Raw genomic sequence first — 85,815 nt, forward strand, 5'->3', positions numbered from 1 at the left:
GAGCTCGTTATGTCTTTTGAGCAGTTTGAGACACTGAGTTTATGGCTTGGCCTGGGGATTTTGTATGTTTTTATCGTACTGGCTATTCACGACGTACTGAAAAAAAGCAAGGCACCCAAACTGGGGCAATTCTTTGTCTGGCTGGTACTGTTTTTATCACCGGCGGTATTTATTATCAAAAGCATAGTGCCCTATTTTCTTGAGTAGTAAGGTTGGTTAAATGGCGAAGATTGCCACTGATCGCACTACGATTGATTTGTTTGCACAGGATAAGCGCCCGGGTCGGCCAAAAACCAACCCTCTGCCCCGGGAAGAGCAACTGAAACTGAATAAGCGCAACCAGATCAAGCGTGATCGCAGTAAAGGCTTAAAACGCATTGAGTTTAAAGTGTCCGACCAACTGTATAACGCCTTAAGTCAGCAGGCTGAGCAAGCCAACCTGACCCGCAGCGCGTATATAGAGCAGATTCTGACGCAAGTTTTAACCAGGTAAGAAGGTTAGATTGAATGGCAACTGTAGGCATTTTTTTCGGTAGTGATACCGGTAACACTGAACATATCGCCAAGATGATCCAGAAAGAGCTGGGTAAACACTTGTTTGACGTGCGCGATATCGCCAAAAGCAGCAAAGAAGATATCGCTGCGTTTGATTTATTGCTGCTGGGTATTCCTACCTGGTATTACGGCGAAGCCCAGTGCGACTGGGATGATTTTTTCCCGGAGCTGGAAAACATCGACTTTAACAACAAGCTGGTGGCCATTTTTGGCTGTGGTGATCAGGAAGACTATGCTGAGTATTTCCTCGATGCGATGGGCACGCTGCGCGATATTATCGAGCCTAAAGGCGCCATCATTGTTGGTCACTGGCCTACCGCAGGCTACAACTTTGTGGCATCTAAGGCCCTGGTAGATGATAAGCATTTTATCGGCCTGGGCATAGACGAAGACCGCCAGCCAGAGCTGACCGAGCAGCGGGTTAAGCAGTGGTGTAAACAAATTTACGACGAGATGAGCCTAAAAGAGTTCGAAGGGTTGTAATACAGAGAAACCGGCAGTTTGCCGGTTTTTTTATTCGCGCTATTAGCCTGGCCGGTATTTGGCTTTTTTGCGTACATATAAAGTGCGGTTTACTTCAGCGACGATCTGGCCAGTGTGGTCTTTAATATGCACCAGAAACTGCGGAAAATGCTTGTCGCCCGACTCGGTGGCCGCTTTAATGGCATCCACGCTGGCATCTGACAGCCAAAACTCAGCGCTGAGACGGCCTTTACCCGGCTTAATAAAGTCGATATCGGCTTGCTTGTCCCACACCAGATACTCTTTGCCCAGCGCGCCCATCAGCATTAATGGGTATATAGGATCGGTCATCGCAAACATGCTGCCACCAAACTGAGTGCTATTAATGTTGCGCGTCCAGGGCCGGGCTTTTAATTCTACCCGGCAGTAGTGGTAGTCGTTGCCAAGCTCTACCACTTTAATGCCGGGAAAAAAGAACGGTGGCCAAAAGTTTAATAAGTGCCGCATTACAGCGGGGTTAAATGCCCATTTCATCTAAAATACTCTGGTATGACCTGTTTTACCTATTGTACTTTGCTGTGTTCTGCACACAAGTGGCGACAGGCTTAACCGCTTAACTATTTTTGCCATTTCATTCTGTGGCTAATGTCTTTATAATCTTTGGCATATCAAATTTACGAGTATCGATAGCTATGTCAGATCACAACAGCGAATTACGTAAAGCCGGCCTTAAAGTGACATTGCCGCGGGTAAAAATTCTGGAGATCCTGCAGGATCCGAAGAATCAACACATCAGTGCCGAAGACGTATACAAGCTGTTACTGGAAATTGGCGAAGACATAGGTCTGGCTACGGTATACCGGGTACTTAACCAGTTTGATGATGCCGGCATTTTAACCCGCCACCACTTTGAAGGCGGCAAATCGGTATTTGAACTGACCGGCGGCAGCCACCACGATCATCTGGTGTGCCTGAAGTGCGGCAAGGTGATTGAGTTTGAAGACGACGTGATTGAAGCCAAGCAACTGGAAATTGCCGAGAAAAACGGCATTAAGCTGACCCATCACAGCCTGTACCTGTACGGCGAGTGTAAAGATACTGTGCAGTGTAAGAAAAATAGTGAAGCCAACTAAGGCTGACTAACACAAACAAAAGGCACCCTCAGGTGCCTTTTGTTTTAACACCTCGCAGGTAGTAACCTGCTTAAACAGCTGCGCTGTTAATACGCGCCATACACAAGGCGCTGACATAGTTACCGTACTGAAAAGCAAAATCTGACAGCTCGGCTTCCACTTCAAAACCAAAGCGCTCGTATAAGGCTATGGCGACTTCGTTGCTGCTGTACACCGTAAGCTCCAACCGGCGGATATTCAGCCATTGATCAGACAGCTCTAACGCTGAGCGCAGCAATGCCGAGCCAATACCCTGGCCCTGATAATCTTCTGCCACGCCCATGCCCAGCTCGGCCACATGCCGGCGTCTGGGGTTTTGACACACCTGCAGCCCCAACTGCCCCACTACTTTGCCCTCAAGCTCGGCCACCAGGTTATAGAAACCCGCACCGGCGTTATACAACCTTTGCCAGTTCGCTACCGGCTGATAAGGCAGTTGTAGCGTATTGGCATACACACTGGGCTGGTCGTAAATAGCTTTAATGGCATCAATATCAGCAGGTTCAGCATGGCGGATCAGAACGGGCATAGCGGCTTCCTTGTAATGGTCGGTGTTTATCTTAAGCGGCTAACAGCTAAAGCAACAAGAGGCAGGCATAAAAAAGCCGGCATGACGCCGGCTAATATCATAAGCTGCGCTTTACAGCTGCTGCTCCAGCTCTGGCAGCACAGTAAATAAATCGGCCACCAGACCGTAATCAGCTACCTGGAAAATCGGCGCTTCGGCGTCTTTGTTAATGGCAACGATCACTTTAGAGTCTTTCATACCGGCCAAATGCTGAATGGCGCCGGAAATGCCGACCGCGATATACAGTTCAGGCGCGACGATTTTACCGGTTTGTCCAACCTGCATATCGTTTGGCACAAAGCCGGCATCGACAGCTGCGCGTGAGGCGCCAATAGCCGCGCCCAGTTTATCGGCAATACCGTTTAACAGCGCAAAGTTCTCGCCATTTTGCATACCACGACCGCCGGAAATTACCACCCGCGCCGCGGTCAGCTCTGGCCGCTCTGATTTGGTCAGCTCTGCACTGACAAAGGCTGAAACGCCAAGATCGTGTACTGCAGATAGTGCTTCCACTGGTGCCGCGTTACCGATTTTAGCAGCGGCAAAGGCAGCCGGACGTACCGTCAGCACCTTAATTGCATCGGCGGATTTTACGGTGGCGATGGCATTACCGGCATAAATCGGCCGCACAAAGGTGTCGGCGCTTTCAATGGCAATCACATCGGAGATTTGCGCCACATCTAACAGTGCCGCCACCCGTGGCAGGAAGTTTTTACCTGTGGTGGTGGCCGCCGTTAAAATATGGCTGTAGTTTTTGCCCAGCTCAGCAACCAACGCAGCGATATTTTCTGCCAGCTGATGTTCGTATGCGGCATTGTCAGCCACTAATACTTTGTCAACACCGGCAATGGTTGCCGCTTCATTGGCTGCTGCGGCGCAGTTAAAGCCTGCGACCAGAACAGTGATATCTGCACCAATGGCTGTTGCTGCCTGTACGACTTTATGCGTTTCCGCTTTCAGGCTCTGATTGTTATGTTCTGCAATGAGTAAAATCGCCATTAGATCACCTTCGCTTCATGCTTTAATTTATCAACCAGCTCTGCTACCGACTCAACTTTAATACCGCCCTGACGTACGGCTGGCGCTGTAACTTTAAGCACGCTTACCGCCGAGCTCAGCGACACGCCATAGCTGTCGGCGGCTTTAACCTCTAATGGTTTTTTCTTTGCTTTCATAATATTGGGCAAGGAGGCATAACGCGGCTCGTTTAAACGCAGATCGGTAGATACCACCGCTGGCAATGTCAGCTGTACGGTTTGCAAACCACCGTCTATTTCCCGGGTTACCGCGACTTTACCAGCAGATAAGGTAACTTTTGATGCAAAGGTCCCCTGCCCCATGCCGGTCAGTGCCGCCAGCATTTGGCCGGTTTGGTTGTTATCGGAATCAATCGCCTGCTTGCCTAAAATCACCAGGCCTGGCTGCTCATCTGCCACTACCTTGGCCAGCAACTTTGCTACCTGCAGTGAATCCAGGTTTAGCTCAGTGTCAATATGCAGCGCACGGTCGGCACCCAGTGCCAGTGCGGTACGCAGCTGTTCTTGCACAGCACTGCTACCGATTGATACCACCACCACTTCAGTGGCGCTACCGGCTTCTTTTAATCTGACGGCTTCTTCTACGGCGATCTCACAAAACGGGTTTAAGGCCATTTTGACGTTCGTGAGGTCGACCCCCGTCTGGTCGGCTTTTACCCGCACTTTTACGTTGTAGTCTATTACCCGTTTTACCGGTACCAGTATTTTCATAAGTTCCTCGTTCTTGTGCCGTGCCCTGCCATAACATCTGCCAGGTTTACGTTAAGGTAAAGCTATAATAGGTTATTGAGCGTCAATCTACTTACTGTTGACGTTAACGTCAACCTGCAATACCCTAAAGGCCCCGATAAAAGCGGCGTCTGCTGTAAATATTAAACTCCAAGAGGTCAGTGCTGTGGAAAGAGAATCAATGGAATTCGATGTAGTGATTGTAGGCGCCGGCCCGGCCGGTTTAGCCACCGCGATCCGCTTAATGCAACAGGCAAAAGCCGCCAACACAGAACTGACCGTGTGCGTCGTAGAAAAAGGCTCTGAAGTCGGCGCCCATATTTTATCCGGTGCCGTATTTGAACCGCGCGCATTAAACGAATTACTGCCCGACTGGCAGCAACACGGCGCTCCGCTAACGGCAGCAGTTAGTCAGGATGATATTTACCTGTTTAAAAATGCTGAGCAGGCCAGCAAACTACCGGGCTTTATGGTACCCAAAACCATGCATAACCACGGCAACTATATCGTCTCTGTTGCCAATTTATGTCGCTGGCTGGCGCAGCAGGCAGAGCAGTTGGGCGTGGAGATTTTCCCCGGTTTCGCTGCCAGCGAAGTGCTGCTGGAAGATAACGTGGTAAAAGGCATTCTGATTGGCGATATGGGGCTGGATAAAGACGGCAAGCCTAAAGACAGCTTTGTACCGGGCATGGAGCTCAGGGCTAAATACACGGTATTTGCTGAAGGCTGTCGTGGCCATTTGGGCAAGCAGTTAATCAAACAGTTCGCTCTGGATGAAGGTAAATCACCGCAACATTACGCGCTGGGCTTTAAAGAAATATGGGACGTGCCTGCACAGCAGCATAAGCAAGGCTTAGTAGTACATTCCGCCGGCTGGCCGCTCACCAATGACACCAGCGGCGGCGGTTATTTGTACCATGCTGAGAACCAGCAAATTGTGGTAGGCCTGATTGTCGATTTAAACTACAGCAACCCACATTTAAGCCCGTTTGAAGAGTTTCAGCGTTACAAACAGCACCCGGTCATTAGCCAGTATCTGAAAGGCGGTAAGCGGGTGAGCTACGGTGCCCGCGCCATCGCCAAAGGCGGTTTAAACAGCCTGCCTAAAATGAGCTTTAACGGTGGCTTACTGGTGGGTTGCGACGCCGGCACGCTAAACTTTGCCAAAATAAAAGGTAACCATACCGCAATGAAATCCGGCATGTTGGCGGCTGAAACCCTGTTTAGCGCCCTGTCACAAGGTGATGAAGGCGGTAACGATTTAACCGGCTTTGCCGAGGCGATTAAAAACAGCTGGCTGTACGATGAGCTATACCGCTCGCGTAATTTTGGCCCGGCACTGCATAAATTCGGCACCTTCTGGGGCGGTGCCTTTAACACGCTGGAGCAAAACTGGTTTGGCGGCAAGCTGCCTTTTACCCTGAAAGACGACAGACCGGACCATGCCCAGTTAAAACTGGCCAGTGAAGCGCCGGTAATAAACTACCCTAAGCCGGACAATGTGCTAAGTTTTGACCGCCTATCGTCAGTGTATTTATCTAACACTAATCATGAAGAAGAGCAGCCTTGTCATTTAAAACTCAAGGATGCGCTGATTCCCATTAACGTTAACCTGCCTAAATACAATGAACCGGCACAGCGTTACTGCCCGGCAGGTGTGTATGAAATTGTGCAGGATGAAAACAACGAACCGCATTTTCACATTAATGCGCAGAACTGCATTCACTGTAAAACCTGCGATATTAAAGATCCGGCACAAAACATTACCTGGGTAACGCCGGAAGGTGCCGGCGGCCCGAACTACCCCAATATGTAACGGCTATGTCTGGCCTGCTTAACACTAAGCAGGCCAACATTCTCTAAGCTATTGTTTTAGCTTGCGCTATTATTATGTCTCCTGCTCAATAATCTGCTTACTTTTTTCATTATTTGATTGCCTTAATTTTCTGCAGCAACTACCTTTAGTACTGACCGTTATGCAATATTGTGCAGTAATGCCTCGACAGAGACAGGAAGTAGCCTAATGACCAATAAAATAAAAACCGAGCTGACACCACAAGATGATGTAGTGGTGGTAAAAACCGCGCTAAAAAAATCCACGGCCTCTACGCTGCCACCGTCTTTTGCCAGTGACCGTTACATGTACTTTACCGAACGCGACCTGAACAAAATTCTGACAAATTTAGATGCACTGCGTAGCAGCGTGTTTCCGGCGCCTAACCCGGATAATGAAATTCAAAGCCGTAAACAGCAGCATTTTCCATCGGTGTGTTTAATTGGCTTGGGCCGCTGCGGTTCAAATATCGCGCTGGATGTGGCTTCACTGGTGTATAACGCGCGCAATTTCTACTTAAATGAATTTAATAACGAAGAAAAGCAAAACCGCGAGCAGGAATACCGGCCCATGCGCTGGATAAAACGCAGCCTGCATTTAGCCACTGAGCAAGCGATTAAGCCGGTGTTTTTAATTGAACCGCTGGTGATGTTAGGCGATTTGGACAAAGACATTGAAGGCCGCATTCGTTTTTCCCATAAAGGTGAAAAAAGCGGCTTTTTACATGACTACACCAAAATGAAAATTATGGATCTGTCTGAAGTGCATGCCGGTGGTGCCGGTAATGCGCCTATTCTGGGCCAATATCTGGCCAAGATTATCCTCAATAAAGACACCCAACGCTTTGCCAACGCCGATTGGAAGTTTATTCACTCCTACCTTATTGATTCTTGTGGCATTAAAGCTAACCAATCACGGCTGTATTTTTATATTTTCAGCGCCGGTGGTGGCACTGGCTCCGGGATGGCATCGGAGTTTGGCCTGGCGCAGCAATACGCGTACATGAGTAAAACCTTTGACACCCGGATGATGGCCGAAGATGAAGAAAACCGCGGTCATTCATTTGTGTTTGAACCTATATTTACCAGCGGTATTTGTATCCTGCCGAACATTTCAGACCATGGTGTTGAGATGTCAGAAGCATTGCACATTAACGCCGGGCGCTTACTGTGTAAATATCTGGCCGAAGAGTGGGACTTCTCTTACAACTTTGATAACGAAGACAGCAGCGAGTCCAGCGTAATGCACCGCATCCGGCCCTGGAATGCGATGATGCTGATCTCAAACGACATTATGCGCTACGCCGAAGAAACCGATGACGGCGGTATTCAGCATATTGATGTTAATGCCATGGAGAAGTACGCCAACCAGTACATCTCGCAGCAGATCTTTAATATCTTAACTGCCCAGGCGGTGACCACCGATTACGACGAAAACTATTTCCGCCGCGCCGGCATTGATATCGGTGAGACTATACGGCTGGATGCCAATGATTTATTTATGAGCCTGGCAGGCCCTGTTGCCGTAGCTTATGCCGAATCGGTGGTACCGACCGACAATGGCGGTGAAAAGCTTAAATTGTTTGATAAAGGCACGACGGGGCTGAATATCGACGATCTGTTTTTCCGCTCAATTGACTTACCACATTTTAATAAGGTAACCCAGGCGATTGAAGGCATCAGCCTGCTGCCTATTGAATCGGGCCGCTACCGCGAAACCTTAGCCAACTATGTGAAAAACGGCTATAACGCAGGCGAGCTTAAAGATCTGCACTTCTTTAAAAACTGCTCGTCGGTGGTGTCTATCGTGTCGCTACCAAAAGACTATAAATTGTCTTACATGGATTTAAACCGGCTGAAGTCCCACTTAAATGCGCTGTTCCCCAACACCACGTTAAAGCGTTATGCGCTGGTCATTGGCGCTTCTGCCAATATTTCACTTACTACGCTGATCGTGAAAAGCCCTTGTCTGAGCGACGATTTCTTAACGCTGATTGTGGCCTTTATTAAGCGCTGCTTTGCCAAAGACAATTTCCGCTTTGATGAGCAGCTCGATAAAGCCATGCTGGACTTTATCCGCGCCGACGAGTTTGATGAACAGCGGCTGGATGATATGCTGCATGAGTTTGAAAACCCGGCCAAAATTCTCGATACCAACTGGTATGCCATTAAGCCGATGTACGAGAAAAAATACCGTGAGCTTATTCACAACAAAGACAAGTTTGTCTCGATTAACGATATTCGTTTAAGCCGTGACAGTGTGAAAAAGGCCATTAAATACCTGCGGGAAATTTACCGGCATAAAATCAGTAAAACCAAAGTTATATCGCTTAATAATACAGCGACAAGCAAACAAAGCAGTAAAACGCCTCCTCAGAATGAGGAAAAGTAGATTAAATAAGTACAGTGTTTTAACTGCTAAAAACAGACCCGCCAGCCGGGTCTGTTTTTTTATCTGCCTTAAGGTAAAGCGTGGCCACGCCGGCTAACGTACAGCTGATACCAATGCTCGCGGCTAAGGCTAATACCCACCGCCTCTGCGCAAGCAGCAATGCGTGCAGGCTTAGTGGTGCCAATAACCGGTTGCACGCGCCCTGGGTGTCGCATCAACCAGGCCAGCACTATGGCTTCACGGCTGCAGCTATAGTGCTCAGCCAACTGGGCCACCAACAAGGCTGTCGCCTGATCTGTTGGCTGCGGCTGGTCACTGCTGTAACGGCCCTGCGCCAGGCTGCCCCAACTTTGTAGTTGCACACCGTGCAGCGCGCAATACTCCAGCGTGCCATAACCAAAATGATGCTGGGCACCTTGCGCCATACCGGTCAGCACGGTTTCTTCCAGCCAGTCGATGTCGGCCAGGCTCATTTGCAGCTGATTAACCAGCAGCGGCTGTGCCAGCGCTTGCTGCAAGTATTGCATTTGTGCCCAGCCCATATTGGACACGCCAAAATGCCTTACTTTGCCCTGCTGACACAGCTGCTCAAACGCCTGCGCTACTTCATCAGGCTGCATTAACGGATCGGGCCGGTGCAACAACAAAATATCAAGATAATCCGTTTGTAAGCGACGCAGGCTTTGCTCAACACTTTGCATAATATAGGCCGCAGAAAAGTCATAACGGCCGGGCCCCTGTGCATCGGCAAAACGGATGGCGCATTTGCTTTGAATAAACAGCTTGTCACGCTGCTGTGGTGCCTGTTTCAGATAATCACCGAACACTTGCTCGGCTTTGCCCAGGGTATAAATGTCGGCATGGTCAAAAAAATTAATGCCGTGCTCCAGCGCGGCGTCTATGGCTGAAAACGCCTGCTGACGCTGCCCGGCTGTGGTGCTCTGGTTATCCCAGCTGCCGCCAAAACCCATACAGCCCAGCACCAGTCGGCTGATGCCGGGCAACTGTTTTGCTAATGCTAACATCACAATCTCTGTTGGTTAAAACAGCGCTCAGTGTAGCGAAAAAATGGCTAAACCCCTACACTATAGCCACTTTATGTTTTGGGATGAGCACAACCAATGTCTGAACTGCCGCTATACCGGTTAAATAAATTTATCAGCGATACCGGCATTTGCTCGCGCCGTGAAGCCGACAAATATATCGAGCAGGGTCAGGTTAGTGTAAATGGATTAATTGCCAGCGTGGGCACTAAAGTCAGCCGGCACGATACCGTACTGATTAACGGCAAACCGCTGCCAGATAAACCGAAACGGGTCTATCTGGCTTACCATAAGCCGGTTGGCATTACCTGCACCACAGAGCGACATATTCAGGGCAATATTATCGATGCGATTAAATATCCCCAGCGCATCTTTCCTATTGGCCGGCTGGATAAACCGTCAGAAGGCTTAATATTTCTGACCAATGATGGCGATATCGTTAATAAAATCCTGCGCGCGGGCAATGCGCACGACAAAGAATATGTGGTAACCGTGAATAAACCAATCACAGAGCGTTTTATTCAGCAAATGAGCAAAGGCGTGCCAATATTAGACACTGTTACCCTGCCCTGTGTGGTGACGCAAAAATCGAAACAAAGCTTTAGCATCATATTACAGCAAGGGCTAAACCGGCAGATCCGCCGCATGTGTGAATATCTGGGCTATGAGGTACAAACCTTAAAACGCACCCGCATTATGCATATCCGCCTGGCGGGGTTAAAAGCCGGCCAGTGGCGTCTGTTGGACGATATCGAAATAAAAATGCTGGAAGCGCAGTTATTGGACTCGAGTAAAACCGCCGGTTTTACTGCCCCCGCCGATAGCTTTGAAGACTAACAGGCAGGCTAATGAGCAGCATTAAATTGCCATTCTATGTAAATTTACTGGCCGGGCCGTTACTGTTTCTGGCCGTGCTATTTAGCGAGCCTCTGTTTGCCGGCATGTCGGATAACGCCTGGCTAATAACGGGGTTAACCGCCTGGATGGCCTGGTGGTGGATAACCGAGCCCGTGCCTATCCCGGTTACCGCTTTACTGCCAATAGTGTTGGTGCCGCTGCTCTCACTGGATAGCATCGGCAATGTCACCGCCCCCTACGCCCATCCGCTGATCTTTTTGTTTCTCGGCGGCTTTATGTTGTCTATTGCTATGGAGCGTTGGAACCTACATAAACGTATCGCCTTGTGCACCATGCTGCTGGTAGGCAGTAAACCCAGTCAGCAAATTGCCGGCATTATGCTGGTCACCGCATTTTTATCCATGTGGATGTCAAACACCGCCACCGCCGTTATGATGCTGCCTATTGGCTTATCTATTATTGCCATGCAGCAAGAGCAAGGCGTGACTGACGACAAGTTTGCCAAAGCCACCCTGCTGGCCATTGCCTATGCCGCCAGTATCGGCGGCGTTGCCACCCTGATTGGCACGCCGCCTAATGCGTTACTGGCAGCCTATCTTGAGCGTACTTATCAGATACAACTGAGCTTTAGCGACTGGATGTTATTTGGCGTGCCGCTGTCAGCCAGCCTGTTGCTGGTATGCTGGTTTTGGCTCACTCAGCTGCATTTTAAGCTCAATAGCAGCAAAGCCGTTGACACTAAAGCCTTGTACCGGCAAAAACTGTCTGCCCTTGGCACTATGCAAAGCGCAGAGAAACTGGTGTTATTGATCTTCACTCTGGCCGCGCTTAGCTGGATGTGTCGCAGTCCATTAAGCCGCCTGACGGGAATTGCCCTGGATGACACCTTAATTGCGATCTGTGCTGCCAGCTTGCTGTTTATTGTGCCGGTATCATTAAAAACCGGCCAGCGCATTTTACAATGGCAAGACTGCCAGCAATTACCCTGGGGCGTACTGCTGCTGTTTGGCGGCGGCCTGACCCTGGCCGGACAAATAGATAATTCTGGTTTATCAGCCTATATCGCCGGGCAAATTGGTCAGCTGGGCCAGCTTAACTTGCTGCTGCTGATTGTACTGGTCACCACAGTCATTATCTTTTTAACCGAAATTACCAGTAACACAGCAACCGCAGCGGCGTTCTTGCCACTGTTGGGGCCTGTCGCCGTATCGCTGAATGCACCTGCGGCTATGCTGGTGATCCCGGCGGCAGTGGCAGCCAGCTGCGCCTTTATGATGCCGGTGGCCACACCACCCAATGCAATTGTATTTGCCTCAGGCAAGCTGAAAATTATCGATATGGTAAAGGCCGGTCTGGTGCTTAATCTGGCAGGTATAGGCCTGATCACGCTGGCGGTGTGGTTTTTAGCCCAGCGCATTTTTACGTTTTAATGCTAATTTTCACGCTGTAACGCGATGGACAAGCTGTTGAAAAACAAAAACGCAGCCATCAGGCTGCGTTTTTGTTTGTTTGGAGCGAGTAACGAGGTTCGAACTCGTGACCTCGACCTTGGCAAGGTCGCGCTCTACCAGCTGAGCTATACTCGCATAAATCTGGTTAGTGTCTAATGGTGCCCGGGGCCGGACTTGAACCGGCACGGGGTTTCCCCCGAGGGATTTTAAATCCCTTGTGTCTACCGATTTCACCACCCGGGCAGACAACTTTTCTGTGTAGCAACGTTTTAGCTATGTTATGGAGGCGGGTCCCGGAGTCGAACCGAGGTGGACGGATTTGCAATCCGCTGCATGGCCACTCTGCCAACCCGCCAAACAAGCAATTTATACTCTTTGTAAGAGTTGGAGCGAGTAACGAGGTTCGAACTCGTGACCTCGACCTTGGCAAGGTCGCGCTCTACCAGCTGAGCTATACTCGCATGCTTTTGGCCATCTGCCTTAACACGAGACGCATTCTACTGTTTTAATTGTGTCAGTCAATAATAAATTTTTTCTTTTACAACTGACTGATTAAAATTTGACTGCATTGGTTTAATTAGCAGCAAAAACAGCGATTAATGCACCAGATCGCGCCAGGCAGCCTTTAAATACACCGCCATAGACCACACCGTTAATACCGTAGCGACATAAAGCAGCAGCATACCGGCCGGCGTAAACCAACTGACCAGCCAGTGCTCTGGCCGCCAGATCAAACCAATTAATGCCAGCATTTGGGCAATGGTTTTATACTTGCCCAGATTGGACACAGCGACATTGGCCCGTTTACCCAATTCAGCCATCCATTCGCGTAGCGCTGAAATAACAATCTCCCGGCTAATCATAATAATGGCCGGTACCGTTACCCATAACGACAGGCTATCGACAGCAATCAGTACCAGCGCCACAGCCACCATCACTTTATCGGCGACCGGATCTAAAAAGGCACCAAAAGGCGTAGATTGCTGTAACCGCCGGGCCAGGTAACCGTCCAGCGCATCGGTAATAGCGGCTAAGCAAAACACAAAAGCAGCCCAAAAACGGGCATGTTCAATACCAGAATAAAAACAAAGAATAAAAACCGGAATTAAGCACAGGCGAAACAGGGTTAACAGATTGGGGATATTCCACATCTTAGAATTCTCTACAGCATCTATGCCGCTATGCTACTTGTTATGACAGGCTTGGTAAATCTTTTCTGCCTGCGCCTTGGATATACCGGGTACCGAGCTTAATTCGGCCACAGAAGCCCGCATTACGCCTTGCAAACCACCTAAATATTGCAACAATGCCTGCCGGCGTTTCTCGCCAATACCTTTTACTTGCTGCAGCGGGCTTTGTAACATGGCCTTCCCCCTTTTACTACGATGCCCGGTAATAGCAAAGCGGTGCGCTTCATCTCGAATCTGTTGAATTAAATGCAGTGCCGGCGCATCATCGGCCAGGTTAATACTGCGCCCGGAGTGTGCCAGTATCAGTGTCTCCAACCCTGGCTTACGGCTGGGGCCTTTCGCCACCCCAACCAACAGCGGCATTTTCTCGTGCGGCCAGCTGCTAAAAAAGTCAGTCGCCACGCCCAGCTGCCCTTTACCACCGTCAATAAAAATGACGTCAGGTATCGTTTCCAGCTCTTGCAGCTTGCCGTAACGTTTCTCCAGCGCAAAACGCATAGCGCCATAGTCATCACCAGCAGTAACACCGGTGACATTATAACGCCGGTACTGCGCCTTATTTGGCCCCTGACCGTCGAATACCACACAAGATGCGATAGTCGCCTGCCCCATGGTATGGCTGATATCAAAACATTCCATTCGCGTGATGGGCATCGCCAATTGCAGCAGCTGTTGCAATTGCTGATATCGCAGCGTCATTTTTTCACTCAGTGACTGTTTAGTATCGCAGGACAACTGGGCGTTCTTCTGCGCCAGGCTTAAATACTGCGCTTTTTCACCGCGCTGGGCATAGGTTAATTTCACCTTACGCCCGGCCACTTCACTGATTGCCTGCTCTACCTCAGCGTGCTCGGCCAGCTTTTTGCCAATGATAATGTCCCGCGGCGTCTGCTGTGCACCATAGCCATCCAGGTAAAACTGCAACAAAAACGCGGTAAGAATTTCATCTTCACTGGTGTCGCTGGGCACCTTAGGAAAATAAGCCTTACTGCCCAGCACCTTTTGCTCACGGACAAACAGCACATGCACTGCAGCAACTCCGTGCGAATAGGCAAAGCCTATCACGTCCATCTCGTCGTGCTCGCCACTGACGCTTTGCTGCTCCTGCACTTTTCTAAGCGCAATGATTTTATCGCGTAGCTGGGCGGCGTGTTCAAACTGCAACTGCTCGCTGGCAGCGCTCATCTGCTGCACCAAATCATCAATAACCTGCTGGTCCTTACCTTGTAAGAACAAGCTGGCCAGCTTTACCTGCTGCTGATAATCCTCATCAGATATTTTGCCAACACAGGGTGCAGAGCACAGTTTGAGCTGATATTGCAGACAAGGCCGGGTACGCGCGCGGTAAAAACCGTCTTCGCACTGGCGGATAGGAAATATTTTCTGCAGCGTTTTCAGGCTTTGCCATACTGCGCTGGCGTTAGGATAAGGGCCAAAATACTGGCCTGCTGTTTTACGTGGCCCGCGATGAGAGCTAATGCGCGGGTGTTTATGGTCACTGATCAAAATATAGGGATAAGATTTATCATCCCGCAGCAGCACGTTATAGCGCGGCATAAATTGTTTGATCAGGTTATTTTCCAGGATCAGCGCTTCGGTTTCGCTGTGTGTCAGAGTGAACTCGATGTGCGCTATCTGGCTGACCAGAGAGCGGGTCTTCACACTGTCGACCTGAACACGGAAATAACTGCTTAGCCTGGCGCGTAAATCTTTGGCTTTACCGACATAAATAACCTGCTGGCCGGTGTTTAACATACGATAAACACCGGGTTGTCGTGGTACTTTGGCTAAAAAGGCTTTGGCGTCAAACATCAGGCTTTAGCGATGTCGATCATTCCGTGGCGCAGGGCAAGGTGCGTCAGTTCAACATCCCCACTGATGGCCAGCTTTTCAAACATGCGATAGCGATAAGAATTTACCGTTTTGGCGCTGACATTAAGCTGCTCAGCGATGTCGGTCACTTTTTGTCCCTGGGTGATCATCATCATGATCTGTAATTCACGATCAGATAAGTCATCAAACGGGTTAGCACTGTGGTTATTCACTTTATTCAGTGCCATTTTCTGTGCAACTTCATCAGAGATATGCCGCACGCCGGAGTACACCTTACGGATAGCCGCCACCATTTCACGCGGGGGGGAATTTTTTGAAATAAAACCCGCCGCGCCCAGTTGCATTACCTTAGTGGGTACCGGTTCTTCACAGGACACTGACAGTGCCAGTACCTTGATATCCGGACAGTAATGCAAAATGCGCTTGGTTGCTGTCATACCGCCCATGCCGGGCATATTCATATCCATCAGCACGACATCGGGTTCGTGTTGACGGCAAAATTGCAGTGCTTCTTCGCCAGAGCCAGCTTCGCCTATCACCTTGATACCGCGCTCATCCATTAGTATGCGACTGATCCCAGTTCGTACAAGCTCGTGGTCATCAACTAACAGAACGTTAATCAATTTCGCTTCTCCGCTTCACTGGTTTTTAGAATTATTATTGAGGTTTAGCATAGCCGAGCAACGCCACTTTTGCTAACCCTAATATGCCGATAATATCAGTTTTGACCGGTTGCTGTGCAGTGTGCCAGAAAGGTTAACATTATGAAACTAAAGTTTAGTTAACAGGCGATAAAAATAGAGGTTTTGTTGATCTTAAGGCTGGCTGTAACGTGGCGGAGGGAGAGAGATTCGAACTCTCGGTGGGCTATTAACCCACGCCGGTTTTCAAGACCGGTGCATTAAACCGCTCTGCCATCCCTCCGCGTTACAGGGCGCATATTAAAAACAGCCTGCGGCTTTGTAAAGGGCTTTTTTGTCAATTTTAACCGTTTGCCTAGTAAATCAACAACAAAGCCAGTATTTAAACAAATTTAACCCGGCAACCCCCTGGCTGCCTGACCCATTTCGCTAAAAACAAAAAACCACCGCTAGGGTGGTTTTAATGGCGGAGGGAGAGAGATTCGAACTCTCGGTGGGCTATTAACCCACGCCGGTTTTCAAGACCGGTGCATTAAACCGCTCTGCCATCCCTCCGGCGACGCGTATATTAATCAGTTAACCTGATAAAAGAAAGCATTTAATTAAAAAAAATGTCAGGACAATGAAAATATGGCGCCAGGTACTGGTCTGAACGGAACTTCCTGCGTATTATGCTGCCAAAGCAATCAATAAACCTATGTATCAGGAGAACATAACATGTCATACAGAGATACAACTACCCTCAGTACCGCCGGACGCAGTATTGAAGTAAACAAAGTACTGCGTAACACCTATTTTCTGCTGGCAATGACACTGACATTCAGTGCCGTAGCTGCAGGTATTGCCATGGCGATGAATATGTCACCTGTGATGTCACTGGTGTTTTTCGTTGCGGGCTTCATCACCCTGTTTATCGTTAACAAAAAGGCCGACAGCGCCAGCGGTATCTTTTGGGTATTCGCCTTTACCGGCCTGATGGGGGCCTCCCTTGGCCCTATGCTGAACCACTACGCTAGCCTGGCCAATGGTCCGGCGCTCATTATGCAAGCACTTGGCGGTACAGCATTGATTTTCTTCAGCTTGTCAGCTTATGCCTTAACCACCCGCAAAGACTTCTCTTTTATGGGCGGTTTTTTAATGGTTGGCTTAATTGTGGTGTTGGTTGCAGCACTGGCGAATATCTTTTTAGCTATTCCAGCCCTGAGCCTGACCATCAGTGCCGTAATTATTTTGCTGATGTCGGCGCTTATCCTGTTTGATACCAGTCGTATTATCCACGGCGGTGAGACAAACTACATTCGCGCCACGGTAGGCTTGTACCTGAATGTGTTTAACATTTTCGTTAACCTGCTGCAGTTATTGGGCGTGTTTGGCGGTGATGACTAAGCGCCAGGCTTTGCCTTAACAGCGATATTCGCTAAAATGCCCCGCTCGCCGGGGCATTTTTTATTGCGGGCTCATATTCAAGGCTTTTAATCCAGGACAACAGCATGGCACGACTTGGCCTATTGATAACTTCAGATTGCTTTGCCAGCCAGACACTGAGCAGTGTGCTGTGTTTTGCCAAAGCCGCGCTGGCACAGGGCCATCAGCTTGATCATGTATTTTTATATCAGGATGCCGTTTACGCAGTCGCTGCAGAGCAAGACTTGCCGGCTGACGAGCCCGATGTCAGCGCTGAGCTGTGCCAGTTTTGTCAGCAGCAGCAAATAGACTTACTGTTTTGTGTTACTGCTGCCGAAAAGCGCGGCGTTATAAGCCCAAGCCGCCCGGCTAAAGCGGGCTATATCGCGGCCGGCCTGGCCGAGTTTGCCATGCGCCAGGCCAATATTGATAAATTGGTGCAATTTTAATGGCGAATATTTTACTGCTACAACACCATAGCCCTTTTAGCAGCAGCCATGGCCGCGAAGCACTGGATCTGGCGTTGGCACTGGCGGCGGTTGAGCATAATGTCAGCATCTTGTTTAGCGGAGATGCGGTATATCAGCTGCTGCCAACAGCCACTCATGCCGACTTTAAGCTAAAAGCGTATCCGCGCAGTTTTGCCTTATTTGAGCTGTATGATATTCATCAGGTGTATGTGTGCCAGCCATCGCTACAGCAACGTGGCATTAGCGTTGACCAGTTAAGTCTTGCTGTTACAGCACTGGCGCCAGTGGCGCAAGCGGCGCTGATGGCAGAGCAACATCAGGTAATTGGTAGCTAATGAAACTTATATCACTGATAAATCCGCTCACTGACTTTAATGAACTTGCAGCGCTGTGTACGCCGGCTGATGCCTTGTTATTGCGCCAGGATGCCGTGTATTTATGCTTACGGGCAAACGTGCAATGGCCGGTTAGCCAGTGTTATGCACTGGATATTGATGTACAAAGCCGCAATATCACCGTGCCGGACAGTGTGCAGCTGATAAATGCCGCGCAGTGGGTTGAGCTGGTAGTGCAAGCAGAGGTAAACCTGTTATGGCCGAGCTGATTGTTGGCAACCAGCATTTGCCGCTGGATAAACACGGTTATCTGTTACAGTTAACCGATTGGAACGAACAGGTCGCGCTGGCATTTGCCGCACTGGAAAATATTACCCTTAGCGAAGCGCACTGGGAAGTGGTGCATTTTGTCCGCCAGTTTTATCTGCAATTTCATACCTCACCGGCAATACGCATACTGGTAAAAGCCATGGCGCAACAACTGGGGCCGGAAAAAGGTAACAGCAAATACCTGTTTATGTTATTTCCACAAGGCCCGGCTAAACAAGCGACACGTATTGCCGGTTTACCCAAGCCCGCTAAGTGCCTCTAGCTGCGCTTACATAGCGTGTTATTACCTAAAACGTGAACGGCGTTAGCCAAAGGCATCTGTCACTATGCTGATAATGGCTTCCAGCGTCACGATAGCAAAGACTGCTACTATGCCAACTATAATGGCCCAATATATTGAACGCATCAGCGCCGGATTGGTTTGCTTCAGGCTTTTACGTGGTTTGGCGGCCATGCCCTATCCCTGCGCCGACATCATAATGCCATTAGTATAGACAGCAATAAAAAGCCCCGGCAAACCTGATCTGCCGGGGCTTTTTAGTTAATTTCAGCTAACGGATGTATTTTTCGCCCCATTAGTCAAATTTAGCTACCCTAGCTTTTCCACGCCGCCCATATAAGGCCGCAGTACCTCAGGCACTATGACGCTGCCATCGGCCTGCTGGTAATTCTCTAAAATAGCCACCAGGGTGCGGCCAACAGCCAGTGCCGAGCCATTAAGCGTATGAATCAGCTCCGGCTTTTTCATTTCTGCACTGCGGTAACGCGCCTGCATGCGCCGCGCCTGGAAATCGCCCATATTGCTGCAGGATGAAATTTCGCGGTAGGTATTTTGTGCCGGCAACCAGACTTCCAAATCATAGGTTTTGCATGAGCCAAAGCCCATATCACCGGTGCACAGCAGCATGACACGGTATGGCAGGCCCAGCAACTGCAGCACTTTTTCGGCATGACCAGTCAGCTCTTCCAGCGCCTGCATCGACTGCTCTGGCTTAACTAATTGCACCAGCTCCACTTTGTCAAACTGATGCTGACGAATAAGGCCACGGGTATCGCGGCCATAAGAGCCGGCTTCACTGCGAAAACAAGGCGTGTGCGCCGTGTATTTAATCGGTAGTTCGCTGGCGTCAAAAATAGTGTCGCGCGCCAGGTTAGTTACCGGCACCTCCGCGGTGGGGATAAGCGCCATGCCCTGCCCCTCTTCGGTCGCCGGCTGAGTGTGAAACAAATCGGCGCCAAATTTTGGCAGCTGGCCGGTACCGTACAAGCTGGCATGGTTTACCAGATACGGCACATAGACCTCGGTGTAACCATGCTCACGGATGTGTAAGTCCAGCATAAACTGGGTTAAAGCGCGGTGTAAGCGCGCGACCTGACCACGCATAACGACAAAGCGCGAACCGGCAACCTTAACCGCACTTTCAAAATCCAGCCCTTTGTCCAGCGCTTCGCCCAGCGCCACATGGTCCTGAATGGTAAAGTTGAACTCGGTTGGCTCGCCAACGCGGCGCACTTCAAGGTTCTGGGTCTCATCTTTGCCAGCAGGTACCGACAGATCCGGCAAATTCGGCACACTCAGCGCTATTTGCTCAACCTCGGCCAGCACAGCATCCAACTGCTGCTTGGCAGCATCAAGCTGGGCGCCCAGGCCATCGACTTCAGCCAGTAGCGGCGTAATGTCTTCACCGCGCCCTTTCGCCTGACCGATCGCTTTAGATTTGGTATTACGCAGGTTTTGCAGCTCCTGCGTGTCAACCTGCAACTTGCGTCTTAGCTCTTCGAGCTCACTTAAGCGGGCCACATCCAGCACAAAGCCACGCTGAGCGAGCCGGGCGGCAGTTTCGGTTAATTCGGTACGTAAAAATTTCGCATCTAGCATAGTAATTACTTCATTGAACCCAGTTTAAGCCCTAACCAGGCAAGCGTTAAACATAACAACACATTGAAAAACACGTTGGCGATTGCCTTTTGCCACTCGCCTTGTTGCAACAGCAACACGGTGTCCAGCGAAAAGGTTGAAAAGGTGGTAAAAGCCCCTATCAGGCCGATAGCCACCAACGCCCGCCATGGCGAGGTAGCCAGTAAGCCTGCGCTAAACAGGCCATATAACAGCCCCAATACAAAAGAGCCCAGAATATTAACCAGCAAAGTGCCAAAAGGGAATGACTTACCCAAAACATTCAGCGCCAATTCGTTACAGGCATAACGCAAACAGGCGCCCAGCGCGCCGCCACAGGCCACGGCCAGATAGGTTAGCATGGTTCATCCCGCTGCTTTGTACTTTGCGCGTCTAATTCTCGCAGGTAGCGCAGTTTTTCTGCCAGCTGCTTTTCCATACCACGCTCGCTTGGCTGATAAAAGCGCTGGCCACGAAGCTCGACCGGTAAATAACGCTCGCCGGCGGCATAAGCACCGGGCTCATCATGAGCATAGCGATAACCTTTCCCCATCCCCAGCTGCTGCATTAACGCCGTTGGTGCGTTACGCAAATGCATCGGCACCTCATACGCTGGCTGATCGCTGACCAGTTGCTTTAACTGGTTAAAAGCGCTGTATACCGCGTTACTTTTCGGTGCCAGCGCCAGATAAACCGCGGCTTGCGCAATGGCGCGCTCGCCCTCGGCCGACCCAACCCGCTCAAAGGTATCCCAGGCATTCAGTGCCAGCGTTAAGGCGCGCGGATCGGCATTGCCAATATCTTCACTGGCAATGGCCAGTAAGCGGCGGGCAACATACAAAGGGTCACCACCGCCAGCCAGAATACGGCAGTACCAGTACAGTGCCGCATCGGGATCCGAGCCGCGTACTGACTTGTGAAAAGCGGATATCAGGTCATAAAACATATCACCCTGATTATCAAAGCCAGGCAACTGGCGCGGCATTAACTGTTTTAACGTCTGCACACTGATGGTGGTGGCCTGGCCCTCAGTGTTGTTAAGCTCAGCCGCTTGTTCAAGTAAATTCAGCAGCCGGCGCGCATCCCCCGCGGCCAGCTGTAACAATAAAGCTCTGGCGGCATCGTCTAACTGCACCTGCTGTTGGCCTAAGCCACGCTCGGCATCGGTTAATGCCTGTTGTAACACCTGGCCTAATTCAGCCTCAGTCAGGCTTTTTAGCACACAGACACGGGCGCGTGACAAAATAGCGTTATTTAGCGCAAACGACGGGTTTTCGGTGGTGGCACCGATAAAAATAATAGTGCCATCTTCAATATGGGGTAAAAACGCATCCTGCTGGCTTTTGTTAAAGCGGTGCACTTCATCGACAAACAGCAGAGTGCGCTGCGAATATTGCTGCTGGCGCTGCTGCGCTTGAGAAATGGCGTCGCGGATCTCTTTAATGCCCGACGTTACGGCCGACAGCTTAATAATAGCGGCATCGGCATGGCTGGCAATCACCTCGGCCAGCGTGGTCTTGCCGGTGCCAGGCGGCCCCCATAAAATAAGTGAAAACACCCGGCCGGCTTCTATGGCTTTTCGCAGTGCAGTAGCTGGCCCCACCAGATGCTGCTGGCCGACATATTCGTGCAGATCGCGCGGCCGCATTCTTGCCGCCAGCGGGCGAAAATCGTCACTAAAATTAAACGGCAATGAAGTCACGGTAATTATCGCTGGCGCTGATCGTCAATATCAGTATGCTCTGGTGGCACAAACTGAAACAAACTGTCGTCCAGGGTAACGTTCAGCTGCATCAGGGTAAAGTTAAACTCGCTTTGCTGCTTATTCACGTCTAACACCTGCATGGCAGAGAGTGCATCGCCGGAAAAACGCAGTGTCAGTTGCTTTACCGGGCTATCGGCCTGCTTGGCGGTAATGACAAACTGCTCTGCCTGCTGGGTCACCTCGTACTGCGCCCACAGTTCGGGTTTGGTTGAGGTTAACAGCACAAAGGGCGTACGGTTAACTTCAGTGGCTGCATCATAAATGGTCAGCTGCTCCAGCGCTTCGTTATAAAACCACAGGCTTTGACCATCACCGATAAATAAATTGGCCTCAGGCTCGGTGGTTTCAAAGCGAAAACGCGCGGGCTGTTTAATTAACAGCTCGCCTTTACCCTGCTGCAATAACTGGCCATCATGGTCCACTACCCGTTGCTCAAAACTGGCGGCAAAGCTTTTAATGGTGGCCAGTTTACGCTGCAAGGTACTCTCGGCAGTTTGCGCCAGCACCGGCACACTGGCACACAACATCAGGCTTAGAACAACACGCGCTAACATTTTAATATCCCTTAGGTGGCGGTGGCGCCATCACTTCACGGTTACCATTATGGCCGGGGCCACTGACAATACCACTGTGCTCCATCTGCTCAACCAGACGGGCGGCACGGTTATAGCCGATACGAAACTTACGCTGCACACCCGACACTGAGGCGCGTCGACTTTCGGTAACAAAGGCTACCGCCTGATCATACAGCGGATCAGCCTCGCCATCTTCACCCTCTAAGGTTTCGCCGGGCAGCAAATTCTCTTCGGTGGTTTCACCGCTTAAAATCTCAGGTATGTAGTTGGGGCGACCGCGTTTTTTCCAATCAGCTACCACAGCATGCACTTCATGGTCATCCACAAAGGCACCGTGCACCCGGGTTGGCACGCCTGAGCCGGGCGGCAAATACAGCATATCGCCCTGGCCTAACAAGCTCTCAGCACCCTGCTGATCTAAAATGGTGCGCGAGTCTATCTTCGACGACACCTGAAAGGCGATACGGGTGGGTATATTGGCTTTAATCAAGCCGGTGATGACATCGACCGATGGCCGCTGTGTCGCCAGGATTAAATGAATACCGGCCGCCCGCGCTTTTTGCGCGATACGGGCAATCAGCTCTTCAACCTTTTTACCGACAATCATCATCATGTCGGCAAATTCATCTATTACCACCACGATAGCCGGCAGTTTTTCCAACAGCGGCGCTTCGGTACGCATATCGTCTGATGGCCGCCATAACGGATCTTTTAACGGCGTACCATCAGCAAGCGCTTCTTTTACCTTAGCGTTATAACCCTTTAAGTTACGCACGCCCAGTGCCGACATCAGCTTATAGCGGCGCTCCATCTCACCGACACACCAGCGCAGGCCGTTAGCGGCATCTTTCATATCGGTGACCACTTCGGTCAGCAAATGCGGTATGCCCTCGTAAATCGACAGCTCGAGCATTTTCGGGTCAATCATTAAAAAGCGCACATCGTCGGGCGTTGATTTGTACAGTAAGCTACAAATCATCACATTCACGCCCACCGATTTACCCGAGCCTGTGGTACCAGCCACCAGCAGGTGCGGCATTTTGGCTAAATCGGCTACCACTGACTTACCGGCAATATCTTTACCCAGCACCATGGTCAGCGCCGATTTTGACTGCTCAAACACCTCATCGCCAATGACTTCAGATAAGCGCACAATTTCACGGTGCTGGTTTGGCAGCTCCAGGCCGATAAAGGACTTACCTGGTATCACTTCTACCACCCGCACACTGATAGCGGATAACGAGCGGGCTAAATCTTTGGCTAAACCGGTAATTTTACTGACCTTAACGCCCGGTGCTAAATCAAGCTCAAACCGGGTAACCACCGGCCCCGGGTGCACCCCCACGACTTTGGCTTCGACGTTAAAATCCAGCAGCTTGGCTTCTACCAGCCGTGATACCCGCTCTAAATCGGCCGGATCTATCGGGTTAGTGGCTTTATCCGGGCGGTCAAGCAGTGCCAATGAAGGCAGTTCATCTAACTGATGCGACACTTCCTGGCTGTCATCTTCTTCTTCACTGCCAAGGCTTGCCATCAGCTCGTCTTCGGCCTCTGGTGGTAAATCCAGTTGTTGCAGCGTATCGGCCCAGCGCGCGTTATCCGGCTCATCTATGGCACTGAATGACAAGGCTTCATCGGCCAGGGTATCCACACTGTAAAAGGCTTTAGCCTGGGTTTTTACATCCAGCGGCGTTATCGGCAGGCTGTCTGACACTGTCTTAACAGGTTGCGGTTTTGGCAAAGTTTTGCTTAGCGGCGCCTCTGTACGGGCAGTTTTCGCTATTGCTACAGGCTCAAGGTCCGCCTCTTCTTCAGCAAAAGGGTCATAGTCGTCAGCCTGGCGTGCTTTTAGCCTGGCCGGCACGCTTATCACAAACTGCACCGCAGTATAACAGGCTGCGCCCAGCGCATCGGCGACTGTTAGCCAGGAGATGCCGGTCATCAGGGTTAAGCCGGTGGCAAAACCGCACAGCAGCAGCAACACGGTACCAATAAAATTAAACGCCGGCAGCAGCGCACCAGACACGACATCGCCAATTACACCGCCAGAAGAAAAATAATAGATGTCGTTAAAATTCATACTGCTAATGGCGGTAGCGCTTAATAACGTCAGTACCAGGCCAATCAGCCGCAAACCCAGGATCAGGTAATCCAGGCTCATCACATGATGAAAGCGTTTAAACAACAAATAGCCGGCAAAGGCGACTAAAAACGGCAGTAAGTAGGCTATCCAGCCAAAACTAAACAGTAACAAATCAGCCAGCCAGGCACCGACCGGCCCGGCATAATTGTGCACGCTGTGCTGATAACCGGTTTGCGACCAGCTGGGATCGGCCGGGTCGAACGTTAACAAGGCCAACAATAAAAACAGGGCAAAGCCGGTAAACAGAATTAACCCGACTTCCAGCAAACGCTGTACCCCATTTAATGGAAAATAAGCTCGGTTTTGCAAATGAAATGCCCTACCCTTTTATCGTTATAGTGGTGCAAGCGCAAACTGTTGTTAAGATACCAGAGACAGTGTAAAAGTGCATCCGTGAAGCATGGCTGAACCGCCAATTAGCAGTTAAATGCCAGCCGCTAACTGCTGATCGCCACAAAAGTGGTTTGCTTCACCTCTTCCATTACCACATAGGTGCGGCTTTCACGCACACTGGGTAAGCGCAGCAGGGTTTCTCCCAATAGCTCACGGTAGGCCGCCATATTGGCCACCCGGGTTTTTAACAGAAAGTCGAAACTGCCCGAGACCAGATGGCACTCCTGAATTTCTTGGAGCTTTTGTACCGCTTTACTAAATTCGTCAAAATCTTCCGGCGAGGTTTTGCTTAAGGTAATTTCGACAAACACCAGCAAAGCAGCACCCACTTTATGTGGGTCAACCTGGGCGGTATAGCCTAAAATAACCCCTTCAGCTTCCAGCTTGCGTACCCGCTCCAGGCAAGGTGTCGGGCTTAGGCCAACCCTGCGCGCCAGCTCAACATTGGCCAGGCGGCCGTCTTGCTGTAGCTCGGCAAGTATTTTGCGGTCAATTCTATCTAACTTCTTGATACTTTTACTTAAAGAATACATAGCAGCGTAAAAAATTGCTTTTTATATTTAAACAGAATTTTGCACTACCAAAGCGCATTAAAACAAGCATTAATTCTATATATTTAGCAGTATACTGCGCACAAATTTTACCTTGGCCAACCAAAACCTGATAAAAGGGCATAAAAACATGATTATTGGCGTACCAAAAGAGATTAAAAACCACGAATACCGTGTTGGCATGACACCGGCCAGCGTGCGTGAACTGATTAACCACAAGCACAGCGTGATTGTTGAGACTAATGCCGGTATCGGTATCGGTTTCACCGACGAAGACTACACCGCTGCGGGTGCCACTGTGGTTGCCACTGCCGCTGAAGTGTTTGCCAAAGCCGACATGATAGTGAAAGTAAAAGAGCCACAGGCTGTTGAGCGCGCCATGCTGCGTGAAGATCAGATCCTGTTCACCTACCTGCATTTAGCACCGGATTTGCCACAGACTGAAGATCTGATCAAATCAAAAGCCGTTTGTATCGCTTATGAAACCGTTACCGATAGCCGTGGTGGTTTACCGCTGTTAGCACCTATGTCAGAAGTAGCCGGCCGTATGTCTATTCAGGCCGGTGCCCGTGCGCTGGAGAAATCCTGTGCTGGCCGTGGCATGCTGTTAGGTGGCGTACCGGGCGTAGCGCCGGCCAAAGTAGTGGTGATCGGTGGTGGTATGGTAGGTACTAATGCTGCGCAAATGGCGCTGGGTTTAGGTGCAGATGTGACCGTACTGGATCGCAGTGTTGATGTACTGCGCCGTATCAATGCCCAGTTTAACGGTGCGGTCAAAGCCATATACTCGACCGCTGACGCGCTGGAGCAGGAAGTGCTGGCGGCCGACTTAGTCATCGGTGGTGTACTGGTGCCAGGTGCTGCCGCGCCTAAGCTGGTGACTAAAGATCATATCAAACGGATGAAACCAGGCTCTGCTATCGTGGATGTGGCGATTGACCAGGGTGGTTGTGTGGAAACCTCTAAACCTACTACCCACGCCGACCCAACCTATATTGTGGATGACGTAGTACACTACTGCGTTGCCAACATGCCAGGTGCGGTACCACGCACGTCAACCTTTGCCTTAAATAACGCCACGCTGCCGTTTATTATTCGTCTGGCCAATAAAGGCTACAAACAAGCTTTACTGGACGACGCCCATTTAATGAATGGCCTGAACGTGATGCACGGTAAAGTGACCAATCAAAGTGTGGCCGAAGCCTTAGGTTTTGCCTTCGTTGAACCCAAAAGTTTATTAATTGCTTAATGTTCAATAAATAAGCAACTTGCTTAACAGGCCGCTGCAGCGGCCTTTTTTATTGCTGGTAGTTTTTTATTTGTCTGACAACGGTTTATTTGCATTTTACTATATACATTCGCTGCAGACCTGTTATAGTGCTCTCCGGCCTGTAAAGCAGACCTATGTAACAAAATGTTTATGAACACTTCGCTACACAGCTTCATTGTAAGTCATGTCCTGAAGATTCACGCACGTTTGGCCGCATAAGTAAGGTAACAGTCAGGCTAAAAGCGCAATTAAGCGTCAATTAGTTTATTAAAATTTTTAGGAGTCATTCATGGCTAAAGTAACTGGTGTAGTTAAGTGGTTCAACGCTGATAAAGGTTTCGGTTTCATCACTCAGGACAACGGCGGCGCAGACGCTTTTGTTCACTTCCGTGCAATCCAGACTGAAGGTTACAAAACCTTAAACGAAGGTCAGCGCGTATCGTTCGAAATCGAACAAGGCCAAAAAGGCCCACAAGCTGCTAACGTTACTGTACTGTAATTTAAGCGCTTGCTAAAAAAAGGACACTCAGGTGTCCTTTTTTATTGGCTGCCATTTAGCCGTAGTCACATTACGCTTTCTGTTCTCTGACAAAAGCGATATCGGCAAACCCCATACGGGCAAACTCCTGCTGGCGGTAATTTTTAACCGCAGCACCGCGTTTGGCTGTCATGGCTACCTGTTGCTCCATTGCTAAAAAGCGGGTTAAATCTATGCCCTCAGCGGCCGCCACCGCCTCATACATATCGCGGTGTTTATCATAGCTAAAGTTAATCACTTTACGCTGTTTATTAAAGCTGTAACTAATTTGTCTGGCCATGCAGCGCCTCTTTGCCGTTTGTACACAATTTACAGGATAGCACCAGCAGCACTGAACCTAGCGCCAGGGTACTGATATTTTCCTGCCGGTTCCACAGCAGAATGTTTACCACTAAGCCCGCCGGGATCAGCATATTATTCATCACCGCCAGTACACCACTACTCACTTGGGTGGCACCTTTATTCCACCAGTAATAACCGCCGCCAGAAGCCACCAGGCCAAGCCATAACAGCACTGACCACTGCACGTTGCTTTGCGGATAATTACCAGCGCCAAGCAGCCACCAGGCAGGCACTGCAATAAACAAAGCGCCAAGATAAAACCAGCCAAACAACTGGTGTTGTTGTACGGCTATCGGCTGCTGTGCTATCAACCGCTTGTACCCCACCTGGCCGATGGCAAAACACAGGTTAGCGCCCTGCACCACGGCAAAGCCCAACCAGTAATCACTGCTTAGGCCCTGATAACGCATAATGGCCGCGGCCAGCACGGCCAAAACAGCCGCCAGTAAAAACCGCAACTGAAAGCGCCCGGCCAGTAAGTCGTGCAGTAAGGTGATATACACCGGGGTAAAGATGGTAAATACCAGCACTTCAGGCACGCTTAACAGCAAAAAGGACTGATAGTAGAACAGATACATCAGCCCCAGTTGCACTGCGCCAAGTAGCATTAACTTAGCCACCAGCACCAACGGCTGTGGCCGTAAGAAAGGTAAAAACACCAGCAGCGCCAGTAGTACCCGGCTTAGTACGGCAAAATAGGCATCTACCTGCCCGGCCAGATAAACGCCAATTAAGCTAAACGAAAACGCCCACAGCAGTGTGACGGCAATCAGATAGCTCACTGGCTGCTCTCTTTATCTGACGTTAGGGGCTGCTGTGACGTTAGGGGCTGCTGTAAGGCTAACTGTTGCTGTTTCACAAGAGGCGCGGCATACAAGGCGCTAAGCATTGGTGCGGCACTGGCCGGTAGCTGCTGCAAACGCTGCTGCCACAGCTCGGCGACTTTTTCGCTGATGTCACTGTGTTGCTGGCCGGCGGCTAAATAGTTTACCGGATATAAGCGGTACTGCTGCCAAATTTGCTGGTCAATCAGGCTGGCCAGCTGCTCCGGCTCGGCCGGAATATCGGTTAAGGGTTTACCAAAGGCAACATGCACCCTGCCCTTAAAACCAACAATGCCTTTGATAATACTGTCGATATCTTCAAACTCGCCTTTTTGATACGAGCCCTGGGTTTGTTTTTGCCACAGCTCGTTTATTTTATCGATATCGCAAGGGTCGTACTCATAAGACAGGCACACCGGCACGATATTCAGCCCGGCCATATAGCTGGCAAAGTCTTCACCGCGCTTTTTGCCTTCCATATAGAACATCTTCAGGATAGCAGGATCGGTTTGATCGTTGCCGTCTTTGGCGCGGCCCTCTTTTTGCGCGATCCAAATAGCATGTTGCTCTGACAGTGACTGCTTAATGTAGCCGGACAGCTGCGATAAGTTTTTCAGCATCTCACGCGGGCCTTTCGCGCCACGTTTGACGATAAAACTTTTGTTTAACTTCATCAGCTCAGTGGCACAGGGTTTACGCAGCAAGTTATCACCAATGGCAATACGTACCGTATCAAAACCATGGTGATGCAAGCACCAGTTAACCAGTGCCGGATCCATGGCGATGTCACGGTGGTTTGACACAAACAAATAGGCCTTACCCGGCGTTAACTGCTCAATGCCCGACACACTGACATTATTGGTGGTGCTGTCAATCATGCGGTCCATAAAACCAGCCACTTGCTGCTGTACCGCCAATACCGTGGTCAACTTAGCCCAGCGCCGTTTTAAGGCAAACTTCACCAGCGGTGATAACAGCCAGCCAAAAGGGCCGGATAAATGCGGAAAGCGATAATGTAAAATGGCCTGAATAAATTCATCATCGGCAATTAAGCGGGCTATAGCCGGTGCCACTTCATCATCATTGTAAGGCCGGATATCGGCAAAAAGATCTTGGTCTGACACAACAATCACTACGTAAATTAGCCAACAAGCGCCACATTTTACTGGCTTAAACAAAATTCACCAGCAAAGATACATAATTGTTTCTGCCAGAATGCGGATCGCGCCCAGCCAACATAACAGTACAGCGCTTTATCGCAACCAGGTTGCCGCGAGCATTCGCTGTGCTGACAATAACGCCAACACCAACTAAGGGATTAACACCATGCGAAAACTTCTTACTGCCGCCGGCTTACTGTTAAGTTTTGTCAGTAGCGCCAGCAGCTTTACCGTTAACTTTACCAGCCAGGCGCCGGCTAACAGCGACACCTTGCTGATGCTGGTAGCCAGCAATACGCCGCTAACCGATGCCGGCCTTAAACAACTGGCCGACAGCGAAAATTTCAGCGGTAACAGCGGCCAGCACTTACATTACCTGAAACCCGCCTCGCCTTTTGAACGCTATCAGCGCCTGATGCTGGTTGGCGCTGGCAATGCCAGCGAGCACAGTGCCAGCAAAGCGGCTTTTATTGGTGGCGATATTGCCAGGCTATTAAGTAAGTCTGCGGCAAAACAGGTGGTTATTGATACCAGCGCCCTTAACAGCAGCTTAAGCGACACTGAGCTTGCTGCCCAACTGGCGTTTGGCGCTAACCTGGCCAGCTACAAGTTTAACCGTTATCTGAGTAATGCAACCGAACCGACGTTGCCGGCGCTGCATTTTGTCGTGTCGGATGAAAAAGCCGCGCAGCGGCGGCACCAGCAATTAACTGCCGTTGCCAATGGTGTGCGCCTGGCGCGTGATTTAACCAACGAGCCGGCCATGGGTTTGGCACCAGCCACCTTTGCCGCCAAAGCGTTAGAGCTGAAAAAGCTGGGCGTTAAAGTAACGGTATTGGATGAAAAAGCGCTGGAGAAAAACAACATGGGCGCCATTTTAGCCGTAGGCCGTGGCAGCGCCCGCCCACCGCGGCTAGTCATAGCGCACTGGCAAGGCAGCCAGCAGGCACCGCTGGCCATTGTCGGTAAAGGCATAACCTTTGACACCGGCGGCTATAACCTGAAAACCCAGGCTGACTCTATTATTCGTATGACCAGTGATATGGCAGGCGCCGCTGCGGCACTGGGAACCGTGGCAGCGCTGGCAGAGCAAAAAGCGCCGGTGAATGTCGTAGCGCTGCTGGCCCTGGCCGAGAATATGATTTCCGACCGGGCTTATCTGCCGGGCGATGTGATTAACACTGCTGCCGGTTTAAGCGTAGAGATCATCAATACCGACGCCGAAGGCCGGCTGGTGATGGCTGACGCGCTCTGGTATGCCGAAAACACCTTAAAGCCACGCGCTATTGTTGATATCGCCACCCTGACCGGCGCTAAAGTTACCGCCTTGGGGGCTTATTATGCCGGCTTGCTTACCCAGCATGAGCCGCTGGCACTGCAGCTGCAGCAAGCTGCCGACAGCGTAAACGAGAAACTCTGGCGCTTGCCACTGAGCGACGACATGCGCCCTGAGCTAAAAAGCAGGATTGCCGATTTGCGTAATACCGGTAGCAGCGCCGGTGCATCTACCGCAGCACTTTTTTTACAGCAGTTTGTAAAAAATACGCCTTTTGCGCATATCGACATTGCCGGTAATGCACTTACCGGCAGCAGTAAAGGTATTACGCCGGAAGGCGCAACCGGCTTTGGTGTACAGCTGTTAACAGAATGGGCGTTAACCCAGCCGTAAGGCGTGTATACCCCGCCCACTTCTGCCTGAGGCAGTACTTGTTGCCTCAGGCCCACATTACCGCAATGGCCGCCAGTACAATTAGCAGTAAGCCCCAATGGTCAGCGCGTTGTAGCCTTTCTTTAAACACCAGCGCTGAAATCAGTAGCATAAACAGCACTTCTATTTGCCCCAGAGTTTTTACCAGCGCCACCGATTCCAGACTCATCGCGGTGAACCAGCCGACAGAGCCAACACAGCTGCAGACACTCACCGCCAGCGTCAGTTTCGGCCGCTGCCACAGCGCGGCTAAAGTCGGTCGCTCGGATAGCAGTATATAAACGGTTAAAATCAGCGTTTGCAGCAGAATAACCAGCAGCAATACCCAGGCGGCGCCATGAGGGAAAGGCAACCCCAGCACCAGGCTGGCCTGACGCACCCACAACGATGTCAGCGCAAACGCCAAACCACTTAACAAGCCAAGCAGTAATACCGGCCAGGATAACTGACGCCAGCTGGCACCACTGAGCAAAAATACCGCCACCGCGCCAAGCCCCACCCCACACCAGGCCAGCAAACTTAGCGACTCACTAAAAAACGCCACGCCAAGTACCGCTGCTAAGATGGCTTCACTTTTCGCCAGGCCGGCGCCAATAGCATAGTTTCGTAGTTTAAACAACTTAACCATCAGCGCTGTGGCCAGTATTTGTGCCAGCGCCGCCGCGATAATAAAACCGGTAAACGGCAAGCTGAATTCAGGCCATGCCACCGGCTGCCACTGATATAAACTAAACAGATAGATGGCCGCCAGCGGCGATGCCCATAAAAACCGCGCCAGCGTCACCCCGGCAATACTGACCTCTTTGCTAAGTTGTTTTTGAAATGCATTACGCCAGGCCTGCATAAACGCAGCCAGCAAGGTAAAGGGGATCCACAGCACAATAACAGACTCTGTAAGACGTAAAGATGGCTAGGATATCAAGGCAGCAGCCAACTGGATAGCAGCTAAAAGCGATAGTGAGTATACAGAGGGCTAATTAGCGCTAGCCCTCTGAATTTTCGGCCTTGTTACTCAGTAAAGTTAAGCTCTACTGCAGTGTTGCTGGCGGGGATCTGAACATTTTGCGTTTGCAAAAACTCAATCGGATCTGCCGCTTCAGGGTCGTCGCTAACATCACAGCTTAACGCCGCGGTGTAACTGTCAGCATCAATATAGCCAATGCTGTAGTTATACTCGCTGACACCATCAAAATACACATTGGTACTGGCATAAGGCTGGTAGGTATTATCACCGCCGTTATCAGACAGTTCTGCTATGGGGCGGTCAGCGCCCTGATACAGATACACGGTTGCTACCGGCAGCGACGCATCGGCTGGCGCCACAGTACAATTGTTGTTGGTCAGGATAATTTCATCAACCTGGCCGGTTAAATGGCCAATTTCACTGTTATTTACCAGCCTTAAGCCGGTGGGTTTTAACAGGTAACCATTTTGGCCCGGTGGGTTCACCATAGCTTTGCGCAGGTCAAACTCCAGGGTGTAGTTAAAAGTACCACCGGCCGATAAGGTCACGCCGCCCAGTTTCAGTTCATTAGACGGTACCCGCAGTGGCTCGCGCATACCGTCTTCCAGTTCAACATAGCTGCCCTCTGCAATTTCCAACCGCAGCTGGCCATAATTGCCGGCTTCAAATTCAGCGCCGGTGACTAATGCCTCAGACTTAGCGCCATCTAACAACAGCAAATCGATACCGCGGGTATTGGGGATCACATTGCCCTGGCCATCCCGGCAATTGTCATTCGCTTCAGCGGCAACATCATCATCGCCTATGGTAAAGCTCTGACTACCAACGCCATTGCCGCTAAGTTCTATTTCGTTAAAGCAAACCATCACCACTTTAGCGCCATTTACCGGCGCATCGCTTACGCCCAGGCTAAATTTGGCAAACATAGGTTCAGTGTCAGACGAACCGCCACAAGCGGATAAAACCGTTACCGACGCAACCACTGCGCTGGCTAAGAGTGCTTTTTTCATTATGTTACCCTCCATCAACTCTGCCTAAGTTATAACAAGCCAGCCTGAACCACTACTTAATCAGTCGCTTCACTACTGGCTTTGGCGAAAATTGCGCCAGTCAGGTAATACAGCATTGCATTCTGGCCGGGAATCATTATGATACGCCCTACGTCGGTACGTAGCGCAGCTTGGTAGCGCACTGTCATGGGGTGTCAGGGGTCGGAGGTTCAAATCCTCTCGTACCGACCATTTTTGCTCAAACCCTTATATCTATTGACTTACACAGTCGCCATCTCTAAAAATACATTCATTTAGAACTGCTGAAACCTCTGGTTTACGTCACTTCCTGGGGCACGTTCAGCTCTGTTTACGTTTTAGAACGGTTGCTACCGATTATCACGGCTTGGTTTGAATAGCCGCTTAACCTCAAGAAAAGCAACTCAGCTCCAGCAGCAGGACAGGTAGGACTATAGGGGGATAAACGCACGCAAATGATTGAGAATGTGCTCAAATTTTCCTGGTGAAAATTTTATCAAAATTAATATTTTAAAGATTGCTACTCTCTAAAAGCAAAAGAGAACTTAGAGCTCTGTAGCATGTTCAGTACGAGACCTAGATATGAGCATAGATTATGTATAAGCCCTATGTAACTTGGTCAGAATGTTTAAATTTTTTTCGTAATTACCAAAGCGCTGTGAGTAATCAACCACTTGAGAACACTTGATTTTTTCGTTAATCTCGACGTAAGTTCAAATATCAACGATTTAGCGTAAGGGAGAGTACACGCTGTTCATTTTAATTTAATGTTAAAAAGAATAATTTAAGAGAATTATAGATGTCTTCAAAAAACGAAAGAAAAACGGAAAACCTCGTTCGAGACAAACTGCGTGAGTATGGATATTATGAGCCTGAAAATGGCATAACTATAGAAGAACAGAAGTCTGAAATTGCAAAAATTAAGACCTTGTTATCCAAAGCAAGCAAGAACGCCAAAGGCAACGCCGGTTATCCCGAATTTATTATATCAAACAGAAAAGATACATCATTTTTGATTGTTTTCGAGTGCAAACCGGATGTTAAGAAACACCAAAGTCCGACGTTCGATAAGCCAGTTGAATATGCTGTTGATGGTGCTTTGCATTACGCTAAACATCTTGCTAAGCAATACACGGTTTTGGCCGTAGCAGTTAGCGGCTCCACTGCGAGCGCCATGAAAGTATCAAACTTTCTAGTTCCAGCAGGCAGTACTGAAACTAAAGAGCTTGTTAACGAAAGCGGCGCTTCAGTTCAAGACATTATATCTTACGATGACTACTACAGACTGGCATCTTTCGACCCAGATGTTGCAAGGAAACGCCACTCTGATCTGCTTGCTTTTTCGAAAGAACTCCACGAACTGATTTGGACTAAGGCAAAGATCTCCGAAGAAGACAAGCCTCTTTTGGTTAGTGGCACCCTGATTGCTCTGATGAACGCACCTTTCATGAAGACATTTGGCTCGCTACCTGCTGAAGATATTCAGGAATCCTGGCTACTCGCAATCAAGAAGGAGCTAGACAAGGCAGATATTCCGCAAGCCAAAAAAGACACCATGCTACAACCATACTCAACAATTGCAGTACATCCAAATCTTGGTGAGCCTGACAGTAAAACAGCTAAAGAATATCCTGACGGCGTTTTCAAAGAAATCATTATGCGAATCTGTGATAACGTCTGGCCATACATAAACGTCTATCATGATTTTGATGTTGTTGGACAATTTTACGGCGAGTTCCTGAAATATACTGCCGGCGATAAGAAAGCACTTGGCATAGTCCTAACCCCTAGACATGTTGCTGAGTTGTTTTCATTGATCGCAAATGTCGGACCAGAGTCAAAAGTCCTCGATATCTGCGCAGGTACTGGAGGCTTTCTTATCTCCGCGATGCAACACATGCTCAAAAAGGCGGTCACAGAGGAAGAACGTTCTGACATTAAAAAGAATCGTCTACTAGGCATAGAGAATAATCCCAAGATGTTTGCTTTGGCCGCAAGTAACATGATTCTTCGCGGTGATGGTAAAGCAAACCTTCATCAAGCTAGCTGCTTTGACGATGCCGTAATCAAGGCCATTAAAAAGCTGAAGCCTAATGTTGGAATGCTAAATCCTCCGTACGCTCAATCAAAAAGCGACGCAGAGTTGCACGAACTTTACTTCGTTAAGCAGATGTTAGATTGCTTGGAATCAGGCGCAATTGGTATCGCAATTGTTCCAATATCTTGTGCGATTGCACCAAATCCAGTTCGAGAAGAGTTGATGAAACATCACACTCTAGATGCTGTGATGTCGATGCCACAGGAGTTATTTTATCCGGTTGGAACTGTCACCTGCATTATGGTGTGGATTGCTGGTAAACCTCATGCAAAATCAAGTCGAAAAACTTGGTTTGGTTATTGGCGAGATGATGGATTTGTGAAGACTAAACACAAGGGGCGAATAGACCAGAATGAAGTATGGCCATCTATCCGCGACCGCTGGGTCGAAATGTATCGCAATCGCGAAGTACACCCCGGTGAAAGCGTAACCCAAAAAGTCACAGAGCTTGATGAGTGGTGCGCAGAAGCTTATATGGAAACAGATTACAGCAAACTCACTCGAGAGGATTTTGAGATTGTTGTGAAAAATTATGCAATTTATAGACTACTTGGTAGCCAGTTAACTGGTGGAGGAGAAGATGGTTCCTCTGAGTGACATATTTGAAATATCCTATGGCCATTCACTAGAGTTGAATCGCTTGTCGCTAATGAGCAGAGACAGAGGGGGTGTCCCCTTCGTTTCAAGGAAAATGGGTGATAACGGTATTTCAGCTTACGTATCACCGATTGAAGGCGTCAGGCCAGCTCCAGCTGGAGAGTTAACGTGCGCATTGAGCGGTAATGGTGTGCTATCAACCTTTTTACAAGAAGCTCCGTTCTATACAGGATTTCACGTAGCAAGGCTAAAGCCTTTGGTGAAATTGACGAAAGAGCAACTTCTTTATTATTGTGCATGTATTGCTTCGAACAGATATCGTTTCAGCTACGGACGACAAGCTAACAGAACACTCAAAAACATCTTGGTGCCGGCGATAGACGAGATACCTGCTTATGTAACGCAAATAAACATCAGACAATATGATGGTTGCGGAACGCCTGCGAGTCACAAACCTCAACCTGACCTGGTCACTGACAAATGGTGAGAATTTAAGTTATCTGACTTATTTGATATCCGGAAAGGCTTACGACTAACAAAGGCTGACATGCTGCCAGGTAAATTGCCATACGTTGGAGCATCTGAAACTACAAACGGCGTTACAGCGTACATTGGACAACAGCACATTCACAAAGGCGGAACCATTAGCGTGAGTTACAATGGCTCTGTAGCTGAAGCATTTTACCAACCAGTAGAGTACTGGGCCACTGACGATGTTAACGTGCTTTACCCAAAAGACTTTACCCTCACCCCAGCTGCAGCGTTGTTTATTTGCACTATCATAAAAATGGAAAAATACCGTTTTAACTATGGTAGAAAATGGCATTTGGAGCGTATGCGGGATTCAATTATCAGATTGCCTGTCACAGCCACAGGCATGCCTAATTGGGATTTCATGGAACAGTATATTAAGACTCTGCCTTATAGCTCGCAAATCTATTCATAAGTAATTTAATACACAGCTCGCTAAGATGAATTAGGTAGCCCTTTAAGCACAAAAATTGATTTTGCTAAATCGTGCAAAGCGGCCTCCAGCTAGCCCGAGATATTCATTAAATATAATCCTTTACTACCCAAAATCCCCGCTTTTGCGGGGGCAGCTGTTCAATTTTAAACCACTTTAGGCTTTGCTTTGCGCCATAGAATTCACGGTGTTTGCAGAGTCCTGCTGAATACACTGAATACGTGTGTTGATAGGCCTTCGTTCAGCGAATTCAAGCAAGCACATTTTAAATGAAATTATTTTGTAACCATTGTGTTATAAAAGCAAGTCATGTATGCTGCGCAAGTTAAATTGATACAGGGAGGTTGGAAATGAGCTGGATACATACTGGTAAGACTCAGGCGTTTAATTACACTGGCCTGGATAAAAATATGTCACAGGAACATGGCATTCGGCTACCAGCTCAATACCTTGTCAATAAATGGCAACTGACTCATCAGGCATTGTTGATGCTGGCCAGTCTGAACGATTATGACCAGCAGCAGGTCATGAAAGAGATTGAATATGTTACCCGTTACCCAAGCACAACCTACTCTACCAAGCACAGTTTAAACCCGTTCCGTCGTATCTACCGCACCCGGTATCCGTTTCGTAGTTACCATTATTTAATTGAATATCGCACGGCGGCCAATGGTCAGGTTGTGATTGATGAAATATTTTTTGATAAAACTCTGGCTGGCGAAAAAACCAATACTGCAGCCGAGCGCACCATGCTATATCATATAGGTAGAGACGCTAACCAACGTTATGATCAAGCGAAAGATGAGAGGGGTATCGACGCTTTAGGTCTCTCAGTACAAAATATCGAACCAACCAATCAGGTTCGCACCGAGCATGCTGCGGTAAATGGCATGTTGAACGATTTAAATAAAGCAGCCTGGTTAATGGGCGTGCATGCCCAGACGGCTTATAGCTCGGATACGATATCCGCCTATACGTTGTTTCATAACCCCACTGATGGCGGTATGTTAGACCTGACAGAGTGTTTATTTGATAAACTTAGCCGCACTAAATCCCATAATGCGCAATATATAGCTGCGGTGCTGGCACAAGTGCAACAGCAAGGCAGGTCTGTAAAATGGGTAGTGCATAGCCAGGGCGCGATTATTTTTAATGCCGCATTATTACATTACCGGGCGCATTATGGTGGCCGCTTAAACCTGCAACAGTTGGCGATACATGGTAGTGGCGCAAATGTACAACGACTAACCAGTATGGCCAGTGGCTTAGGTATAAAAGTTAACGCCGTAAGAAATAACCCCTTTGATCTGGTACCCAATATAGCAGGTGGTAACGATTTATCACCCAGCAGTTTATGCCGTAGCTTAAAATTCTGCGGTTTGGTATTTGGCCCAAACTCAGGCCCAGGTGTAAGCCCACATACGTTGCCTTATCTCGGCATCGAAACTTACAGGCAGCAATTATGGATGTTGGGTAATCATAAAAAAGCGGCACAGGTACAACGATATATTCAGATGCATGCAGGTAAGGTTCGCTAATGGGCTTAGTTAAAAATGTGTGGCAGGGTTTTGCCGGTGGGCCAGATTTAAATCGCCAGCAAACACACCGGTTTTTACTAGAAGATATTCAGGTGCAAGTGCGCTTGCCGCATTCTAATGTCGAAACCATAGCATCACCACGTCTTGTTAATTTTCCTTATAAAACGCCGGGCTGGTTTGAACGTAATATGGAACAACAAAGACAACATTATTACGTGCATTTGCAAACTCGCTGCTGGTTTTATATGTTCCCTTTACTACGTTTTGGCGATGGTGAACTAGGCCACTTATTTTGTTCTCTCTGGCTAAAACGGGTTCCGTCTGACGTAAATGCATTAGATCGGCAACAATTGGCTGACTACCTTATTCGCGAATATGATGAACATTATAACGCCGAAATAACACGGGATGATTCCTGCGAACAAGCTAGGGGGGTGAATACCCGTACCAGACAAAAGATTCGCGCTGAAGCAGAATTAGCTGCCTCCAGAGGGTCTACCAGCCGGTTAGATAATCTTGAAAAACATATTGCCTTATCCATTAATTACCCACCTCTGGAACCAGCAAAAATCATTACAATACATGGTATGGAATGGGTGTCTTATGTAGACAAACCCTTTCCTGCTTCATTAAGAGGGGTAGATTATTACTGCCTGCCGTTGAGCGAACAATTTTGCTTTGCAATTAGCTTTACACTGTACGCCCCTGGGTACGGCAATAAGCGCTGGCTTAAACACGCCAAAGCGACCCAACAAATGGTGCTGGATAGTTTAAAAGTAAGCTCGGTCGATAATACATCTGATAACCTGCTGGTTCATACGGTCAACAAGGCAGAGTAAAGTTGCTAAAAAACTGGTGGCAGGGGTTCGCTGGTGGGCCCGATTTCAACCGCCTGCAAAAGCTCAGCTTTTTGCTGGAAGATTATTCTGTTCAGCTCACACTACCTTACTCCAATATTAGCTCTGACGAGCCACCAAAGCAGGTTAATTACCCGTTTCACTCTAACGGCTGGGTTGAGCAATACCAGCAACAGAAAGATCAGCACAAATATGTGTCCATACACACTGAGGGTTGGTGCTACTTAGCCCCCCTATTACGTTTTGATGGCGGCGAGTACGGCTGGCTGTGGTTAAGCGTCTGGTTAAAGAAAGTACCAGACGGTATTGATGCGCTTGACCGCCAAGCGCTCGCCCAGCATGTGATTAACGAGCATGATCAGCATTACAACTCTGTTGCAGTTGGCGCGGAGGGCGAATACGGCCTTGGCCACAATACCGAAATTGAGCTAGAACTGAAAGAATATGCAGAGCTTCGCGCATCCCGAGGTTCACCATTTACTGAAGAACGCTACCGCGACGAGCTACAAGGCCGGATCAACAATTATGGTTACCCTCCACTACAACCAGCAAAACTAATTACCCTGCAAGGTTTTGAGTGGGTGTTTTATCAGGAAAAGTACGACCGGCACCCAACCCGAACAGACTTTTACTGCCTGCCGCTTAGCAGCAAGTTTTACCTTACGCTTGGTTTCAAACACCGGGTTGATAATGCCGGCGAGAAATCCTGGCAGAAAGATGCGGAAAATGCCCAGCAAAAAATATTAGACAAATTGAATGTCTCAGTTATGTTTGACAAGGCAGTGTTGGTAAATTCATCAGTATAAAAATGCAACCTGTTTAAGCATTTCAAACTAGGCGCTGGGTACTGGTTTCAGTTAAAAACAAAGCCTCGCTAATGCGAGGCTTTGTTTTTCAGCGCTTAATAAGCAGAGCGACAGTTTTGCTTGGGGAGATAACGCCATTAAAAGCTATTTAACTGCTCTGTTAGCCGGTCTATTTCTACGTCTATTGCTCTGATATCAGTATCGTACTGGGTAGCCACCGCCGCCATTTCTTTGGACAGGCTTTCTTGCCATACCGCGCCAGCCAGGTTGTTGGCAGAACGCTGCTTCGAGTTTTTCAGCTTAGCTAATTTTTCATCACGCTCGGCCTGTTTATTGGTTTTATCCGATTTCAGCCGGTTAATGGCTATTTGCATATCACGCTTTTTAATTGACTCACTCAGCCTATCGATAGTGGCCGCGGCGCTGCTGGCTTGCTTGGCCTCTGCTGCCGGCAATGAAGGCTGAGGCTGATCTGTTGCATAAGCGGTCACTTCCGCATCTTCGCTACACGGTAGCTGACTGTAGGTAACAACGCCGTCAACCTCACATTTATACACCTTGGCTGATACAAAAAACGGCAGCAACAAAACAATTAACACCGGCTTCATCTTAATTTCCTTAACATTAACGTAAAGCCATAATAGATAATTAGGTACAAAATTGCATCCTAAAACATGGAATCCATCGTTTTTCAATGTCTGGTTATTTTTACGGCTTACAACTTAAAGCCGCTGAGCGATGTTTTCATTTCGCTGGCCATCTGCCGCAGTTGCTGGCTGGCGGTGGATAACTCTGCAGATTTTGCCGTAGTGCTTTCTACAGCGTTAGCGATATTCTCCATGTTCTCGTTAATGGTGCCAGATACCACGGCTAACTCTTCAGTGGCACTGGCCAGCTGATCGTTTACGTCAGTAATGCTGGATACCGCCGCGTTAATCCGGCTTAACGCTGCATTGGCTTGCTGCGAGCATTGAATGGTTTGCTCGGTTTCCGTTTTACTTTGTGCCATCGATTCAACGGCGTTTGCCGAGTCTTGCTGTATACCCTGAATACGCTGGTTAATATCCTGCGTAGAGGCCTGAGAGCGGCTGGCCAGAGTACGAACCTCGTCAGCTACCACAGCAAAACCACGGCCCATTTCGCCGGCGCGGGCCGCTTCTATTGCCGCATTTAGCGCAAGTAGGTTAGTTTGCTCGGCGATAGCGCCGATCACATCGGTGACCGCACCGACTTCTTCACCCCGCTTCGATAACTGGGCAATTACCTCGGACACTTGCTCTAACTTCAGTTTCAGCGCATCGATGGCACTGATCGTTTGCTGCACTGATGTTACCCCGCTTTGGGTTTCCTGATCAGCATCCCGTGCGGCTTTAGCTGCGGTGGTGGCGCTGCGCGCCATATCCTCACAGGTCGCTGTCATTTCATTAACGGCAGTGGCAACCTGCGCCGTCTGATCCATCACACTTTGCAGTATTTGCTGGGTATGCTGGCTGGTATCATCCAGCGCTTCAGATTGCTGCGCCAGTTGCTCGGCCATCGCCTGCTGCTTACCGATAATGCCTCTTAACTGTGCTACTAAGCCACTAAGCGCCGCCAGCAAACTGTCGTTATCATTGCTGGCCAGATTAAACTGCACCGAAAAATCGCCTGCTGCCACCTGTTGCACCAGCGCTTTGGTGCTGGCTACCTCGCCGCCCAGTGCCTGCAGCAGCCAGCGGCGGATATACAACGACATGCCGACCGTCAACACGACAACCAGCAGCACCACCAGACTGATTTGCGTTGCCACCGCCCAAAATGCCGCATTCACATCATCAATATAGATGCCGGAGCCTAACACCCAGCCCCAGTTGTCGTCTTTAGCCACGTACGATAGCTTGGTGTAACGTTCTTCTGTCACTCCGCCGCCTTTTAACGGCTTAGGCCACTGATACTCGACAAACCCATTGCCGTAGCGGTTTATTACATCAACAAAACTGACGAACAAGTTGGCATTGGCCAGGCTTTGCTGCTGGCTGCCATCGCGGTTACGCATTAGGGTGGCGTGATTAAAGTTTGGCCTATCCAGCACAGTGCCATCCAGCGCCGGTACGGTCGGGTGCATTATCATCTTTGGAATGGGCCGGCCAGTGTCGTTGATCCAGATATATTCGGTGCCGTCGTAGCGAATGGCCTTTATCGCCGCCATCGCTTGTTGCTGCGCCTGCTCCTGGCTTAAACTGCCGTTTTGTTGCAGCGCCTGGTAATGCTTTAGGATACTCAGGCCGCTATCAATAACCGCTACCACGCGATCTTCGCGCCCTTCTATCAAACTGTGTTGCAGTGCACTCAGCGCCACCATCGCCAGCACCATAAAGCCGGTTAAGGCCAGAACAGAGATGCTGAGCAAGCGCCCGCCTACCGTTTGCCAAATTGCCATAATGCTACCCATGAGTTGTTATTAAAATTTTTTGATTGCCAACAAAACTTGCTTTATAGCAAGTAGTTAGCAGTTGTTACTCAGCATAGACGGCGCTTTGGTTTTTGTCACACCTTGTAATTAACGGCAAGGCAAGGTAGAACAGTATTGTCATTAACGGAGGGGCTTATGTTGGCGCTACGACACCTGATTATTACTGTGTTATGGCTAAGCTTTGCGGTGCAAGCCGCCCAGGGCAATGATGGCCGCGGTGCAGTTGCTTCACCCGACCGCTATGGTGCCGACACTGCAGAGCTTATTTTACGCCAGGGTGGCAATGCGGTAGATGCCGCTGTAGCAACCGCCTTTACCCTGGCGGTTACCTACCCCGAAGCTGGCAATATAGGTGGTGGCGGCTTTATGACGCTGTGGTTTGACGGCAAGCCCTACTTTTTAGATTACCGCGAAACGGCGCCGGCTAAAGCCCACCCTGATATGTATTTGGATGCCGATAAACAGCTTATTCCTAACCTTAGCCTTATTGGCCATCTGGCCAGTGGTGTGCCGGGCACCGTGATGGGGCTGTGGCAGGCACACAAGCGCTTTGGCAGCTTGCCCTGGGCAGAGCTGCTAAAGCCTGCCATTGGCTATGCTAAAAACGGCTTTATCGTAGCAGAAAACCAATATCAATACCGGGCAGACTTACTGCAACAACTGGAAGGCAAAACCAATTTTGCCCGCTATTTTGCCCGCATGCAGGCCGGACAGAATTTTACCCAACCAGAGCTGGCCGCCACCCTAACCCGCATTGCCAAAGAAGGCCCGACAGATTTTTATCAGGGTGAAACCGCCAGGCTTATTGCGGCGCAAATGCAGCGCGGCGGCGGCCTTATCACGTTGGACGATTTAGCCGGCTATAAAGCAGGCTGGCGCGAGCCCATTATTACCCCCTGGCGTGGTAAACAGCTGGTGACGACAGCACCACCTAGCTCAGGTGGCATAGCGCTTAGCCAGCTATTAGGCTTAAAGCAGCGTTTGGCAGCGCATTTTGACGGCGTTGCCCTTAACAGTGCGCAGTATGTGCATTTAATTGCCGAAATTGAAAAGCGTGTCTTTGCCGACCGTGCCGACTATTTGGGCGACCCTGACTTTACTTCAGTGCCACAGCAACAACTGTTAGATGCCGCCTATCTGGATAAACGCGCCAGTGAGATTAACCCCAAACAGCTATCCGCTACCGCTGCAGTAAAACCCGGCCTGGAAGGGTATCACACCACCCATTTTTCTATCTTAGACAAGCAAGGTAATGCGGTATCCAATACCTACACTTTAAACCTGGACTTTGGCAGCGGTGTGGTGGTGGAAGGTGCCGGTTTTTTACTGAACAACGAAATGGATGACTTCTCGGCCAAGACTGGCGTGCCCAATGCCTTTGGCGTAGTGGGTAGTGACGCTAATGCCATCGCGCCGGGTAAACGGATGTTATCGTCAATGACACCCAGCCTGCTGGTGAATGATGAGCAGGTAGAGCTGGTAATTGGCACGCCGGGCGGCTCGACCATTTTTACCTCAATATTTCAGGTGATCACTAACCTGTATGACTATCAGCTGTCATTACAGGATGCGGTTGCCGCGCCGCGGTTTCATCACCAATTGCTGCCAGAGCACCAAATTACTATGGAGCCTTATGCGCCATTACTACCCGAGGTGCAGCAGGCCTTACAGCAGCAAGGTTATAACCTGTACACACAAAGCTGGAGCCTGGGCGATATTCAGGCAATACGGGTAACAGGCACAGAAGTGGAGGCTGTGGCCGATCCGCGCTCACGCGGTGTGGCGCGCGTATTTAGTTACTAAGCTGATGTGTTGTTTATAGCAAGTGTGGTTATTACCCTGGCCTTAGGATGTCGATAAAAACCGTATTACTTAGTATCACCCTGATGGGTAGCACACTGCCGGGCAGCGTAGTGCAAGCGGATGTGCTGGCTACCCAAGGCGTGCCCGCCGCCGTTACGGCAGTGACACTGCGCTTTTGTTACGAGGACAAACAGTTACTGCCTTATTACGCCGGTAACAGCGCTGCAATACCAGAGCAGCCCGGAGCCACCATTGAACACTTGCGCCGTGCCACCGCTGCCGCCGGGCTAACGCTGGAGCTGGTGCGTATGCCCTGGTTGCGCTGTCTGCAACAACTGGAAGACAACAGTGTTGATGCGCTGGTAGCCGCTTATGATAAGGACCGGGCCCATTTTACCCGTTACCCGACCCGGCCTGACGGCACGGCGGATCCAGGCCGCGCCATTAATCAGCTGGGGCTGTGTCTGGCCTATCGCTTTGATAATAATCTGGCGGAAAAAATCAGTAGCCAAAGCGCCATTACGGTGTCACGACCGCTGGGCTATCGCCCTATTCCGTTTCCGGCCAATACGCTACTGGTTCCTGTGCATTCAGCCGAGCAAGCGCTGGAGTTGGTGGTGTCAGGCCGGGTTGATGCCACTACAGTGTTGTGTCAGCTCAATGGTGTTAATGCCCAAGAGCAGCATATCAACCGTATCCCCGTGCTACTACTTTACCCCCCACTGTATCAAAGTGATGGCTATCTGATGCTAAGCCAGGACTTTTATCAGCAGCATACACAGCATGCTGAACGCTTATGGCAGACGCTACCGGCCACGCTGGATAAAAACCGCTATCTGCAATACCTGGACTATCCGTTTTATTAACGGCTGTTCAATGCTTTATGCTCTTTGTGTAATAACCAGTAAGTTACCCCTAACGCTAACACAGTGACCGCTACTGCCAAAATGTACTCTGCCGACATTTTTTCTACATCAAGCACGATCACTTTACGCGCAATAGCCATTAATGCCGTGGCAACCACTAACTTAACCGGAAAGTCGTTAGACTCCAGGTATAAGCGGATGTTAATAAATATCTCTATTGCTATCAGCACCGCCATAAAGGCACCGAAGGTGTAGAAAATATCGTTAATATTGAGCAAGAACATCGGCGGTGTCATCAGCCGCTGATACAAAACATAAAGTACGTCGCCAATACCCCAAATAATGACCGCTACCATCAACACAGCTAATACACGAACACATTGCCGGATAACGCTGTGCAGATGAGTAATAAGTGGATCGATATGCTCTTCAGGTAATTCTTTGTGTTGTTGATTTTTATTATCTGTCATCCTCTACTCTCCATTAATGTCTGCCTTGCTCACCAGGCTGTACTAAAGCCTTATTGCCGCCGGATGGTTATTTTGTCATGGTTGCCATAGCGTAGTTTATTTTCAGGAGTCACCATGCCACGTTACGTACTTGCAGCTCTGCTCTTTGCTGCCACGTCTCAGCCTTTGGCTGCAGATACCGACACCCTGCCCAAACTGACATTGCAGCCAAACATTACCCTATCAGGTCTCTCAAGTGGCGCTTATATGGCGGGTCAATACCACCTGGCCTTTGCTGAACAGGTTGACGGTGTCGCCATGCTGGCGGCCGGCCCGGTGTATTGTGCGCAGAATAGTCTGGGCCTGGCGCTAGAGCATTGTTTTAACAAGGCGAGCAGCGCACCCGACATGACTGCGATCAATAGCTATTTAAAAGACCAGCAGAACAACGGCAACCTGGCTCCAGTGACAGCGCTACAACAGGATAAAGTATGGATTTTTCACGGTAGCAAAGACGCCACTGTTTATCCAGGTCTGGCTGTGACGCTACAAAAGCAATATCAGCAATGGCTGGCCGAGCATAATATTGCCTTAGTGAACGACAAAGCTTTTGGCCATACCTTCCCCACTGATCGCACAGATTTAGGCCACTGCGTGGTGTCCGAGCCACCTTTTCTTGCCAGTTGCACTTATGATGCGGCCGGCGAATTGTTAACCTTTTTGCTGGGTAAGCAAAACCCGAAAAGCAGCCGCGCTGCAGGACAACTGCTCAAATTGGATCAACATAAATTATCAACGGCTGCGCAAAACACACTGGCGCAAACCGGCTATTTGTATGTGCCGGCAAGTTGTGCCGATGGCCAAAGTTGTCGCTTGCATGTCAGCTTCCACGGCTGTAAACAAAATGCCGATAGCGTTGGCGAGGCTTTTGTCACCGGCACTGGCCTGAATCAGTATGCTGACACAAACCAGCTGGTGGTGTTTTACCCGCAAACCCGTGCCAGTAACATTAACCCCTTTAACCCCAATGCCTGCTGGGACTGGTGGGGCTACACCGGGCCAGATTATGCCACCCGTAGTGGCGCACAGCTAAGTGCGGTGCAACAAATAGTCAATAAGCTGCTGGCCAACTAAACCAGAGCGATACTGATAACACCGGCGCTAACAATTGCCGCCGTTGCCAGCAGCACTTTATTGGCCAGCGCCCGTGCGCCCAAGGTGTACACCAGCGCACATTTCACCACGGTATTACTCAGCGCCGCTATGGTAATAGCCACAGCGGCTGTCGTCAGGCCCTCAGCAGCTTGGCGGCCATATTCGGACATTGACAAGGTAATGGCATCAACGTCAGTTAAACCGGCTACCGCGGCCAGCAGATACAAGCCCTCTTCTGCGGCGTAGTGTTCGGTGAGTTTTACCAGCAGCAAAATTGCCGCAAATAAGGCGCCGAACTTTATCGCGGCCAGCAAACTAAAGGGGTTGGTCACTTTTACCGAACTTTGCTGTGGTGCCTGATAGCGCCGGCTGCCATGCCAGTAAAACACCGCGGCCATCACTGCTGTGGTACACGCCATCACGCTAAATGGCAGCCACAGTGCTGCCAGCAGCGGTTTAAATACGATAGTTACAGTAACCATCACGCGGATAAACATCACCAGCCAGGCCAACAGTAAACCACTGGCCTGGGTATCGGCCGCCAGCGAATCGCTCTCAACTTTACTGCTGCGGGCAAAGCTTAGCGTTACGGCGGTAGACGACGCCAGGCCGCCGCTGATGCCGGTAACCACAGCACCATGCGCTGCGCCCAGCCAGCGCACAGCGACATAACCGAGCAGCGACATAGACGAAATCAGGATCACCAGCAGCCACAGTTTGTAGGGGTTAAGCGCTTGCCAGGGATCTACCGGCGTATTGGGCAATAGCGGCAACACAATAAAGCTGGCGATCAGCAGCTTTAAACCGGCATACAAATCGTCCATGCCAATTTTGTTTACCAGCCCATGCAGCGGTTGTTTAAAGGTTAAAATCGCCGAGGTCAGAATGCCCAGCATTACCGCCAGCTCAGCATAACCAAACATTGCCGCACCACCGAGCAAGGTGACCGTAATGGCGCTGATTTCACTGGTTAAGCCCAGCGAGTTGGGGCTATTACGATTTTCCAGCACATAGGCGATTAACACCGCCAACGCGACGACCAATACCGTCACTACGAACAACCAGGATGACTGCATATGCAGTGACAACCAGGCCGACACCGCGCCCGCCTGGGCAAACAGAATATAAGTACGCAGGCCGCCAAAACTGTTTGGGTGCTCGTCGCGGCGGTGTTTCTCCCGCTCAATACCTACCAGGGCGCCAAGCAGTAGCGCGATAACAAAATTTTGTATCATCGCAAAATCAAATGCCGACATCGTTTGTAAACTCAACCATTTAGCTCGCTTTACCACAGCATAGCGCAGTTTTTTGTGTCATGGCATAGCCGCGCCGGCAAAAGCCGTTAATTGAGCTGCATGGCACTTCAGGGTACACTCGCCCACCAGTTCGCACGCAGTGAGACAACCTTATGGCGCTGAAAGCCACCGTATTTAAAGTGCAGTTACAAATCGCCGACATGGAGCGGCATTACTATCAAAGCCATAGCCTGACGCTGGCCCAGCACCCGTCAGAGAATAACGAGCGCATGATGGTGCGCCTGCTGGCATTTGCCTTAAATGCGAGTGATAGCTTAAGTTTTACCAAAGGGCTAAGCGCTGAAGATGACGAGCCGGAGCTGTGGGATAAAAGTTTAAGCGGTGACATCAACCTGTGGGTAGAATTTGGCCAAAGTGATGAGAAATGGTTGCGCAAGGCAGCCGGCCGGGCCAGGCAGGTCCAGCTATTTTGTTATGGTGGCCGCAGTGTGCCGGTGTGGTGGAAACAAAATGAACAAGCGCTGCAGCGCTATCAAAACCTCAGCGTGCTGGAGATCAGCGAAACCTCGGTAGCTGAGATGGCCAAACTGGTTAACCGCACTATGCAGCTGCAGTGCAATATCAGCGACGGCCAAATATGGTTATCCGACGCTGAGCACAGTGTATTAATAGAGCCGCTGTGGTTAAAAAAGGCCGGCTAACGACGGGCTTAACCTAAACGCGGGTCGCTTACGGCAACGCCCGGCTGCTGACTGTTGGCCGCGACAAAGGCTAACAGCGCCGGGTAATCATCCAGCTCAACCAACTGGCGAAACAGGGTCCAGTCAATCAGGCTGTACAGCGCCATGCTAACGTAGTGCCACTGACTAAACTCGCTATTGGCTGCCTGCTGCTCTAACACATAAAGACAGGTAGCAACCCGCTCTTTTTGCAGGTCAAAAAACAACTTATCTTCGCTGGTATCAAAGCCGCTGCGGCTGCATTGTAATAGCATTACCAGCGAATCATTTACCGCGTTAATCACCGTCAGCTGGTTTTCCTGATACCAGCTAAGCGCGGTTAAACCCAGTTGCGCGGCCAGGTAGCGGTAGATCACGCCGGAGTCGAAAATCACCTCGCCGTCATGCTCCAGCATCGGAATGCGCAGCGTCGGGTTAATGGCAGCCAGGGTTTGCCGGTCTTGCCCGGCAAAAATATTCAGATTGATAAAATCATGCGGCTTATCGGCCAGTAACAAGCGGATCCGTCTGACATAGGGTGAAGTTTGTGAGCCATAAAGTTTCATTGCGTCTCCTTTGCCGGGGTAAAAAGTGCAGTAATACGAAAACCGGTTACCAGCATAGTACCGATAATAACAATAGCGGCGCCAAATAGCGTATGCCAGCCGACCGCTTCATGCAAAAACAGGTGCCCCCACAACACACCAAATACCGGAATTAAAAAGGTTACGCTAAGCGTTGGTGTGGCGCCAAGGTCTTGCACCAGACGAAAATACAGCAAATACGCCACACCGGTGCAAAGCACACCCAGTGCCAGCACGGCTAACAGGCTGGTCGCGGCAGGTTCAGCCACCGGGGGCGGGATAAACCATAACAAAGGCAAAAGCCACAGGCTGGCCGCCCACATACTGCCATGAGCGTTACTAAAGGCCGGCACCGGTTTGGCTTGCCGTGTATACCAGGTAGCTATGCCATAACAGCAAGCGGCCGCCGCTGCGGCCACTAATGCCCACACACTGCTTTTGTCTGTTACGGTGCCGTCAAACCCCACCAGGATACCAACCCCTGTGATACCAAGCAGCAGACCTGCTGCCAGCCTGAGCGACATAGGTTGACGAAAGAACAGCCAGCCAATAATAGCGCCCCACAGCGGTGCCGTGGCGTTGAGCACGGCCAGTAAGGAGGCGGTCAGGCTTTGCGCCGCATAGGCAAATAACAAAAACGGCAAGGCCGTGTTAAAAAAGCTCAGCAGCAAATAGTGTACGGCATATTGCCTGAGCGGCAAACGTTGCTTTAGCGCCAGCGCAACCAGCGCTAAAAACACTGACGCCATAAATACCCGGCCAAACATCAGCCAGGCCGGCCCCAGCTCTGGCACACCCAGACGCATAAACAAAAAAGACGCGCCCCAGATAGCAGCCAGTAACACTAACCGCAAAATACTTGCTGCACTCACCAACCGCTTCCTGTTTTACTACCGCCTGACACAGCCTGTAACACCACTTATCGGTATAACCAAAACCACACTGCCGCAGCGGCTAACACCAGCAGCAGGATAATTAAGCCCCAGGGCTGTTTTTTCTCGGCAAAGGGATCAGTCATCGTGCGTTTGGCGCCTTTGGGTAACGTGGCCAGCCCTGTTAACGAGGCACCAAAAGGCACATTAATACGCGCCCGGGTGTTTACTGCCCAACCGTTTGCATCAAGTAAAGGCCCCAGGTTACGCCGGCGCAATGTCATGTAAGCCATCAGCATAGATGGACAGGAGATCAAAAGCATAACGCCCAGCAGCACCAACGGCACTTGCCATAAAGGTAAAGCAAACAGGCCAGACACTATCGCCGCTAATGCCGTGCCCAAGGCGCCCACTGCCAGGCCGATAGCAGCAAAAATACCGGCAAACTTGGCAATATCAAAACTGCTGGCGCCCGCTGCTGGCGCTGCTGCAATATCCGCCGTGGTTTTAGACTCGATATCTTTATCCCGGCTGGCGGCAAATTTTTGTAGCTGTGTTTCAATAAAGGCCGCCACCCTTTTATAGGGTGACCAAAATGCCTGGCGGATACTCACCGGTTGCGCGACAACTTTAGTTACGCTGGCTTTCCAGTCCCGCCCCTGGCGGTCATAAAATACGCCGTTACGCCCGGGCACCATTAATTCATCCACATCGCCACCGGTTAAAGCGGCGACGATATTCACCGGTGCTTCACCGCTGCGCACACAACTGCAGTACACCAGATAACAACCACTAAACGGCGCCATAGTGGCATGCCGGGCCTGATCGTTAACATAGAGCACCAGCTCACAGCTACGCTGGTCCAGATACAGGGTACCCGCCTGGAAAATCGCCTTCTGGTGGCCTTGATAGAAATCACTCAGCGAAACAAAGTTGCGCAGCAAAGTCACCAGATAACGCTGAAAATGCACTAATCGCTCGGCATTATCGACATTATCGGCAAAGGTTTTTTCCGCTTTATCAGCAACTATCAAGGCTTCTAAACGCGAGGCAAGATCCGAGTTGATGATCTGCTGCAACCGCGCTGTCGGCAGCTGGTGTAAGGCAGAGTCAGGCTTGCTGGCCTGCCAGGCGCGCCAGCTGGCGAGCTGGGCAGAAATAGCCGCCCAGTCGGCATACTGCAGGCTGTCAGTGTCTTTGCCCAGTAACGGCTGAACCACCTTAGTGCTAAATTGGGCTATGGCGCCGGCCCAGGCCGGGTTTACGCCGCTGCCAAGCGGTAAAGGCCGCTCTGGTGCCACTTCTGCTAACGGTAAGGCGGCGATATCGCTATCTGCGCTGGCAACGGCACGGTTGGCCAACACTGCATAAACGCCGGCTTCAGGGTTAAGTGCCGGTGTGGCCCGGCTATCAAACGCGGCTAACTGACAGCGGACAAAAAAGTCATCTATTTTGGCCTGCACTTGCTCAAAGGCGGCGACGGCATCAGCCGTCGCGCTGCCTAATGGATGCAGCTCGGTGGAGCCGGCCTCACCGGCCTGATGCCAGTCGACGATGGCCTTAGCATCGGACATAAAACCGGCCAACAGGGTTTCATCCACACCCAGGCCACCGCTGCGATCCGCCACGCCACCGGTCACACTGACAATATCCGTGATCAGCTGTTTCACTTCTTCATCGTCGGTCAGCTCGGCCATCACAACGCCATCACCGTTAAAATGGTCGGCCGAAAATAGCCGGGCTTTGTCGGCAAAGTCTTCAGTTTGCAGTAAATCTTGCGCGGTTTTGCCACTGTATTGCAGCACACGCTGGGCGGCGGTTTTAAGCGCCTGCCCCTCTTCGTCCTGATCATTGATGGCTGACAGCGGCACGCCAGGGCTTTGAAACATCAGATCGGCATCCAGCAGACGCTGGCAGCACCAACGCACAGCAGATTGCACTTCAGGGATCCGCACCTGGCCATCGCCATCGCTGTCTAATAGCGCCAGGGTGCGGTTGTCAAACTCCAGCCCGGTGGTCGGGCAGTTAAGCACGGTCCACAGCTTGGGATCTAACTCGCTTAAGTGTTGTAAGTCTGCCCCGCGCTCCAGCGCCACCTGATCAAAACCACCACTGCGAAAAAAATGCCATTTATGTTGATTTTCGTTCACTGACATCGTTTTCTCTCCCTGATATTAAAAGTTAACTGAGCATAATGCACAGTTATTACATTTACCACGCAGCCAACCCGTTGATGCAGAATTTTTGCGCACAGCTGTTGCCAAGCTATGCAACTTTATTGCATAATCATCCCGCTTCATTTTTGCTTTATAGCTTTTGGCCCACGCTTTGCGTGGGCTTTTTACTTTCAGCCACTTAAGATGGTGTTAGCCTTTATCATCATGGCCAATACGGCTTGCTACCGCACCGGTTTGTTGCTGATATTTCGCATCGGTTCTTTTGTTGTAAGGTCGCGCTGCCGGTCCGGTCATTAACTCAAAATTCAGTGCACCAATTTTCATTTTCGGTCTAAGCGCCAGCGGCAATTTACCGCTGTTGTAGAACTCCAGCACGATATTACCCGACCAGCCCGGATCGATACGGTGAGCGGTAACATGCACCATTAAGCCTAAGCGGGCTAATGATGAGCGGCCATCCAGCCAACCGACTATATCATCCGGTAACGTTACCGACTCCAGCGTCATCGCCAGCGCCAGCTCGCCCGGGTGCAGAATAAACTTATCGCCATCGGCAATGTAAATCTCATCGCTCATCACGCTGTTCAGCGCTTTGTCGACTTCGGCGCGGGGGCCGCTTAAATCGATATAAGGCGCGGCATGGGCCTGAAACACGCGGAACTTATTACCCAGGCGAATATCGACGCTGACACCGCTTATCATGTCGGTGTCAGGCATAGGTGCAATGCTAATTTTACCTTCGGCTAAATAGCGCTCTATATCACGGTCACACAGTCTCATTCTAATCGTCCGTTATGATAATTTCAGGTTGGCGGCGCTGTTGCGCACTGGTCTGCCAATGCAGCGCCAGCATAATTTGCTGGCCGATTGTACGGTAAATTTGCGCCACTGGCTGCTGTTTTAACACCACCGGCACACCGGCATCCGCCTGCTCGCGGATGTGCTTTTGTAGCGGCAATTGTCCCAGCACCGGCACCTGATAGCGCTCTGCCAGCGCCACACCGCCATCAGTGCCGAAAATATCATCCTGTGCGCCGCACTGGCTGCACTGGTAAAAGCTCATGTTCTCCACCAGGCCCAGCAGCGCAATATTCACCTGACGAAACATGCTAATGGCTTTTTGTGCATCGGCCAGCGCCACATCCTGTGGTGTGGTGACCACTATGGCCGCAGTAACCGGCAGCTTTTGTGCCATCGTCAGCTGAATATCGCCGGTGCCCGGCGGCATATCAACAATTAAATAATCCAGCTCTGGCCACAGGGTTTCATTTAACAGTTGCAGCAACGCCTGACTGGCCATAGGCCCACGCCAGACTGACGCCTGCTGCGGGTCAACTAAAAAACCTATTGATTGCACATACACACCGTGGGCAAACTTAGGCTGCATCAGCTTATTATCCGGCGAGCTGATTTTCTCGCCACTAAGCCCCAGCATAGTAGGAATAGACGGGCCATAAATATCCGCATCCAGCAAGCCGACTTTAGCGCCTTCCAGCGCCAGGGCAGCGGCAATATTCACGGCCGTGGTCGATTTACCAACACCGCCTTTGCCGGACGCCACCAGAATGATCTGTTTAATGCGGTTAAACACCGGCGCGATATCCAGCTCATAGCTTAGCTGTAAGGCGCAGCTAAAACCGGCCTCTGTCAGCGCCTGCTGCAGTGGCTGCCGGATTGACAACAGCGGCAGTTGCAAACTTAACTGCAGGGTGTTTTTTTCCATCCTGGCGCTATGCAGCAACAGAGATAACGGCACACCGCTGCCCGGCAGTTGCCATTGTTGCAACAACTGTTGTAACGCTTCCGGCAGCACTTGCGCTTGGTTTGCTTTAAACCAGTTAAACATCAGCACCTTTCCAATTTCAGAGTTAACGCGTTTTTTTGCCCAATCCGCTGCTTGGCGGGTGCGCAACGATGACGGCTAGTGTATCATTTAGCGAAATTTTTTCAGTTATTTATGCAAAAGAGCACCGCTTAATGTCGACACGGAAAATACTGGTAACCAGCGCTTTACCCTATGCCAATGGCCCTATCCATTTAGGCCATTTACTGGAATATATTCAAACCGATATCTGGGCTCGCTTTCAAAAAGCACGCGGCCACCAGTGTTACTACGTTTGCGCCGACGATGCCCACGGCACGCCTATTATGCTTAAAGCGCAGGAGCAAGGCATTACGCCCGAGCAAATGATTGCCAAAACCAATGTTGAACATCAGGCGGATTTTGCCGGTTTCGCTATCGGCTTTGACAATTACTACTCGACCCACAGTGAGGAAAACCGTCAGTTTGCCAGCCAGATCTACAACAAACTCAATGATGGCGGTTACATTAAGCGCAAGACCATCAGCCAGCTGTTTGACCCGGAAAAGCAGATGTTTTTGCCCGACCGCTTTGTTAAAGGCGACTGCCCCAAATGTGGTGCGCTGGATCAAAACGGCGACAGCTGCGATGTCTGCGGCGCCACTTACAGCCCGACTGAAGTCAAGAACGCCCGTTCAGTGGTATCAGGCGCTACGCCGGTACTAAAAGACTCTGAGCATTACTTCTTTGACTTGCCGGCCTTTGGTCAAATGCTGCAAGACTGGACCCGTAGCGGCAGTTTGCAGGATGAGATGGCCAATAAACTGCAGGAATGGTTTAAAGACGGCCTGCAAATGTGGGACATCAGCCGTGATGCGCCCTATTTTGGCTTTGAAATTCCAGGCGCACCGGGCAAGTTTTTCTATGTTTGGTTAGATGCGCCTATTGGCTACCTGGCCAGTTTTAAAAACTTCTGCGATAAAACCGGCATTAACTTTGATGAGTTCTGGCGCCTAGACTCTGACGCCGAGGTGTATCACTTTATCGGCAAAGACATTATTTATTTCCACAGCCTGTTCTGGCCCGCCATGCTGCACGGCGCCGGCTTTAGAAAACCCAATGCGATTTATGCGCACGGCTTTGTTACCGTTAATGGCGCTAAAATGTCCAAGTCGCGCGGTACCTTTATTAAAGCCCGCACCTATCTGGATCATTTAAACCCGGAATACCTGCGCTACTACTTTGCCTCTAAACTGACCAGTGGCATTACTGATCTGGACTTAAACCTGGATGACTTCAGCCAGAAGGTAAATGCCGATCTGGTGGGTAAAGTGGTCAATATTGCCAGCCGCTGCGCCAGTTTTATTACTAAGCGTTTTGATGGCAAGCTGTCAGCCGCTGTTGCTGAACCTGCGCTGCTCGCTGAATTCGTCGCTATGGGCGACAGCATTGCCGACAGCTTTGAAAAGCGTGAATTTGCCCGCGCGATCCGCGATATTATGGCGCTGGCCGATAAAGCCAACCAATATATTGATGCCAAGGCGCCCTGGGTGCTGGTAAAAGATGAGAGCAAACAGCAAGAAGCGCATGATGTCTGCTCGATGGGCATTAACCTGTTCCGCGTCCTGATGCACTACTTAAAACCGGTATTACCGCTGATGGCATCCGAGACCGAAGCCTTTTTAAACAGCACCCTTTGCTGGAACACTTACCAGCAACCGCTGCTAAACCATGCCGTTAACCCGTTTAAAGCGCTGATGCAGCGGGTTGATCCGCTGAAAGTGCAAGCCATGCTGGAGGCATCAAAAGATAACCTGCAACCGCAAACCAGCACTAAACCGGTAGCTGAACAGGCCGCTAAAACTGATACCAAAGCCGCAGCCAGTGCACGCGAGCCGATTAGCGAAACCATCAGCATTGATGATTTTGCCAAAATTGACCTGCGGGTAGCGAAAATTATTAAAGCTGACGCCGTTGAAGGCGCGGATAAACTGGTGCAGCTACAGCTGGATATCGGTGGCGGTGAAGTCCGTCAGGTATTTGCCGGCATTAAAGCGGCCTATGCACCAGAGCAGCTGGAAGGTCGTTTAACGGTGATGGTAGCCAATTTAGCGCCACGTAAAATGCGCTTTGGTTTATCTGAAGGCATGGTGCTGGCAGCCGGCCCCGGCGGCAGTGATATTTTTATCCTGTCACCGGATGACGGTGCTACACCAGGTATGCGGGTAAAATAATACGCAGGCAGCCTTGGCTGCCTGTATTTTTTAAAAAGGCAACGGATGTCCGGCAAACACCCCTATCGCAGTTTTAGCGCATTATTTTTAACCACCCTATTGATGCTGGTGGCCCAGGGCAGTTTATCGACCTACCTGGGCTTATCGCTGGCGCAGCAGAATGTCGATTCCACCTGGATAGGTGCGCTGATGTCCTGCTATTACCTCGGGCTGGTGCTGGGCTCTAAGCTGGGCCATAAAGTGATAGCCCGGGTCGGTCATATTCGCGCCTTTGTCGCCAGTGCGGCCATTGTCAGCACCTGCGCGATGAGCCATGTGCTGATAGACGAACTGGCTATCTGGCTGGTACTGCGGGTAGTGGTTGGCATGGGCATGATGTGTCAGTACATGGTGCTGGAAAGCTGGCTCAATGAGCAAACCGAAAGCTCACAGCGCGGCACCGTGTTCGCCTTTTATATGATTACCTCTTACCTTGGCATGATCGGCGGCCAGGCTATGTTAAGCCAGTTTCCTGAGCTTGGCACAGCGCCGCTGCTGATCATCAGTATGTGTTATTCGCTGTGCATAGTGCCGATAGCCCTGACCCGGCGCATTCACCCGGCGCCACTGCAACCGGCACCACTGCAAATATTCATCTTCTGGAAAAAAGTACCGCAGTCACTTACCGCTATTACCGTGGCCGGCATGATGGCCGGCTCGTTTTACGGCCTGGCACCGGCCTATGCTGCCAGCAAAGGTATGAGTACAGAGCAGGTTACCTTGTTTATGTCGGTGACGATACTGGCCGGTTTGCTGGCACAGTGGCCGATGGGCAAAATTTCTGACCGCATTCCGCGCAGCCGCATTTTACGCTTTAATGCTGCGGTACTGACCATCCTGACGTTGTTAATTGCGCTGCTGCCGCTATCAGGCTTACTGCTGCTGTTCGCTACTTTTTGCTATGGCATTCTGGCCTTTACGCTGTATCCGATTGCTTCGGCTTTTGCTAACCAAAATGTCGAGCAAAATGATCGGGTGGCGCTGTCTGCCACCGTATTACTGACTTTTGGTTTGGGTGCCTGTTTTGGCCCGCTGCTGGCCTCAGCCCTGATGCAGCTGATTGGCCCATCTATGCTGTATGCTTTTATCAGTTGCTGTGCTTTTGCGCTGTTCTTACGCCTGCTACGGGTAAATTACACGCAAAAGCAAGTGAAGCGCATGATGGACGAGCAGCAAAATGCCCAGTTTAAAATGGGCTCGGGCGATTTAGTCTCCTCACCACTGGCCGCTGCGCTGGACCCGCGGGTGGACGAAGAAGTGGTGCTGGCACAAATGCATGATGAAGAATATCAGGCTGCACGCCAGCAAGTGCCGGCCGGCTATGATGAAGATGTCGAGCTTGATAAAAGTGATGACAGTTTTGAGCAGGTTGATGCTGACGGCTCAAAAGCCAACAAACCGGTGGACGACAGCTCGTTGACGGACAGCTCTGATGACACTAGCCCAAAGGCCGATAAGCAGGCTAAACAACAAACCTGACGGCGATAGCCGCTGTCAGCAGCGGCTAGTTGTTGTGTATGACCACTTTATTCCACAGGTTTTGGTTTTTCACGTAAGAGAAATACTCATCCGGATGCCAGCACTTGGGCAGCAGCGGCATATTTTTACGCTCTTCAAAGTTTGATACCAGCTTGCTGAGTATCTCCAGCAGGCGCTCTTCACTGATTTTTTCCAGCTTTTTGCGTGCCGGCGGATAATACAGGTTGTTCTCGACACTGATAATGCAGCCCTGGGCCGACACGTTATAAGTCAGGTTGCGCGTTACCATACGGCAGATGGGCTGGCGAATATCAGCCGGATACAGGCCGGTAACTATGGCATATTCGTAACGGTCCAGATCCTGCCGGTCAGAGTCTTTCGGAATATAAGTTACGCCAAAGCCCTGCGGAAACACGCCGGTAATGGCCAGCAGTGCTTCAACCGCGACTTTACTGTAAATGCCTTTTTCTACGCCTTTCTCTAACACCAGCGCCACCTTGGGTAAGGTGTCATAGGCATAACTGCTTTTAGTCGACAGCACCACTGAAGTGTAAATTTGCGGGATTTTTAACAGGTTGCCAATACCATGCTCAGGCTTAATGGCATTTTTTAGCAGCATAACGACAAAGTTTTGCCGCTCGGCCTCCAGCTTCAGATGCTGCTCGCGCTCCTGCTTCGAGTTACCGGTATATTTTTCCAGCCCCAGGCCCTGCACCACGTATTTCAGGCTTTCCCGATAGCTGATTTGCAACAGCGCTACCCGCTCATCATTATCTAATACCCGAAACTCATCAGCCTTACCATCCGGGCCTTTTAAAATCAGTTGGGCGTCGGGATGACAAGTGCCAATGTCCTGTAGCAGGCCTGCCATCAACAGTGGCAACTGTACATCATCCCGAAACGGGTGATACTCATCTTTTAGCGCTTTTTTGCCTTTGCTGGCATCCAGCCGCTGCTGCACGTAAGCATTATTCAGCTCGCCATCGGCCAAGAGTTTATCCAGCAGGCGCAGTGATAAAATGGCCTTGTACAGATGTTTACTTTTCTGGTTGCTGGCTGCAATCTGCTTACCTTCGGTGGGCGACAACAATTGGATAGTGCCCAGCAGCTTGGCGCTGAGCATATTGGTTTCTTCCACCGACTCGCCCTGACACAGCTCCAGAATATCGCGGCACAGCCGTTTTAGCGCCGCCATACGCACGCTGGCTTCTTCTTCTCTGGCCTGGGTAAACGTTTGCTGCTCGGTTTGCGCCTGCTTTAAATTACGTTCGACCAACGCCAGATCGCGCTGACTTACCTGCTGCTGACGGCCCTCGAACAACATGACCTGCTGCGCCAGCTCGGTTTTTTCGGCTTGCTGTGCCAGCGTTTGCTGAAAATACAAGGCCGCCTGCTCATATACCGAGTCGGCGACCGGCGTTGCGTCATAAATGCGGTTAATCAGTACGCTGACTGCCTTACTGTATGTTGATTTACCAATACTTCCTAATGTCATTCGGGCCGGGTGTCCTGCATATGTCAAAGATAAAACGCACTTACTCAGTTTACCCAAGCGTTGCGATTTTGCCAGTAAATCAGAATGTTAACACAAGCTTACCAATAGTCGTATTGCTGGCCATTAACTGATGTGCCTGCTCTGCCTGTTGCCAGGGAAACTGTTGCTGCAATACCGGCGCTATCTCGCGCTGCGCCAGCGCTTTGCCAAAGCTTTGGCTAAAGGCCTGAGTCAGGTTGGCTTTATAACGGTTACTGCGGTTACGCAAGGTTGAGCAAATCAGCAGGCCGCGGCGTTTAAATAGCGCGGCCAGATCCAAAGACGATACCTCACGTCCGCCCATCATGGCATAAACTACCAGTTTGGCGTCCATCGCCAGCAAGGGAATTTCCCGGCTAATATACTCCCCGGCTACCGGATCCAGAATAAGCTGAATACCGTCCGGCCACTGCTGTGCCAATACCTGCTCAAAGGCTGCACTCTGGTAGTTAATGGCAATATCCGCACCTAATTGACGACAGGCCTCAAGTTTGCTGTCGCTGCTAGCCGTAACAGCCACCTGCGCGCCCAGCGCTTTGGCCAGTTGAATAGCGGCCGTGCCAACACCACTGGCGCCGGCATGAATAAGCACGCGCTGACTGCTTTGCACATTGCCAATAGTAGATAACAGCTGATATGCGGTTAAAAACACCTCTGCTGTGGCAGCCGCTTCCGCCATCGAATAGCCATGAGGCAGCGCCATCGCATGGCCGGCCTGCATCAGCGCATATTCGGCATAGCCGCCACCGTTTACCAGGCCAAACACTGCTTTGCCAAGCCAACTTTTATGCAAAGGCCCGGCTGCCGCCACTATGCCTGCTACTTCCAACCCCAGGAGCGGGCTGTCATTGGCCGGTGGTGGGTATAAACCGCGGCGCTGCATTAAATCGGCCCGGTTAATGCCGGCGGCGGCGACTTTTATCAGCAGCTGATCGGGCCCGGGCTCAGGCGTTGCCAGCAGCTGCGTTTGCAGCATACTGTGTTTACCCGGATTGACTACCTGTATTGCCTGCATCATTGCCGGTATTGTTGCCAAGGTATGCTCCTGCTGTTTATCTGTGCCACGCGCTAACTAAGACAAATTCTACTTTAGCTTTGGCCGGCGCTTCTCTACAATGCGGCCTTTAGTCTAGCACAGTGTAAAAAAGTCAATGAACAAGCCAGCACACCCAGCCGCTATGCCCAGCCTGACGCTACAGGATAGCCGCGAAAAATCGTTAAAACGCCAGCATCCGTGGATTTTCTCTAAAGCCGTGCACAAGGTTCATGGTAACCCTGCCGATGGCCAGACGGTGGCAGTATACAGCAGCAAAGGCGACTGGTTGTGCTACGCCGCTTACAGTAGCCAGTCACAAATTCGTGCCCGTGCCTGGAGCTTTGCACAAACTGAGGTGATTGACGAGGTGTTTTTTCAGCGCCGCATTGCCCGCGCCTGGCAGCTGCGCACCGAGCTATATGATTTAACTGACACCACTGGCCTTAGAGTGGTTGCCGCTGAATCTGACGGCCTACCCGGCGTAACCATTGATAAATACGACACTATTTTAGTTTGTCAGCTGCTTTCAGCCGGTGCTGATGCCTGGCGCGATGCTATTGTCAAAGCGCTGGTAGCGCTGTTTCCCGGCCACAGCATTTATGAGCGCTCTGATGTCGATGTGCGCAAAAAAGAAGGGCTGCAGCCTACTACCGGTTGGCTGCACTTACCGCGCCAGACTGGCGAAGTGGTGATTAAAGAGCACGGTATGTCACTGCTGGTTGATGTAATACAGGGCCACAAAACTGGTTTTTATCTGGATCAGCGCGCCAGCCGCGCCGCCGCTAAGCGTTATGCCAACAATAAAACCGTGCTTAATTGCTTTAGTTATACCGGCACCTTTGGCGTTGCCGCACTTCAAGGCGGTGCCCTGTCGGTGACCAATGCTGATCTCTCTGAGCTGGCACTTAACACAGCGCTTAAAAATGCTGAATTAAACCAATTAGACTTAACCAAGATCGACAACGTCAGGTTTGACGTATTTAAACTGCTTCGCCAGTACCGGGAACAGGGTAAGCAGTTTGATATGGTGATACTCGATCCGCCAAAATTTGCTGAAAGCAAAGCCCAGTTAATGGGCGCCTGTCGCGGTTACAAAGATATCAATATGGTGGCGATGCAGATTGTTAAACCCGGTGGCTTGCTGCTGACGTTTTCCTGCTCTGGTTTGATGGAAGACAGTCTGTTTCAGAAAATCGTTGCCGACGCCGCGCTTGACGCCAAACGCGATTGTTTATTTATCGAAAAACTCAGCCAGGACAGCGACCACCCTGTCGCCAGTTTTTACCCCGAGGGCAGTTACTTAAAAGGCCTGGTGTGTAAGATCTACTAACCCTGCTTATTTGGCGCTGGCAGTACCTTGCGTTAAGCTAACGCCACTAAACACTATTGGAGGAACCTGATGAAAGTATTCACGATTGCACTGGCACTGGCCAGCAGCGGTGCCCTGGCCACTAACTGGCAGTTAGACAATAGCCAGTCGGCGTTACATTTTGTTTCGGTAAAAAATGATGTGGTAGCAGAAACGCACCGCTTCAAGCAGCTAAGCGGCCAGTGGGATGGCAGCAAGGTGGAAATCAGCATAGCGGTAAACAGCATGGATACGCAGATCCCTATTCGCGATGAGCGGATCTGGCAATATGTGTTAAACGCCGGGCAATTTACTGCCATCAGCGTAACAGCGCCGCTGGCATCAGATAAGCTGGATAATCTTTCAGTAGGCCAGTCTAGCGTGCATACAGTGCCGCTGAATGTGAACATAGCCGGCCAAACCAACGAGCTGAGCGCACAAGTACGTATTACCCGCTTAACGGATAAAAGCCTGCAGGCCAGCACAGAAACACCGGTTATGCTAAACACTAACAGCTTTAATTTGGCTGCCGGTGTGGCCAGGCTGCAGGAGCTGGCGGGGTTAAAACGTATCGAGCCATTAGTACCGGTAAGTTTTACCGTGCTGTTTAATCAGCAGTAGTTGTCGCTTAACCATAAAAAAAGCAGCCAAGGCTGCTTTTTTTATGGTTGTAAGGAGCTTCAGGCTTAGTTTAACTCCATAAAGGCCAGGCCCAGCTGATACAAATCTTCACTTTCCTGTGCGCAGCGCATCACCTTGGCCACGGCATCCAGTGGTGGAATGCTGGCATTGGCTGAGTCGAGCCGCACCCGAATCAGCGTGCCCATTTCCAGTGGTTCATCAATTTCAACCGCCATACCCGTAGCACTTAAATCACGGCAAATACCATCAATAGTGCGGCCGGCTTCAGGATCGTTAATCAGCAGTTTTACGTCTGCGTTTACCATCATCCTGAAATAATGCCGGTTATCTCCTTTTGTTAACATAACGCCTCCCCAAGCGACAACAGCGTTAAGTTATAGAACTTTCCACTGTGACTGTAAAGCCTGCTGTCCAACATTACCGTATTAGCCTTTAATGTCGGCCACCGCATGCAGCACCCGTTTTACGGATACCGGGTAAGCCGTGCCCAGCTGCTGCGCGTGCAGTGATACCTTAAGCTCCTGCAGCATCCAGTAAATAGCCTGCACAGGCTCAGGCAGCAGCTTGCTGCCGCTAAATTTGCCCAACAGCTTGTGATACGCGTCCTCTGCTTTTTGATACTCGTGCATCAATAAACGGTCACGCTGGGGGTCGACCGGCAGTTTCTCCAGCCGTTTTTGCATTGCCTGCAGATAACGCAGTATGTCATCCAACCTGGCGGTGCCATGGCTGCTGACAAAGCCTTTAAATATAAGCTCGTCCAGCTGACGTTTAATATCGCCCTGCGACTGCACATGGGCCAAATCGACTTTACCTTTCAGCCGTTTTTGCATGTCATGATACAGCGTCAGAATTTGCTCTACTTTTAATGCTATCGCCAGTACCGTATCGCCAAGCTCGGCGCGAACCAGCTCTTTTAGTGCACTAAACTCTGTCTCGGTTTGCGGCAGCGCCTGCTGGGCGACCAGCGCATCAACACCAGCGGCAATACAGTCGTCTATCAGCTCCAGCACCCGGCCAAAGGGGTTAAAATAGAGCCCCAGTTTGGCTTTGTTCGGCAACGACTCCTGCAAATATTTCACCGGCGAGGGGATATTTAACAGCAATAAACGCCGAAGCCCCTGCTTGCTGGCATGCAGCGCCTGCTGCGGGTTATCTAAAAGCTTAATCGCGACCGAGTCACGCTCGTCCACCAACGCCGGAAAGGCTTTAATCTCATAGCCAGCCTGCAGTTTAATGTACTCGCGTGGCAAGGTACCAAAGCTCCACTGCGTTAGCTTATCCTGCTCTATGCCCTGCTCGGCTACCTGGCTTAAACTTTGCTGCACTTCGCCCTGTAAGCCCTGCTGTAGCAGACTTAACGAGCGGCTTTGCTGCAAGGTGGTGCCTTTATCGTCCACCACTTTAAAATTCAGCTTTAAATGTGCCGGTATGCTGGTGAGGTCCCAGGCATCTTCCGGTATGGTGACGCCTGACATGCGCTTTAACCGCTCCGTGACCACCGCCAGCAGCTTGCCCTGCTCTGGCGCGATACTTTGCATAAGCGCATCAGCATAGTTGGGCGCCGGCACAAAGTTGCGCCGGTATTGTTTGGGTAGCGATTTAATCAGTGCCACTAACAGCTCATGACGCAGCGCGGGAATAAGCCAGTCAAAGCCGTCATCTTCCAACTGATTTAACAGCGCCAGCGGGATGATGAGGCTAACACCATCGTCTATCTCGCCGGGGGCAAAGTGATATTCCAACGGTAGCGTTAAATTACCCTGGCGCCAGCTTTCCGGGAATTTATCCGCGGTAATATCACTGGCATCACGGTTAAACAGGCTGCTTGGGTCAAAATTTAAGTAGCTGGCATCTTCGCTGCGCTTTTTCTTCCACCACTTAGCAAAGTCGATACGGTTATTGGCCCACTGCGGAATGCGCTCGGCATAAAACGCCGCCAGTGTTTCTTCATCGACCAGAATATCGCGCCGGCGCGACTTTTCTTCCAGCGCAGTCACATTGTCTATAAGTTGCTGGTTGTGCTGTAAAAATGCTTCGTTAGTGCCAAGCTCCTGCCCAACCAGCGCCGCACGGATAAACAGGGTATGACATACCGCAGGATCGATTTTACTGTACAGCACGGCGCGCTTGGGCACGATCACAAGGCCATACAAACTGACCTGCTCGTAAGCGATAACCGCACCACGTTTTTTCTCCCAGTGCGGCTCACTGTAGCTGCGGCTGACTAAATGCTCTGCCAGTGGCTCTATCCACTCGGGCTCAATTTTAGCCAGTGTACGGGCGTACAGCTTACTGGTTTCCACCCATTCGGCCGCCGCCACCCATTTGGGTTTACGTTTAAACAAATGGCTGCCGGGGAACACATAAAAGCGGGTTTGCCGTGGGCCCAAATAATCGGCCTCAGAGTCTTTAAAACCGACCTGGCCCAATAAGCCACTTAACACCGCCTGATGAATAGCCTGATAACCGGCACTCTGGCTGTTTACACTGTAACCCTGCTCCTGCATTAATTGGGTTAACTGGCCGGTGAGGTCCTGCCACTCGCGCACGCGCAGGTAATTTAAAAACTCCTGGCGGCATAACCGGCGAAACTGGTTATTGCTCAGCTGCTCTTGTTGCTCTTGCAGGTACTGCCACAGTTTTAACCAGCTGGCAAAATCAGAATCCGGATCGGCAAAGCGGCTATGGCACTGATCGGCTTTTTGCTGCTTGTCTAATGGCCGCTCACGCGGATCCTGAATTGATAACGCGGCGGCCAGCACCAGCATATCACCTAAGCTGCCATTGTCAGCGGCAAACAGCACCATCCGGGCTAAACGCGGATCTATTGGTAAACGCGCCAGTTTTTTACCCAGCTCAGTAAGCTTAAGCCCAGTTTTATCGCGCTGAAGCGGTATAGCGCCAAGCTCCTCCAGCAGTTTAATGCCGTCGTTAATAAAGCGGCTGTCCGGCTTTTGCAAAAACGGAAAGGCAGCAATATCCCCCAGCCCCAGTGCCAACATCTGCATAATGACCGAGGCTAAGTTAGTGCGCAGAATTTCCGGATCGGTAAATTCCGGCCGGCTGTTAAAATCCTCTTCGCTGTACAGGCGAATACAGATACCGGCCGCCACCCGACCGCAGCGGCCTTTACGCTGGTTGGCACTGGCCTGGCTGATGGCTTCTATCGGCAGTTGCTGTACTTTTGAGCGATAACTGTAACGTGATAACCGTGCGGTACCCGGATCTATCACATAACGAATACCCGGCACGGTTAATGAGGTTTCTGCCACGTTGGTAGCCAGCACAATGCGCCTGCCGGCATGGCTTTGGAAAATACGGTTTTGCTCAGCCGCGCTTAAACGGGCGTACAGCGGCAGCACCTCGGTATGCGGCAGCTTGAGTTTTTCCAGCGCATCGGCGGTGTCGCGAATTTCACGCTCGCCGTTTAGAAAAATCAGAATATCGCCCGGCGGCTCGCGGTACAGCTCTGCTACCGCATCAAAAATGCCTTGCAGCTGATCGGCGTCTTTATCGTCCTGCTCGCTCACCGGCCGGTAACGGGTTTCTACCGGGAAGGTGCGGCCGGAGACTTCTATTACCGGTGCATTAAAAAAGTGTCGCGAAAAGCGCTGTGGGTCGATAGTAGCCGAGGTGATAATCAGCTTTAGATCCGGCCGTTTCGGTAACAGCTGCTTAAAATAGCCCAGCAGAAAATCGATATTCAGGCTACGCTCGTGCGCTTCATCAATAATGATGGTGTCGTACTGGTTTAAAAACCGGTCCTGCTGAATTTCAGCCAGCAGAATACCGTCGGTCATCAGCTTAACAAAGGTGTTATCGCCAGTGTGATCGCCAAAGCGGATCTTATACCCCACCTGATTACCGACCTGACATTGCAGCTCTTCGGCAATTCGGTCACAGACACTGCGCGCCGCTAAGCGCCGTGGTTGGGTGTGGCCGATCATACCGGCAACACCGCGGCCCAGCTCCAGGCATATTTTTGGTATTTGCGTGGTCTTACCGGAACCGGTTTCACCGGCGATAATCACCACCTGATGGGCCGCTATCGCCGCTTTAATGTCGTCTTTTTTTTCAGATACCGGCAGCTGCGGCGGATAGGTAACCTTAGGCAAATTCTCTGAGCGCGCGCTACGTAATGCTTCAGAGCGGCTGATATCGGCAGCAATGCGGTTAAGCTGCGCCGTTAAGGCGTCATCTGTAAGGGTTTTACAGTGTTGTAGCCGGCGACGCAGGCGAAACTGGTCTTTTAACAGACAATGCGTAATACGGGAATGCAGTTCAGATACAGAGATAACAGCTTCAGACAAAACAACGCCCTCATTAACAGAGGGCGCCATGCTACCAAGAGCGGCAGGTAAAGATCCAGCGCTACCGCTATCCTACCTTGCCATAATGCGAGTGCAGCTCTTTGTCTATCGCCCCCAGTACATCAGAGCGGGTAATAATGCCCAGTAGATGGCCATCGTCATCCACCACCGGATATAGTTTAGGTTTGGCCCTCAACATGGTTTGCGCCAGATCGATAATGCCATCGTAACTTTTTACCGTCAGCACTTCGGTGTTCATCACATCGGCCACCCGCGCCGCTTGCTGGTCGTGATAAGTCGACATTAACATGCGTTGCAGGCAATCCTGCTCAGAGATAAAACCGATGATTTTTTTCTGCTCGTCAATTACCGGCCCACCTGTCTGACGCCCACGAATTAAGCGGTCTACCGCCATCTCTACCGGCATTTCGGCACTAAAGGTTACCGGATAGCGGTTCATATAATCTGCGACTTTAAGTAAATCCATGCTTCCCCCTGCACTAACACTGTGAGCATCAGGCTCCTGTTAAGGTTAGCGCAAATTCACCGCTTTGCTGTAAATTCAGTTGCCTTGTGCAAAGATTTCACTGACCGCCTTACCGCCCTCGGCTTTTAATGCACGGTACATGCCTTCGGTGTTAAAGGTCCAGCTTAACTGGCCTTTATGGTCTACCACGATAACACCGCCATCGCCCCCCACCGCTTTTAACTCGGCCAGCACTTCTTTGGCCGCCGCAGCTGCTGATTTTCGTTGATATTTCGCCCGGGCGCAGATATCGCTGGCCACCTGATAGCGGATAAAAAATTCACCATGGCCGGTGGCCGACACCGCACACTGGTTATCGGCAAAGTTACCTGCACCGATAACAGGGGCATCGCCAATACGGCCATAACGCTTGGCGGTCATACCACCGGTAGAGGTGGCCGCCGCCAGGTTACCTTTACGATCAATTGCCACGGCGCCAACCGTCCCCATCTTCCAGGCCGGATCATAGGGTAATGCCGCCTGATGCGGCAACGGCGCTATCGCCTGTTTCGCCCGTTTTAGTGCTTCATAACGAAATTCAGTATTAAAGTAGCTGTTATCTACCAGTTCCAGCTGCTGCTCTTTGGCAAACTGCTCGGCGCCCTTACCGGCTAACATCACATGCACCGATTTTTCCATTACCGCCCGCGCCAATAAGATTGGGTTTTTCACATTAGTGACACCGGCCACCGCACCGGCATTACGGCTTTTGCCATCCATAATGGAGGCATCCAGCTCATGCGTTTCATCAAAGGTATAGACCGCACCTTTGCCGGCATTAAATAGCGGTGAGTCTTCCAGTATGGTAACCGCAGCAGTCACTGCATCTAAACTGCTGCCACCGCGTTCTAACACGCTGTAACCCTGATTCACCGCATGGGTTAGCATGGCATGGTAAGCCTGCTCTTGTGCCGGCGTCATGCTGTCACGGCTAATGGTGCCGGCACCGCCATGGATCACTATGCCAATAGGCGCTTTAGCCTGGCTGGGCAGCGCTAAAACGGTCAGTACAGCAGCGAATAATAGTGTTTTCATTGAGCAATCCTTGTGCTGTGTTGCCATTCTTTGTACTTGATCTATCACAAAATCACAACCAGTCATCACACAGCACCCGGCAAGCCTGGCCACACTTTGCTACACCTGACAGCAGATAATGACCGCTGAACTATACTGTCACTATCGCACCGCCGGGAGTTTGCGATGATAAATCGAACCTTAGCGGCACTTAGCATCCTGATCAGCCTAAGTGCCTGTCAGACCATACCTGCTGCGACCAGCAACGACGGCAAACCACTATTAGTGGCACCAACGTTTTTTAGTGGCCAGATCTGGCCAATTGAAAACCCGGAGCAAATTTATGCGCTGCCCGAGCAGACAAAAGCCGAATTACTCAGCCTGCAAAACAATAAGCTTGATATGTCCAGCCGCTCTAAAGCCATGATCCGGCATATTTTTTCTTATGCCAGACACGATTTGTTATACGACAGCAGCGCCACCCGCACCGTGAGTGAAACCCTAACCGCAGGTAAAGCCAATTGTTTAAGTTTGTCGATACTGGCGTACAGCATGGCAAAAGAGCTGGGGCTGGACGCGGTATTTCAGGATGTTGATATACCAGAATATTGGACCAGTGAGCTTAACACCACCTGGCTAAACGGCCATGTTAATGTGCGACTGCGCCAAAGCAGTACACCACACAAGCAAAGTGGCACTATTTTACTGGGCCATGATGTGGTGATTGATTTTGACCCGCAAATACTGCGCCAGCATTTTAAAACCAAAGTCATCACCAAAGATCGCGCCACGGCAATGTTTTACAACAATAAAGCAGCCGAGCAGCAAAATTTACAGCACTATGCGCAGGCTTATCAGTATTATCAGGCTGCAATAGCTGCCGACCCGGAGTTTGCTGTTACCTGGGCCAATCTGGCCGTACTATACCGCCAACACGGGCTGCTAGAGCTTGCCGAACAGTTGTACCGACACAGTTTGGTCTTGGCACCTGACTCACTGAATGCCATGGCGAATCTGGCAATCCTGTATCAGCTCACCGGCAGAGAAAACCTGGCCGCACCGCTATTACAGCAGGTAAGCAAAGTGCGGCTGGCCAACCCCTATTATTACGTGATGCTGGGTAACGAAGCGTTGCGCCGCCAGGACACCACCGAGGCCATTAACCAGTTCCAGCAGGCGCTAAAGCTGGATCGAAAAAACCATGAAGCTTATTTTAGTCTGGCGAAAAGCTATTACCTGGCTGGTAATACTGTTCAGGCGCAGCGCTATTTGCAGCAAGCCATCAGAACATCTGTCGCCCAAGATAAAGCGCGCTATCAACGTAAGCTCACCGCCTTGCTGCAGTAACTCAGGCTTCTGTCAACACGCGCTGCTCTGGCATCCCCATACTCAAGACAAAGGGTATACTTGCCTGTTGTGCCTCGGTAAAGTCCTGCTTCGAACTCATACCCTGCCAACCAATTTGAATCAGGCTTTGCGCTACCGCGCCGCCTAAACTGGCGCCCGGCCCGAGTAAAATAATATGCTCTGGGGCAAATTCTTTGACCGCCACCTGCAGCGCTTTACTGAAGTCATAGGTCTGGCATACCTGATGCTGCAAGGTGTAGCGCTGCAGCGCGGATAAATCAGTGCCCCAACCTGGCCAGATCTGGCCGCGTCCATCAATTAGCGGCAGTTGTGGCTGGCTAAAGCGCGAGGCTGGCCAAAGCGCCAGGGCGTTGTCCGAGCCATGTTGCATTAATGGGGTGTGAAAGGCGGCATGGCCTGGCAGCAACAGCGGGAAACGCTCATCACAAGGCGGTAAAGCCGCCATTGCCGCTTTTACCGCGTTATCAGTGCCGGCCAGTACCGCATAACCGCCATAGACTATCGACATAAAAAGCGCGCCGCCATGTTGCTGCAGTTGCTGCTGTACCAGCGCGGTGCGCCGGTTATCGGTTTGCCAGTTATCGTCAATAAGCGGATAAATAAACTGCATACCGGCGCCATCTGCGGTAAGCCGCGCCATATCACTGACCAGTTGCATGCCGCTATCGGCAGCCAATACCCCGGCACAGCCCAGCGCGGTGTACCAGCCCATCGAATTGCCGGTTACTGCCACGACGTCAAACTGCTCTGTATCTATACTGCGATAATCCTGCATACCGGCGGCAAAAATCAAGGCGGCGGCATTTTCTGCTTTTAAATGCACGCTGCGGCTAAACTGCGCGGCGCCATCCAGCTCGCTGACACCGGCAAGGCCAAGCCCGGTTCTTACCTTATCAAAGCCAGCTAACAAGGTGCGGTCTTTAGCATGCTGTGCAATGTAACCCAGTTCTGCCTTGTTGTAAGTGCCACGCCCCGGGCATACCACCAGCGCCGTTTTTTTCATAACATCACCTGTTCAGTGGCTACCGTTAGCAGGCTAAGTGCCTGTTGCACAATTTGCTGCTTCGATGGCAAGACGGCATAAGCCGCAGCCCCCAGCGGAACAAAGCTGTCCTCGGCGCACAGCCGCGAAATGCTAAAATGCCCCGGTTTAGCCTCGTGTAAGGCGGTAAACAGCTCTTCGCTTAACGAGCCACGGCGGCGGCACTCATCGACAATCAGCACCTTGCGACAGCCAGTTAAGGCTTTGATAATTAAATCCGTGTGCAGTGGCACCAAGGTACGTAAATCCAGTACGCGTAACTGATAGCCCTGGGCAGCCAACTCCAGCTCGGCCTGCCGGCTTAAGTAATAACCATTGCCGTAACTGATAATGGCCAGCTCATCGCCATCGCCGTATACCGCTGGCTCTCCCAAAGCCGGTAGCGGCGTGTCAGGCGGCGGATAATCATGGCACCATAAAGCATCGCCCGTGCTGACTAAATCACGCGTCATATAAAGCGCTATCGGCTCTAACAAGATCACCAGCCGTTTTTGCTGATGCGCAAGCGCAACTGCCTGACGCAGCAGTAACGCAGCGTCATAACCATTTGACGGGCAAAGTAGAATCACACCGGGAATATCGCGAAACACGGCAAAAGAGTTGTCATTATGAAAATGGCCACCAAAGCCACGCTGATACGCCAGGCCGGCAATACGAATGACCATGGCATTATGATACTGGCCATTAGAGAAGAACGGTAAGGTTGCCGCTTCACCGCGAATTTGATCTTCCGCGTTGTGCACATAGGCCAAAAACTGAATTTCCGGGATCGCGATAAAGCCCTGCTGCGCCAACCCTATTGCCATACCGAGAATACTTTGCTCATCCAGCAGGGTATTAATCACCCTGTTACTGCCAAAGGCATGGACTAAATGCTGGGTAACACCGTAAACACCGCCTTTTTTGCCGACATCTTCGCCAAACACCACGGTATTGTGGTACTGCGCCAACACATCATGCAGCGCCCAGTTTAACAGCTTTGCCAGATGCTGCTTTTTACCCATATTATGCTGATCAAAAGCCAATAGCTGCTGACGTGCTTCAGCGTTTGGCACTGCCGGTATAGCTTGCGCATCACGCACTGGGGCAATAGAAGCCATTACCTGCGCTGCATTGGTCAGCTTTGGCCGGCTGCTGGCAATGGCGGCCACCCGGCTAATTTGCGCCACTAGCGTATTTAGCTGCGCCAGCAGCTGCTCTGCACTCACCTCGCCGCTGGCCAGCAGTGCCGCCGTACTGCTAAGCAGCGGGTCCAGCTCCAGCTCAGCCTCAATTTGTGCCTTGGTACGGTACGCCGCTTCGGCATCGGCGCCGGCATGGCCAAATAAGCGTACTGTCGATAAATGCAATACCGCCGGTTTACGCTTGCTGCGCACATAATCGGCTGCACGCCTTGCAACATGGTAGCTTTGCGCCAAATCGCGACTGTCGGCAGCAAAATACTTCAGTGCCGGCCTGTCGGCCAAATCCTGCTCTATCCAGCCGCTGGGCGTGGGTGTAGAAATACCCAAGCCATTGTCTTCGCAGACAAACAGTACCGGCACCGGCACCTGCTGATAAGCGGCCCAGCAGGCTGAGTTAATCGCGCCCTGCGCGGTGGAATGATTGGCTGAGGCATCACCAAAGCTGCACAGCACTATCGCATCGGTGGGCCACTGGCCGGTTAAACCAAGCCTTTTGCTTAGGTCGATTGCAAAGGCCGCACCAACGGCTTTGGGCAACTGCGACGCTATGGTGCTGGTTTGCGGTGGAATATTCAGCGCCAGGCTACCCAACACCTTGTGGCGACCGCCGGAGATGGGGTCGTCACTGCTGGCACAAAACGACAACAACATATCATACAGCGGGGTACTGCCTGGCAGCTGTTTGCTGCGCTCGACAAAGAACGCGCCACTGCGATAGTGTAAAAACGCCGGATCGGTAAGCCTTAACGCCGCTGCCACAGCAGCATTACCCTCATGGCCAGCGCTGCCTATGGTGTAAAAGCTTTGGCCTTTGGCCTGTAATAATCGTGACTGCAAATCCAGCAGCCGGCTACATAACTGGCTGTGCCAAAGCTGGTACAGCGTTGAAAAATCAATACTGTGGCTGCTACTGTGCAGCGGCAACTTACCGCTGCTTAACCGGGCCCGGTATTCATTAACCCAGGGATGTACTGCTTCTGACATTAGACTGACTCCGCTGCTATTGCTGCTGATTTGGCTACCGATGCGGCAAAGCGGCCCGCTTAAGCGCCGCTAAACGCCTGCATGCCGGTTTGCGCGCGGCCTAAGATCAGCGCATGCACATCATGAGTGCCTTCGTAGGTGTTCACCGCTTCCAGGTTCATTACATGGCGTATTACATGGTATTCATCAGCAATACCATTACCACCGTGCATATCACGGGCAATACGGGCAATATCCAGTGCCTTGCCGCAAGAGTTACGCTTAATCAGCGAAATTGTCTCTGGTGGCAGCAGGTTTTGATCCATCAGCCGGCCCGCCTGCAAACACGACAATAAGCCGATGCTGATCTCGGTTTGCATATCGGCCAGTTTTTTCTGGATAAGCTGATTAGCCGCCAGTGGCCGGCCAAACTGAATGCGATCCAGCGTGTACTGCCGGGCTGCATGCCAGCAAAACTCGGCCGCCCCCAATGCGCCCCAGGCAATACCATAACGCGCCTTGTTCAGGCAGCCAAAGGGGCCTTTTAAACCACTAACATTGGGCAGCAGCGCCTCTTCGCCCACCTCAACGTTATCCATGACAATTTCACCGGTAATAGAAGCGCGCAGCGAAAACTTGCCTTCAATTTTCGGTGCCGATAAGCCTTTCATGCCTTTTTCCAGCACAAAGCCGCGAATGTCTCCGTCTAATTTGGCCCATACTACAAATACATCGGCAATCGGTGAATTGGTGATCCACATTTTGCTGCCGTTTAACACGTAACCGCCGGCGGTTTTCTTCGCGGTAGTGCGCATACCGGCCGGATCTGAACCGGCATCCGGTTCAGTTAAACCAAAGCAGCCGACCCACTCGCCGGTTGCCAATTTGGGCAAATACTTCAGTCGCTGCGCTTCGCTACCGTATTCGTGAATAGGATGCATCACCAGGGACGATTGCACGCTCATCGCGCTGCGATAACCGCTGTCTACCCGCTCTACTTCGCGCGCGACCAGGCCATAACAAACATAATTGACCGCAGAGCAACCGTACTTTTCCGGTAAGGTGGCCCCCAGCAGGCCCAGCTCGCCCAGCTCATTCATAATTTCGCGATGAAAATGCTCTTCACGGTTGGCCATCAGCACCCGCGGCTGCAGCTTTTCCTGACAATACTGGTGGGCGGTATCGCGGATCATCCGCTCTTCTTCGGTTAGCATGTTGCTAAATGCAAAAGGGTCCTGCCAATCAAAATGTGCACGTGCCATAGCAAATTCCTCAATAAAACCAGCGAAATATTTTTAGTTATCGCCAGAGTAGCCTGCTTTAATGTACAGTTAAAATATAATAATTCTGTATCAGGTATAGTTTATAACTATGGATATTCGCCAACTTAGCTACTTTGTTGCGGTGTATGAGCAAGGCAGTGTCAGCGCGGCAGCCCGTCAGTGCTGTGTTGCCCAGCCATCGCTGTCAGCGGCACTGCGCCAGCTGGAGCAGGAATTGGGCGTCACCCTGTTTATCCGCCTGCCCAAAGGAGTAACGCCAACCGAGGATGGTGAAAAGCTGTACGGCCATGCCGGGCGCTTGCTTAGCCAGCTGCAGTCACTAAAAGCGTCGTTCAGTGAGCCGGTAGCAAGGGTAAAATTCCGCCTTGGCCTTATTCGGGCGTTGGGTGTAGAGCGCATGAGCCAGCTATTGCGGGAATTCAGTAATAGTGTGCCCGGGTTAGAGCTGCATTTAGTCGAGCCGGATGAGCCCTGTGATGCACGTATTATTACGCCGCAACTGCTTAAAGCCGGTGAAGCCTTTGCGCCAATATGGCATGACAACTACCTGCTGGCGCTGCCACCCGGTGCACCACTGAGTTTACAACAACAGATAGCGTTAGAGGATTTTGAGCAGTTGCCGCTGATCAAACGTACGCCCTGTGACGCCTGGAACACCCTGTATCCGGAATTAGTGCGTCGTGGCATTAAGGCCGATATCCGCGCTGATATTCAAACCATTGAATATGCGCTGGGCTTAGTTTCTGCCGGTGTCGGTTGTGCCCTGGTGCCCAACTTTGATTCATTACTGCAGCGTCAGGATATCGTATTACGCCCGGTGGCACAGTTAAGGCTGCAACGCGAAATTGGCCTGGCCTATGCAAAAAATCAGGATTCTGCCTCTCTGGCCGTACTGCGGCAACTCTGCCAGCCAGCCCGATAATTATTACTCTTGGCGTACCTATTTAATCCCGGCTTGATCTGACACAAAGTACGCTGAGTGACTAAGAGTTATAGTCACGGCTTTATTTGCTGTTTCAGGTGCGCTATGTCTGCCGTATCACAATTAAGCCATGATGATAACGATCCGATCGTTGCCTCTATTCTGGGTAAAAAGCCCGTGTGCTGCAGTGCCAGACAAAGTGTAGGTGATGCCTCAAGGCTGATGCGGCAATACGCTATCAGCTGTATTTTGATTACCGAAGATGACGGTACTGTATGTGGCATCTGGACGGCGGCGGATGCCCGTAAGCTGGATTTCAGCCAAGCGGATACGGCCAAGACACCTCTTAGCCGGGTGATGAGCTCGCCGGTACGCAGCATTAGCGACACCACCAGGCTAAGCAGTGCCACCAGCACCATGTTGCAATATGGTATCCGCCGTTTGCTGGTAACCGATAAACACAACCGCGCTGTGGGTCTGGTGACACAAACGGATATTATTCGCCAGCAGAAAATTGAATTCTATTTGCAATTCCGTGATGTCGGCTCTTGCCTGAACTCGGCGCCGCTGCAACTGGGCGCCCAGTTACCGCTGGGCGATGCGGTTAAGCAGATGCAACAACAGGATGTCGATGCTGCCGTAGTGATCTTTGCTGACAGCAGTCAGGGCATTGTCACTGAGCATGATCTGATCCATTATCTGGCCCAGCAAAAAAATTGTCGCACTGTTGGCGAGCTGGCCAGCCGGTCTGTGCTCACGGTAGGTCACACCACCACATTAGTGCAGGCGGTAAAATTATTAACCGAGCACCAGCTAAGGCACTTAGCGGTAAAGCAAGGCCAGACACTGCAAGGCATTTTGTCCTTTACCGATATCCTGCGAAATGTTGAACACGCCTATGTTGATCAGCTGCGAACAGCCTTAGTGGCGCGCGACGCCGCACTGCGTACCTCGGCAGATTATTTACGCTTAGCACATAAAGTGATTGATGCCTCGCTGGACGGCATTATGATCACCGACAGCAAAGGCATTATTCAGTCAGTTAACCCCAGCTTTAGCCAGATCACCGGTTTTAGCCGGCATGAGGTTATCGGCCAGAGCCCGCGCCTGCTTAGCTCAGGCCGGCATCAGGCTGAGTTCTATCAGCAAATGTGGCAGATATTACTGCAGCAGGGGCGCTGGCAAGGTGAGATCTGGAACCGGCGTAAAAACGGCGATATCTATCCACAGTGGTTAACCATTACCGCTATTCGCGACGAGCAGCAACAAATCAGTCAGTTTGCCGCCATTTTCAGTGATATCACGACACGCAAACAGCAAGAGCAGAAAATCCACCAACTGGCCTACATTGATGAGTTAACCGGGCTGGCCAACCGACGGATGTTTTTCGACCGCCTGCAGCTCAGCCTGGCCAATGCCCACCGCCATCAGCATAAGCTGGCGGTGATGTTTCTTGATCTGGATTTATTTAAGCGTATTAATGACACCCTGGGCCATCAGGCCGGCGATCAGGCGTTAAAAGAAGTGGCCAGGCGCATTGGGGCAACGGTACGTGAAGGCGAGTCTGTCGCCAGGCTGGGCGGCGACGAGTTCACTATTTTATTGCCTGAGCTGGATAACAGCAGCTCTCTGGCGCAACTGGCCCGACGTATCATTGCGCAGATTGAACAACCGGTAAACTTGCTTGGCCAGGAGTTCTTTCTTACCACCAGCATTGGTATCGCAATTTATCCACAAGATGGCGAAAGTGCCGAACAACTGGTAAAACACGCCGACGTGGCGATGTATCAGGCCAAAAGCAGTGGCCGTAACCAGTTTTGCTTTTATCAGGCCAGTGCCGGCCAGCAAAATGCCGATGAATTAAAACTGGAGCAGGCCCTGCGTGAAGCGTTAAAACATCAGCAGCTGCAGTTGCATTATCAACCCAAATTCGCGCTGGCCAGTAACCACATAGTAGGTTTTGAAGCGCTGGTACGTTGGCAGCACCCACAGCTGGGGCAGGTATCTCCTGGCCGCTTTATTCCACTGGCAGAAAAGCTTGGCTTAATTTCTACGCTGGGCGAGCAGGTATTACAGCAAGTATGTCAGCAGCAACAGCAATGGCAGCATCTGGCACTGCCGGTGTCGGTCAATATCTCCGCCCTGCAACTGGCCGATGCCGACTTTGTCTCGCGTTTGCAGCATATAGTGCAACAAGCCGGCATAGCACCCGGGTTGCTTGAACTTGAACTGACCGAAAGCTGTCTGATCCACGAGCAGGCAGAGCAAACGCTGAATCAACTAACCCAACTCAAAGCACTGGGGTTTAAATTATCCATAGACGATTTTGGCACCGGTTATTCTTCGCTGTCTTACCTGCGCCGCCTGCCAATTGACACGTTAAAAATTGATCAAAGCTTTGTGCAGGATCTGCCGGGCAATATCAGTGCCTGCCAAATTGCCAGCGCCATTATTGCTATGGCCAAAGCGCTCGGGCTTGATGTTATTGCCGAAGGCATTGAGCACCAGCAACAGCTGGACTTTTTGCTGCAGGCAGGCTGTGATAAAGGCCAGGGTTATCTGGTGTCAGCGCCACGGCCGGCGCAGGATTTTACCAAAGCGTTATCTGCAGAAAACTATTAAGCCGGTAATCTCTGCGTAAGCCAGCTTTGCATAGCGGAGGCTATTGCCTATATTTAACTAAGTTTTAGTTAAGGTAAAATAACCGCATGACGCGTCCAAAGGATACTGAACCTGAGAACCGTTCACCAGCTAGCCAACCTAAACAACACAAGCCCTTATCGCACCGGGATGCTGAAGCTGCCTGCCCTGACGACGGCTCTGTTTGTGGTGAAGAAGATCCGGGTTCGGCACTGGAGAGCCTGATGGATGATGATAAGTAAGGCGTTCATATGGATATGAGAGAAATAACAAAGGGGGATAACGTTGATCCTCTACCCAATCGTACCGGTTATAAATCGGCATAGCTCGTATGCATGAAACCGCCCTGGCAATAGCATTCTTTTTTGCTTCGTATTAGCTGCATCGACGACCTTGCTCCCTAGCTGTTACACTACGGCTAAACACCTGGTTTCATCATTAGCCAAATCAATATTTCACATTACAACGCAGGATATAAAAATTGAACCAACAGCCTACGTTCTATTTTCACGACTATGAAACCTGGGGCGCCGATCCTAAACGCGACCGCCCGGCGCAATTCGCCGGTATCCGTACCGATTTAGACCTGAATATTATTGGCGAGCCGGATGTCTGGTATTGCCAGCTGGCCAACGATTACCTGCCGCACCCGCAAGCCGCACTGATTACCGGTTTAACCCCGCAGCTGTGCAATAAAAAAGGCCTGAGCGAAACCGAGTTTATGCAGCGCATTCTCTCGCGTTTTAGCGAGCCAAACAGCTGTGTGCTGGGCTATAACAACCTGCGCTTTGATGATGAAGTCACCCGTTACAGCTTGTACCGCAACTTTTACGAGCCTTATGGCCGCGAGTGGCAAAACGGTAACAGCCGCTGGGATTTAATCGACATGGTACGCGCCTGCTATGCCTTGCGCCCCGACGGCATTAACTGGCCACGGCGCGAAGACGGCAGCCCCAGCTTTAAACTGGAAGAGCTGACGAAGGCTAACGGCTTAGCGCATGAAAATGCCCATGATGCGCTATCTGATGTCTATGCCACCATTGCCATCGCCAAACTGATAAAACAAAAGCAGCCGAAACTCTTTAGCTATTTATTTGAGCTGCGTAAAAAGGCCAAAGTAGCCGAGCTGATTGACGTGGCAGGTATGACACCGCTGGTACATGTGTCATCCAAGTTTCCTGCTACCCAAGGCTGTGTTAGCTGGGTGGTGCCGCTGGCATTTCACCCGACGAATAAAAACGCGGTGATTTGCTACAACTTACAGGCTGATCCAACCCCATTGCTGGAAGACGATAGCACCACCCTGCAGCAAAAGCTGTACACCAAAACCGCTGATCTGGCCGATGGCGAGCAGCGCCTGGGCTTAAAGCTGATCCATTTAAATAAATGTCCGGTGTTAGCACCGGCAAAAACCCTGACGGAAGAGCGCGCAGCACAGTTTGGTATTGACCGGGCACAGTGCCTTAAGCATCTGGATTTTTTACGCCAGCATCGCGCTACCCAGGCCAAAGCCATTGAGTTATACCAGCAGCTAAATGAGTTTCCTGTTGAAACCAACCCGGATTATCAGCTATACAGCGGTTTTATCAGCGATGGTGATAAACAGAAAATGGCGCAATTACATCAGCTAACGCCAGAGCAACTGGCGGTAAACGCGCCGGTATTCAGCGACGAGCGCTTAAATGGCCTGCTGTTTTTATACCGTGCCCGTAATTACCCCTACTGCCTGACCGACAGCGAGCAGCAAAAGTGGCAGCGCTACCGCACTGATAAACTCATGCATGGGCTGGATAACCCCAATTTAACGATGGAAGACTTTAGCCTGGCGCTGGAAAATCTGGCACATGAGCATGCCAGTGACGAGCAGAAAATGAAAATTCTTAAGTCGCTTTATTTATACGTGCAGAGCTTATAACTCTATCCGTCATGCTGCGCAAAGCGAAGCCGGTAACCCCGTTTGCGCAGCCACAGAGTGTCTGAGCGAACAACCTGAGCGACAAATTCGTCTGGAACGAATTTGAACAGCTTTAGCTGGCCTTGGTGCCGGACAGGATAGTCCGGCATAGTTGCTGTGGCGAGCACAACGGATGTTAGCGGCTCAAGCTTTTAAACATCGCTATTGAATTTCGTTAGCAATAAGTGAATACTTAGCGCCATCTTGTCGGAGTGCCCAGCTGTTTACAGCGGGCTGAGACCGTGAAAACGGGATCCGTTGAACCTGATCAGGCTAATACCTGCGAAGGGAAACAAGGGGAACTACAGCATTTAACCCAAGCCAAATCCGTCCGTCGGATCGGCTGACTGTTATAACCTGCCCCCACTCCGGACAAGCAACCTCAACTTGTTAACCGGAGTTTGCTATGTCTGCTACACCTTTATCAAAACGTGAGTTACGCGCCCATGCCCGTGCCTATATTCAGGCGCTGCAAGGCGAAACCTTTCCCGGCTCCAGCCGTCGTTACCTTGAATGTGAACAAAGTGGCGTTAAAGTGCCGGTACGGGATATACACCTTAGCCCCAGCCGCCTGGCTGACGGCAGCGAGCAAGCTAACCCCAGTTTGCCGGTGTATGACACTTCAGGCCCTTATGGCGACCCCATGCAGCCGTTAGATGTACTAAAAGGCCTGCCAAAGCTTAGGCTGAACTGGATTACCGCGCGAGGCGATGTGGCCCCCTCACCCGAGCTGCCGTTTGCTGATATTGCGCTGGACGAGCAAATCACCGAGTTTGACCATCAGCCGCTTAAAGCCAAGCCTGGCAAAACTGTCACCCAATTACACTATGCCCGTGCCGGCATTATTACACCGGAAATGCACTTTATTGCGCTGAGGGAAAATATGGCCGCAGCAGATGATGGCATCAGAAGCCATCAGGGCGAAAGCTTTGGCGCGGCTATCCCTAAGCAAATCACTGCAGAGTTTGTGCGGCAGGAAGTGGCCGCCGGCCGCGCCATTATTCCGGCCAATATAAATCATCCGGAAGCCGAACCGATGATTATTGGCCGTAACTTTAAAGTCAAGGTCAATGCCAATATCGGTAACTCGTCAGTAAGCTCCAGCATTGAAGAGGAAGTAGAAAAACTGGTGTGGGCCACGCGCTGGGGCGCCGATACGGTAATGGACTTATCCACCGGCCGGCGTATTCACCAAACCCGCGATTGGATTATCCGCAACAGCCCGGTGCCTATCGGCACAGTGCCGATTTATCAGGCGCTGGAAAAAGTAAACGGCGATGTCAGCCGGCTGAACTGGCAGGTATTTTACGCCACCTTAATCGAGCAAGCCGAGCAAGGCGTGGATTACTTTACGATCCATGCCGGGGTGTTAAAAGATTTTGTTGCGTTAACGGCGAAACGGGTGACCGGCATAGTGTCGCGCGGTGGTGCCATTATGGCGCAGTGGACCAGGTTATATAACGAGGAAAGCTTTTTATATCAAAACTTTGAGCAAATTTGCCAGCTCTGCGCGGCTTACGATATTTCACTGTCCTTAGGTGACGGCCTGCGCCCGGGCAGCATTGCCGATGCCAACGACGAAGCGCAGTTTGCTGAGCTGCGCACCCTTGGCGAGCTGACTAAAATTGCCTGGCGCTATGATGTGCAGGTGATGATTGAAGGCCCGGGCCATGTGCCAATGCAGCTGATTCAAGAGAATATGACCGAGCAGCTAAAACACTGCCACGAAGCCCCGTTTTATACGCTGGGGCCGCTGACTACCGATATTGCGCCGGGCTACGACCATATCACCTCCGGCATAGGCGCAGCGATGATTGGCTGGTTTGGCTGCGCCATGCTGTGTTATGTCACGCCGAAAGAGCATTTAGGCCTGCCCAATAAAGAAGATGTAAAACAAGGCCTTATTGCCTACAAAATTGCTGCCCATGCGGCAGATCTGGCTAAGGGCCATCCGGCGGCGCAGCAACGGGACAATGCGTTGTCTAAAGCCCGCTACGAATTTCGCTGGCAGGATCAGTACCATCTGGCGCTGGATCCGTTCACCGCTAAAGCTTATCACGATGAAACGCTAAGCCACGAAGGCGCCGACAGTGAACAGTTTTGCTCAATGTGCGGACCGAAATTCTGTTCAATGCGGCTTAACCAGCAAATTCAGCACGAAGAGGCATTACATGATGCCTGAGCACACGTCTGAAGCCAAACCCATTGTCTGGACCATCGCCAGCTCAGACTGTGGCGGCGGTGCCGGTATACAGGCTGACTTACATACCTTTGCCGCGCTGGGTTGCCATGGCTGCAGTGTTATTGCTGCGGTAACAGCGCAGAACAGCATTGAGGTGGTTGGCTATGAAAGCGTCAGCCCAGCGCTGTTTGTTACCCAGCTAAATTGCCTGCTGCAGGATATGCCACCCAAAGCGATTAAAATTGGCCTTATCCCAGATGTAACTTTGCTGGAGCAGCTAGCAGCCTGGCTGACACAGCATAAAGCGCAGCATCAGTTTGTCGTTATCGCCGATCCGGTGCTTAGCAGCAGCAGCGGCTACCAGTTTGCCCGTCAAAGCCAGCTCTGTATCTGGCGGCAACAGCTGTTACCACTGGTCGATTTGCTGACGCCTAACCTGCCGGAGCTGGCGTTACTCAGTACTATGCCAACGCCTAACGATGAGATGCAGGCAGCACAATTGCGGCAATTTGGCTGCGCGGCCGTGCTGATAAAAGGTGGCCATGCTACCGATCAGGCCGACAGTTGCGACCATTATCTTGGTGTAGATCAGCAATTTAGCCTAAGCTTACCCAGGCTTTGCAACACGCATAACCACGGTACCGGCTGTGTGTTATCCAGTGCCATTGCCGCTGCCTGCGCCCAGGGTTATGCCTTAGCCGACAGCGTTATTATCGCCCGCGCCTATCTGCAGCAAGCGCTGGCTAATGGTTATGCCACCGGCAACGGTGCAGGTAGCTTACAACACCATAGCTGGCCGGTTACGCCCAGCTATTGGCCGTTGCTTACATGCGATAATGAACAATTTGCCGGTGCAACACAGCCTGACAACCTGAGCTTTGCCGGCATGACAACGCCAATAGGCTTGTATCCGGTGGTTGACAGTGTCGCCTGGCTAAAGCGGCTGCTCCCCCTTGAGCCCGATGTTGTGCAACTGCGCATCAAACAAGGCAGCGCAGCTGATATCGAGCGGCAAATTGCCGAGGCCGTGCTGTTAAGCCGCGACTATAAGCTGCGGCTGTTTATTAATGACTACTGGCAACTGGCCATTAAGTACGGTGCTTATGGCGTGCATCTGGGGCAGCAAGATTTAGCCTCGGCCAACCTCGCCGCTATTGCCGCCGCCGGATTGCGCCTGGGTATTTCCACCCATAATTACACCGAGCTTACGCGGGCACGGCAAATCAGGCCGTCCTATATTGCGCTTGGGCATATATTTACCACCCAAACCAAACAAATGCCGTCCAAGCCTCAGGGGCTGGTAAGGCTGAAATATTATGCCGCCTTGTGTCGTGACATTCCAACGGTGGCCATTGGCGGCATTGATGCCACGCGGTTAGATGAAGTACTGGCATGCGGCGTCACCGGCGTTGCGGTGGTCTCTGCTATTACCGCACAGCAGCAACCGGAGCAGGCTTTTTTAACGCTTAAACAGCGGGTCGAACAACATTATGCACATCAGATTAAATGAGCAATGGCTGCAGTTAACCGCCAGCTGCACGGTGGCCGAGCTGCTACAGCAACAGCAAATACCGCCGCAGGGGCTGGCAGTAGCCATCAACAACACCGTCATTGCCAAACGGCAATGGCCAGCGCAGCAGCTTAACGACAACGACTGCGTAAACATCTTTCATATCGTAACCGGGGGCTAATAATGCTACGCATCGCCGATAAAACCTTTAGCAGCCGCCTGTTACTGGGCAGCGGGAAATTTGCCAGCCCGCAATTAATGCAGCAGGCCATAGCCGCCAGTGGCACCCAGATGGTCACGCTGGCGTTAAAACGGCTTCAGCTGGATAAACCACAGGATGACTTACTGTCACCACTTAAGGCAATGAATATTCAGCTGTTACCCAATACCTCGGGCGCCAAAACCGCACAAGAGGCCATTTTTGCTGCCGAGCTGGCACGCGAAGCGCTGCAAACCCCCTGGCTAAAGCTGGAGATTCATCCGGATCCGCGCTACTTAATGCCAGATCCTATAGAAACCCTGCTGGCAGCTGAGCAACTGGTGAAGCTGGGTTTTGTCGTACTGCCCTACTGCAGTGCCGACCCGGTACTGTGTAAACGGCTGGAACAAGTAGGCTGCGCCGCTGTGATGCCGCTCGGCGCTGCTATCGGCAGCAATCAGGGCCTGCAAACCCGCGCTATGCTTGAGATTATTGTCGAGCAAGCCACAGTGCCGGTGATCATAGACGCCGGCCTTGGCGCGCCCTCGCATGCCGCCGCGGCAATGGAGCTGGGCGCCGCAGCGGTGCTGGTTAATACCGCCATCGCTGCAAGCGCAGATCCGGTTGTTATGGCCGGTGCTTTCTCGCAAGCAGTAAACGCCGGGCGCACCGCCTACAAAGCGGGTTTAGCAACAACACAGCTACATGCTACCGCTTCAAGTCCGCTAACAGATTTTTTGGCGGCACTATGAGTTTTAATACACAATGGCAACAACAAGACTGGTTCGAGTTACAGCTACAAAGCCGCAACTTTTCAACAGCTCAGGTGCATACAGCACTGCATAAACCGCGTTTAACACTGAGTGACTTACAGGCGCTGCTGTCTCCGGCCGCTTTGCCTTTGTTACCTGTGCTGGCAACCAAAGCACAACAGCTAACCCGGCAACGGTTTGGCCACAGCGTGCAGTTTTATGCGCCCTTGTATCTATCTAACCTTTGCGCCAACGAATGCACTTACTGCGGTTTTTCCCTCAGTCAAAAAGTAAAGCGGCGCACCTTAAACCTTGCAGAAATAGAGCAGGAATGCCGCGCTGTTAAAGCACTGGGTATAGATCAGGTGTTGCTGGTAACCGGTGAGCATGAACGCAAAGTCGGTATCGACTATTTTTGCGATGTGTTGCCATTAGTCCGCAGATACTTCAGCAGCGTGCAGCTAGAAGTGCAGCCGCTAAGCAGCGCTGAATATGTCCGGCTAAAACATCTTGGTGTCGATGCAGTGATGCTGTATCAGGAAACCTATAATGCTGCAGCGTACCAGCAGTACCATTTAAAGGGTAAAAAAAGCGATATCCACTGGCGGCTGGATGCACCGGACAGAGTGGGCCAGGCCGGTATTGATAAAATTGGCCTCGGTATTTTACTGGGTCTTAGTGACTGGCGTACCGATGCCATTATGCTGGCGCAGCATCTGCAATATTTACAAAAACACTACTGGCAATGCCGTTTTAGCTTATCCGTGCCTAGAATACGCCCGTGCAGTGGTGGTAACGAGGTAGTAAATCCAATCAGCGATAAAGAACTGATCCAGCTGATTTGTGCCTTTCGCCTGTTTGCCCCTGAGCTTGAGATCAGCCTGTCCACCCGCGAGTCTGCTATCTTTCGCCAGCATGTGGTGCCACTGGCTATCACCAGTGTCAGTGCCGGCTCAAAAACCCAACCAGGCGGTTACAGTGTTGAGCCACAGAACCTCGAGCAATTTAGTATTGACGACAACCGCGCGCCGGCAGAGGTAGCCAAAGCTCTGATGCAACAAGGTTTACAACCGGTTTGGAAAGATTGGGACAGCTTTTTAGGCCGCTAAACGCAAAAAGGCCTACCGGTTAGGGTAGGCCTTTTGCTTGAATTGGGAGCCTGGCGGTGAACTACTCTCGCATAGCGAATGCTACAC

General features: G+C 50.9%; 75 protein-coding genes, 7 tRNA genes, 2 pseudogenes and 1 riboswitch. Of the genes and pseudogenes, 40 read left to right on the forward strand and 44 right to left on the reverse strand.

Translation table 11 applies throughout. The features are described 5' to 3' along the window. The 3 genes from RNAN_RS13365 to fldA all read left to right on the forward strand — a co-directional run. Positions 1 to 207 (forward strand): DUF2788 domain-containing protein (locus tag RNAN_RS13365; protein ID WP_237739927.1); only part of this gene is annotated, 207 nt, incomplete at its 5' end. 13 nt (positions 208 to 220) lie between these two features. Beyond that, entirely contained in the window at positions 221 to 493 is a 273-nt protein-coding gene (gene ybfE, locus RNAN_RS13370; protein WP_008222641.1) for a LexA regulated protein, read from the forward strand. Positions 494 to 507: 14 nt separating this feature from the next. Further along, positions 508 to 1,038, forward strand: a complete 531-nt coding sequence (fldA, locus tag RNAN_RS13375; RefSeq protein WP_008222643.1) for a flavodoxin FldA — start codon at positions 508 to 510, stop codon at positions 1,036 to 1,038. A gap of 42 nt (positions 1,039 to 1,080) precedes the next feature. Here fldA and RNAN_RS13380 read toward each other — a convergent pair whose 3' ends face one another. Further along, positions 1,081 to 1,551 (reverse strand): DUF4442 domain-containing protein, encoded by a 471-nt coding sequence (locus tag RNAN_RS13380; RefSeq protein WP_008222645.1) that lies wholly within the window; start codon positions 1,549 to 1,551, stop codon positions 1,081 to 1,083. A 158-nt stretch (positions 1,552 to 1,709) separates the two neighbouring features. Between RNAN_RS13380 and fur the strand changes: the two genes are divergently transcribed. Continuing rightward, positions 1,710 to 2,150 carry a ferric iron uptake transcriptional regulator gene (gene fur, locus RNAN_RS13385; RefSeq protein WP_008222646.1) on the forward strand — a complete coding sequence of 147 codons (441 nt, stop codon included), beginning with the start codon at positions 1,710 to 1,712 and terminating at the stop codon, positions 2,148 to 2,150. A 70-nt stretch (positions 2,151 to 2,220) separates the two neighbouring features. On the opposite strand, the gene RNAN_RS13390 is transcribed toward fur, so the two are convergent. The 3 genes from RNAN_RS13390 to RNAN_RS13400 form a co-directional block, all read right to left on the reverse strand. Then, positions 2,221 to 2,718 carry a GNAT family N-acetyltransferase gene (locus tag RNAN_RS13390; protein ID WP_008222649.1) on the reverse strand — a complete coding sequence of 166 codons (498 nt, stop codon included), beginning with the start codon at positions 2,716 to 2,718 and terminating at the stop codon, positions 2,221 to 2,223. A 111-nt stretch (positions 2,719 to 2,829) separates the two neighbouring features. Then, complete coding sequence (locus tag RNAN_RS13395; RefSeq protein WP_008222653.1) at positions 2,830 to 3,756, reverse strand: electron transfer flavoprotein subunit alpha/FixB family protein; 927 nt, start codon at positions 3,754 to 3,756, stop codon at positions 2,830 to 2,832. Then, a complete protein-coding gene (locus RNAN_RS13400) occupies positions 3,756 to 4,505 on the reverse strand; it encodes an electron transfer flavoprotein subunit beta/FixA family protein (RefSeq protein ID WP_008222655.1) in 750 nt (249 codons plus the stop codon). Before RNAN_RS13400 ends, RNAN_RS13395 begins: the two co-directional genes overlap by 1 nt. Positions 4,506 to 4,704: 199 nt before the next feature. Here RNAN_RS13400 and RNAN_RS13405 point away from each other — a divergent pair, with 199 nt between their 5' ends. Both RNAN_RS13405 and RNAN_RS13410 read left to right on the forward strand, forming a co-directional pair. Further along, positions 4,705 to 6,339, forward strand: a complete 1,635-nt coding sequence (locus tag RNAN_RS13405) for an electron transfer flavoprotein-ubiquinone oxidoreductase (protein WP_008222657.1) — start codon at positions 4,705 to 4,707, stop codon at positions 6,337 to 6,339. A gap of 324 nt (positions 6,340 to 6,663) precedes the next feature. Then, positions 6,664 to 8,748: a hypothetical protein gene (locus RNAN_RS13410; protein ID WP_439645782.1), complete on the forward strand. Its 2,085-nt coding sequence runs from the start codon at positions 6,664 to 6,666 to the stop codon at positions 8,746 to 8,748. 68 nt (positions 8,749 to 8,816) lie between these two features. On the opposite strand, the gene RNAN_RS13415 is transcribed toward RNAN_RS13410, so the two are convergent. Next, the gene (locus RNAN_RS13415) at positions 8,817 to 9,773 is read right to left on the reverse strand and encodes an aldo/keto reductase (RefSeq protein WP_008222661.1); all 957 of its coding nucleotides are present in this window, start codon (positions 9,771 to 9,773) and stop codon (positions 8,817 to 8,819) included. Between the two features lie 96 nt (positions 9,774 to 9,869). On the opposite strand from RNAN_RS13415, the gene rluF reads away from it, so the two are divergent. Both rluF and RNAN_RS13425 read left to right on the forward strand, forming a co-directional pair. Then, complete coding sequence (gene rluF, locus RNAN_RS13420) at positions 9,870 to 10,628, forward strand: 23S rRNA pseudouridine(2604) synthase RluF (protein ID WP_008222664.1); 759 nt, start codon at positions 9,870 to 9,872, stop codon at positions 10,626 to 10,628. 11 nt (positions 10,629 to 10,639) lie between these two features. Beyond that, positions 10,640 to 12,079: an SLC13 family permease gene (locus tag RNAN_RS13425; protein WP_008222665.1), complete on the forward strand. Its 1,440-nt coding sequence runs from the start codon at positions 10,640 to 10,642 to the stop codon at positions 12,077 to 12,079. Between the two features lie 80 nt (positions 12,080 to 12,159). On the opposite strand, the gene RNAN_RS13430 is transcribed toward RNAN_RS13425, so the two are convergent. From RNAN_RS13430 to RNAN_RS13470, 9 genes are all read right to left on the reverse strand, one after another. Beyond that, positions 12,160 to 12,235 (reverse strand) — tRNA-Gly (locus tag RNAN_RS13430). Positions 12,236 to 12,256: 21 nt separating this feature from the next. Beyond that, positions 12,257 to 12,343 (reverse strand) — tRNA-Leu (locus RNAN_RS13435). Between the two features lie 38 nt (positions 12,344 to 12,381). Beyond that, positions 12,382 to 12,455, reverse strand: a tRNA-Cys gene (locus RNAN_RS13440). A gap of 30 nt (positions 12,456 to 12,485) precedes the next feature. After that, a tRNA-Gly gene (locus RNAN_RS13445) sits at positions 12,486 to 12,561 on the reverse strand. 135 nt (positions 12,562 to 12,696) lie between these two features. After that, positions 12,697 to 13,251 carry a CDP-diacylglycerol--glycerol-3-phosphate 3-phosphatidyltransferase gene (gene pgsA, locus RNAN_RS13450; RefSeq protein WP_008222667.1) on the reverse strand — a complete coding sequence of 185 codons (555 nt, stop codon included), beginning with the start codon at positions 13,249 to 13,251 and terminating at the stop codon, positions 12,697 to 12,699. A 33-nt stretch (positions 13,252 to 13,284) separates the two neighbouring features. Continuing rightward, positions 13,285 to 15,102: an excinuclease ABC subunit UvrC gene (uvrC, locus tag RNAN_RS13455; protein WP_008222669.1), complete on the reverse strand. Its 1,818-nt coding sequence runs from the start codon at positions 15,100 to 15,102 to the stop codon at positions 13,285 to 13,287. After that, positions 15,102 to 15,746, reverse strand: a complete 645-nt coding sequence (gene uvrY, locus RNAN_RS13460) for a UvrY/SirA/GacA family response regulator transcription factor (RefSeq protein ID WP_040552180.1) — start codon at positions 15,744 to 15,746, stop codon at positions 15,102 to 15,104. The genes uvrC and uvrY overlap by 1 nt, the downstream gene beginning before the upstream one ends. 210 nt (positions 15,747 to 15,956) lie before the next feature. Next, positions 15,957 to 16,047, reverse strand: a tRNA-Ser gene (locus tag RNAN_RS13465). A 181-nt stretch (positions 16,048 to 16,228) separates the two neighbouring features. Next, positions 16,229 to 16,319: transfer RNA gene (locus RNAN_RS13470), tRNA-Ser, on the reverse strand. A gap of 162 nt (positions 16,320 to 16,481) precedes the next feature. On the opposite strand from RNAN_RS13470, the gene RNAN_RS13475 reads away from it, so the two are divergent. From RNAN_RS13475 to RNAN_RS13495, 5 genes are all read left to right on the forward strand, one after another. Beyond that, on the forward strand, positions 16,482 to 17,150 hold the full coding sequence (locus RNAN_RS13475; protein WP_008222673.1) for a Bax inhibitor-1/YccA family protein: 669 nt from the start codon (positions 16,482 to 16,484) through the stop codon (positions 17,148 to 17,150). A 104-nt stretch (positions 17,151 to 17,254) separates the two neighbouring features. Then, a complete protein-coding gene (locus RNAN_RS13480; protein WP_008222675.1) occupies positions 17,255 to 17,617 on the forward strand; it encodes a DsrE/DsrF/TusD sulfur relay family protein in 363 nt (120 codons plus the stop codon). After that, positions 17,617 to 17,973 (forward strand): sulfurtransferase complex subunit TusC, encoded by a 357-nt coding sequence (gene tusC, locus RNAN_RS13485; RefSeq protein WP_008222677.1) that lies wholly within the window; start codon positions 17,617 to 17,619, stop codon positions 17,971 to 17,973. Before RNAN_RS13480 ends, tusC begins: the two co-directional genes overlap by 1 nt. Then, the gene (locus tag RNAN_RS13490; protein ID WP_008222678.1) at positions 17,973 to 18,242 is read left to right on the forward strand and encodes a DsrH/TusB family sulfur metabolism protein; all 270 of its coding nucleotides are present in this window, start codon (positions 17,973 to 17,975) and stop codon (positions 18,240 to 18,242) included. Before tusC ends, RNAN_RS13490 begins: the two co-directional genes overlap by 1 nt. After that, a complete protein-coding gene (locus tag RNAN_RS13495; protein ID WP_008222679.1) occupies positions 18,230 to 18,565 on the forward strand; it encodes a TusE/DsrC/DsvC family sulfur relay protein in 336 nt (111 codons plus the stop codon). The genes RNAN_RS13490 and RNAN_RS13495 overlap by 13 nt, the downstream gene beginning before the upstream one ends. 42 nt (positions 18,566 to 18,607) lie before the next feature. Here RNAN_RS13495 and RNAN_RS19260 read toward each other — a convergent pair whose 3' ends face one another. The 7 genes from RNAN_RS19260 to lrp all read right to left on the reverse strand — a co-directional run bounded on the left by RNAN_RS19260 (position 18,608) and on the right by lrp (position 25,609). Then, a complete protein-coding gene (locus RNAN_RS19260) occupies positions 18,608 to 18,757 on the reverse strand; it encodes a hypothetical protein (protein ID WP_008222680.1) in 150 nt (49 codons plus the stop codon). 135 nt (positions 18,758 to 18,892) lie between these two features. Then, entirely contained in the window at positions 18,893 to 20,182 is a 1,290-nt protein-coding gene (serS, locus tag RNAN_RS13500) for a serine--tRNA ligase (RefSeq protein WP_008222681.1), read from the reverse strand. Positions 20,183 to 20,187: 5 nt separating this feature from the next. Then, positions 20,188 to 20,562, reverse strand: coding sequence for a fluoride efflux transporter CrcB (crcB, locus tag RNAN_RS13505; RefSeq protein ID WP_008222682.1), 375 nt, complete (start codon positions 20,560 to 20,562; stop codon positions 20,188 to 20,190). Further along, complete coding sequence (locus tag RNAN_RS13510) at positions 20,556 to 21,902, reverse strand: replication-associated recombination protein A (protein WP_008222683.1); 1,347 nt, start codon at positions 21,900 to 21,902, stop codon at positions 20,556 to 20,558. The genes crcB and RNAN_RS13510 overlap by 7 nt, the downstream gene beginning before the upstream one ends. A gap of 5 nt (positions 21,903 to 21,907) precedes the next feature. After that, positions 21,908 to 22,519, reverse strand: coding sequence for an outer membrane lipoprotein periplasmic chaperone LolA (lolA, locus tag RNAN_RS13515; protein WP_008222686.1), 612 nt, complete (start codon positions 22,517 to 22,519; stop codon positions 21,908 to 21,910). A gap of 1 nt (position 22,520) precedes the next feature. After that, positions 22,521 to 24,992, reverse strand: a complete 2,472-nt coding sequence (locus RNAN_RS13520; RefSeq protein ID WP_008222687.1) for a DNA translocase FtsK 4TM domain-containing protein — start codon at positions 24,990 to 24,992, stop codon at positions 22,521 to 22,523. Positions 24,993 to 25,120: 128 nt separating this feature from the next. Beyond that, on the reverse strand, positions 25,121 to 25,609 hold the full coding sequence (gene lrp / locus RNAN_RS13525) for a leucine-responsive transcriptional regulator Lrp (protein WP_008222690.1): 489 nt from the start codon (positions 25,607 to 25,609) through the stop codon (positions 25,121 to 25,123). Positions 25,610 to 25,757: 148 nt separating this feature from the next. Here lrp and ald point away from each other — a divergent pair, with 148 nt between their 5' ends. Together ald and cspE are read left to right on the forward strand one after the other, a co-directional pair. Continuing rightward, the gene (gene ald, locus RNAN_RS13530; protein WP_008222693.1) at positions 25,758 to 26,876 is read left to right on the forward strand and encodes an alanine dehydrogenase; all 1,119 of its coding nucleotides are present in this window, start codon (positions 25,758 to 25,760) and stop codon (positions 26,874 to 26,876) included. A 310-nt stretch (positions 26,877 to 27,186) separates the two neighbouring features. Next, entirely contained in the window at positions 27,187 to 27,396 is a 210-nt protein-coding gene (gene cspE, locus RNAN_RS13535; RefSeq protein ID WP_008222696.1) for a transcription antiterminator/RNA stability regulator CspE, read from the forward strand. 70 nt (positions 27,397 to 27,466) lie between these two features. Here cspE and RNAN_RS13540 read toward each other — a convergent pair whose 3' ends face one another. From RNAN_RS13540 to RNAN_RS13550, 3 genes are read right to left on the reverse strand one after another with little or no spacing between them, the layout of a single operon-like run. Beyond that, positions 27,467 to 27,715 carry a DUF2960 domain-containing protein gene (locus RNAN_RS13540; RefSeq protein WP_008222698.1) on the reverse strand — a complete coding sequence of 83 codons (249 nt, stop codon included), beginning with the start codon at positions 27,713 to 27,715 and terminating at the stop codon, positions 27,467 to 27,469. Continuing rightward, entirely contained in the window at positions 27,699 to 28,559 is an 861-nt protein-coding gene (locus RNAN_RS13545) for an EamA/DMT transporter family protein (RefSeq protein WP_008222699.1), read from the reverse strand. Before RNAN_RS13545 ends, RNAN_RS13540 begins: the two co-directional genes overlap by 17 nt. Beyond that, complete coding sequence (locus RNAN_RS13550) at positions 28,556 to 29,725, reverse strand: 1-acyl-sn-glycerol-3-phosphate acyltransferase (protein ID WP_052027299.1); 1,170 nt, start codon at positions 29,723 to 29,725, stop codon at positions 28,556 to 28,558. The genes RNAN_RS13545 and RNAN_RS13550 overlap by 4 nt, the downstream gene beginning before the upstream one ends. Positions 29,726 to 29,927: 202 nt before the next feature. Between RNAN_RS13550 and RNAN_RS13555 the strand changes: the two genes are divergently transcribed. Then, positions 29,928 to 31,430 carry a leucyl aminopeptidase gene (locus RNAN_RS13555; RefSeq protein WP_008222703.1) on the forward strand — a complete coding sequence of 501 codons (1,503 nt, stop codon included), beginning with the start codon at positions 29,928 to 29,930 and terminating at the stop codon, positions 31,428 to 31,430. A 46-nt stretch (positions 31,431 to 31,476) separates the two neighbouring features. Here the strand turns inward: RNAN_RS13555 and RNAN_RS13560 are convergent, their stop codons facing one another. Continuing rightward, positions 31,477 to 32,349: an EamA family transporter gene (locus RNAN_RS13560; RefSeq protein ID WP_008222705.1), complete on the reverse strand. Its 873-nt coding sequence runs from the start codon at positions 32,347 to 32,349 to the stop codon at positions 31,477 to 31,479. Between the two features lie 128 nt (positions 32,350 to 32,477). After that, positions 32,478 to 33,443, reverse strand: a complete 966-nt coding sequence (locus tag RNAN_RS13565; RefSeq protein ID WP_008222706.1) for a DUF4382 domain-containing protein — start codon at positions 33,441 to 33,443, stop codon at positions 32,478 to 32,480. Between the two features lie 154 nt (positions 33,444 to 33,597). Here RNAN_RS13565 and RNAN_RS13570 point away from each other — a divergent pair. From RNAN_RS13570 to RNAN_RS13595, 6 genes and pseudogenes are all read left to right on the forward strand, one after another. Then, positions 33,598 to 33,674, forward strand: a tRNA-Pro gene (locus RNAN_RS13570). Positions 33,675 to 34,260: 586 nt separating this feature from the next. Beyond that, positions 34,261 to 36,156, forward strand: coding sequence for an HsdM family class I SAM-dependent methyltransferase (locus tag RNAN_RS13575; RefSeq protein ID WP_008222710.1), 1,896 nt, complete (start codon positions 34,261 to 34,263; stop codon positions 36,154 to 36,156). Between the two features lie 499 nt (positions 36,157 to 36,655). Beyond that, positions 36,656 to 37,102 (forward strand): annotated as a pseudogene (locus RNAN_RS18760) (restriction endonuclease subunit S); the annotation flags it as partial. A 368-nt stretch (positions 37,103 to 37,470) separates the two neighbouring features. Continuing rightward, positions 37,471 to 38,658 (forward strand): hypothetical protein, encoded by a 1,188-nt coding sequence (locus RNAN_RS13585; protein WP_008222713.1) that lies wholly within the window; start codon positions 37,471 to 37,473, stop codon positions 38,656 to 38,658. Continuing rightward, entirely contained in the window at positions 38,658 to 39,497 is an 840-nt protein-coding gene (locus RNAN_RS13590; RefSeq protein WP_008222715.1) for a hypothetical protein, read from the forward strand. Before RNAN_RS13585 ends, RNAN_RS13590 begins: the two co-directional genes overlap by 1 nt. Before the next feature lie 2 nt (positions 39,498 to 39,499). Further along, on the forward strand, positions 39,500 to 40,321 hold the full coding sequence (locus RNAN_RS13595; RefSeq protein WP_008222717.1) for a hypothetical protein: 822 nt from the start codon (positions 39,500 to 39,502) through the stop codon (positions 40,319 to 40,321). A 137-nt stretch (positions 40,322 to 40,458) separates the two neighbouring features. Here the strand turns inward: RNAN_RS13595 and RNAN_RS13600 are convergent, their stop codons facing one another. Continuing rightward, positions 40,459 to 40,929, reverse strand: a complete 471-nt coding sequence (locus tag RNAN_RS13600; protein WP_008222719.1) for a DUF4124 domain-containing protein — start codon at positions 40,927 to 40,929, stop codon at positions 40,459 to 40,461. Positions 40,930 to 41,036: 107 nt separating this feature from the next. After that, entirely contained in the window at positions 41,037 to 42,740 is a 1,704-nt protein-coding gene (locus RNAN_RS13605) for a methyl-accepting chemotaxis protein (protein WP_040552187.1), read from the reverse strand. Between the two features lie 168 nt (positions 42,741 to 42,908). Between RNAN_RS13605 and ggt the strand changes: the two genes are divergently transcribed. Further along, positions 42,909 to 44,576 carry a gamma-glutamyltransferase gene (gene ggt, locus RNAN_RS13610; protein ID WP_008222723.1) on the forward strand — a complete coding sequence of 556 codons (1,668 nt, stop codon included), beginning with the start codon at positions 42,909 to 42,911 and terminating at the stop codon, positions 44,574 to 44,576. A gap of 47 nt (positions 44,577 to 44,623) precedes the next feature. Next, positions 44,624 to 45,442, forward strand: a complete 819-nt coding sequence (locus tag RNAN_RS13615) for a type 2 periplasmic-binding domain-containing protein (protein ID WP_008222725.1) — start codon at positions 44,624 to 44,626, stop codon at positions 45,440 to 45,442. Here the strand turns inward: RNAN_RS13615 and RNAN_RS13620 are convergent. After that, positions 45,439 to 45,912, reverse strand: coding sequence for a phosphate-starvation-inducible PsiE family protein (locus RNAN_RS13620; protein ID WP_008222727.1), 474 nt, complete (start codon positions 45,910 to 45,912; stop codon positions 45,439 to 45,441). The two genes, RNAN_RS13615 and RNAN_RS13620, sit on opposite strands and share 4 nt — an antisense overlap. 114 nt (positions 45,913 to 46,026) lie before the next feature. Between RNAN_RS13620 and RNAN_RS13625 the strand changes: the two genes are divergently transcribed. Next, on the forward strand, positions 46,027 to 47,025 hold the full coding sequence (locus tag RNAN_RS13625) for an extracellular catalytic domain type 2 short-chain-length polyhydroxyalkanoate depolymerase (protein ID WP_008222730.1): 999 nt from the start codon (positions 46,027 to 46,029) through the stop codon (positions 47,023 to 47,025). Here RNAN_RS13625 and RNAN_RS13630 read toward each other — a convergent pair. After that, complete coding sequence (locus tag RNAN_RS13630) at positions 47,022 to 48,281, reverse strand: MgtC/SapB family protein (protein ID WP_237739928.1); 1,260 nt, start codon at positions 48,279 to 48,281, stop codon at positions 47,022 to 47,024. The two genes, RNAN_RS13625 and RNAN_RS13630, sit on opposite strands and share 4 nt — an antisense overlap. A 173-nt stretch (positions 48,282 to 48,454) precedes the next feature. Here RNAN_RS13630 and RNAN_RS13635 point away from each other — a divergent pair, with 173 nt between their 5' ends. Beyond that, positions 48,455 to 49,003: a YaeQ family protein gene (locus tag RNAN_RS13635; protein WP_008222737.1), complete on the forward strand. Its 549-nt coding sequence runs from the start codon at positions 48,455 to 48,457 to the stop codon at positions 49,001 to 49,003. Between the two features lie 8 nt (positions 49,004 to 49,011). On the opposite strand, the gene RNAN_RS13640 is transcribed toward RNAN_RS13635, so the two are convergent. The 5 genes from RNAN_RS13640 to apbC form a co-directional block, all read right to left on the reverse strand. Next, entirely contained in the window at positions 49,012 to 49,587 is a 576-nt protein-coding gene (locus RNAN_RS13640) for a glutathione S-transferase family protein (RefSeq protein ID WP_008222738.1), read from the reverse strand. Continuing rightward, positions 49,584 to 50,477: a DMT family transporter gene (locus RNAN_RS13645; RefSeq protein ID WP_008222739.1), complete on the reverse strand. Its 894-nt coding sequence runs from the start codon at positions 50,475 to 50,477 to the stop codon at positions 49,584 to 49,586. The genes RNAN_RS13640 and RNAN_RS13645 overlap by 4 nt, the downstream gene beginning before the upstream one ends. Positions 50,478 to 50,524: 47 nt before the next feature. After that, on the reverse strand, positions 50,525 to 52,633 hold the full coding sequence (locus RNAN_RS13650; protein ID WP_008222746.1) for a hypothetical protein: 2,109 nt from the start codon (positions 52,631 to 52,633) through the stop codon (positions 50,525 to 50,527). A gap of 210 nt (positions 52,634 to 52,843) precedes the next feature. Next, positions 52,844 to 53,434 (reverse strand): dCTP deaminase, encoded by a 591-nt coding sequence (gene dcd, locus RNAN_RS13655; RefSeq protein ID WP_008222748.1) that lies wholly within the window; start codon positions 53,432 to 53,434, stop codon positions 52,844 to 52,846. Position 53,435: 1 nt separating this feature from the next. Beyond that, complete coding sequence (gene apbC / locus RNAN_RS13660; RefSeq protein WP_008222749.1) at positions 53,436 to 54,500, reverse strand: iron-sulfur cluster carrier protein ApbC; 1,065 nt, start codon at positions 54,498 to 54,500, stop codon at positions 53,436 to 53,438. Positions 54,501 to 54,631: 131 nt separating this feature from the next. Between apbC and metG the strand changes: the two genes are divergently transcribed. Beyond that, positions 54,632 to 56,689, forward strand: coding sequence for a methionine--tRNA ligase (metG, locus tag RNAN_RS13665; protein ID WP_040552190.1), 2,058 nt, complete (start codon positions 54,632 to 54,634; stop codon positions 56,687 to 56,689). A gap of 45 nt (positions 56,690 to 56,734) precedes the next feature. Then, positions 56,735 to 58,207 carry an MFS transporter gene (locus RNAN_RS13670; protein ID WP_008222751.1) on the forward strand — a complete coding sequence of 491 codons (1,473 nt, stop codon included), beginning with the start codon at positions 56,735 to 56,737 and terminating at the stop codon, positions 58,205 to 58,207. Positions 58,208 to 58,232: 25 nt separating this feature from the next. Here the strand turns inward: RNAN_RS13670 and RNAN_RS13675 are convergent, their stop codons facing one another. Both RNAN_RS13675 and RNAN_RS13680 read right to left on the reverse strand, forming a co-directional pair. Continuing rightward, a complete protein-coding gene (locus RNAN_RS13675) occupies positions 58,233 to 59,702 on the reverse strand; it encodes a hypothetical protein (RefSeq protein ID WP_008222754.1) in 1,470 nt (489 codons plus the stop codon). 79 nt (positions 59,703 to 59,781) lie between these two features. After that, positions 59,782 to 60,777, reverse strand: a complete 996-nt coding sequence (locus tag RNAN_RS13680) for an NAD(P)H-quinone oxidoreductase (RefSeq protein ID WP_008222755.1) — start codon at positions 60,775 to 60,777, stop codon at positions 59,782 to 59,784. A gap of 115 nt (positions 60,778 to 60,892) precedes the next feature. On the opposite strand from RNAN_RS13680, the gene RNAN_RS13685 reads away from it, so the two are divergent. Beyond that, positions 60,893 to 62,107, forward strand: a complete 1,215-nt coding sequence (locus RNAN_RS13685) for a class I SAM-dependent rRNA methyltransferase (protein ID WP_008222757.1) — start codon at positions 60,893 to 60,895, stop codon at positions 62,105 to 62,107. Positions 62,108 to 62,176: 69 nt separating this feature from the next. After that, positions 62,177 to 62,746, forward strand: coding sequence for a YceI family protein (locus RNAN_RS13690; protein ID WP_008222759.1), 570 nt, complete (start codon positions 62,177 to 62,179; stop codon positions 62,744 to 62,746). 65 nt (positions 62,747 to 62,811) lie between these two features. On the opposite strand, the gene RNAN_RS13695 is transcribed toward RNAN_RS13690, so the two are convergent. From RNAN_RS13695 to RNAN_RS13710, 4 genes are all read right to left on the reverse strand, one after another. After that, the gene (locus tag RNAN_RS13695; RefSeq protein ID WP_040552181.1) at positions 62,812 to 63,111 is read right to left on the reverse strand and encodes a PilZ domain-containing protein; all 300 of its coding nucleotides are present in this window, start codon (positions 63,109 to 63,111) and stop codon (positions 62,812 to 62,814) included. 81 nt (positions 63,112 to 63,192) lie between these two features. After that, the gene (hrpA, locus tag RNAN_RS13700) at positions 63,193 to 67,080 is read right to left on the reverse strand and encodes an ATP-dependent RNA helicase HrpA (protein WP_040552193.1); all 3,888 of its coding nucleotides are present in this window, start codon (positions 67,078 to 67,080) and stop codon (positions 63,193 to 63,195) included. Between the two features lie 67 nt (positions 67,081 to 67,147). Further along, a complete protein-coding gene (locus RNAN_RS13705; RefSeq protein WP_008222776.1) occupies positions 67,148 to 67,567 on the reverse strand; it encodes a CBS domain-containing protein in 420 nt (139 codons plus the stop codon). A gap of 75 nt (positions 67,568 to 67,642) precedes the next feature. Then, on the reverse strand, positions 67,643 to 68,641 hold the full coding sequence (locus RNAN_RS13710) for an isoaspartyl peptidase/L-asparaginase family protein (RefSeq protein WP_008222778.1): 999 nt from the start codon (positions 68,639 to 68,641) through the stop codon (positions 67,643 to 67,645). Between the two features lie 165 nt (positions 68,642 to 68,806). Here RNAN_RS13710 and RNAN_RS13715 point away from each other — a divergent pair, with 165 nt between their 5' ends. Next, positions 68,807 to 69,967 carry a tetratricopeptide repeat protein gene (locus RNAN_RS13715; protein WP_008222779.1) on the forward strand — a complete coding sequence of 387 codons (1,161 nt, stop codon included), beginning with the start codon at positions 68,807 to 68,809 and terminating at the stop codon, positions 69,965 to 69,967. Position 69,968: 1 nt separating this feature from the next. On the opposite strand, the gene RNAN_RS13720 is transcribed toward RNAN_RS13715, so the two are convergent. The 3 genes from RNAN_RS13720 to RNAN_RS13730 are packed head-to-tail and all read right to left on the reverse strand — an operon-like array spanning position 69,969 to position 74,439. Continuing rightward, positions 69,969 to 70,991, reverse strand: a complete 1,023-nt coding sequence (locus RNAN_RS13720) for an ACP S-malonyltransferase (protein WP_008222781.1) — start codon at positions 70,989 to 70,991, stop codon at positions 69,969 to 69,971. Further along, positions 70,988 to 73,198, reverse strand: coding sequence for a dehydrogenase E1 component subunit alpha/beta (locus tag RNAN_RS13725; RefSeq protein ID WP_008222783.1), 2,211 nt, complete (start codon positions 73,196 to 73,198; stop codon positions 70,988 to 70,990). The genes RNAN_RS13720 and RNAN_RS13725 overlap by 4 nt, the downstream gene beginning before the upstream one ends. Positions 73,199 to 73,257: 59 nt before the next feature. After that, positions 73,258 to 74,439 carry an acyl-CoA dehydrogenase gene (locus RNAN_RS13730; RefSeq protein WP_008222784.1) on the reverse strand — a complete coding sequence of 394 codons (1,182 nt, stop codon included), beginning with the start codon at positions 74,437 to 74,439 and terminating at the stop codon, positions 73,258 to 73,260. Positions 74,440 to 74,548: 109 nt separating this feature from the next. Here RNAN_RS13730 and RNAN_RS13735 point away from each other — a divergent pair, with 109 nt between their 5' ends. The 9 genes and pseudogenes from RNAN_RS13735 (at position 74,549) to thiH (ending at position 85,728) form a co-directional block, all read left to right on the forward strand. Continuing rightward, on the forward strand, positions 74,549 to 75,382 hold the full coding sequence (locus tag RNAN_RS13735) for a LysR family transcriptional regulator (RefSeq protein WP_008222785.1): 834 nt from the start codon (positions 74,549 to 74,551) through the stop codon (positions 75,380 to 75,382). Between the two features lie 105 nt (positions 75,383 to 75,487). Beyond that, a complete protein-coding gene (locus RNAN_RS13740) occupies positions 75,488 to 78,004 on the forward strand; it encodes an EAL domain-containing protein (protein WP_008222790.1) in 2,517 nt (838 codons plus the stop codon). Positions 78,005 to 78,090: 86 nt separating this feature from the next. After that, a complete protein-coding gene (locus RNAN_RS19265; protein ID WP_158467513.1) occupies positions 78,091 to 78,264 on the forward strand; it encodes a hypothetical protein in 174 nt (57 codons plus the stop codon). Positions 78,265 to 78,503: 239 nt separating this feature from the next. Next, entirely contained in the window at positions 78,504 to 79,937 is a 1,434-nt protein-coding gene (gene sbcB / locus RNAN_RS13745; protein WP_008222795.1) for an exodeoxyribonuclease I, read from the forward strand. Between the two features lie 237 nt (positions 79,938 to 80,174). Next, positions 80,175 to 80,285: riboswitch (TPP riboswitch) on the forward strand. Between the two features lie 97 nt (positions 80,286 to 80,382). Continuing rightward, positions 80,383 to 82,131, forward strand: a pseudogene (gene thiC, locus RNAN_RS13750) (phosphomethylpyrimidine synthase ThiC); the annotation flags it as partial. A 16-nt stretch (positions 82,132 to 82,147) separates the two neighbouring features. Next, positions 82,148 to 83,668, forward strand: coding sequence for a thiamine phosphate synthase (gene thiE, locus RNAN_RS13755; RefSeq protein ID WP_052027298.1), 1,521 nt, complete (start codon positions 82,148 to 82,150; stop codon positions 83,666 to 83,668). Continuing rightward, positions 83,649 to 83,849, forward strand: a complete 201-nt coding sequence (gene thiS / locus RNAN_RS13760) for a sulfur carrier protein ThiS (protein WP_008222801.1) — start codon at positions 83,649 to 83,651, stop codon at positions 83,847 to 83,849. Before thiE ends, thiS begins: the two co-directional genes overlap by 20 nt. Positions 83,850 to 83,851: 2 nt before the next feature. After that, positions 83,852 to 84,619 carry a thiazole synthase gene (locus RNAN_RS13765; RefSeq protein WP_008222803.1) on the forward strand — a complete coding sequence of 256 codons (768 nt, stop codon included), beginning with the start codon at positions 83,852 to 83,854 and terminating at the stop codon, positions 84,617 to 84,619. After that, a complete protein-coding gene (thiH, locus tag RNAN_RS13770) occupies positions 84,616 to 85,728 on the forward strand; it encodes a 2-iminoacetate synthase ThiH (RefSeq protein WP_008222804.1) in 1,113 nt (370 codons plus the stop codon). The genes RNAN_RS13765 and thiH overlap by 4 nt, the downstream gene beginning before the upstream one ends. Positions 85,729 to 85,815: the final 87 nt, after the last annotated feature.

It is taken from the genome of Rheinheimera nanhaiensis E407-8 (assembly GCF_000296695.1).
Lineage (GTDB): Bacteria > Pseudomonadota > Gammaproteobacteria > Enterobacterales > Alteromonadaceae > Alishewanella > Alishewanella nanhaiensis.

Bases quoted from the DNA above. Each gene is read 5' to 3' on its own strand.
- RNAN_RS13405 (WP_008222657.1), top strand. From the start codon at position 4,705: ATGGAATTCGATGTAGTGATTGTAGGCGCCGGCCCGGCCGGTTTAGCC.
- RNAN_RS13765 (WP_008222803.1), top strand. From the start codon at position 83,852: ATGCTACGCATCGCCGATAAAACCTTTAGCAGCCGCCTGTTACTGGGC.
- ggt (WP_008222723.1), top strand. From the start codon at position 42,909: ATGTTGGCGCTACGACACCTGATTATTACTGTGTTATGGCTAAGCTTT.
- RNAN_RS13650 (WP_008222746.1), bottom strand. From the start codon at position 52,633: ATGTCAGTGAACGAAAATCAACATAAATGGCATTTTTTTCGCAGTGGT.
- RNAN_RS13695 (WP_040552181.1), bottom strand. From the start codon at position 63,111: ATGTTAACAAAAGGAGATAACCGGCATTATTTCAGGATGATGGTAAAC.
- metG (WP_040552190.1), top strand. From the start codon at position 54,632: ATGTCGACACGGAAAATACTGGTAACCAGCGCTTTACCCTATGCCAAT.
- RNAN_RS13705 (WP_008222776.1), bottom strand. From the start codon at position 67,567: ATGGATTTACTTAAAGTCGCAGATTATATGAACCGCTATCCGGTAACC.
- pgsA (WP_008222667.1), bottom strand. From the start codon at position 13,251: ATGTGGAATATCCCCAATCTGTTAACCCTGTTTCGCCTGTGCTTAATT.
- RNAN_RS13540 (WP_008222698.1), bottom strand. From the start codon at position 27,715: ATGGCCAGACAAATTAGTTACAGCTTTAATAAACAGCGTAAAGTGATT.
- fldA (WP_008222643.1), top strand. From the start codon at position 508: ATGGCAACTGTAGGCATTTTTTTCGGTAGTGATACCGGTAACACTGAA.
- RNAN_RS13490 (WP_008222678.1), top strand. From the start codon at position 17,973: ATGAAACTTATATCACTGATAAATCCGCTCACTGACTTTAATGAACTT.
- RNAN_RS19260 (WP_008222680.1), bottom strand. From the start codon at position 18,757: ATGGCCGCCAAACCACGTAAAAGCCTGAAGCAAACCAATCCGGCGCTG.
- RNAN_RS19265 (WP_158467513.1), top strand. From the start codon at position 78,091: ATGACGCGTCCAAAGGATACTGAACCTGAGAACCGTTCACCAGCTAGC.
- RNAN_RS13410 (WP_439645782.1), top strand. From the start codon at position 6,664: ATGTACTTTACCGAACGCGACCTGAACAAAATTCTGACAAATTTAGAT.
- RNAN_RS13635 (WP_008222737.1), top strand. From the start codon at position 48,455: ATGGCGCTGAAAGCCACCGTATTTAAAGTGCAGTTACAAATCGCCGAC.
- RNAN_RS13685 (WP_008222757.1), top strand. From the start codon at position 60,893: ATGAACAAGCCAGCACACCCAGCCGCTATGCCCAGCCTGACGCTACAG.
- RNAN_RS13740 (WP_008222790.1), top strand. From the start codon at position 75,488: ATGTCTGCCGTATCACAATTAAGCCATGATGATAACGATCCGATCGTT.
- uvrC (WP_008222669.1), bottom strand. From the start codon at position 15,102: ATGTTTGACGCCAAAGCCTTTTTAGCCAAAGTACCACGACAACCCGGT.
- RNAN_RS13620 (WP_008222727.1), bottom strand. From the start codon at position 45,912: ATGACAGATAATAAAAATCAACAACACAAAGAATTACCTGAAGAGCAT.
- RNAN_RS13585 (WP_008222713.1), top strand. From the start codon at position 37,471: ATGAGCTGGATACATACTGGTAAGACTCAGGCGTTTAATTACACTGGC.
- thiH (WP_008222804.1), top strand. From the start codon at position 84,616: ATGAGTTTTAATACACAATGGCAACAACAAGACTGGTTCGAGTTACAG.
- RNAN_RS13725 (WP_008222783.1), bottom strand. From the start codon at position 73,198: ATGTCAGAAGCAGTACATCCCTGGGTTAATGAATACCGGGCCCGGTTA.
- fur (WP_008222646.1), top strand. From the start codon at position 1,710: ATGTCAGATCACAACAGCGAATTACGTAAAGCCGGCCTTAAAGTGACA.
- RNAN_RS13425 (WP_008222665.1), top strand. From the start codon at position 10,640: ATGAGCAGCATTAAATTGCCATTCTATGTAAATTTACTGGCCGGGCCG.
- thiS (WP_008222801.1), top strand. From the start codon at position 83,649: ATGCACATCAGATTAAATGAGCAATGGCTGCAGTTAACCGCCAGCTGC.
- ybfE (WP_008222641.1), top strand. From the start codon at position 221: ATGGCGAAGATTGCCACTGATCGCACTACGATTGATTTGTTTGCACAG.
- RNAN_RS13625 (WP_008222730.1), top strand. From the start codon at position 46,027: ATGCCACGTTACGTACTTGCAGCTCTGCTCTTTGCTGCCACGTCTCAG.
- dcd (WP_008222748.1), bottom strand. From the start codon at position 53,434: ATGAGACTGTGTGACCGTGATATAGAGCGCTATTTAGCCGAAGGTAAA.
- RNAN_RS13590 (WP_008222715.1), top strand. From the start codon at position 38,658: ATGGGCTTAGTTAAAAATGTGTGGCAGGGTTTTGCCGGTGGGCCAGAT.
- RNAN_RS13615 (WP_008222725.1), top strand. From the start codon at position 44,624: ATGTCGATAAAAACCGTATTACTTAGTATCACCCTGATGGGTAGCACA.
- RNAN_RS13565 (WP_008222706.1), bottom strand. From the start codon at position 33,443: ATGAAAAAAGCACTCTTAGCCAGCGCAGTGGTTGCGTCGGTAACGGTT.
- cspE (WP_008222696.1), top strand. From the start codon at position 27,187: ATGGCTAAAGTAACTGGTGTAGTTAAGTGGTTCAACGCTGATAAAGGT.
- RNAN_RS13575 (WP_008222710.1), top strand. From the start codon at position 34,261: ATGTCTTCAAAAAACGAAAGAAAAACGGAAAACCTCGTTCGAGACAAA.
- tusC (WP_008222677.1), top strand. From the start codon at position 17,617: ATGGCGAATATTTTACTGCTACAACACCATAGCCCTTTTAGCAGCAGC.
- RNAN_RS13690 (WP_008222759.1), top strand. From the start codon at position 62,177: ATGAAAGTATTCACGATTGCACTGGCACTGGCCAGCAGCGGTGCCCTG.
- apbC (WP_008222749.1), bottom strand. From the start codon at position 54,500: ATGTTTAACTGGTTTAAAGCAAACCAAGCGCAAGTGCTGCCGGAAGCG.
- RNAN_RS13395 (WP_008222653.1), bottom strand. From the start codon at position 3,756: ATGGCGATTTTACTCATTGCAGAACATAACAATCAGAGCCTGAAAGCG.
- RNAN_RS13715 (WP_008222779.1), top strand. From the start codon at position 68,807: ATGATAAATCGAACCTTAGCGGCACTTAGCATCCTGATCAGCCTAAGT.
- lolA (WP_008222686.1), bottom strand. From the start codon at position 22,519: ATGTTAGCGCGTGTTGTTCTAAGCCTGATGTTGTGTGCCAGTGTGCCG.
- rluF (WP_008222664.1), top strand. From the start codon at position 9,870: ATGTCTGAACTGCCGCTATACCGGTTAAATAAATTTATCAGCGATACC.
- RNAN_RS13475 (WP_008222673.1), top strand. From the start codon at position 16,482: ATGTCATACAGAGATACAACTACCCTCAGTACCGCCGGACGCAGTATT.
- RNAN_RS13555 (WP_008222703.1), top strand. From the start codon at position 29,928: ATGCGAAAACTTCTTACTGCCGCCGGCTTACTGTTAAGTTTTGTCAGT.
- RNAN_RS13605 (WP_040552187.1), bottom strand. From the start codon at position 42,740: ATGGCAATTTGGCAAACGGTAGGCGGGCGCTTGCTCAGCATCTCTGTT.
- RNAN_RS13730 (WP_008222784.1), bottom strand. From the start codon at position 74,439: ATGGCACGTGCACATTTTGATTGGCAGGACCCTTTTGCATTTAGCAAC.
- lrp (WP_008222690.1), bottom strand. From the start codon at position 25,609: ATGTATTCTTTAAGTAAAAGTATCAAGAAGTTAGATAGAATTGACCGC.
- RNAN_RS13390 (WP_008222649.1), bottom strand. From the start codon at position 2,718: ATGCCCGTTCTGATCCGCCATGCTGAACCTGCTGATATTGATGCCATT.
- thiE (WP_052027298.1), top strand. From the start codon at position 82,148: ATGATGCCTGAGCACACGTCTGAAGCCAAACCCATTGTCTGGACCATC.
- ald (WP_008222693.1), top strand. From the start codon at position 25,758: ATGATTATTGGCGTACCAAAAGAGATTAAAAACCACGAATACCGTGTT.
- RNAN_RS13735 (WP_008222785.1), top strand. From the start codon at position 74,549: ATGGATATTCGCCAACTTAGCTACTTTGTTGCGGTGTATGAGCAAGGC.
- RNAN_RS13720 (WP_008222781.1), bottom strand. From the start codon at position 70,991: ATGAAAAAAACGGCGCTGGTGGTATGCCCGGGGCGTGGCACTTACAAC.
- RNAN_RS13495 (WP_008222679.1), top strand. From the start codon at position 18,230: ATGGCCGAGCTGATTGTTGGCAACCAGCATTTGCCGCTGGATAAACAC.
- crcB (WP_008222682.1), bottom strand. From the start codon at position 20,562: ATGCTAACCTATCTGGCCGTGGCCTGTGGCGGCGCGCTGGGCGCCTGT.
- RNAN_RS13415 (WP_008222661.1), bottom strand. From the start codon at position 9,773: ATGTTAGCATTAGCAAAACAGTTGCCCGGCATCAGCCGACTGGTGCTG.
- RNAN_RS13640 (WP_008222738.1), bottom strand. From the start codon at position 49,587: ATGAAACTTTATGGCTCACAAACTTCACCCTATGTCAGACGGATCCGC.
- RNAN_RS13670 (WP_008222751.1), top strand. From the start codon at position 56,735: ATGTCCGGCAAACACCCCTATCGCAGTTTTAGCGCATTATTTTTAACC.
- RNAN_RS13710 (WP_008222778.1), bottom strand. From the start codon at position 68,641: ATGAAAACACTATTATTCGCTGCTGTACTGACCGTTTTAGCGCTGCCC.
- RNAN_RS13380 (WP_008222645.1), bottom strand. From the start codon at position 1,551: ATGAAATGGGCATTTAACCCCGCTGTAATGCGGCACTTATTAAACTTT.
- serS (WP_008222681.1), bottom strand. From the start codon at position 20,182: ATGCTAGATGCGAAATTTTTACGTACCGAATTAACCGAAACTGCCGCC.
- RNAN_RS13630 (WP_237739928.1), bottom strand. From the start codon at position 48,281: ATGATACAAAATTTTGTTATCGCGCTACTGCTTGGCGCCCTGGTAGGT.
- RNAN_RS13600 (WP_008222719.1), bottom strand. From the start codon at position 40,929: ATGAAGCCGGTGTTAATTGTTTTGTTGCTGCCGTTTTTTGTATCAGCC.
- RNAN_RS13675 (WP_008222754.1), bottom strand. From the start codon at position 59,702: ATGACATTAGGAAGTATTGGTAAATCAACATACAGTAAGGCAGTCAGC.
- RNAN_RS13400 (WP_008222655.1), bottom strand. From the start codon at position 4,505: ATGAAAATACTGGTACCGGTAAAACGGGTAATAGACTACAACGTAAAA.
- RNAN_RS13480 (WP_008222675.1), top strand. From the start codon at position 17,255: ATGGCACGACTTGGCCTATTGATAACTTCAGATTGCTTTGCCAGCCAG.